The following is a 112,744-nucleotide window of genomic DNA, read 5'->3' on the forward strand; positions in this document are numbered from 1 at the left end:
GGATCGTTATGATCTGACCTAAGACCCTCAAGCAACAAAAAACCCGGCAAAAGCCGGGTTTTTTATCCCCGTCGCTTATTCAACGGTAATGGTAATCTTCTCAGACATCACCGGAGGATTGTGCGGCACATGTGCCATATCACCCAGCAATAGCTGCAGGGTATGGGTACCCGGTTCCAGCGTCAAAGTGGTTTCGGTCTGACCGCCACCAAAGTGTTTCACGTCTTTGCCCATCGGCATCATCATATCCGGCAACTCGCCATCAATAATCAGGTGGTGATGCCCTGTGTTGGCTTTGTCTGTGCCAGCCGGCGCAACACCCATGCCAGACAAACCAAACACGACGGTAAAAGTAGAGGGTACGGTTGCACCATCCGCTGGAGAAACAATATAGGCTTTTGCACCCTCAGGTGCTTCTGCTGCGATTGCAGCCTGTGCCGCCAGTAGACTGAAACCAAAAGCCAACAGGACTTTTTTCATCCTTACATCCTCATTTGTATTAGGGGGAAGCGACCTGGCTGATCCTGACAGGCCCTATTCACTGTAGCCCATTTGTGCAACGCCGCAAGCTGTTTCAGAGGTGCACACGACCATCCAACTGAACCACAGTTGCCAACATGCAGTTTGAAAAGTTAAGGTGAACACCGGAATTTTTTTACCCGGTTTATAACATCATGGAAGATCAAAATGAAAAAACGACTGTCCTGCTTCTCGTCACTGCTGACCTTGCTGTTTTTGAGTATCAGCAGTCTCAGCCTCGCTGCCACTGAAACCACCTCCATCCGTGACTGGCAAATTATCTGTGGTACGCAGGAAAACGTTCAGGAAAAACGCTGCCTGGCGCGTCACGCAGTCACCAATGACGAAGGCGGCGTGATTGGCGTATTTACAGCGGTGCGCAAACCCAATGATGGTCAGCTGATGATGGAGATTGTCGTGCCTCTGATGCTGGATCTTGAGGCACAGGCGCTGCTACAGATTGATGATCAGCCCGCCGTGAAAAAAGGCTTTAAATTTTGCAGCAAATCCGGCTGTCACCTGTTGCTGGAGGGTGACGATTTGTTTGAAAAACTCAAACAAGGAGGCGACCTGAAAGTCGGCGTCACACCGTTGCGTAACCAGATAACGCACATTACCTTCTCTTTGCGTGGACTTTCTGCCGCGTTGCAATCGCTTTAAGCCTGAACAGCCGGTGGCAGACGCCACCGATCTTCAGAGCCGCTCGGTGCAGCACTCAGTCTGATCCTGGGTGTTGCCTGAGATCACCATGGTGCAGTTACGGCCATCGGCTTTTGCTTTATAGAGAGCTTCATCGGCCAGTGAGACCAGCTGGTCTACGGTTAGAGCAGACTGTTCAGGATCAACAATACAGATACCGGTACTGAGCGTGACATTGATCTGGGTATTTTCAAGCTGAAATGGAATGGAAGCCACCTGATTGCGTAATCGTTCGAACAGGTTACAAATCTGGCTGCGGGAGGTACTGAGCACAATCATGAACTCCTCACCGCCATAGCGGCCAATGAGGTCATAGGGCCGCAGGGTATCACAGAGCCGGTTAGCCACCTCTTTCAGAACCTGATCACCCGCCGAATGACCGTAGGTGTCGTTCACCTTCTTGAAAAAGTCCACATCACACAGGGCGATGCAGAAGGCCTCACCCTGTCTCGCCGCACGAGCCTGCTCGACGGGGATACCCTCATAGATGGCACGTCGGTTATACAGGCCGGTCAGATCATCATGGTCGGCACGGTAGGCCAGATTGGCATTGGCAATTTTCAGATCTTCCTGCATCTGCAGCAGACGCCGCCCCACCCGGATGCGCGCATGCAGCTCGGCATTTTCAAAGGGTTTGGCAATATAGTCATTGGCGCCCTGATCAAGACCTGCCACCACATCTTCAACCCGGTTTCTTGAGGTCAGTAGAATGATATAGGGTGGATTATCCCGGAACTGGCTGCGAATTCTGGCACAGAGCTCCACGCCATTCAGACCGGGCATTTCCCAGTCAAGCAGCAATAGCGTGGGTGGTGCATCGGTTTGCATCGCATCCCAGGCGGCCAATCCGTCTTCAGCCAGAACAGGCTCAAAGCCCCACTCTCTGGCCAGCATCATCAGTATGGTGCGGGAGGTTGCATCATCATCCGCGATCAGAAGTTTCACTGGCTCGTTCCTCGAGTCTATGTTTCAGCTGAATAAAACTCTCTTCCAGCTCAGGCCATAACTGTCGGACTAGCTCCATGTCCTCATGCGAACCTGCCTGCTCCATGGCATAAGCAAGTTCACCCATTGCCGCAGCGCCTATATTCCATGCGGCGCCTTTGATCTTGTGTGCCTGCGCACTCAACAACTGTGTATCCGAACACCTGACCTGTTCGGACAAACGCTGCAACTGCACCGGCATATCCAGCAGGAAGGTTTCGATAACGGCATCCACCATCACCCGATCCCCCTGCATTCGACGTTCCAGTGCGGAGCTATCCCACAACAATTTGCTATCGGCATCGCTCTGCAGTTCTTCAACCGGTTCAACCGCCGGGAGGATCATCGTCGTCTGCGGCCGCTCCGGATGCAGCCATTTCTCCAGCACTGTGCGCAGATGCAGGATATCAACCGGCTTACTGATAAAGTCGTTCATGCCGGTGTCCAGGCAACGCTGGCGCTCGTTGTTCATGACGTTGGCCGTCATCGCAATAATGGGAATCGCCCGATTCAGTGCTGTGGATGTCGGACTGCGAATCAGCCGGGTTGCCTCATAACCATCCATATCCGGCATCTGGCAATCCATCAGTACCAGATCGTAGGATTTTTCTGCCAGTGCGCTGACAGCTTCGGTGCCATTGCCCGCAATATCCACCTGCAAGCCCAATCGTTCAAGCATCAGTCGGGCCACCTTCTGGTTGGTCAGATTATCTTCGGCCAGCAGCACCCGACCAGTAAACCGTGCAACCGGGTCATCAACCTCAACAGCCGTTTCCGGTTCTACATCAGACAGGGCTGTCTCACCGGCAAGCAGTGGATATAACGACTCTTCCACCAACGGCAGACTGATAAAACCATCAAAGTAACTGGCCAATACCTGTCGAGCAGCACTCTGAATCCGCATGCCGGTCATCAGATAGCGACGCAGTCCGCGGTAGGCAGGCTCATGTGTCAGCATCTCACCCAACTGCTGCAATTGGGCCAGCGGAATATCACTGTCCACCAGCAATACATTAAATGGTTGCTCGGAATAGGCCTCGTTCTGCAACAGGGTTACAGCGTCTGCGGTATCAGTCACCTGTTGGTAGCCGCAATCCCATGACCGACAGAGCTGCTCAAGGTAGTCCGAGGTAATGGTTTTATCTGACAGGAGCAGCATCCGGGTATCCGGCAGCTTGACCCGCAGTTCACTGCTGTCCGACAGATGCCGCAGTGGCACCGAGATCCAGAACTCGGACCCCTGTCCCGCCTCACTGTTAACACCAATCTCACCGTCCATCAGACAGACCAGCTCCAGACTGATCGCCAGGCCAAGGCCGGTGCCACCATAACGTCGGGTAGTCGAATTATCGGCCTGCGAAAAACGATCAAACAATTTCCGGCGTTGTTCATTGCTCATGCCAATACCGGTATCCCTGACACTGAAGCGCACTTCGGTAAGGCCGTTATTCTGTTCAAACAGATCTACAAACACCGCGACAGAACCCTTACGGGTAAATTTCAGCGCGTTACCCACCAGATTGGTCAGGATCTGCCGGATACGGGATGGGTCACCCATCAGCCTGACCGCGGATACCGGGTTGGCCGGGCAGACAAATTCGAGATTTTTCTCGCTGGCCTGCACCGAGAAGAATTGCGCCAGTTCCGCCAGCAGTTTTGACAGGTCGAATGGCACCTGATCCAGCTGCAGTTTGCCCGCTTCAATCCGCGAGAAATCGAGAATATCGTTGATAATGTTCAGCAGCGACTCGCCGCTCTGCTGTAATGTTTTCGCCAGCATGCGCTGCTCTGTATCCAGCGAAGAGTCCAGCAGTAGCTGCGCCATACCCAGCACACCGTTGATGGGGGTGCGAATCTCGTGACTCATGTTAGCGAGGAAATCGGTCTTGGCCTGACTGGCCGCTTCGGCATCCGCCCTGGCACGTTGCAGCAGCGCCTCACTCTCTTTCTGCCGCGTCATATCCATATGCACCCCGGTCATGCGGACGGGAGCACCCGAGGCATCCCGCACCACCTTGCCGAGCATCTGCACAAACCGCACATCGCCGCCCGGACGCAATATCCGGTACTCGGTTGATAGCGGCTGAACCCCCTCCTGAGCCTGCATCAGCGCCTGCTCTACCCGGCTGGCATCGGCCGGATAAATCGCCGCCTGCCAGCTACGAAAATCCTGATCAAAGCTGGCGGCATCAACGCCAAACATCTCCAGCATCCGGGTATCCCAGAACACCCGATTGGTCACAAGGTTCCAGTCCCAGATACCAAATCCGGCCGCCGAAGATGCCAACTCCATTCGCCGTTTGGCATCTTCCAGCGCTTCGCGCGCCAGTTTCTGGTCAGTGACATCACGCATGGCCGCAATGCTGACATCTCCATCCTGCAGGTTGATATGGCTCAAATTGATTGCCACATCACGTTCCTGCCCCGACGCCATCCGGATTTTGACCGCCCGGCCCTGAGCCATCACCCGGTTATGCGGCGAGGCCTCATAGGTTTCTCGAAATAAGGCGTGTTCCTGCCGGAAACGTTTGGGCAGAAGCTCTTCGACCCGCATTGCGGTCAGCTCCTGCAGGCTGAATCCGGTAAGCTGTGCAGCCATTTCGTTGGCCCGCACAATATTCCCCTCGGCATCCACCGCCAGAATGGCATCGGGCAGCTGTTCCAGCAGCGACTCGTTATCCTGCCGCGCCTCTTCGAGGTCAAAACTGGCGTTGATCAGACGTTTCAGCATCAGGGAATGAAACACCGCAAACACTACCAGTGGCACCAGACCGATCATGCCCAGAAACAGAAGATGGTTGAATGCCCTCAGATCGCGCTCTGAAGCATCGTGGGTCTGCCAGTATCGTTGCTGAAGGTTGAGCTGTAACAGGTTAAGGCTTTGAATAGCGGCCTGATCATCTACCCTGACCAGCGGTGCAACATCTTCAATCGGCTCACCGTTGGAGACAAAGTCCCGCAATAATCGGAATTTGTCTTCATATTGCCTCAGGGTCAGGTCTATCTGCTTCAACGCCGCCAGATCAGCACTCTCCGTCAGCAGACGCTCCAACGCTTGCAGGGAATCAAAACTGTTGTTCAGGGACTGCTGGAGCGAGACGGCACTGCGTTCATTGCGGTACAGCAGATAGTTATTGAAGTGGTAGATAAAACCGCCATAACCCAGATTTCTGTTGAGCTGGCTGAGGGACTCTGACGCCGCTTCAACATTACGGCTGTATTGATTCCAGTTTTCGTTAAGACGAGTTCCCCGATAATAGAGGCTGCCAGCCCAATAGCAGAAGAGCGCCGCAACAAGCGCGGTGAGGGTGAAGATCAGCAGCAGACGTTTTCGGGTAAAGCGATTGTCCATAAATCCAACCGTGCGACAGAGTACGCAGTTACGGTTTATTCCTTTCACGCCCGCCTGCTGGTGGCGGCATGATCAACCTCAATGGAGCCTGAATTTCGTTTTAAAATCAAGGAAAATCAAAGATCTGACCGATTACTGAGCCACACCGTCTGGTAGGGTTCCATGCTGATCACGGCATGCAGATCCGGATATTCAACCCCGCAGAGCAGATCAGACCAGTCCTGGGTATTCACCAGATTCAGGTCCGCCAGGCGCAGCTCGGCCTGACGATGGCTGATATTGGCAACACAGAAAATACTCTGCTGGCGGTTCGGGCTTTGCCGCCAGAAACCAAACAGCTGGCTGCTCAGATGCAGGGTGAACTGGGTCGCATTGGGGTGAAATGCTGGCTGACGGGTACGAATGCGCAGCAGGTGCTTAAGGCGGTGTAACACCCGATGGTGATGCGAGTCGGCATCATCAAGCCGCGTCCTGATGGTCTCATACTGCCACTGGCTGCGATTGATGGAGCGGTTATGCCCGGTGCGGGCCATACGGGCATAATCGTTATGCGAACCGAGCAGGCTCTGAATATAGATGGCAGGGATACCTTCCAGCGCCAGCATGATGGCATGGGCGCAGATAAACCGGTCTTCGTTGTACTGGTCCGGTCCCTCCTGCGTACCCTGCAGGGCATCATAGAGCGAAATATTGATTTCGTAAGGGCGTGACAGACCTTCATTCAGGCTGCGCCACGAAATTTCACCGCCAAACTGCTGCATGGTTTCAATCAGTTTCTGCTCTTCGGCCTCAGTCAGCAGATTTTCCAGCGGTCGCAGGCCGATGCCATCATGGGAAGCAATAAAGTTAAAGAACGCGGTGCCATCCTGTGCCGGCGGCATCGCCATCAGCCATTGCTTCAGATAATGGCTGTCGCCACTGATCAGGGTGTAGACCAGCAACGGTGGCAAAGAGAAGTTATACACACAGTGCGCTTCGTTGCCGTTACCAAAATAGGAGAGGTTTTCCCGGCTGGGGATATTGGTTTCAGTGATGATCACCGCATCAGGCCGGGCGTATTCAATCAGACTGCGTAACAGACGCACCACTTCATGGGTCTGCTCAAGATTAAGACAGCTGGTCCCCGGAATTTTCCAGAGAAAAGCCACCGCATCCAGCCGGAAGATCTTCACCCCCTGATCCAGATAGAACCGCACTATCCGCACCATCATCTTCAACAGTTCCGGATTACGAAAATCAAAGTCCACCTGATCATGGCTGAAGGTGCACCAGACATGGCGCGGGCCGTTATTGGTTTCAACTGTACGCAGTAACGGGCTGGTCCTTGGGCGAACCACCTCAGAAAGGTCCTGCTCATGGTCAGTGGTGAAGTAGAAATTACGCCCCGGCTCACGGTCAGCCAGGAAATTGCGGAACCACTCACTGTCGCTGGAGCCATGATTGATCACCAGATCGGCCATCAGCCGGTAACGTTCGGCAATCGACTGAATATCCTGCCAGTCACCCAGACTTTCACGCACAGCGAAAAAATCCTGCACGGCAAAACCGTCATCACTGCTGAACGGGAAAAAAGGCAGGATATGCAGGCTGTTGATCAGCCCGTCAGTATATTCATCCATAAACCGATGCAGGGTATGCAGCGGTCGTTCATCCGGCTGCAGCAGGGTATCGCCGTAGCTGATCAGCACCACATCCTGCTGATCCCAGTGGTTTTTGCCCGGTTCAGGCTGCTGTTCAACCTGCTCAAGCCGCATCAACTCAATCAGGCTGTCTGTCAGTGGTTCCAACTGCTCTGGCGCCAACACCCCGCTGTATATCACCTGCAGGTGGGTCTTCAGCTGAAACCTGAGCTGCTCACTGGCGGCTGTCATCGTCACCCCTTAGCGGCTGTACTGCTGGTAATCAGCCTCCACCGCCTCAATCAATCGGTCAAACACGTCTGGCATGGCACTGGCAACCCGGTTCCAACTGGGGATAAAGGGTTTCTCCATCGGATTGGTCAGGAACGCATCACCCGCTTTCATGATATTGCGGGCAAACATCTCCACCGCTTCCTCTTCCGCATGGATATCCAGCGACAGGCCATTCATCACTGCATCGTTATGGTAGGTCTCTATAAAATCGAGGGCAATCCGGTAATAGGTGGCCTTGAGCGTTCTGAAGGTTTCCGTATTAAACGTGTGGCCCTGAGTGGCCAGCTTGCGGAACAACGCCTTGGTGATGTCGATGGACATCTTGGAAAGGCCACCGCCATCATCGTCTTTCGACAGATCCTGATGCTTGTGGTCGTAACGGTCAGCGATGTCCACCTGACAGAGCCTGTTATTGGCGAAGTTACGGTGCACTTCGGACAAAACACCGATCTCAAGCCCCCAGTCACTGGGAATGCGCAGGTCACTCAGTACATCGCGACGGAACGAAAACTCGCCGGACAGCGAATAGCGGAAGCTGTCCATATACTGCAGATAATCCAGTTCACCGAAAATTCGCTTCAGCGCACGCAGCAGTGGCGTCACCAACAGGCGGCAGACACGGCCATTGATCTTGCCATCCGCTACCCGGGCATAAAAACCTTTGCAGAACTCATAGTTAAACTGCGGATTAGCTACGGGATAAATCAACCGCGCCAGCATCTCTCGGTTATAGGTCACGATGTCACAGTCATGCAGGGCGATAGATTCCGCTCGGCCGGTGGCCAGCATATAACCCATGCAGTACCAGACGTTGCGGCCTTTGCCCCGCTCGCGGGGCGCAAGATCCAATGCCTGCAGTTCCGCATCCAGCGCCTTCAGCCGTGGACCATCATTCCAGAGAATACGATGCGGCTGCGGCAAGCCGCCAAAAAACTCCAGCGCATAGCGATACTGCTTTTCATCCGCCATATCCAGACCGATCACAATTTCGGACAGGTAAGGCACGGCTTTCAGCTGCTCAACAATCGGGCCCAGTGCCGGACCTTCCAGCTCGGAATACAACGATGGCAGAATCAGCGCCATCGGGCGTTGCCGACTGAAACGCACCAGTTCGGATTCCAGTTCTTCCAACGGCCTTTGTGACAGGTTATGCAGGGTCGTGATAATGCCATTCTGGTAAAAATCGGCCATAACATCTCCTCAGCATTTCAATCATTTCAGTCTGCGGACAGGGACAATAGCTGACGGATACCCGCCGCCCAGCCCGCCGGCCCACAGTGTTCACTTAAGATAAACGGGGTACTTGAAAACAGTTGTGGTGGCGCATGGACGGGCGAACGCACCAGCAACGCCCTGTCAGCCGCCTGCAGCATGGCAATATCATTCTGACTGTCGCCGGCGGCCACCGTCAGCAAAGGGTGTTTGGGTTGATAGGCCTGATAACAGCGGGTCAGCCACTGCAGTGCCTTTCCCTTATCACACTGATCCACCAGGTGCAGAAAACGGCCACCCTGCAGCGGTTCAATACCCTCTGCAGCAAGTGCCTCGATAAACGTTACGCGGCGCTTCTCGTCTCCCAGCCAGTGAACAGGCTCACTGTATTCACGCTGTTGCGCCAACCGGGCTTGCTCCGGATTCAGGCCGGTCAACTGAACCAATTGTTCGACGGTGAGTTCACTCAGCAGCACAAACTCATCTTTAAATTCGGTTTTAAGCCGCTGCAGCAGGGGCTGCCATATCTCAACCGACCGGGAAAAGGGCTTTACCCAGAATGCCTCCGCCTCTTCACAACCCTGAGGGCACAGAGGGAAATAGCCTTTGGGAATAAACACCGCGGCGCCATTTTCGGTCACAAAAGGGTGTTCATTCTGCAGCTGGGCACGCAGCGGCAGTAGTTCAGCGCGGGTTTTGCTGGTGACGGGAATCACAGGTACCTGCTGCTCTGCAAGCAACCGCAGGGTCGTTACAGCCGGGGCGAAGCTGTAGTTGTGATGGTCGAGCAGGGTACCATCAAGGTCGGTAAAGACCAGATAATCAAAGGTTTTCTGACGCTGTGACATTGCAACATTGGGTGATCCGCCTCATTGCACCAATAATGTGCACAAATTCGGATCAATCACTCCTTATTCAGGTGATTATAGCTGTTGCAGGTTTTGTGCCGTTTTTACTGCGACGCAAAATAAAAAGCCGGCGAACGCCGGCTTTGGACAAGTCAGGCTGCCACCGCCTGACTTGAGGGAGTGAACTGGTCACAGTGAATATCCTGCATGCTGGCACCGGCCAGAAACGTCTGCTTACGTAACTTTTGCACACGTTCGGGTGAGCCGCAGAAATAGGCGCGCATCCCTTTGGTATCGGGATAGTGCGCTTTCATAATCTGATTGATATCCCCCACTTCGATGCCATCAGGCTGTATTTCAGCCTCCAGCACCACCGGGGTATAGGTAAAATTCCTGTAGGCTGAAGCCAGCGATTTAAGCTCTTTATCCAGATAAAGATCATCAGCCACCCGCGCACCGGCAAACAGGTGAATAGGGCCATCATGCCCCAGACGCAGCGCATCACGCACAATGCCATACAGGGGAGAAAGACCGGTACCTGTACCCGCCAACAGCAGGGGTTGTTGCATATTTTCAGAGGTGTAAAAACAGTCGCCAAAAGCACCCTGCACTTTAAGCGAATCACCCACCGCCAAATCATTCAAAGCCCACTGGCTGAACTGACCGTCGTCATGGATTCGGATCTGCACTTCCAGCTCAGGTTCAAGTTCTGGCACGCTGGCCAGGGAATAGGCACGGCTTAAACCATCTTCGCGCACCAGATTTACAAACTGACCCGAACGATAATCCAGCTCACTGCTTAACCGTAATCTCAGTACCCGACCCGGCAGCAGTTGTTTGTCCACCACCACTGCACAAACCGACTGACTGGCGGGGTTGCGCTGCACCTTAAGGTGCGTTTGCGGCTCGCAGCAGCAGGCCAGAAAGTAACCCTGTGCTTTTTGTGTTGCTTTCAGCCCCTGTTGGGCAGCGGCGGGCAGTTCACCATCCAGCACCTGCATCATGCAGCTCTGACATGCGCCCGCCCGACAGGCATTAGGAATATCGTGCCCGGCATGCAGCAGGGCTTCCAGCAGATTACTGCCGGATGCCACACTCACCATACTGTCTTCAAACTGTACCGTCGCCATGCAAATCTCCTAGCGATTCAGCACGTCGTCGCGCACGCTGTTGCCAATGGCAGCGATCTGTTCGATTTTATCTGTACCGACACCCAGCTCGGTGAGCGTGGCTGCCAGATTTTCCAGCACTGCATCAAAATGGGTGTCGTTCAGCCCTTTCAGATGCTTGTGACCTTCACGCATGTCTTTGCCGGTGTAGTTATGGGGACCGCCAAACACCATGGTCAGAAAGGCTTTCTGCTTAACAGCCTGTTCGTCCATGTCGACGGTATCGAAATAATGACTGATGCGGTCATCGGCCAGGACTTTGCGGTAGAAAATATCTACCGCAGCGTCCACAGCAGCTTCACCACCCAGTTGCTCGTATAAACTGCTCATGGGAATCCTCGATTATCGATTCAGTACGTCGTCGCGTACGCTTTCAGCAATACCGGCAATCTCACCGATATCATCACCACCCACACCCAGCTCGGTCAGGGTAGCTGCCAGATTCTCAACCACCGCATCAAAATGGGTGTCGTTCAGACCGGTCAGATGCTTGTGGCCTTCACGCAGATCTTTACCGCTGTAATTGTTAGGACCACCAAACACCATGGTCAGAAACGCTTTCTGTTTAACGATCTGGCCATCCATATCAACGCTGTCGAAATAGTGACTGATACGGTCATCCGCCAGCACTTTGCGGTAGAAGATATCCACGGCTGCATCCACCGCAGGCTGGCCGCCCAGACGCTCATACAAGCTTGGTTTTGCTTCCTCTTTACCGGAAAACAACCCTTTGAGTTTATTCATGAAACTGCACATATCAGGCTCCTTTATCGGGCTTCTAGCTGGGACAACATGTAGTCCACGGCATAGCCGATTTCTTCGTCAGTAAGATCAGTATTACCACCCTTGGCTGGCATCAGCTGATAGCCATTGATGGCATGTTGCACCAGTACATCCCGGCCCTGTACGACCCGTTTACCCCACATTTTATTGTTGCCAATGATCGGGGCACCGTTGATGCCCTGACCATGGCAGGCGAAACAGGTAGCGGTGACAATCTGCTCTCCTTTCTGCAACGCAGGGGAGAGCGTAGCTGCTGGGCCATCGCCTCCGTCACAGCCCGTCAACGCGAGCAACAGTGCGAGGCTTCCGATTCGGGCTGTGTTTTTCATCCTGTTTCTCCGTGGTTAATTAGCCACCCAGTGGCACACGAATCACGACACCACCCATAACTTCACCGATTTTGAAGTCAGTACGCGGGCTGTCTTTGTGCTCGTTGTGACAGGTTACGCATGGGGTCGCTACCGCAACGTCCGGATATACCGCAGTGAAGTAAGTGGTATCACCCAGCTTTTCTTCGCCGTAGAAGTTTTTGCCAGGGTTAGCTGCGATGTACTCAAGACCCTGTTTTTCCATCTCGGTACGTGGCGCATTCTGTGAGTTGATTGGCCACAGCGACTGCAGCGAGTAAGTGAAGTCATCGGTCATTTCGGCAACAGCCTCAGCACCGGCACGGAACATCTGTGCTGGCAGTGGCGCACCGTTTTCCAGATCCTGCCAATGCTCTTTAGGCGCAATGGCATTCGCACCGGCAGGGCCAAGGCGTTTGATGATCAGCTTGGTGTAGTTGGTACGATCCGCTTTCATCACGGCAAACAGCGAGTCAGTGTACAACTCGGGTTTGATACCCACCGCTTTGGGCTCATCCTGGCAGCCAGTCAGAATCAAAGGGGTTGCCACCAGGGCCGCGCAGATAATTGATTTTTTCAGCATCTTAAACACTCCGTTCTCAAGTTGAGTTGAGTTGTAGTTTTATCGATCTTTCTTTTCTCTATCCCGGGCCACGGCCATGTCGATTGACGGAATATGGCTTCCGGGTTTTCCGTTAAAGTTGTTCATAATCAATGTCTGATCTGCCAGTGCGTCCAGACTGAACGCCAGTGAGTGGCAGTCCATACATACGCTTCGCACCATCTTTTCATTCGGGCGCAGATTCATGTTCTGGTTGTGCTCAACACGCACAGTCACCTTGCCAAAGGCTTTATGTGCTTCACGCGGCATATGACAGGTTGCACAGGTCACACCGCTGCCGGCTGGCAGCTCGTCGGCCAGCTCTTTCTGCCACAACGAGGCATGGGGAGAATCGGCATAATTACGACTGTGATCGTCGTCATGACAGCTCTGGCAAGACTCCACCGCCGCAACTTTCAGATCTGGCTGGTGAGCATCGTGGCAACTGGCGCAGTCCAGACCGCTCTGGTCCGCATCGGCTTTGAAAGGCAGCCGGGCCAGGGCAGGTGACATCTTGCCCAGGCCCGCCTTGAGGCGCATACCATGTTTCCCAGCGAGAAAGCCTGATTCCTCGTTTTCATGACAGCTGCTGCAACTGGCTACACCAGGATCGTCCTGCCAGACGCCGGTGGTGGAATGACAATCAGTACAGTTCACACCGGCTTCGGCATGACCACTCAGACTCCAGCCCTCAACAATCTCATGGGCTGCGTCGGCATCCGCCTGCGCCAGAGAAAGAGGCTCTTTACGTTTAATATCCTGAGTACCACTGCGCGCCAGTACCTGAGCCATAGCTTTCACCATGGGGCCGGACTGATTTGCTAACAGGAAGTCTTCATACAGGGCGCGGTTGTCATGGAAGTTATGGCAGCCAGCACTGGCACAGGTATCAAAACCCATGCCTTCATGACTCGGACGGTCCTTGGCAACCTCCTGATGGCATTCGTAACAGAAGTCTTCCGGCAGGGTCACACCCATGGCGAAGGTCTGATGTTGTTTATGTTCACCGTGACAGCTCACGCAGTTGGTGGCGTTGATTTTTTCCAGCCGGTCGACGTTACGTGGGTCGGTAAATTTCTTGCGCGGGTGCGAGTCATGGGCATCTTTCAGCTCCTGCTCGTGACAGCCCATGCAGGCATCATGCAGCAGCTCTTTACCGCCAAACGGGTCGGTGTGGCAGGTATCGCAACTGAGTTCGATCTGATAATGACCATGGGTGGTTGGGCCAATCAGAAAACTGGGTTTCTCCGGCTTAGCGAGCATTTCATAGCCCAACAGACCGGCAAGCCCTGCACAGAGCGTTAACCAGATCAGCCAGATGGACAGCTTGCGACTCATCAATACCCCTTAGAAGTAATACACGCTGAGAATGTGGAAACTGAGCAGCACCGGCAGCGGCCAGGTCAGTAATAAATGGCCCCAGAAGCCAAACGAACGTAGCTTTTGCCCCAATCCGGGGCTGAATTTGTATTGCCAGCCAATGATCAGACTGACGACGACACCCAGCAGACTGAGCGCCAGGAAGTTGATCAGCAGCCACTGATTCAGCTGCTGTCCGGCATGAAATCCGGTATGCACCAGCAGTGTCAGCAGACAGACGAGGGCCAAAATGGTGTGCAGATTGCGCCAGAGCTTAAAGCTGCCAAAGCGCAACAGACTGCTACGCTTTTTCAGTGACATCAGCAAACCAATCACTGTCAGCCCCAGCAAAGTAAAACCGGAGATCTGTTTGAACAGACCATCATTCCAGATCAGATCAAGGCGCAGTGGCTGCTGCACCGACTGACTGACCTCCAGCCCCGGCACCAGCAAAAACGCCAGTACCGCAGCCAGCACACCCAGTCCGGTGACCACCAGGCTGTTGCGATCGGTTTCTGGCTGAGCCTTTTCAGCCGTGCCCACCATCAGTTGCACCAGGGGCTTACAGCTACCGCAGGTGGTTGCCGCGCCGGTCGCTTCGCCCAGCGCCGCCACAGAACAGCAGCCACTCTCCATCGCCACGCTCAACTGACCGCGGGTCACCTGCTTGCAGTTACAGATAATGGCGGACTCAGGCCAGGCAAGAGGGTTGTTGGCGGTAGAGGGATTCCAGAGAAAGCCGCGCATACGGAAGCTGAGTGTATGCCAAGGCATCAATATCCGCTGGTGCGTAATCAGCTCCTGAATGCGGGGGATTTCACTCCACTCTCCTACCGCCATGGCACCTACCAGACGACGGCCTTTCAAAATCAGTTTGCGATAACAGCCCTGTTCACCCTGCCAGACAATCGATTTTTTTGGATCATTGGGCTGATCATCATGTACATCACCCATGCTGAACACGGGTACGCCCACCACTTTCAGGCGAGCAATACTGTGTGAACCCAGATAGCGGCTGTCACCCTGACAGATATGATCTGCAGCGATGGCGGCCTGTTCAAAACCGGGGGCCACCAGGCCATATATTTTTTCGTTATGTTCGGCGCATTCACCAATGGCGTAGATATTCGGGTCACTGGTGCAGAGCTGATCGTTGACTCGAATGCCACGTCCAACACTCAGCCAGGCCTTACGTGCCAGCTCAATGTTGGGTCGGATGCCCGCTGACAACAGTACGGTATCGCAGGCAATCACCTCACCGTTACGTAGGGCGACGCCTTCGGTCTTGCCATTACCGATCACACCTTTGACGCCCGCGCCGGTAACAATACGGATACCCATGGCTTCAAGACGTCTCTGGAGCAGTACCGCCGCTTCATCATCGAGCTGCTGATTCATAATGCGCGAGGCTTGCTGAACCAAGGTGATATTAATCAGGTTGCACTGCAGTGCCCGGGCCGCTTCAAGACCCAGCAGGCCTCCACCCACGACCACCAGATCTTTACTGCGGGTGGTACGTGCTTTCAGCCGCTCGGCATCGCGCATGTTACGGAAGGTAAAGACATTATCCAGATCAACCCCATCCATATGCGGCACATGGGCTCTGGAACCGGTCGCCAGAACCAGTTTGGAGTAGCGATAGGCTGTACCCTGAGCATCAACCACGCATTTGAGTTCGCGGTCGATGCTGGCGATGTCAGCACAGATAAACTGGAAGGCCGGATCCTTATCCAGCTCATCCAGCGGCAGCAAAAGGTTATTGCTGCTGTCCTGACCTGCCAATAACGAGCTGAGCCTGACACGGTCATAGGGCTGGTAGGGTTCGTTGCCAAACAGAATCACCGGCACATCCGGTTTACGTTTGCGCAACTCCTGAATAAAACGGAAACCTACCGGGCCTGCTCCCACAATAATGATCGCCTCATCCCAACGGACTGAGGTCACTTCAGATGTGGTAGTGGCAACCGCCTGCATGTTCATATCCAGCTCTAAGATCGTTCAATAAATACACAATCAGAGCAGAGCAAAAGATTTGCCAAAAGATATATATTAGTATTTGTTAATTTAAAATACCCATTAAAAACATGCTCTTATATATACAAGACACATACTTACACAGGATCTAAAGATGTATTTTAAATGCACTAAAAAAGGTAAAATTTCGCGCCCGCAGCATTCTGCGCACCGAAAAGAGGCATCCGAGCAAGAGGAAAGATTGTAACTGCAGGTACTGCGGGATCGGCCCGGAATACCTGCTCAGAGAGGGGAGCGATCTGTTAACGGATAACCAGATCAGGTAACCAGCGTTGTTTACGCTCTATGGGGTCACGCAGGTTTTCATTCAGGGGCGGGACATTCAGATCTGCTGGTGGAGAGGCGAGCAGGTTAAGGTCTATTGCCTCAGCGGTACCCAGAATTTTTCCATCTTCTACACGCATGTTGTAGTAGATACCGTTCCAGAAATTAGCACCAAACTCATCCGGCTGTTTAAACATGAACAACAAGTCATGTTCCAGCCAGCTCAGGTTATCGGCAGTGACACGGTGAGGCTGTTCATAGGGATACGGCAGGTGACACCAGAGCTCAGGCCCCTCAAGGCATTTCATCTCCTTCATGGAGAGAAAATAGTCTTTGAACCTGGCGTGATCCATGTGCAGGCTGTACTGGCTGGCACCATCGGCTGGCTTGAAGGTTACCGAACCCACCGCAATTTCAGCACCGGACTTATCCAACAGATAGACCGTTTTTTCGCCCGCCAGAGGGTTGGCAGACACAACCGAAACAGACAGCCCAAAAAACAAAACCAGTAAAAGCCGTATGGATAGATCCCGTTTTTTTCTCATGCGCATCTTACTCTCCGTTCATTCTTATTATGGATTGTAGCCGTTAGAAGACAGCATGAGATAACTCTACCCACAAATATTCGAGAGTTCTAATAAAGAAACGGTAAAGATTTAGAGAGATCCCATCACCTGATTGCACCAATTCAGTGCTTCCTGGTGTGCCGGTAAAAAGGAATCCTTCAATTCGTCCCCGTTCATCACAGACCAGTCACCGTCACAATACGCCTGAACCTGAGCCAGCAATTTGCCCAGTTCACCACTGCCACCGTTCACTGCCCGCTTAACTTCAAGCGAGATGGGTAACTGCGGCAGCAATTCATCACGTTCGATATCCAGCAGAGCATCCAGACCGGAGATCACCCCCGCAAGGAATGCCATTGACGGCTCCACAGAACGACTCTCCTGTGCTAGCTGTTCACTCATTCTGGCCTTGGTCAGCAGCAACCGCATCAGTTCCTGAGGTTTATTCTGATAACGACTGACTGAAAACAGTAGCAGCCACTTCCTGAGCTCGTTCATACCCAGCAGGATAATGGCTTCCTTGATACTGTTAATCTGCCGCTGACCACGGAATACCGCCGAGTTAACCAGTTTAAGCAACCCCACCACCAGCGCCGGATCACGCTTGATCAGCTCTTCCAGTGACTGAGGTGAAGTCTCCGGATCATGTGCTTCAGCAATCAACTGCAGCATGACCGTTTCCTGCAGGCTCAGGCGACGACCATTAACCGGTTTGGGACGGGCAAAGAAATTGCCCTGCACCAAAGACACATCCAGGGCGGTACAGGCTTCATAATCCGGATAGCTGTTGATGCCACAAACCAGCAACTCAGCGTCACCTTCGCGATTGGACTGCACGTATTTGGTTAAGGCCGACAGGGAAAACCGCTGCAGATCCAGCTTGATAATATCAGCCAAGGCCCTCAGATGCTGTGAAACGTCCGCCGCCACCATCAGGCGATAGCCTTTTTCTGACAGCTTTTTAAGACGATACAGGTCATCGGCCGAGAGTTGATCTGGCTCCGCCAGTTTTAATTCAAGTATCAGTCGTTCCGGCACTACGCCCGGCACCTGAGCCGTTCTCAGCCAATCCAGTGAGATGGTAATGATGGCAGGCAAAACACGCAGCTGCCCCTGCTCCAGCAAACTGCAGCAGGAATCGATAAACAGATCGTTACAGGTATCTGGTTCGGGCGGCTGTTCCAATAATGGAAGATCCGGATGCGCCAGACGCAAACTGTAAGCAAAGGTTTCAAGCTGTCGGTCAAAGACCGGCTGCCGGGCGAATAGCATTTCGCTGGACATATTACTCAAGATATTCAGAATCCGGGATTTTTCAGGAAATAAGTCCTCAGGAACAGAGACTTAATATCACTGGCTTTAGTGCGAAGGATAGCACTTAGATCAGAACAGGTTAATGAAAATCTGGAGAAGAATTTTTCAGGATTGGTGCAGATGGGGAGACTCGAACTCCCACGCCCGTGAAGGCACTAGCACCTGAAGCTAGCGTGTCTACCAATTCCACCACATCTGCGTATCAGTCTGATTTATACAGGATCAGCGGCCTGTTCTTTCGTTGCACCATACCCGGAAAACCGAGGGATGGTGCAGATGGGGAGACTCGAACTCCCACGCCCGTGAAGGCACTAGCACCTGAAGCTAGCGTGTCTACCAATTCCACCACATCTGCGTCGAAAGTGGGGCGCATTATATAGAGCAAAAAACCCTTTGTGAAGCCTGTGAATCATTTATTTTTTCACACCACAGGCCCCAACAGCCCTACAATCAATGATCATTTCGGGTTGATATTATTTTCGCCAAGGCACTGTCGGATCGCCTCACCCAAATGCCGCAGAAAACCGGGATAACCCAAAGCTGAATCCAGATCACTGGCCAGCGGATCCAGCGTTACAGAAGTCACCGGCAGGTCAGCAATCAACCGGTTAATCAACGCGGCCTCAAATTGCGGCTCAATGAAAATACAGCGCGCTTCACCACTCGACAGCAGCCGTCTGATCTCTGCTGTTTTACGCGCGCCGGGTGGCAGCCCCGGTTCCAGTGTCAGATAGGCCACCTGATTCAGACCGTAGTGGCTGACCAGACGGTTAAAGGCGTCATGAAATACCACAAAACCGACCGCCTGCAGGGGGGTCAGGTTGTCTCTGTTTTCGGCATCCGCCTGTGCCAGTGCTTCTTTGAAACGTTGAAAGTTAGCTTCGATCACCACACTGTCATGGGGGCGAAGATCAAGCAGCATCGTTTTGAGGCGCTGTGCGTATCCCATCGCAGCGTCAGGATCGAGCCAGACATGCGGATCCTCGCCGGCGTGATCATGTCCGGCATGACTGTGGGCTTCATCCTTGTGCTCGCCCGCCTCATGCTCAATCCAGCGTAGCTGAAGCGTTTTTCGACTCGACAGCGGACGGTCTAAAAAAGGTTCCAGCGACGGCCCCACCCAAAGCACCAGATCTGCATTCTGAATCAGCTTCAACTGAGAGGGTTTCAGGGCAAAGTGATGAGGCGAACTGCCTGCCGGTATCAGCGCCGTTGTTTCACCCAGCCCCTCGACCAGGCTGTCGGCAATCAGTTGCAAAGGGCGAATGGACGCCACCACATTAAGCGGCGCTGCCATCAGAGCAGGACTCAGCAGACAGAACAAAACACACAGGCGACGGATCAAGGCAGGCACTCCGGAAAATTTACAGTTATAATATAACATCTCACTCCCTTCAGGACAGTCTCATGAGTTCAGAGCATGTGGCCTTCGACCCGGACCATAACCACAGCGCCTGTCGCCAATCGGCCCTGGCCAAAGCCCGTCAGCTATGTCAGGAACGCAAACTGCGCATGACGCCGATTCGCGAGCTGGTACTCAAAACCATCTGGCAGAGCCATAAACCTCTGGGAGCGTATGAGTTGTTGCCCACCCTGTCGGCAGCAGGTTTCAATTCGGCGCCACCCACGGTCTACCGGGCATTGGAGTTTCTGCAGGAACAGGGACTGGTACACCGCATTGCGCTGCTCAACGCCTTTATCGGCTGCCCGCATCCCGGTGCAAAGCATCAATGCTCTTTTCTGATCTGTCGGCAGTGCGGTAATACGCAGGAAATGGATATGCAGGCGGTGACCCGACAGATCCAGCACCAGGCTGAAACAATGGGATTTCTGCCTCAACAGCAGGCGCTTGAGGTTTTGGGCCTGTGTCAGCATTGTCAGGAATCGCAGTCATGAGTCATAGCCACGAACCCTTGGCCACACTGAGCAATATCAATCTGCAGTTCGGCAGCACTCAGGTACTGCAACAGGTGACCGTAGAGTTTCATCGCGGTTGCATCACTACCCTGATTGGTCCCAATGGCGCAGGCAAAACCACCCTGGTCCGTGTGCTGCTGGGCCTGCAGCAACCCACCAGCGGCGTTGTCTGGCAACAACCGGGACTGCGCATTGGCTATATGCCACAAAAATTGCAGATCGATAAAACCTTTCCGCTGACGGTAAAACGTTTTCTGGAGACCAGTCAGTGTCGGGATAAAAGTAAAATGCGTTCTGCTCTATCCGATGTGGGTGCTCAGAACCTTTGGAAACAGTCGATACATGACCTGTCCGGGGGCGAGATGCAACGAGTAATGCTGGCTCGCGCCCTGTTGCGCGACCCGGAACTGCTGGTATTGGATGAACCGGTACAGGGCGTCGACATCAACGGTCAGCTTGAGCTCTACAGCCTGATCGAGCGAATTCGGGATCAGCGTGGCTGCGGCGTGGTAATGATCAGCCATGACCTGCATCTGGTGATGGCGGCGACCGATCATGTGGTCTGCATTAACCAGCATGTCTGCTGTTCCGGTCATCCTGAGCATGTGACCAATGACCCGGCATTTATGGAGCTGTTTGGCCCGCGCGGTGCTGAGCAACTGGCCATATATAACCACCAGCACAATCACCGGCACAATGTGCACGGCGATATTGTTACCAGCCACAACTGCGAGCATCACTGATGGACAGCTTTCTGATTTACGCCCTGATCGGCGGGCTTGGGGTGGCGGCGATTGCCGGACCACTCGGCGCCTTCGTTGTCTGGCGCCGCATGGCGTATTTTGGCGACACCCTGGCTCATTCTGCCCTGCTGGGGGTAGCACTGGGGTTCCTGCTGGAGATCAATCTTAACCTGGCCATCATTGCCTGCTGTGTTGGTCTCTCCCTGCTGTTGGTGAGCCTGCAACGTCAGCATCTGATCGCAACAGACACATTGCTTGGCATCATGGCACACAGCGCGCTCTCTCTGGGTCTGGTCGCGGTTGCTCTGCTGGAGATTCGGTTGGATCTGATGGCCTACCTGTTTGGTGATCTGCTGGCGATCGGTCCTCAGCAACTGCTGTGGATTTACGGTGGCGGCGCGCTGGTCCTGTTGCTGCTGTACAAACTCTGGCAACCCCTGCTGGCCATCACCATCAATGAAGAACTGGCCAAGGTAGAGGGCGTGAAAGTAGGCCGCATTCGCCTGAGTCTGATGTTGCTGATCGCGATGGTCATCGCCATTGCGATGAAGATTGTCGGCCTGCTGCTGATTACATCCCTGCTGATTATCCCCGCCGCCACTGCGCGTCGGGTCGCAAGTTCGCCGGAACAGATGGCGATTGGCGCCGCCGTCTGTGGCTGCCTTGCTGTCACTGGCGGACTGCTGCTCTCCTGGTACGGAGATACGCCAGCAGGTCCCTCTGTAGTGGTGATCGCGTTACTGCTGTTCATCGCCAGTTATCTGCTGCCTCTGCGCCAGCCTGCTTGACGAAATTTTCAACCGGGTATCAGCCCCACGCAGGACAAATACAGTGGGGGGCTGACCCATGCAACGGTCGAAGATCAGGGGCCACTTTCAGGCCGCAGGATAGCCGCGGGAGATCAGCGACCAAACGAAGTGCGCAGCAAACGGATAGGCTCCAGACTGTAGTAAAGATGTTGAGATCGCAACCGCCTATCAGTCCTCGACCTGAATCTGCACATCGAAATTGAGCACACTGCTCGCATTGCTGCCTTCAAAAGCACCGCTGACAGGCAGGGTATCCTCTGCATTTGCCGCCGCAGCGATGACCACATGCGTATCGGCAAGCATAAAGCCGTGAGTAGGATCCCACCCGCGCCAACCCGCACCGGGTAAATACACCTCTGGCCAGGCATGCAGGTCCCGGCGGTCGCTTTGCAGGTCCCCTTTCTGGTAGCCGCTGGCAAAGCGCGCCGCTAAGCCCTCAGCCCGGCAGCAATCGACAAACAAAACAGCCAGGTCGCGACAAGCCCCATGCCGGGTTTGCAGGGTAAAAGCTGGTGCCTGCGGCGCGCCTGAATGACGATGAATCTGGATAAATTCCTCATGCAGGTAACGATTGAGACGATCCAGAAACCGCAATGTATCGCGATCGACACTCATGCTGAGCTGCGCCGCGAATGCAGTCACCGCATCGTCCGCCCAACTCCGTTCCAGATAAGCCGCCACGCAGATCGAATCCTGATCATGACGTATGGGTAAGTGCATAGCAGTGGGTGCCAACATGAAATCGGAAGCGCTTTTGCGCAGTGTTTGAACCTGCATCTTGACCTCGATTTCGAAATATTGGGTTTCACCGTCAAACCATATCTGGGTAACGTGATTACCCTCCAGATCAAGGTATTCATTCTGTCCTTGAGGTGCAGGATTGATATTAAGCTGATAAGCGACAACACGCTGTGAACCGTCACAACGCGGGTAAAAGCGCAATTGCTGTGGACTCAGCCGTACGGGGTGCGAATAGCTGTAGTGGGTACGATGTTGGATATTAAATAGCAAGCTCGCGATCCTCGCTGGCTTCATGATTAAAGGTTTCCAGCTTCCTGATCAAAATCAGTCGTGGAGCAGTTGAACCTGCACTGTCTGTGCCGTGGCGAAAGCAGCTGGGCCGAATTGATTGAAGACCGCGACATCAGCGGCATCACGCCCGTAACCAAGCGCCACATAACCGCCTCTTAACTCTGACTGCGTGGCATCAAAGGTATACCATCGTCCGCCTACGTAGGCCTCGAACCAGGCGTGCAGATCCATGGGTTCCAGATGATGTAAATAACCTACCACCATGCGCGCCGGAATACTGAGGCTACGGCACAGAGCGATGCCGAGATGCGCCAGATCACGACAGATACCAACTTGTCGCGCATTGACCTCAACAGCGGACAACGTGGCACTGGTGCTGCCTGGAACGTAACTGAAGGTGCTACGTAACCAGGCCTCGATCGCCGCAACCTGATCATATCCCATTAGCTGTCCCGAGGTGATTTCGGTGGCCATTTCGTTGAAATGATCAGACTCACAGTAACGACTTGGCAGCAGATAGCAAAGCACACCATCCGGCAGACATTCCACATTCACAAAAGGCGCGCCAGGTGCCCTGTCGATACCATCTGCGACCATCATGTCAGCAACCGTGTGGACCGAAAACCTTCCAGGGGGCGCAACCAGTCGTTGACACAGATTGCCGTAACCATCGGTGAATTCGAAAACCGGTACGACCGGTTCGATGTTGTATTCCTCACGCGCAACCCATTGATTGGCGCCGCTGCGAGGCCGTAGCATAAGAATAAACGGGGTCGGCACTGTGATATCGAACGTTAAATCACAACTTGCACGTAACCACATTTGGTTACTCCTTGGAGAATCGGCACCTCTGGTCATACACACATTCGAACAGCAACTGCACTCTGCGAAGCAAAGCCGGAGCCAACATGTAAGGAATAGATGTAGCCGAGCCGTCAGGGGACTGGACAGGACACGGGAGATCGTCTGATTGTTCGTCCCCCAGGGTAAAACAATCAACTCACAAACAGGCAGTTACCACCCACGTAGCGCGGATGAGAGCCTGAAAACGGCATGGATCGGAGCCTCTGTTTGCTTTTGAGGCAAAACAAGTGAAAGGCCCCCGTGAATACCGCTTCAATATAGCACATAACACGCGCAGATCCGTTCTCAGGCACGCGATCAGATGACTCTTTCATTGCCTATTTTGTGCTTTCCTCTGTACATGACAGAGAGCCGAGATTGGTTTTACGATGACACTGTTCATGGCCAGCTGAACCCTTGACGCAAGCCAGGTTGACAGTGCCAAGTGACATTCTGCTTGCTTCGTCGCCTTCGAGATTGCAGGTATCGCAATTGCTGTTTACGCTTCCCATCATTGAGCTGCACCCCTTACAGAGTGCAGCTAAGACATGCCACAATGGTCGACACAGTGCATCTGTCCAATACTCCAGATCTCTCCCACCGCATTACAAGCCCAGTGCGCTGGTCTAAACTGAAAGATGTACCCCAACAACAGAAGCACTAGCACTTCGCCTCTGGATTTTACGGCTTTCCCACTCATTCCCAACAAGGGGAACTTTGCCTCCGAGAGCGGCATCGCCTGAGCCGCTGGATCACTCAAGGCTGTTCGACCGGATGTCGAATTAGCTCCCTTGGAGGGAAATATGATTCAAGAATCGGCAGCGCGTCCGTCAGTGCTCCTAAAAACCCGATTGGATGAAATAATCCAAAACCTCGGGGATGCCCCAGACCTAGACCATGCCCTGCTAAGTATCGTCAGGAGCGTGCGTGATCTATTCCGCGTAGACATCTGCTTACTCTATCTGTCAGATCCCGCACAGTTGGGTGTGCAGCATCTGATGGCTCGGGAGGGCCTGGCAGATAATGCCGCACCGCCGGCATTCGCCAACTCGCTGGCTAACCTCGTGGCTGAGCGTTTAGAACCCGTGCACCTCTTTGATAGCAAAGCATTGCCGACACATAAGGATGCCGCTGGTCACGTGTATCTCGGTGTTCCCATCATGCATAAGGGGGCGCTGCTGGGCGTACTCATTGTGCAACAAAGGGCAAAAAGCCAGTTCAGCGAATCAGAGCAGGCATCGCTGGCTACATTGGCAGCGCAAATCGCAGGCGGCATCCAACTGGCCAAAGCCCGAGGCAGCATCAATGCCAGCGTTTCCGGAGACCTGCAGACGCCCCCTTTGTTTGAAGGTGTCATTGGCGCACCGGGTATCGCCACAGGTATCGGACATGTTATCTACGTCAGGTCGGAGCTGGCTCAGATTCCAAATCGTGAGGTAGCCGATATCGAATCCGAGATCGCGCTCTTTCAGGCTGCTGTCAGTCGGGTGGCCGGTGAACTGGACCGGATAGCCGATGAACAGGGAGGGAGGTTAACGGCGGAAGATCGTACACTGTTTCGCGCCTACGCCATGATTGCCCGCAGCGATGAACTGGTCACAAGCACGCTGACCGGTATCCGTAGCGGCAACTGGGCTCCCGGGGCTCTGCGCGATAGCATCCAGAAGCATGCCCGCTATTTCGAAGCAATGGAGGACCCCTACCTCAGGGAAAGGGCCGATGACATTCGTAATATCGGTCGGGCCTTGCTAAACGAGTTCCAGACGTTGGAACCAGTTGAAGAGCACTATCCCTCACGCACCATACTCGTCGGCGAAGACCTTAGCCCTCTGGATCTAGCCGCCGTTAAGGGCGCGCGTTTGGTGGCGGTGGTCTCGGGGCACGGTTCAAGGCTGTCTCACCTGGCAATTCTGGCACGCTCCATGGGTATCCCTGCGGTAATGGGCCTTGCCGGCACTCTACCTCTCAACAGTCTTCACGGTAAGTCGCTGATTGTCGACGGCTACAAGGCACAACTCTACATCGAACCCGATGCCAGCCTGAAACGGCAATACCGAAGCCTTGCTGCGCGCGAACGCAGACTGACAAAGAAGCTCTGTCATCTGCGCGATCAAACCGCGCAAACCCTCGATGGTTTCAGAGTACCGCTGTATACCAACGCAGGTTTGCTGTCCGACCTCAATCCATCGCTCGCCGCAGGCTCCGAAGGTATCGGCCTGTACCGTACAGAATACCCCTTCATGGTGCGCGACTGCTTTCCGACCGAAGAGGAGCAGTACACCCTTTACCGCAAGGTACTCAAAACCTTTCATCCTCGCCCCGTGACACTGCGAACGCTGGATATTGGCGGAGACAAACCACTGTCCTACTTCCCGGTACAGGAAACAAATCCGTTCCTAGGGTGGCGCGGCATCCGCATTTCGCTCGATCATCCCGAGATGTTTCTGACCCAGATCCGGGCCATGCTGAGGGCGAGCAGCGGGCTGAACAACCTGAGTCTGTTGTTGCCGATGATCAGCCGGGTCGAAGACCTGGACGAAGCTCTGATATTGATACAACGGGCTCATCAGCAGCTGGAGCAGGAGGGGCTGATTATTCCGCGGCCACGTCTGGGCGCCATGATCGAGGTGCCATCTGCCGTCTATCAGGTCGAAGCACTGGCTCGGCGGGTAGACTTCCTCTCTGTCGGTACCAACGATCTGATTCAGTACCTGCTCGCGGTCGACCGCAACAATGAGCGTGTCGCGCGCTGGTTCGATGCCCTGCATCCCGCGGTGATTCAGGCATTACTTCGAATAATCCGGGCTGGCAAACGAAGCGGCACACCGGTCAGTGTCTGTGGTGAAGCGGCTGGCGATCCTGCCGTCGCATTACTACTGATAGGGATGGGTGTCAGCAGTCTAAGCCTGAGCGCCGGAGACCTACCGCGAATTAAATGGACGATCCATTCCTTCAGCCGACAACAAGCCAGAGCCCTGCTACGGCAGGTATTGAAACTGGAGCAGGCCAGTGCCATACGCTCCCTTCTGACACAGGCTCTCGTTGATGCGGGTCTCAACACGTTGGTACATCCTGGCATTCTCGAATGATAAGTCCGCCGACCCAAAGGGCCACAACCGGTTCGCAAAATAAGAGAGCCAAATCTACCAAAATCAAAATTAACGCCTATCAAATACCCTCCCAAACACGTGATCTACCGTAAAAGGACCAATGCGGTGAGCCGGTTTTTTCCTGATTTAGAGGTACTGAACCGGGATTAGGGTTATATCTGACCGCTTTGGAGCGAAAGTCACAGGCAGCTTGCCCATACTTTCCTCTGCCCTGCGGCGGGGATGCTCAGTAGCTGGCCAATAGACTCCAACCTGTTTCTCAGTGTTGTTTTGGCACAGCGTGCAGACGGATGACAAAGCATCTGCCGTTCATTTAGCATTCGCCAACACAAAACGGAAACGACCAGAGAAGCTTAGCCAGTGGGTCTCACAACAGGTGTTCGCTATATGCTACTGTCAGCGCTTGGTTTTGCGCTGATGGCTGCCTGCGTTAAAAGCGCAGCAACGCGTGGCATCCCCGTGTTGGAAATCGTAGCGTTCCGGGCCATTGTCTCGCTTGCTCTGAGCTACCTGGACATAAAACGTAAACGGTTGTCTGTCTGGGGCAACAATAAGCCCCTGCTAATTGCTCGCGGTACGGTCGGGGCGCTTGCCCTGATGTGCGTGTTTTACGCCGTCTCCACGCTGCCGTTGGCTGAAGCAACAGTGCTGCAATACACCTATCCTGCGTTTACCGCATTGATTGCTTTGTGGTTCCTGAAGGAGCGCATCCAATTTGCGACTCTGCTCTGTATAGGCATGAGTATCGCAGGGGTGATCGCAATGATGCAGCCCAACCTTCGCGACGGAATAATCATCGACGCTTCTGCTCTCAGCATCGCAGCGGCGTTACTTGGCGCACTGGGAAGTGCGGTGGCCTATGTGATTGTGCGTCACTTGAGTCGAACCGAGGATTCCAGTGTTATCATTTTTTACTTCCCCCTGATTGCTTTCCCCCTTTCCGTCGTACTCTTACACGACAACTTTGTAATACCCAACCTAGAGGCGCTGGCCTTGCTCATCTTGGTTGGCATCTTTACTCAAATTGGCCAGATCGGGCTAACGAAAGCGATGGCCGTGGAAAAAGCAGGCAAAGCTGCTGCCTATGCTTATGTGCAGGTCGTTTTCTCCGCGATTCTGGGTTGGGCGCTCTTTGCTGAAGTCCCTACTTTATGGACGGCTATCGGCGGTTTGTTCATCATTTCAGGAGCACTGATAAACACCTTCTATAAACGCTGAAAGCCCTTAAACGTTTGCGATATACCCAGTGTGCATGACGGTGTCTTCCATCAATGCGATGGTGCGAAGTTTTCTGTTACTGATCACTCACTGGCAGGACGGTTTTACTCAGATTACAAAATCCAGGTTGAAAATTATCTGAGTCTGAACGGTGCCGGACGATCCGGATTTATGGTTTGCTTTCTTCAGCCGGTGATTGGCCCGAGCCCTCAGCGGCGGCTATGGTTACTGGAGAATCAGTCAAACCCGGAGCTGAATGCATGAAACTCAATAGCCTGCTGTTTGTGCTGCCTTTGCTATTTAGCGGCAGCAGCTCGCTGACAGCCGGAACGCTTCCCCTGCACCTGCTACAACTTCCAGAAGGGATGCAGGTCAGCGTCGCCGCAGAGGTCCCCAACGCACGCCAGATGGCGCTGGCTGCCGACGGCACCCTGTTTGTAGGTACCCGACGTGATGGCCGGGTGTTCGTGCTGCAAGATCTGAATCAGGACGGTGTCTTTGAGCAGCGCACAGAGCTGGCCCGCGGTCTGAACCTGCCTTCAGGCATCGCCATCCGCGGGAATGACCTCTATGTCGCAGAGGTGCAACGGATCTGGCGCTATCCCAACCTGCTGCCCTATCACGGCCAAACCGTGGCACCCGAGTTGTATTTCGATCAATTACCGGATAAATCAGCCCACGGCTGGAAATACCTGACCGTGGGACCAGACCAGGCGCTCTATTTTGGCATCGGCGCTCCCTGTAATATCTGCCTGTCAGACGATCCCCGGTTTGCCTCTCTGGTCAGACTGGGACAGGATAAAACCCTCAGCATTCTCGCCCACGGGGTGAGGAACAGCGTTGGGCTGGCCTGGCATCCAGAAACAGAGCAGCTCTGGTTTACCGACAACGGCCGCGACTGGCTTGGCGATGATCTGCCCTCCTGCGAACTCAATGTGGTCACCCAACCCGGTCAGCACTTCGGCTTCCCTTATGTCCATGCTGACAACCTGCCCGACCCCGAATTTGGCGCAAAAGCCAGCGGTTCCTACCAGACCCCTGCTTACCTGCTGGGCCCCCACAAAGCGCCGCTGGGTCTCAGTTTTTATACCCCGGCTGCTGATGCCCGCACACCTCTGCCCGGTCTGAATTCAAATAGCTTATTGATCGCAGAGCATGGCTCCTGGAATCGTAGCCAAAAAATCGGTTATCAAGTGGTGCAGGTACAAACCGAGGGCAGCAGGATTCGAAACCACCGGGTGTTGATCTCAGGCTGGTTACAGGGTGAAACCGCCTGGGGACGTCCAAACGATATAGAAGTTGAACCAAACGGCCACCTGCTGATCTCAGATGACATGGCCGGCGTAATTTACCGGATAACCCCACGTTAAGCCGGCCGCTTATAGATTGACTTTCCGCCTGTTCAGGTTAGTCTGCAGATAGAGCCATTTGCCAAAGGCAAAGCCGTTGAGCCAGTTCTTATCCACCATAACGCTTCGTCAGACCCTGTTGCAGTGTCTTTTGATTCTGCTGCTGTGTGGCGTCTATCTGACACCCTCTTTCTCTTACGAAGGCCCGCAGTGGATCAGTCTGAATACCCTGCCTGACCCCGGCTTACCCGTTTCAACCAGCGTCGATGATCTTGACGATCTGCCGCAGCTATCAACGCTGAATCTGGATTCCGTTCCAGCAAGAAAAATTCAGCAGCCTTACCTTGCCCCCAGCCTGATAGCGCTGCCACAACCTGCCAATCCACGTGCCCCGCCACGGGTCTGAACCACCACCGTTCACACTCAATTATCTAGGCAACACCTGACTGATCAGGTGAGGAGCACGTTATGAATCTGTATCACACACTGAAAACCCTGTCGCTGGACAGCCTTGAGCGAATCTCGAACCCCGAAATCAATGACAGTTTTACCCCGGACACACCGGCGTTGCGGGTGATGACTGATTTCCGGCTGACCGAACCGGTGCAGTTATCTCAGGAAATGGGTCTGGATGAAGCCATGGCCTTATTGCGCAAAATGCATGTGCGCAGTGGGCTGGTCATCAATGACAGCGGGGTCTTCAAGGGTCTGCTGACCGTTGCCGATCTGGTCAGTCGTCAGGTGCTGAGCATCGCCACCAGTCAGGGACTGAAGCGATCAGACCTGACAATCCGTGATCTGATGATCCCTAAACACAAACTCAGTGGAGTCAGCCTGCAGACGCTGTCCCACAGCAGCATAGGCGATCTGCTCAAAACCCTGAAACAGGGGGGTAGCCAGTACATGCTGGTCATTGATACTGAAGCGGATGCCATCTGCGGCATTATCTCTGCCAGTGACATCGCACGAAAACTCAAGGTTCCGGTGGATATCAGCCAGCGGGCCACCAGCTTTCGTGAGATTGTCGAAATCATTAACCACACAGCACAACATTGAACCTTGACACTGAGTCATCGCTGAACTGACAATGGCTGCATGATGCAAACACTGAACTTGTCCCAGAACATTATCGCCATGCCGATCAGCCACCGAGTGGTGCGCTGGGCGCGTCTGCGCGCATTCATTCTGCGGCGAGGGTGTGTATAAGTTTTCAACCTGACACTACACCAAGGCCGCAGCAACCCTGCGGCCTTTTTCGTTTCTGGCTGCGGGACTGCCCTTATCCATGGAGGAATTATCATGTCTGTGCCCGCCGCCTACCTTGCGGTTATTGCAATCTGGTCAACCACGCCCCTCGGCATCAGCTGGAGCAGCGAAAGTCTCGGCCCTGAACTGGCGGCCCTGACCCGTATCGCCCTGGCGCTGCCAATGGTGGTCACGGTGGCCTGGGCGGTGGGCATTCCGATGGTCTGGCGCCGACGTGCCTGGGCCGGTTACAGCATAGGAGGCGTGATGATCTATGCCCCGATGTACTGCACCTACCTTGCTGCCGGTTACCTGCCATCCGGGTTGATTTCACTGCTCTGGGGTCTGACACCGTTGCTGTCAGCGCTGCTGGCCCGTCCACTGCTGGGTGATGCGATTCGCCCGACCGCATTGCTCGGGCTACTGATCGGAGGCGGGGGTCTGGCGGTGATCTTCAGCGAAGATCTGGTGATCGATGCTTCGACCTTACCGGGGGTATTTATCCTGCTGCTGGGCGTATTGCTCTACAGCCTGTGCGGCGTTCTGCTGAAGCGCGTCAACAGCGAAACCCATCCGATCAACCAGACTGCCGGGGCGTTGTTGGTGGCGCTGCCCTGCTACGCCCTGACCTGGTGGCTGCAGGGGGCTGAACCACTGCAGTGGCAGTGGCAGGATCGCGGCGTCTGGGCGGTGATCTATCTGGCAGTAATGGGTTCAGTGGTAGGGTTCTTCTGTTATTTCTACATCCTGCAGCGCCTGCGGGCCGCCAGTGTGGCGCTGATTACCCTGATCTGTCCGGTATTTGCGCTGCTGCTGGGACATCTGCTGAATGCAGAGGTACTGACAGGAAAACTCCTTCTGGGCGCGGGTCTGATCGGTCTGGCCTTGGTCTGTTACCACTGGGGGGACCGGCTGAAACTGCGTAGTCTTGTGCCGTTGCGGGTCTGAAACAGCCGGGTGTGTTACACCCGGCTCTACTGTTTAGTGATCCTGACGGGAGCCGCCGGGGTTCGGGTGAAACAATAGAGGTTGAGCATCCGGATCTGCCGGTTTTTCCTCCACCTTGTTGACCCGGGTTTCCAGTTCCTGAGGGGACGGTTCACCATCTGCTCGCTGGGCATCACTGAAATCACAGCGCACACACTCCCGGTACAACTGTTCCTCATCCCGCCAGCTGCGCAGGCAGTCCATCTCGCCACAGCGGGGACAGACGGCACCGGCGATAAAACGTTTTACCGGATTCATGTGTTCTCCTCAGCAATGCCGCAGTGACGCAACAGGGCGCTGACATCAGGTTCACGGCCCCGGAACGCAATAAACAGATCCATCGGTTCGCGGGAACCACCCATCTCAAGTATATGCGTGCGGAAATCCTGTCCCGCCTCGGGACTGAATATCCCCTCTTCTTCAAAGCGTGAAAACGCATCCGACGAGAGCACCTCGGCCCATTTGTAGCTGTAATAACCCGCCGCATAACCCCCGGCAAAGATATGGCTGAAACTGTGCTGAAAACGGTTAAAGACCGGCGGTTTGATCACTGCGACTTGCGCCCGGACATCGTTCAGCAACTGCTGGATATCGGTCTTGCCCGCTTCAAACTGCTGATGCAGCAGGAAATCAAACAGCGAAAATTCTATCTGGCGCACCATCATCATGCCGGACTGGAAGTTACGCGCCGCAAGCAGTTTGTCCAGCAGATCCTGCGGCAGTGGTTCACCGGTTTCATAATGGCCGGAGATCAGACCCAGCGCTTCCGGGTCATAACACCAGTTTTCCAAAAACTGACTGGGCAGCTCCACCGCATCCCAGGCCACACCGTTGATACCGCTGACATCAGCATATTCGATCTGGGTCAGCATATGATGCAGACCGTGGCCAAACTCATGGAACATTGTGGTCACTTCATTGTGCGTCAGCAGCGCTGGCGTATCCCCCACTGGCGAGTTGAAGTTACACACCAGATAGGCCACCGGCAGCTGCAGGGAACCATCATCCAGACGACGGCGCACCCGGCAATCATCCATCCAGGCGCCACCGCGTTTTTTCTCCCGGGCATAGAGATCCAGGAAGAAACGCGCAATCACCGTGCCCTGTCGGCTCACTTCAAACAGGCGGGCATCTTTGTGCCAGCGGTCAAACTCAGTAATCTCTTTAATCTCTATGCCAAACAGTTTGCCTGTTACCGTAAACAACCCGTTCAACACCGTTGGCAGCGGGAAATAGGGGCGAATCTGCTCTTCAGAGATGGCATACCGGGCCTGTTTCAGTTTTTCGCTGTAATAGGCCAGATCCCAGGCTTCCAGTTGCTCCACACCGTATTCATCCCGGGCGAAATCACACAACTGCTGATAGTCCGCACGGGCCACCGGCAGGCTTTTTTCCGCCAGATCCTGCAGGAAGTCGATCACCTGCTGTGGGGTTTCTGCCATCTTGGTCGCCAGGGAATACTCGGCGTAGTTATCAAACCCGAGCAGTCTGGCCAGCTCCTGACGCAGCGTCAGGATCTCTTCCATCACCGGGCTGTTATCCCATTTACCGGCATTTGGCCCCTGGTCAGACGCCCGGGTAGCAAAGGCGGTATAGATCTCTTTACGCAGCTCACGGTTGTCCGCATAGGTGATGGTGGCAATGTAGGAGGGGAAATCCAGCGTCACCAGCCAGCCGGTTTTCTCTTTCATCTGCGCCAGCTGCTTGGCCGCTGCCAGGGCCATGGGCGGCAGGCCGGCCAGTTCAGACTCATCACTGATCTCTTTCTGCCAGGCATCCGAGGCATCCATCACATTTTCAGAAAAGCGTGTGGTCAGTTCGGAGAGGCGTTGCTGCAGCTCGGCATAACGCTGTTTATCTTCACCCTGCAGGGCAATACCGGACAGACGGAAATCACGCAGGGTATTTGTCACCACTTTCTGCTGGGCTTCATCCAGCTTTTGAAAACCTTCACTCTCAGCCAGTGTCTGGAACGCCTGGAACATCTCCTGATTCTGGCCCATATCGGTCCAGTACTGAGATAGTTTCGGCAGGCAGGCATTGTAGGCCTCACGCAACGCATCACTGTTCACAACGCTGTTCATGTGCGACACAGGCGACCAGGCTTTTGCCAACCGGTCATTCATCTCTTCCAGCGGTGCCACCAGCGTATCCCAGTCGGGGTCTGTCAAACCGGACAGAATCTTCTCTACCGTATCCCGGTTATCCTGCAACAGCTGGTCAATCGCCGGTTCGATCTGCTCCGGGCGGATCTGGCTGAACGGGGGCAGTCCCTGGGTGGCTAACAGCGGGTTGCTCATACGGGGTCACTCCTGATGGATACGGTTTTCAGTGGAAGGTTTTATTCACGCCTCCCCTCTACAATGGGTATAGTAACGCCAATTTCAATCATCAGATCATTGAGTTTCACAATCTGATGCAGAGTATTTTTCAATTCGGGAAAGCTATATGAAAATCCGCAGCTATCAGGGCATGACTCCAAAATTGGGGGAACGTGTATTTGTAGATCCCAGTGCCGTGGTACTGGGCGATGTTGAACTGGGTGATGACGTTTCCGTCTGGCCCCTGACAGTGATTCGTGGCGATATGCACCGGATTCGGGTCGGGGCACGCACCAGTCTGCAGGATGGCTCCGTGCTGCACATTACCCATGCCGGCCCCTACAACCCGGATGGATTTCCCCTGATCATTGGTGATGACGTTACTGTCGGACATCAGGCGATGCTGCATGGCTGTACCATCGGTAATCGGGTACTGGTGGGCATGGGCGCCATGATCATGGACGGTGCGGTGGTGGAAGATGAAGTGATTGTCGGTGCAGGGTCTCTGGTACCGCCGGGCAAAGTACTGGAAAGTGGTTACCTCTATGTCGGGCGGCCCGTAAAACAGGTACGCGCACTGACCGAAAAAGAGATCAGCTTTTTCACTTATACCGCCGGTAACTATGTGCGTCTGAAAGACAAACACCTGCAGGAAGACTATGCCGCGCTTTAACCCTGTCATTCCGGCATTGTGTCTGCTGCTAAGCGGCTGTATCAGTGTGCAGCAGACGCCTTCCGAGTGGCTTGGATATTACGAAATACCCGCGCCAGCGGCTGATCAACTGGTGTTATGCAGCGATATTGACTGCGCTCAGAAGCAGACGGTTCAGATCACTCAAAACCAGCTGACGCAATTACGCGCCACTTTTGAGCCAGCAGCGCAATCAGCGGAACAGGAACGGGCGCAGATTGCCACAGCCATCGGCCTGCTTGAGCGCCTGATGGCCCCGAGCCTGAATACTGCAGGCGATGGCCCCGGTAATGCACTTGCATTGTTCAGTGGCAGTAATCAGCTGGATTGCGTGGCTGAAACCAGCAATACCAGTGTGTATCTTATGCTGCTGGAGCAGGAAGGCTTACTCAGATTTCATCGGCCAGGCGGACGCGCCCATCGCGGATTTTTCACCCTGCATATGCCGCATAACACAGCAACAATTCAGGAGACCGGCAGCTCAGATCAGTTTGTAGTGGATTCATGGTTTGGAGCAAATGGCGAACCGGCCTGGATCGCGCCGGTCAGTGTCTGGCTGCAGGGTGGAAGACCAGCTCAATAATCAGGGAGTGATAGGGGTGACAAGCCAGCCTTTTAGTCCCCCCAGAGTAAAAGACCGACTGTCACGGTGTAGCATGAAAAATCACGCTGCATGCATCTTCCAACAGAGCCCGATTCGGCGCAAGACAAAAGCGGACTTTTTCTCCGAATGTCTGAGGGAAACGACGGTTAATCGGCCTCTGTTTTCACCCGTGCAGTAGCAATTTCCCGCAGCCGTTTCACCACCTGTGCATTCACACTCCGCTGGGTAAAGTTGCCATCCGGTTTACGGGTGCCAGCTTTGCGGCCCATCAGAATCTCAAGACACTGATCCACATGCGCCACGGCATAAACCGCAAATTCGCCACGCTCTACCGCTTCTATCACCTCTGCTTTGAGCATCAGGTTACGCACATTGGCCCGGGGAATCACAACCCCCTGCGTACCGGTTAAACCCCGGGTTTTACAGAGATTGAAGAAACCTTCGATCTTTTCGTTCACACCGCCGATTGCCTGCACCTCGCCATACTGGTTGATGGAGCCGGTGATGGCATAACTCTGACTGATCGGAATATGGGTCAGGGCAGAGAGCAGGGTGCAGACTTCCGCCAGTGAGGCGCTGTCACCATCCACATAACCATAGGACTGTTCCAGTGCAATGCTGGCAGACACGGCGAGCGGAAAATCCTGTGCGTACTGGTGACCCAGAAAACCCGACAGAATCAGCACCCCTTTGGAGTGGATTGGCTGCCCCAGTGTTACCTCACGCTCAATATCGACGATACCGCGGTTACCGGGATGCACCGTTGCGGTAATGCGGGCCGGGGTACCAAAAGACACGTCTCCCACCTGCAGTACCGTCAGTCCGTTGGCCTTGCCAACGGCCTCACCATCCGTGTCGATCAGCACGGTCTGGTTGAGGATGCCCTCCTGAATTTTTTCCGACATGCGGGAGGTCCGGCGCTCTTTCGCATCCAGTGCCATTTCGACATGATCGGCATTGATCAGGCTGTCTTCTTCACGAATCCGTTTGTAATCGGCCTCACAGAGCAGATCCACCAGCTCACCAATGTGCGCCGACAACAGCTCCTGATCCTCCGCCTGACGCGAGCTGTGCTCCACCAGACGGGCCACTGCGCGGCGGGTCAGGGGAGCAAGACCCTCCTCCTCCGCCAGGGTTTTCATCAGCCGGGCATAGTTACGGATTGACTGTGGAGTGCGTTTTACATCCTCATCAAAATCCACCACCACGCGGAACATCTTCTCAAAGTCGTGATCCAGCTCCTGCAACAGGTAGTAGATATTACGTCCGCCAATCAGCACCAGCTTCACCGACAGTGGCACCGCCTGCGGTGTCAGCGTGATGGTGCTGAGGCCGGTGTATTCGCTGGCAGGGCTTTCAATACGGATCTCGTGGGATTTGAGTGCCCGCTTCAGCGCGCCATAAACAAACGGCTGCTCCAGCAGTTTTTCCGCTTCCATCACCAGATAACCGCCATTGGCCTGATGCAGGGCGCCGGGACGGATCAATTTGTAACTGGTGGACAGGGCACCCATTTCAGAGGTGTATTCCACCCGGCCAAACAGGTTTTCATAACTCGGATGCGCCTCATACACGACCGGTGCACCCTTGATTTTCTGGTTATCCACCAGCAGGTTTACACCGTAGACATCCTCCAGCTGACTCAGACGCCCGCTGTCGGTTGTAACTTCACCGAGTTTGTCTTCACCGGCAATGTCATTGCAGTTTTTTACCAGCGAGGTTTCCATCGCGGTGAGATATTCATTCACACCGGGAATGTTGCTGTATTTCTCTTTGGCTGGCTGGAACAGCGGCGCGATGGCCTGACGGGCAGTATCACGGTCCAGATTTTTGATTTTTTCTGAGGCTTCTCGACGCCATTTTGGCAGGCCGGTCAATTCCTCGTTGAGTTTCTCTTCCAGCATGCCGATTGCCTTGTTGAAGGCATCCCGGGTTTCTTCCGGTAATTGAGAAAATACCGCTTCATCAATGGCCTGACCTTCTGCCACCGGCGTGAAACCGATACTGCCGGCATCCCGGTAGACGGCAATACTGTACTGACGCCCTTCACGCTCTACCGTTTCAATCGCCTGATCGTAATAGCGATTCAGCTCACGCTCGATTTTACTTTTGTTTCGCTGATAGGTCGGGCTTTCAAAGGCCGCTGGCATCTCGGCCAGCACACCCTCAAGAATGTTTTTAACATCCCGCTTAAACGGCTGTGCCTTACCCGGCGGTAACTGCAGGGCAATGGGGTGGCGGGTATCTGATATGTTGTTCAGATACACCCAGTCCCCCGGTTTTTTCTCTTTTTTCGCCGCCGTCTTCAGGTTTTCCATGGCAAAGGAGAAGCGTCCGGTATGGGGGTTGCCCATTACAAACAGGTTGTACCCGGGGCGGCGCATGCCAATGCCAAATTCCATCGCCTCGATGGCTCTGACCTGACCAAAAAACCCGGAGAAGGGTTCAAGCGTAGCCGTGGTTTTGAAGGGAAGCAGTTCAGGATCGCAGCGTTGATACAGCTGTTCAGGTGTCAGTCGGGTTTCCATGCTGGCACAATTCTCCTGCTGGACTGGAGGAGGGTCATTTTGACCGCTTTAAACCCAGTTATACGCTTAGCAGGAAGACCATGCAAGTCTGAAGAGTGGGGAAGAAAGACCTAAGCGCTGTATAAAAATCAAACAGTTAGCGCTTTTCTTAACTGCGCAATGACGGGCCCGGTTGCTGGCTGAACTCCGCGCCACAAACGAAAGGATTCAGCGGCCTGTTCAACCAGCATGCCTAGACCATCCATTATCTTTGCAGCGCCATGGCTGGCCGCCCACTGGCAAAAAGCCGTGGGTTCAGCACCGTACATCATGTCATAACACCAGCCATCTGACGCCAGCACATCCTGAGGCAGTGGCGGCACCTCACCCTGCAAACTGGCAGCCGTGCCATTGATAATCAGATCAAACTGGCGGCCAGTCAACGCGTCAAAGCCACAGCCTTCGACAGCCCCCTGATCAGCCATCAGATCGGCCAGCTGGACCGCTTTTTCCGGGGTTCGATTAGCAATCACCAGACAGGCGGGCTGCTCTGCCAGGACTGGCTGCAAAACACCCCGTACGGCACCGCCCGCTCCCAGAATCAAAACGCGTTTTCCAGCAATCTGGCCACCATGATTCTGGATAATATCGCGCACCATGCCAATACCGTCGGTATTCTCACCACAGATCTCTCCGGCCTGGTTGCGATAGAGTGTATTAACCGCACCCGCAAGCTCGGCCCGGGGAGAACGCTGCTGCGCCATAGCCCAGGCTTCCTGCTTGAACGGGATGGTGATATTCAGGCCCAGACCAGAACCTGTCAAAAACCCGGATACCGCCTCAGAAAACCCATCCTCCGGCACGCAGATCGCTTCATAGGTCAGATCCTGTGCCGTTTGTTGGGCAAAGGCTGCATGAATCTGCGGCGATTTAGAGTGTTTTATCGGGTTACCGAATACGGCATAACGGTCTGTCACTTAAACCTCCAGCCAGTTACGCGGTTGCAGGTAGCGGGTATACAACTCAGCTTCAGGTGTGCCGTCTTCCGGTTTCCAGTCATAACCCCAGCGTACTTCCGGCGGCAACGACATCAGAATCGATTCAGTCCGACCACCGGATTGCAGGCCAAACAATGTGCCACGGTCATACACCAGATTAAACTCAACATATCGGCCGCGGCGATGTAGCTGGAAATCACGCTCCCGCTCACCGTAGGGACGGTCTTTGTTACGTTCGATAATCGGCAGGTAGGCGTCCGTATAGGCGTTACCAATCGCCTGCATCAAACCGAATGCATGCTCGAAATCAGGTTCATTCAGATCATCAAAAAACAGCCCGCCGATACCGCGGGGTTCCTGACGATGTTTCAGATAGAAATAGTCATCACACCACTGTTTAAAGTGCGGATAGATCTCTTCACCAAAGGGGTCACAGGCCGCTTTGGCAGTTTCATGCCAATGGCGACAATCTTCGTCATTACCGTAATAGGGGGTCAGGTCGAAACCGCCACCAAACCACCAGACCGGATCGGCACCCGGCTTTTCCGCAATAAAAAAGCGCACATTGGCATGGGACGTGGGCACATACGGGTTGTGCGGATGGATCACCAGCGACACACCCATGGCCTGAAAACTGCGACCGGCCAATTCAGATCGGTGCGCCGTTGCAGAGCCTGGCAAGTTGTCGCCAAATACATGGGAGAAGTTCACACCGCCCTTCTCAATCACCGCGCCGTTAGCCAGTACCCGCGTACGACCACCGCCACCCGCTTCCCGCTCCCAGGCATCTTCCGTGAATTGTTGCTGACCATCTGCCGCTTCCAGCGACTGGCAGATACGGTCCTGTAGATCCAGCAGATACTGTTTTACTGCATTGGTATCGGGCAATGACATGCAATTGTTCCTCGCTTCAGGCGCGAAAGATACGGCCGGAGATCAGATCACGAATTTGGGTTGGCTGGGCCTGGTCGCCCAGTGCGCCTGGCACCACCGCGGCCAACTGATCACCAAAGTAAGTACGTACTCGCAACGCATCCTTTGCCGGTTGATGACTGGATGGATTAGCCGAAGTCGAAACCAGCAAACCACCAAAAGCTTCGCACAGACTTTTTACGACCGGGTGAGCGCTGACGCGAACAGCCACAGACTGAGAGTCGCCGCGAATCCATGCCGGGATGAGATTATGTGGATCAGGTATTACCCAGGTATAAGGTCCGGGCCAGGACGCTTCAAGTTGTGCACGCTGTTCAGCAGTTAATCCCTGCAACAGCGGCTCAACCTGCGCGATAGAGGCAGCAACAAGCACCAGACCTTTCGATTCTGGTCGGCGTTTCATTGCCAGCAGTTGCGCCACGGCATCAGCATTAAACGGGTCGCACCCTAAACCCCAAACCGCCTCGGTAGGGTAAGCGATGACACCGCCCTGATGCAGTGCCTGTACTGACTGGTGAACCTGCCACCAGTTCGAAGATAAAGACTTAGATTTCACCGTTTTTCAGCTGTTCCTGCAATGCAGCGTCTTTGGCAATTACCGCATCAGTGTTGGCCTGACGCTCGTCACGCAGACGCTGAGCCAGGGCAGCATCACCCACTGCCATGATCTGAGCCGCCAGATAAGCTGCGTTTTTGGCACCGGCTTTACCAATGGCAACCGTGGCAACCGGGATACCTCCCGGCATCTGTACCGTCGACAGCAGTGCGTCAAGACCGTCCAGTGAAGAGTTGATTGGCACACCAATCACAGGCTTGGTAGTGTTAGCCGCTACCGCACCCGCCAGGTGAGCAGCCATGCCAGCCGCGCAGATAAAGGCAACCGCGCCACGCTCATCCGCATCTTTGACGTAGTTGTGAGTCTGTACAGGCGTACGGTGAGCAGAACTCACTCTCATCTCAAAAGGGATCCCCAGAGACTTCAGGACATCAGCAGACGCTCTCATCACTGGCAGGTCAGAGTCGGAACCCATCAAAATTGCGATAAATGGCTGGCTCATTTTGATACCAATAAGACTAAATTTCACAAAGGGCTGAACGATAAACATTCAGCCCACAGCTTGCAACCATGAGTTGTCGCTTCACTTTGTGCGGCTATACCCATTAGGCGACTGCTCAATGACGCCCTTCAATTCTAGCCGCATCAGCAAAGGGATCAATTCTGCAGCACTGAGCCCTGACAAGCAGACCAGCGAATCCAGATCAGTTTCACTGAAATCTATGTGCCGAAGAAGCTTTATTTCTGCTTCAGACAGATTCTCCGTGCTCACAGAAGACGTAACCTCTGTCTGTTCTGAGCGCTCCGCGATAAAGCCTAACAGCGCACCCAGCTCCGCAACAATGTCCTGTTCAGTTTCTGTCAGCGTAGCGCCTTCACGGATCAGCTGGTGACAGCCCCTGCTCATGGGATTATGGATATGTCCGGGCAGGGCAAACACCGCCCGACCCTGTTGCATCGCCTGTCGCGCTGTTATCAGGGAGCCACTGCGCACCGCCGCCTCAACGACCAGCACGCCCAGACTCAGGCCACTGATGATGCGGTTTCGTTTAGGAAAATGTGACGCATGTGCATCGGCACCCGGCAGCAGTTCACTGACCCAGGCCCCGCCATGGGCAAGTATCGCCTCAGCCAAATGCTGGTTACGGCGTGGATAAATGCGATCAATGCCGGTACCAAATACCGCCACCGTAGGTTTTTGCTGTCGAACCGCTGCTTCATGTGCAGCACTGTCAATGCCCAGCGCAAGTCCGGAGGTGATAACAAAGCCATGTTGCGCCAGCGCATGAGCAAATGCATGCGCATGGGTTACCCCCGCCCGGCTGGCCTGCCGGCTACCCACCAGCGCAAGCTGCGGCATATGCAGCGCATCCGGATTGCCACGGACAAACAGCACTGGCGGCGCATCTGAGCATTGTTTCAGCAACACTGGGTAATCGGGACTGTCTAGCGTGAGCAGCTTGGCATCGGTATATCGGGTGAGCCAATCCTGAGTCTCGTGCCAGGCTTGTGCACAGGGGCCTTGTTCTATCTGCGCCTGCTGGACAGCCTGCCGGGCTGCCAGGTGCAGACCGAGTTGCTGTAATTCGGTATCTGAGGAGGAAAGTATACGATCAGCCGGCCAACCCTGTTCCGTTAATCGCCTGATACTGACAGGCCCCAGGCCGGGGAGGGCTGCAACGGCGATCCAGTCCCTTGGATTCGCCATGCATTGATTCCTGAATTAAGGTTGCTGCAGTTTGTCGCCGACAGACACCACGTTAGTGCTGCGCATAATCAAACCGTAACTTACCTTTTCAAACACTTTGAACACCATCAGCTCACCGGAGCGTTCCTGCGGCAGCTGAATCAGTTCATTGGTGATCGGATCTTTAGTCAGTTCGCCTTTGCGGAAGATGGCAAACACGTGACCCGCTTCAATACCTTCTCGCTCACCGCGGTTAAACGCCACTACGTTATACTGGCCGCCATCACGCACACCGCCCAGCACAGACAGGATCTGAGCCTTCACACCATCAGGCGAGGGTTTAGGGTAAAACATTGACTGAATGCGGCTTTCTTCAGTGGGCACCACGCGATCCTTAACCCGCACTTCCTGATGCGACTTGGCCAGATCAAGAGTCAGAATGTCATCATGACGCTCAGACACATTGCCATCCGCAATCTTCAGCAGTTCATAGCCCAGAAACTCTCCGGTTTCCGGATCAACATACTGATTTTCAGAGCGGTAGATACCCTGACCCGGCTGCTCTTCAAGCAGCTGACCCCGTGCATAGACCCGATCACCGGCACCAGCGATGATGCGTTCATCACGACCACCCAGCACGTATGGTGCTTTCTGCATCAGGTCTTCAGACAACACCCGGTTGTTGTTCAGGAAGCTGTTGATATCCCGCAGAGGAATGGCCGGAATAGCTGTATCCAGTGGAGTCACACGTGCACGTGGGTAGATACCACTGTCACGTTTAACGCCCAGTCGCGGCTGACCATCCACCCACGTCAGGTAGATTATGTCGCCAGGGTAGATCAGGTGTGGGTTGTCGACCTGGGGGTTAACACCCCAAACCTCTGGCCATTTCCAGGGGCTTTTCAGGAATCGGGCTGAGATATCCCAAAGCGTATCACCTTTGACCACCACATAAGATTCCGGGTAGTCCTCGTTTAGCAGAAGGCTATCCTTGCGCACTTCCGCCTGAACGGGCGAAATGACAACGATAAGTGAGGCTAACAGTCCGTAAAGCAGATTTTTCATGTCCGGTTCCCTTGCTTCTCCATGGCGGCACTGGGGTAAATTAGCAGCGCGATGGAATCACGACAATGCATTGAACGTGCTAATCAGTATAATATGGGCATAATTTATTGCATGCCACTGAGATAAGCATATCGGCCACTGCCCTTCGTAGATAAATTTATCTTCAAATTCAGTGCTCAGCTATGCTGCAGCGCTCTGCAACTGATTGCAACGGAAATACGATTTCTAACATGACTACACTGACCATTCTTGAATTTCCTGACCCGCGTCTGCGCACTGTCGCTGAGCCCGTCGAGGTGGTGGATGACGAAGTTCGCCAGCAAATCAGCGATATGTTCGAAACCATGTATGCAGCGCCCGGCATCGGCCTGGCTGCCACACAGGTGAATATCCATCGCCGGATTATCGTGATCGACCTCTCTGAAGAACAGAATGAGCCGCTGGTTCTGATCAATCCCGAGTTTGAAGTGTTAGATAATGAGTTACATCGTTATCAGGAAGGCTGCCTGTCGGTACCCGGCTTTTATGAGGATGTTAAACGGCCGCAGCAGATTCGCGTCAAATCGCTGGATCGCGACGGAAATCCGTTTGAGTTTATCGCCGATGGGCTGCTGGCGGTCTGTGTCCAGCATGAAATTGACCACCTGAACGGACGCCTGTTTGTCGATCATATCTCCAGTCTGAAGCGTGACCGCATCAAGCAAAAACTGGACAAAATTCACAAGGCACAGGCACAACACGCCTGATCGCTGTCACCACCGGAACGCCCCGGTGGTTTAGCTTCCGGAGCACCACCATGTCAGAGCCGCTGAAAATTGTCTTTGCCGGCACCCCCGACTTTGCTGCCAGCAGTCTGCAGGCCTTACTGGATAGCCGCCATGAAGTGATTGGCGTCTATACCCAACCGGAACGTCCCGCCGGACGTGGCCGGACCCTGACCGCCAGTCCGGTAAAACAACTCGCACTCCAGCACAGTATCCCGGTTTATCAGCCGCAAACCCTGAAACAGCCTGAAGATCAGCAAACCCTGGCAGCGCTCAAACCGGATCTGATGGTGGTGGTCGCCTATGGCCTGCTGTTGCCACAGGCAGTGCTGGATATCCCGCGTCTGGGCTGTATCAACGTGCACGCATCCTTGCTGCCCCGCTGGCGCGGAGCCGCACCCATTCACCGAGCTATGCTGGCGGGCGACAGTGAAACCGGCGTCACCATCATGCAGATGGATGCCGGACTGGATACCGGCGCCATGCTCTACAAAACGCATTGCCCCATTAACCCCGATGAAACCAGCGGCCAGCTGCATGACAAACTGGCGCAGCAGGGTGCCGAAGCACTGGTCAGCTGTCTTGATTTGATTCAACAGGGCACCGTGGTAGCTGAAGTCCAGAACGATGCTGAAGCCTGTTATGCGGAAAAACTCAGCAAACAGGAAGGTCAACTGAACTGGTCCAGCAGCGCCGCCGAACTTGATCGGAAAATACGCGGACTCTGCCCATGGCCGGTGGCGTTTTTTCAGTATCAGGAGCAGACCATCCGTGTCTGGCAGGCCCAACCCCTGACTGACCAGACTGGCATCCCCGGCAAGATTCTGGCGGCGGATAAATCCGGTATTGTGGTCGCCTGCGGCGAGGGCGCACTGCGTTTGCAACAGCTGCAGCTACCGGGCAAAAAACCGATGGCTGTAGCAGATATCCTGAATGCCCGGCAAGACAGTTTTGCCCCCGGCCTGCAGCTAATCTGACCCAATACAGGTAGACACCATGGCTGATAATGCCCGCCTGCTGGCCATTCAGGTACTGACTCCACTCCTGACCCAACGCGGCTCTCTCAGAACCCAACTGGCGGCGGTTGAAAGCCGCTGCCCGGATCAGGAGCGAGGCCTGTTACGTGAGCTCTGTTACGGTACCCTGCGTTATCTGCCTCAGCTTGATCAGCTACTCGCGCAACTGCTGCGCAAACCCTTTCAGGAAAAAGATCAGGACCTGCAGGCCCTGCTTCTACTCAGTATCTACCAGATCAGACACACCCGGGTACCTGACCATGCCTGCCTGAATGAAGCGGTAAACGCGACACGAGTGTTGGGCAAAGAGTGGGCCGGGAAACTGGTCAATGCTGTACTGCGCCGTTATCAGCGCGAGCACGATGATCTAGAGACCCAGTTGCAGGATAAGGCCAGTTTTAAATTCAACCACCCTGATTGGTTTGTCGCCAAACTGCAGCACAACTGGCCTGAACACTGGCAGGCGATTCTTGCCAACAATAATCTGGCAGCCCCTCTGACGCTGCGGGTAAACCTGTCAAAAATCAGCCGTGAAGACTACCTTGCTGCGCTCAAAACAGCCGGGATTGATGCACAGACCACCCCATTCAGCCCCTATGGTCTGCGGCTGAGTGAATCCTGCAATGTCACTACATTACCCGGATTCGCCGATGGCTGGTTCAGTGTGCAGGATGAAGCAGCCCAGCTCGCCTGTGACCTGATGGACCTGTCGCCTGGCCAGCATGTGCTGGATGCCTGCGCCGCGCCCGGTGGCAAGCTATGCCATCTACTGGAACACACCTCTGAACTGGATGTTGATGCGGTAGAACTTGAACCGGCCCGGGCACGACGCATTGAAGAAAACCTCAGCCGACTGCAACTGCAGGCAACGCTGATCATCGGTGATGCCAGTAAACCAGACTGGTGGGACGGCCAGTTCTACGATCGCATTCTGCTGGATGCACCCTGCTCAGCCACCGGCGTGATCCGTCGCAACCCGGATATCAAACTGCTACGTCGGGGTGAAGATATTCATGCTTTAGCCCAATTACAGGCCGAAATACTGGATAACTGCTGGAAAATGCTGAAACCCGGCGGCAAACTCCTGTATGCTACCTGCTCAATTTTCCCTCAGGAAAATGAGCGTCAGATCGAACGTTTTCTGGCGCGGCAGGCTGATAGCCAGCTCCATCCAATAACAGCGGAATGGGGATTGGAACGGCCCGCCGGGCGGCAGTTGCTGCCACAGGCCGACGGGCATGACGGGTTCTTTTACGCCGTACTGGAAAAAACAGGTTAAGCTTCTTTTAGATCACCGGGCAGTCGAAGCGACGTATTCATGAAAATCATTATCCTTGGTGCAGGACAGGTGGGTGCTTCGTTGGCAGAGAACCTGGCCAATGAGGACAACGACATCACTGTGGTGGATATGGACAGTGCACGCCTGAGAGAACTTCAGGATCGCCTGGATATCCGCACCGTCGAAGGTAAAGCCTCACACCCCTCGATTCTCGACCGAGCCGGCGCGCCCGATGCGGACATGATCATCGCCGTGACCAACTCAGATGAAGTCAACATGATCGCCTGCCACCTGGGCCAGACCCTGTTCAAAACCCCGACTAAAATTGCCCGTGTCCGGGAACATGATTACCTGCACCGCAACGATCAGATCTTTGGTGAAAAAGGTATCGCCATTGACGTGCGGATCAGCCCTGAGCTGCTGGTAACCAAACATATCAAGCGCCTGATACAACACCCAGGCGCGCTGCAGGTGCTGGATTTTGCCGAAGGCAAAGCGCAGCTGGTGGCGGTCAAAGCGTATTATGGCGGCCCGCTGGTTGGACGCGAGATCTCCTATCTGCGCACCCATATGCCTAACGTGGACACCCGTGTTGCGGCCATCTTCCGGCGTGGCAGCCCGATCATCCCCAAAGGGGATACCGTGATCGAAGCGGACGATGAGGTATTTTTCATCGCCGCACGTAAAGATATTCGCGCGGTAATGAGTGAAATGCGCCGTCTTGATCGTCCCTACAAGCGCATCATCATCGCGGGCGGCGGTAACATCGGCGCCCGTCTGGCCCAGACCATCGAAGATTCCTATCAGGTCAAAATCATCGAGCGTGGTATTCAGCGCTGTAACTGGCTGGCCCGCAACCTCAGCAACACCATTGTTTTGCAGGGCAGTGCCTCTGACCGTGAATTGCTGATTGAAGAAAATATCGAAGACACCGATGTATTCTGCGCCCTGACCAATGACGACGAAGCCAACATCATGGCCTCCATGCTGGCCAAACGGCAGGGCGTGCGTACTGTGATGACCCTGATCAACAATCCCGCCTATGTGGATCTGGTGCAGGGCGGTGAAATTGATATCGCCATCTCACCTCAGCAGACCACCATCGGCGCATTGCTGACCCACGTGCGACGCGGGGATGTGGTCGAAGTGCACTCACTGCGACGCGGTGCAGCCGAAGCACTGGAAGCGGTGGCTCATGGCGACAAGTCCTCCTCCAAGGTAGTGGGACGTACCATCGAAGAGATCAATCTGCCACCCGGCACCACCATCGGCGCCGTGGTGCGCAACGATGAAGTGCTGATCGCCCACGACGATGTGGTGGTGGAGAGTGGCGACCACGTGATTCTCTTCCTGGTGGACAAAAAACGTATTACCGAAGTGGAACGTCTGTTCCAGGTTGGCCTCACTTTCTTCTGATAACGGGCGGGGCTGATGCACTTCAGAGTCATACTACGCATTCTGGGCATACTGCTGATGATCTTCAGCCTCAGCCTGTTGCCTCCGTTGGCAATTTCGTTCATCTACAAAGACGGCGCTGACTTAGCGTTTATCACCGGCTTCCTGATCACGCTTATCACCGGCTTTCTGATCTGGCTGCCGGTACAACGGGTCAGAAAAGACCTGCGGACCCGCGATGGCTTTCTGATCACGGTGTTGTTCTGGGTGGTACTGGGGCTGTTTGGTGCATTCCCGCTGATGCTGGCGGACAGTCCTAACCTGAGTTTTGTTGATGCGGTCTTTGAGTCCCTGTCGGGGCTGACTACCACCGGTGCCACCGTAATTACCGGCATCGATTATCTGCCGGAGTCGGTGCTGTTTTACCGCCAGCAACTGCAGTGGCTGGGAGGCATGGGTATCATCGTTCTGGCGGTGGCCATTCTGCCGATGCTGGGCATCGGGGGCATGCAGCTCTACCGTGCAGAAACGCCGGGGCCGGTAAAAGACTCCAAACTGACACCGCGTATTACGGAAACCGCCAAGGCGCTCTGGTATATCTACCTGTCGCTGACCATCGCCTGTGCGCTGGGATACTGGCTGGCGGGCATGACCCTGTTTGATGCGGTGGGGCACAGCTTCTCCACCGTAGCGATTGGCGGTTTTTCGACCCATGACGCCAGCATTGGTTATTTTGATTCGGTAGTCATCGAATCGATCTGTGTATTTTTCATGGTGATCTCAGCGGTCAACTTTGGTTTGCATTTCTTTGCCTGGCGCCAGCGCACCCTGCTGCACTACTTCACTGATCCGGAATTTAAATTTTACCTGCTGACACTCGGCGTGATTACCTTTATCACTTTATTTGTTCTGGTGGTGACTAACACCTACGGCCCGGAAGAATCATTGCGCAAGGCCGTGTTTGAGGTGGTTTCCGTCGCCACTACCACCGGTTTTGCCACCGCCGACTTTGCCCACTGGCCGGTCATGCTGCCGTTTTTGCTCTTTGTCTGCGCCTTTGCGGGTGGTTGTGCCGGCTCCACCGGGGGCGGCATGAAAGTTATTCGCGTCCTGTTGATCCTGAAACAGGGTTACCGTGAAATTCAGCGTTTGGTACATCCCAATGCAATCATTCCGGTAAAACTGGGCAAAAAACCGATCTCGGAAAAGGTACTGGAAGCGGTCTGGGGCTTTTTCTCGGTGTACCTGATTGTGTTTGTGGTGATGCTGATTGCGCTGATGGCCACCGGCCTGGATCAGGTCACCGCCTGGTCTGCAGTAGGCGCAACCCTCAACAACCTGGGCCCGGGCCTGGGTGAAGTAGCAACACATTATGGCGACCTGAACGATACCGCCAAATGGGTGCTCTGCGTGGCCATGCTGTTAGGCCGATTGGAAGTATTCACCCTGCTGGTATTGTTCACACCGGCGTTCTGGCGGCGATAAGTCCGTTCATTTCATCAATCCGGATGAATCTTGTCCGATCTGCGCAGGAATGCAGCAGTCCCGCATTTTTTTGTTGTATAATTTCGCCCTTATTTTCAGGCCAATGAATTGCAAATGGTGAATTCTGTGACAAACAAGGCAATGCCAGACGTCAGCACATTTCAGGGACTGATCCTTGCGCTGCAGGAATACTGGGCAGAGCAGGGCTGTGTGATCGTGCAACCCCTCGACATGGAAGTCGGAGCAGGTACTTTCCATCCCGCAACCTTTCTGCGTGCGATCGGACCCGAGACCTGGCGTTCCGCCTATGTCCAGCCAAGCCGCCGTCCAACCGACGGACGCTACGGCGAAAACCCAAACCGTTTGCAGCACTACTACCAGTTTCAGGTGGTACTGAAGCCCTCTCCGGACAATATTCAGGAGCTCTATCTGGGCTCATTGCAGCGCATGGGCGTTGATCTGAGCATCCACGACGTTCGCTTTGTCGAAGACAACTGGGAATCTCCGACGCTGGGTGCCTGGGGTCTCGGCTGGGAGGTCTGGCTAAACGGCATGGAAGTGACTCAGTTCACCTACTTCCAGCAGGCGGGCGGTCTGGAGTGTTATCCGGTCACTGGCGAGATTACCTACGGCCTGGAACGTATCGCCATGTATCTGCAGAACGTGGACAGCGTGTACGACCTGATCTGGGCCAAGAACCCGGACGGCTCCGTGGTGACCTACGGCGACGTGTTCCACCAGAACGAAGTGGAGATGTCCGCCTATAACTTCGAACAGGCCGATGTCCCTGCACTGTTTGGCAATTTTGATCATTACGAAAAAGAGTGTGAAAAGCTGCTGGCTGCCGGCCTGCCGCTGCCCGCCTATGAAATGGTTCTGAAAGCCTCTCACACCTTTAACCTGCTGGACGCCCGCCATGCGATCTCGGTCACAGAGCGTCAGCGTTTTATCCTGCGGGTTCGCACGCTGGCACGCAGCGTTGCTCATGCTTATTTTGATGCCCGCAAGGCACTCGGTTTCCCGTTGGCACCGGAAGCACTGCGTCAGGAAGTACTGGCCAACTGCGAGGAGAGCAACTGATGGCACAGCACGATTTTCTGGTAGAACTGGGCACTGAAGAGCTGCCACCTAAAGCGCTGAAAACCCTGTCTGATGCCTTCACTCAAGGCATTGTTGCCGGACTGGCTGAAGCCGGTGTGTTGCACGGCGAAGTGATCAGCTATGCATCACCACGCCGACTGGCCACACTGATTCGCGCGGTGGATGAAAAACAAGCCGATCGTGATATTGAAAAACGCGGACCTTCCGTCAAAGCACCTGAACAGGCGGTCGAAGGTTTTGCCCGCTCCTGCGGTGCCACGCTGGATCAGTTGCAGACCGAATCTACCGCCAAAGGCGATTACTACGTCTTCCGTGCCACCGAAGCAGGCAAAGCCACCACCGCGTTGCTGCCGGCACTGGTCGATCAGTCTCTGGCTAAACTGCCGATCCCCAAGCGCATGCGCTGGGGTGCCTCACGGGTTGAGTTTGTCCGCCCGGTACACTGGCTGGTGATGCTGTTTGGTGATGAAGTGGTGGATTGCGAAATCCTGGGCCTGACCTCTGGCCGCAAAACCCGTGGCCACCGTTTCCACTACAACCACGAGATCGAACTGATCAGCCCATCTGAATATGTAGAAAATCTGCGTACTCCGGGCCACGTGGTGGCTGATTTTGCTGAGCGTCGTGAGCAGATCCGCCAGCAGATCATTGCCGAGGGTGAAAAACTCGGTGGTGTCACCCAGATTGATCCTGACCTGCTGGATGAAGTGACCGCCCTGAACGAATGGCCTGTCGCACTCACCGGTCGTTTTGAAGAACGTTTCCTGGACGTGCCCGCGGAAGCCCTGATCTCTTCCATGAAAGAGCATCAGAAATACTTCCACGTACTGGATGCCCAGCACAACCTGATGCCGAACTTCATCACCATTGCCAACATCGTTTCTAACGATCCGCGGCAGGTGGTTGAGGGTAACGAAAAGGTGATTCGCCCACGTCTGTCAGATGCGGCGTTTTTCTTTGAAACCGATAAGAAAACCACGCTGGAATCCCGGGTCGAAAAACTCAAGGACATCGTTTTCCAGAACGAACTGGGCACCCTGCACAACAAAGCCACCCGCATCAGTTCTCTGGCCGGCGTCATTGCTGAGCAGCTGAGTGCAGACAAGGCTAAAGCCGAACGTGCTGGCCTGCTGTGTAAAGCCGACCTGATGACCGATATGGTCTACGAATTCACCGATCTGCAGGGCCTGATGGGTTACCACTACGCACTGCATGATGGCGAAGATGAAGAGGTGGCACTGGCGCAGAATGAACATTACATGCCGCGTTTTGCCGGTGATGAACTGCCGACAACCGCCTCCGGTATCGCCGTGGCCATCGCCGACCGCCTGGATACCCTGACCGGTCTGTTTGGCATCAATCAGCCACCGACAGGCTCCAAGGATCCATTTGCCCTGCGCCGCGCGGCGCTGGGCGTACTGCGTATCATTGTGGAGCGCGAACTGGATCTGGATCTGCGTCAGTTGCTGACCATTGCTGCCGACAATCACACCTCGCTGCCGGGCCGTGAAGGTCTGGAAGACAAGGTGCTGGATTTCATGCTGGACCGTTTCCGTGCCTGGTATGAAGATGCTGGCATCCCGGTTGGTGTGTTCCTGTCAGTGATGGCACTGAAACCCAGCCGCCCGCTGGATTTTGATCGCCGCGTTAAGGCCGTCAGCCACTTCCGTAACCTGGTGGAAGCGGAAGCACTGGCTGCTGCGAACAAGCGCGTATCCAATATCCTGAGTAAACAGGGTTCGTTGCCACAGTCCGAAGTCAACACGACACTGCTGACTGAAAAAGCCGAGCAGGCGCTGGCGGATGCCATCGCAACTCAGCAGGCAGCACTGGAGCCGCTGTTCGCCGCAGGCAACTATCAGGCAGCCCTGGAATCCCTGTCCGCCCTGCGTGAGACTGTGGATGCCTTCTTTGAAGACGTGATGGTGATGGCTGAAGATGAAGCAGTGCGCAACAACCGTCTGGCGCTGCTGAACCAGCTACGCGGCCTGTTCCTGGGCGTTGCCGATATATCACTGCTGGGCAGCTAAACTCTGCCCGAAATAAAAAAGGCCGCGGGGTAACCCAGCGGCCTTTTTTTGTATCCATAACCTGCTCAGAGGCTCTTGATAAAAACCTTGGAGTTACGCTGCAGGTTGTACATTGCCTTTTTCGAACCCGGTAACTGGTCGATATCAGCCGGTACAAACCCCCGCTCCAGAAACCAGTGTGCGGTTTTGGTGGTCAGTACAAACAACGAATGAATGCCCTGCGCTTCTGCCTGAGCCTCAATCAGCTTCAATAGCTGATCACCCCGACTGCCGCCTTTGTACTCGCCGGAAACCACCACACAGGCCAACTCAGCCATCTGCTGCTCCGGAAAAGGATACAACGCCGCACAGCCAATCACCGCACCGTCCCGTTCAATCAGGGTAAAGCGCTCGATTTCATTCTCCAGAATCTCGCGGGAACGACGCACCAGCGTACCATCCTGCTCCAGTGGATGAATCAATTCCAGAATCGCACCGACATCCTCAATCGAGGCCTGACGCAAAACCTCATAGGACTCCGGCAGAATCATGGTGCCGGAGCCTTCACGGGTAAACAGTTCAGCCAGCAGCGCGCCATCGGTCTGATAGCTGATCAGATGACAGCGTTTAACGCCCGAACGACAGGCCTTAACCGCGGCATCCAGATGCCGCGACAGCTCGGTATGCGGTTGCTGCGGATCAGTCAGCGACGTCAGGTAATTGGCCACCAGCCGCTCCGCCGTGCGGGTCAACAACTCACTGCGCAGGGTGCCGGTGCTGTCCAGCACACCAGACTCACTGCCAAACAGAATCAGCTTGTCCGCTTCCAGTGCCGCCGCCGCGCAGGTAGCCACATCTTCCACCGCCAGATTGAAAATCTCACCGGTGGGGGAATAACCCAAATGTGACAGCAAAACAATATTGCCGCCATCCAGTTGCTGCCGGATGCCCTTGGCATCCATCCGGCGCACTTCGCCGGTATGGGCCATATCCACCCCGTCCAGCACACCCACCGGTTTGGCCGTCACAAAGTTGCCGGACACCACCTTGATGCGTGCGCCCGCCATCGGCGTATTGGGCAGCCCCAGCGACAACCGCGCTTCAATTTCAGCCCGCACTACGGCGGCTGCCTCAATCACGCAGTTGAGGGTTTCCACATCCGTAATGCGCAGATGGTGATGCAAACGGGAAGGGATCTGTTTCTGCTGCAACCGTTCACCAATCTGAGGGCGAGAGCCATGCACCAGAATCAGACGTACGCCGAGACTGTTCAGCAGCGCAATGTCATGCACGATGTTGGCGAAATTGGCATCCGCCACAGTTTCACCATCCAGCATCAGCACAAAGGTGTTTCCCCGATGCGCATTGATGTAGGGCGATGAGTGACGGAACCAGTTTACGTAGTCTTCTGTAGCCTTATTCACGCGGCTAAAACCTTTTTACAGACAGTAAGTTGCAATCATTTTTTCCAATAGTGCCACTGTAGGCTCGATCTGACTAAAAGCCAAATATTCATCCGGCTGATGCGCCTGATCAATGCTGCCGGGCCCCAGCACAATGGTATCCATGCCCAGATCCTGCAGGAACGGCGCCTCGGTACCGAACGCCACCGACTGGGCCTGATAACCGGTCAGCTTCTCAGCCATTTTCACCAGATCAGAATCCTTCTGGTTAGCAAACGGCGGTATGCCCGGGAACAGCGCCTCAGTGGTAAGGATTACGCCATGGGCTTCTGCAATCGGTGTCAGCCGTCGGGTCACATCTTCGCGCAGGTTTTCCAGATTCATGCCGGGCAACGGACGCAGGTCATATTCCAGTTCACAGCGGGCACAGATCCGGTTGGGGTTGTCACCGCCGTGAATACAGCCCAGATTCATAGTGGGTTCGGCAATTTTAAAATCACTGTTACGAAAATCCCGCTGCAGCTCCTGGCGGAAACTCACCAGTTCATTCAGCACATCCCGCATCGCCTCCAGCGCGCTGGCGCCCAGTGACGGATCAGACGAATGCCCGGCACGCCCCTGGATTCTCACTGCTTCCATCATCATGCCTTTGTGCATGTAGATCGGCTGCATAGAGGTCGGCTCACCGATAATGGCGTAGCGTGCCTTGGGTTTACCGGCCTCGGCCAGCGCCCGGGCACCGCACATAGAGCTCTCCTCGTCTGCCGTCGCCAGAATAATCAAAGGCTGCTGCAGCGGCTGATCAACAAACTTACGCGCCGCCTCAATCGCAATCGGGAAAAAGCCCTTCATGTCACAGGTACCCAAGCCATAAAAACGGTTGTCTTTTTCTGTCAGCTTGAAGGGGTCACTGTTCCAAAGCTCCGGATTACAGGGCACGGTGTCGGTATGACCGGACAACACTAAGCCCCCGGGACCGGTACCCAGCGTCGCAATCAGATTCGCTTTACCGGGTTGACCCGGAATGGGCATAACCTCAGTCCGAAACCCCAGACTGCTCAGCCAGCCTTCCAGTTTTTCAATGACGCCCAGATTGCTCTGATCGAGATCCGCTCGGGTGCAACTGATCGATGGCGATGCGATCAATTCATTGAGCATGGCGACCAGGGACGGGCAGGGGGTGGACATACGGTAATCCTCTATGTTGATACCTCGTCTCATTGTGCCAGTTTGCGACAAAATATCTATTGGTCTGCGCATATTCGGCGCCCGGCTTGAGGTAGACTTATACAAAAACAGGGATCTTGATGTTTAGCCCATGGCACTGGAAATCGAACTCAAATTAAGCCTGCAACCCAACGCGGTTACAGCACTGCTGAATCACCCACTGCTGCATAGCGCCCGCGCCAACGATCTGGGCACCCGCAGACTGGAAAACATCTATTACGATACCGCCGATCAGCGGCTGCGCCAGCAGCGCATTGCCCTGCGGGTGCGCAACAAGCAGGGACAGTATATTCAGACGCTGAAAGGCGGCGGCCAGGCCCGCGGAGGGATGCACACCCGGCAGGAGTGGGAGTGGACAATCCCCACCGCAACACTGGTACCTGAACTGCTGCAGGACACACCCCTGACTGAGCTGCTGCCTTTGGCGGAGCTTGAAACCTTGCTGCAACCGGCATTCAGCACCGATTTTGAGCGGCATATCTGGATCGTGTCGGACCCGGCAGCAACACCCCCGCTGAAAGTCGAGCTGGCACTGGATCAGGGCAGGGTGACGACACTTCAACGCTCAGATGGAACCAGTGATGCTATTTGTGAGCTTGAACTGGAACTGCTGGAAGGTTCCCCCGCTCAGCTCATAACACTGGCCCTGCAACTGGCTGAACAGCTGCCATTGCTGGTCAATGACGTCAGCAAAGCCCAGCGTGGCTACCGGTTACTGTCGCCTGCTGCTCAGCCCTCGCTGCTGACGTCTGACCCCTTGGCACCTATTTCAGCTCAGATCCAGACGCAGCTCTCAAACTGGCTGCGCAGCGTTGAGTTCTGGCAATACAGTCAACAGACTGAAGCGTTTGCGGCGCTAATAGCCGCTTTTTCGGCACTGAATGACCTACTGAGTGACCCTCAACTTGAGCTACCGGCGCCACTGAAAGCGATGCAACAGCAATTGGCAGCCCGGCTCAGCACAGGTGACGGCCGGGAGTTTTCCGCCCTACTGGAGACGCCACTGCCGGGACTGTTCTGTCTGCACCTGTTGCAGTGGCTACTGGTCGAGGATGACCTTCAGGCAAACGCCTAACAATAAGAACTTGCAGTCCTGCCGGGCTGCCTTCAGGAGAGCATCATGCACCTGCCCGATCCGGAAAACCTGTCCACCTCGTTGCACACACTGCTGGAGCAGCAGTCACAATCGTTGCAGGATGTGCTGGGAACACTGCCGAGCCTGAGTACGGCGTATCAGGAGCAGTTAAGCCGTGTGGTGCTGGGCAGTGATTTTGTGACCGATCAACTGAAGCGCCAGCCGCATCTATTAAGCGATCTGGTTGAAAGCGGTGACCTGCAACAGCATTACAGCCCGGACACCTACGCCTCCCGCTTGCAGACCCTGTTATCTGAGGCCACTGACGAAGCCTCACTGCACCGTGTTTTACGCAAGTTTCGTCAGCGCGAGCAGGTACGGCTGATCTGGCGCGACCTGTGCCGACTCAACAACATGCAGGAAACCACCCGGGAGCTCTCCTGGCTGGCGGATGCCTGTATCGATCAGACGCTGCAGTGGCTCTATCAGGATGCCTGCCAGCGCTGGGGCACACCCCACAGCCGCGATAACCAGCCCCAGCAGATGGTGATACTGGGCATGGGCAAGCTGGGTGCCAATGAACTTAACCTCTCATCGGATATCGATCTGATTTTTGTTTATCCGGAAAACGGCGAAACTCAGGGTGCGCACCGCACGCTGGAAAATCAGGACTTTTTCATTCGCCTTGGCAAAAAACTGATTCAGGCGCTGGATAACCAGACCGTGGACGGTTTTGTGTTCCGAGTCGATATGAGACTCCGGCCTTTCGGCTCTGCCGGACCGTTGGCGATCAGCTTTGACGCCATGGAAGGGTACTATCAGGATCATGGCCGGGAGTGGGAACGCTACGCCATGATCAAAGCCCGGGTTGTCGCCGGCGATAAACCCGCCGGTGAAACGCTGATGCAAATTCTGCGTCCCTTCGTCTACCGCAAATATATCGACTTCAGCGTGTTTGATTCGCTACGCGAAATGAAGGAGATGATCAGCCGGGAAGTCCGCCGCAAGGGACTGGACCACAACGTCAAACTCGGCGCTGGTGGTATTCGCGAGGTGGAGTTTATCGTGCAGGTGTTTCAGCTGTTGCGAGGCGGTCGTGATCATCGTCTGCAACGGCGTGAACTGTGCTGGGTGCTGCCCCATCTGCCAGAGTGGGTCGGCATGCCTGATTACGCCGCCCAGGAACTGATGGATGCCTATATTTTTCTACGTAACACCGAACACGCCATTCAGGCGCAGGCCGACAAACAAACCCAGGAGCTGCCAACGGACCCGCTACCGAAAGAACGCCTTGCCTTCAGCATGGGTTTTAGCGACTGGGATAGCTTCTCATCAGAACTTAAAGGGCACAGAGAAAAAGTAAGTACCCACTTCAAAGCCCTGATCAGCGATGTTAAAGAACACGACTCCGACGACGACCGCCAATGCGATCAGCAAAGCTGGCTCAGTCTGTGGAAGGATGACTGGGAAGATCCGGCTGCCATTGCACTGCTGACCGAGAAGGGTTTTGACAACCCGGAAGCCGCCTGGAAAACATTAAAAGACCTGCGGGACAGCCGATCTGTTCAGCTATTACAGCAGGTGGCGGTTGAACGTTTACTGGCGCTGCTGCCGGTTCTGTTGCATCAGGTCTGCCAGACCAAAAACAGCAGCGAAACCCTGAGCCGGGTGTTTCAACTGGTGCAGGCGGTGCTGCGCCGTTCCGCCTATCTGGTCATGCTGTCTGAAAATCCATCTGCCCTGCAGCAACTGGTCCGTTTGTGTTCTGCTTCCAGCTGGTTTGCTGACAAGCTGGCGCAACAGCCCATCCTGCTGGATGAACTGATCGACAGCCGGTCTCTGTATGAACTGCCCGACACCCACCAGCTAAGTAATGAGCTGCGCCAGCAACTGCTGCGCATACCGGAAGATGATATCGAGCAGTTAATGGATGCCCTGCGCTATTTCAAAAATGCCCATTTGCTTAAAGTGGCAGCGTCTGAAATCACCGGCGCACTGCCGTTGATGAAGGTGAGCGATTACCTCACCTGGACCGCTGAGGTGATTCTGCAAGCGGTACTGCAGATGGCCTGGCGTTTAATGACCGAGAAACATGGTCTGCCGATGAAAGCACCGGGGCAGCCCTGTGATCCGGATTTTATCATCGTAGGTTATGGCAAACTGGGCGGGATCGAACTCTCCTACGGATCGGATCTGGATCTGGTATTTATCCATGCAGCAGATCCCAATTTGAATACTGACGGTGACAAATCCATCGTGAACTCGGTGTTTTTCACCCGTCTGGGCCAGAAGATCATCCATATCCTGAACACCCTGACCACCTCGGGCCAGCTGTATGAAGTGGATATGCGGCTGCGTCCCTCTGGTAACTCCGGCCTGCTGGTATCCTCCCTGTCCGCTTTTGAGCGTTATCAAACGGTGGATGCCTGGACCTGGGAACATCAGGCACTGGTCCGAGCCCGTGTTGTGGCCGGAGACCCAGAACTTAAAGGTGCCTTTGAAGCGGTGCGTGCAGAGATTCTTAGCCGAACACGTGAGCAGGAAACACTGCGCGCTGAAGTGGTGGAGATGCGAACCAAAATGCTCAGGCATCTCGGCAGTAAAACAGAGCAGCAGTTTGATCTGAAGCACGACCGGGGCGGCATTGTCGATATCGAATTCATGGTTCAGTACACCGTGCTGGCCAATGCAGCTCAACACCCCGCATTGCTAACCTATACCGACAACATCCGCATACTGGATGCGGCTGAAGCCTGCGGTCTGGTCAGCACAACGGATGCTGAGACCCTTAGAGAGGCCTACAAATCCTTCCGTGCAGCAGGCCATCTTCAGGCGTTGCAGGATCAGTCAGGCGTGCTTGAAGAACATGAGATGACGGATCTGCGCGATGCTGTTGCCACTATCTGGTATCAGATGATGGAGCCCGACAGCCCTGCATGACAATACAGTGACGGAGTTTCCTGCTGCAGCGCAGCGATGGTGTACTTTAAACAATAGAGTTATGCCGAAATTAGCATGACAATATCGCACGCGCGAACTAAGCTTGGAGGTAATTGTTGGCGATCTCCAGGCTTTTCCCTTCAAGACCCCAGGTTCCAGTAGCGAACCCTTACTCCAATGGATTACTGCTCCAAAGCACGGCTGCTTAGCTATGAAATATATTGCTTATAAACGCTATCATGGCGTTCAGACATTTACGTCTAAAACCGAATTATTTGATGTGATCGGGCAGGCTGAAGAGGATGCGTTTTTTCTCAAGGTCTTTCAGGTCGACATTACTGAACCACGTCTGTTTGACCAGTTAATGGCCAGCTTCCCCCACCTGTTCAGTGCCATGATGTCTTGGGAGATGAACCACCGCGACTGGTATACCAGTTTTGAATTTCATGCCTCGCGTGCACTAAGTCGTACCGTGCAGCTGCTGTTTGACAGTTTCAGGACTAACGTTCTGACCCTGATCGTGCACAACCATAAAATTCGTATTGTGAACGAACGCCCGCTGGGGAAAATCAGCGATTTCCCAACACAACCTGCTTTGCCGCTGAGCGTAACAACCCAGCAGGCCCGTCCGGTAGACAGCGAGAATCCATCCCGTCAGTTACAGATGCGGCTATATACTCTGCGCAAAGAGATTCATGCCGATGAGGGCTCAGCCCGGGTACCGAGTGAAATTCTGGCCCGGCTCAACACCCGCACCAAGTCAGAACTGATCAATCTGTTGCGACTGGGCATGTTCGACCTGCCGCAGCTGCAACAGGTCCTGTCGCAATATCAGAGCGAAACCCTGTCCACAGCAGACACCGATGCGCTGTTCCAATGGTTAAAACAATCTGAATATGCTCTGACAACAGGCACGCAAACGCCGCATACAGGCTAACAGGAGCACCAACAAAAAAGCCCTGATAAATCAGGGCTTTTTTATGCAGGATTGCAGGCTCAGACGTCCGTTAACCATCCATGACGATCTTCTGCACGGCCCCACTGAATATCATTCAGTGCTTTACGCAGCTTCAGTGTAGTTGCACCCACGCCACCGTCGCCCACTGCGTATTCCTGATCGTGATAGATCAGGGTACCCACCGGTGCCAACACCGCCGCCGTACCCGACAGGGCTGCTTCACAACCGGGCTTGGCGGCCCGCTCCAGCAGCTCTTCTACTGTCAGGTCACGCTCAGACACCTTCATGCCCAGATCCCGGGCCAGTGTCAGAATGGAGTCACGGGTAATGCCGTGCAGGAAGCTCTCATCCAGACCTTTAGTGATCACCTCATTGCCATCAATCAGCAGGAAGTTTGCTGCGCCGGTTTCCTGAATGTCCCCATTCGGGCAGAACAACACCTGGTCAACGTTATATTGTGCCTTCGCACGCAGGGTCGGACGCAGGGCACTGGCGTAGTTACCGCCACTTTTGATCATGCCGTTGTGTGGCGCACAGCGCAGACCATTATCCTCCACCAGCAAACGTAGCGGACGGTCACCGCCAGCAAAGTAGTCGCCTACCGGAGACAGCAGGATATACAGGCAGGAGGTCAGTGAAGGCGCCGCGGCCTTACCAATGGCGGGCTCAGTCCCGAAGTGCGTAGGACGGATATACATAGAACCCGGAGGTGCCGGTACGTCCGCCGCAAAACGTTTGACCCCTTCGCGGATCATGGCGGTAACCTGAGCCTCATCCAGTGCTGGCAGAGACAACAACCGACTGCTCTGCGCCAGACGCGCAACGTTGCGGTCGATGCGGAAAATTTTGACGCTGCCATCTTCATGACGAAACGCCTTCAGGCCCTCAAAACAGGTGCTGGCATAGTGCAGCACATGAGCACCCGGGTGCAGCTGCAAGCTATCACTTGGCACCATCTCAGGCGTGCTCCAGGCTGAACCATCAAACCAAGAGATCGCCATTTCTGGCATGAATACGGTACCAAATGCAGTTGCCATGTCACCTTCCTTACAGATTGTGCACCCCAAGCCGTTTTTGACTATATCTGGCTCAGGCATAAATAAGGGCCACATTGTAATCAGCCCGCCTAAAAAAGGGAATGACCCAACCCCGTCAACACCACGTATTTAAGGCTTTGGGGCTGCATCAAATGACTGGATCATGCACTTTGGCAAAAAATGAACTTCAGCCGGAAATCTGCAGACAAAGCCTGTAAACCGCCGGGTTAGCGTCCGGTTCTGTTGCTGTATTTAAGTGGAATCGTTAAGCTGCCTAAATCTCTAATTCATGGCTTTCAGACTGGCTGCTGAACGCAACAAAGAGGGATACAAATTCGAGGTGTTACAATGACTTATAAAAAACTTACACCAGAAGAAGCCCGCATTATTCTTCACAAAGGCACCGAACGCCCATTTACCGGACAATATAATGAGCACTTTGAAACCGGTATCTATGCCTGCAGACAATGCGGCGCTCCACTTTACCGTTCCGAAGACAAATTTCCCTCCCATTGCGGCTGGCCCAGTTTTGACGATGAATTGCCAGGCGCGGTCCGACGTGAGCAGGATGCCGATGGCCGACGCACTGAAATCCTCTGTGCTAACTGCGATGGGCATCTTGGGCATGTGTTTGAGGGCGAAATGCTCACCGCCAAAAACATTCGCCACTGTGTCAATTCGGTATCAATGACCTTTATCAGCGCTGAAGAGCTGGCCGCAGAACAGGGCGCTGAACTACAAAAAGCCTATTTTGCCGGCGGCTGTTTCTGGGGCGTAGAGCACCTGCTGCAGCAAGTACCGGGCGTAATCGCCGTGGTATCCGGTTATATGGGTGGCCATCTGCCAAATCCTCGTTACGAGGAGGTGTGCAGCAAAACCACCGGCCATCTGGAAACCGTTGAAGTCCTGTACGACCCATCAAAAGTAGATTTTGAGACGCTGGCCAAACTGTTTTTTGAAATCCATGACCCAACCCAGACGAACGGGCAGGGACCGGATATTGGTCCTCAGTATGCCTCTGCCATTTTCTGTCAGGATGAAACCGAAAAAGCCATTGCAGCAGGATTGATCGATCAGCTTAAAGCCAAGGGTTATCCCGTTGTTACTGAACTGCTGCCAATGTCACCCTTCTGGCCGGCTGAACCCTACCATCAGGATTACTACGCCAAAACCGGCAAAATTCCCTACTGCCATCGCTACCAGAAGCGGTTTTAAGCGCTTCTGATAGCGCCTTTTATTTGCACTGCATTAAAAATTTATACCACAGCAAAAAGTCGACTTTTTATTGAAATTGTCGACTTTTTACTGCATATGACTCCATTTTTATCATATAAAACGTAATTTCATATTTTGATTGGCAAATATTTTTATTGCCATTTAGCAGTTGCAGCATTATGGTCAAAAAATAACCTCTTTATCGATTGCTGTTGATGGAGGCCGACCATGACACAACAGGAATATGCTGGATTCTGGGTTCGCAGCCTGGCGACCGGGGTGGATTTTTCTCTCACCCTGCTACTTTTTTCTGGCCCCTTGTTTTTACTCGATGACTCTCCTGATTGGGAGCTTCAGCCTGCCCAGCTTAAGTTTGACCCTGTTGACCTGTTATCGCATTACCTGCTGCCGTTTCTGATTACCGTCGGCTTCTGGCTCCGCTTTCTCGCCACCCCCGGCAAGCTCCTGACGGGTCTTAAAATTGTCGATGCCAATACCGGTTCCCGCATGCACCTGCGCCAGGCGGTGATTCGCTATATCAGCTATCCACTGGCAATGCTGCCGCTGGGCCTGGGCATTTTCTGGATCCTGCGTGACCGCAAAAAACAGGGCTGGCATGACAAGCTTGCTGGCACTGTGGTCATCCGTGAACGTCGTGTCAGCTTTCCCATCGACGTCCAGCCCGGTCCGGGTTAGTTGCGACTCTTTGCATCCTGAACAACACTTAGAACTCTGACACAGGAGTTCTCGGATGACACTCAGTTCAAGGATCGACCAGATTTACATTGGCCAGTTACAGCAGATTGGCCCGTCGCAGACACCGACAGGGATCTTCAAGTCCGCTTACAATGAACCGGTACTCCTGACTCCAGAGGGGCTTGAAGGCGATATTCAAGTAGACCGCCGTGTGCATGGCGGGCCGGAAAAAGCGCTTTACCACTTTCCTGCCGAGAACTACGCCCTGCTGAAACAGGCACTGCCTCATCTGGAAGCATCATTTATTCCCGGCAGCATCGGCGAAAACATCTCATCCCATGGCCTGACCGATGAAACCGTGCATATTGGGGATATATTTCGCATTGGGTCCGCACTGGTTCAGGTTTCTCAACCACGCCGCCCGTGCTGGAAGGTAAATCACAAATACGGCAACGGCCATATCGCCGCGTTACTGATGTCTCAGGGCATTTCTGGCTGGTATTACCGGGTACTTGAACCAGACACACTGACCAATAACGATCCCATCACCCTGATCGAGCGCCTGCCAGACAGTATTTCCGTGGCTGAGATATGGCAGCGTTTTGTGGAGCGTCTGCAGAAAAGATTGCCCGTAGAAGCCATCAATCGGGATATTCCGGGCCTGTCTGATGAGTGGAAGTTTGAATAGTGCCACGCAGAATTCATCAACTCATTGTGGCACAGGGTTAAAGATGATCAGCTTTCTTCTGTCGGCGGCAGCAGGACGCTGTCAATGACATGCACATAACCATTGCAGGCTTCAATATCGGGTATCAGCACCTGTGCGTCGTTGACATTAAATGACACACCATCGCTGTCGAGCTCAACAAACGCCTTATTCAGCATCTGCATCTTATCCTTGGCAAAAATCTCTTCAGAGTCACGCGAACCATAGGCGACATGATAAAGCAGAATATTTGGCACCGCAGATAACTGCTCATCAGTAAGCTCTGGATTCAGGACATCGCCCAGCTCGGTTTCAATAGCAAAGCCGATCGCTTTAAATGCATCATCCGTAGGCGCAAACACCGTAAAATTTCGATTGGTATTCAGGTCATTCGCTAACCCAAATGCGGTGACCGCCTGAACCAGAATTTCAAACCGATCATCATTGACAGCAATATCGACAATCGAAGCAGCACCTTCCGATTTACAGTTTCCCGCCAGGGCGGAACCACTTATTACCAGACCAGCGGCAAGAGCCATTATTTTTTTCATGATCGTTCTCCTGCGTTTTTGAGTGACGTAACAGAATAGGGACTACACACCTGCGCTGTTACGGACAGACAAAAACAACAGATCAAAAAAAGTACAGCTTTTACCGTTCATGCGCGCTCCGCATAACTGCATACAGAAAAACCTAATTGCGATTCGACTATTCAAGAATTTGCCGATATAACCTAGATGGACAAAAAGTTTTGCGGTGCAGCAAAGGAGTTGTGATTCATGTGGAGCAAATTCAAAACCGGAAACAAGCAAAGCAAAGCCCCCGAAAACACCCCCGATATAACGCGACAACTGGAAAACTCGCTGAACGCAATTACCCAGTGTGTCGCCACGATTGAATTCACACCCCAGGGCGACATCCTGAATGCAAACCACCTATTTCTTGAAACAGTGGGTTACTCCCTGGCAGACGTTGTCGGCCGGCATCATCGCATGTTCTGCGAAAGCGACTATGCAAACTCACCTGAGTACACCGCTTTCTGGACCCGGCTAAGTCAGGGCCAGAGCGCACAAGGAAGTTTCTTACGCTACGGTAAAAACGGCCGTCAGCTCTGGCTTGAAGCGACCTACATACCCGTTGAGCAAGACGGTCAGGTAATTAAAGTCATTAAACTGGCCAACGACATCACCGCCACCAAACAACAGCTGAATTATCAGCATTACCTGCAGGCAGCGCTGGATAAAAGCTTTGCTGTGATTGAGTTTGATACATCAGGCAACATTCTCACGGCTAACCAGAACTTCCTGGACACCATGGGCTATTCACTGCCAGAGATTGAGGGCAAACATCACCGGATGTTCTGCGACGAGGTTTTTTATCGCCAACACCCCGATTTCTGGAAGCACCTGGCCTGCGGTCATTACCAGAGAGGTATGTATTTGCGGCTAGCCAAAGGTGGACGCCGTATCTGGCTTGAAGCCAGTTACAACCCGATCTTTGATTTTGCGGGCAAGGTCAGCAAAATCGTTAAATTTGCCACCAACATTACTGACCGGATTGAATCACAAAAACAGATTCAGTCTGTGGTTCAGCAGTCTTCAGAAGAGACTGTGACCATTTCAGAACAGGCGATGTCCGTGCTGCAGGAGAGCAGTCAAATCGCCCAGCAGATAGAACAGACCGTGGCTCAGGCACACGAGATGATGCGTCAGCTCAGTCAGACCTCCTCGGAAGTGACCTCTATTGTGACCACAATTGAAGATATCTCAAGCCAGACCAATCTGCTGGCCCTGAACGCCGCCATTGAAGCGGCCCGCGCGGGTGAATTTGGTCGAGGGTTCAGCGTGGTTGCAGACGAAGTTCGCGCGCTGGCCCACAAAACCAGTCAGTCCACAGTCAGAATTGGTGGCCTTGTCAGTGAAAATGACAAGCTCTCCAGTTCGGTTGCAGGGATTGTCGATACAATTCGCCAGCAAACACAACGCAGTACAGCATTGATGGATCAGGCCACGGCAATTTTGGATGATGTACGTGAAGGTGCCGTCCGGGTTGCAGAAAACGTCAGCCACAGCATCCATACCGAAACAGAATAGAGCTTAATACCAGCTCACCCGTGGGCGGGTGAGCTGTATCTCATGTTCTATACCACCGGACTAACATCCGGTGGTAATCCAGAGGTACTCTCTCGACAGGCGCGTTTGACTGTCGCAACAGACACGTCGAAATGACTCGCCGTCTCCAAAATACTGGCCCGATTTTCCTCACGCCAGCGATAGAGCAAATCGTAATCAATCTTGCGGCGTCGCCCCGTGGGTCGCTCGGCCCGATGATTATTTTCTTCGCAGCTTGAATCACTGCCACATGGCGCTGGATTCGCCGGCATCGACTCGATAACACCCACCACCGCCAGAACGGCTTTTAATGCGTTGGCTGGCAGTTTGATTCCCTGAAGATGACAGTAAACAGAAACCTTTTTCTTACTCAATTTGCGCAAGCGACTGACAATCTCGTCTGCACTGCTGCCCAGATCATGCAGATCAAACAGAGCAACTGTATCCTCTGGCCACAGATAATTCAGCAACTTGTCAAAGACTCGCGTCTCGCCATCCTCCAGCTTCTCCTGAAACCATCTGCCAACTGGCACACCTGTTTCAACGGTTTCACGCTGCTTCTTGAGTTTAACCTCACCTTTGCGCAGATAACCCACGACCGCCATTCTGTTTCACTATCCCTTTTAAAAACAAACGTATATTCAACCACTCAGGCGGTCTGGGGATTATTTCAGTTTTGTGAAATTTCGTTTCAACGGGCATTTAAAGCTCAGAGCTTCTTTGCGCAAACCGAGATGTTCGACTCATTGATATCAAACCAACCGCAAGCGGAGAGGGGAGGTAATGTTTAAGCCGATGAGACCATTTTTTCGCTTTTAATGATTTTTACAGCTTAATGCTGAATTTAAGCGGAATTTAGCCACGATAACACACTGTTCAAAAAATGCATTAATGTTGCAATTTGTGCATTTTGTAATACTATTTATAAAAAACATGCGCAATTAAACAGATGAACTCATTGAACCAGCTACTTCAAGCCGCCGAAGCCTTTAAACCATCCAAAGCACATCTGGCTCCCTATAAAGACGTCATCATCAGACTGAGAAGCAAAGGTGCCTCCTGGAGGGAGATCGCAAAGTTTCTGCATAACGAAGCCAATCTTGAGGTGGAGCACACCAAAATTGCCAGAACGGCGGCAAGCTGGAACATTGAGTCTGACCTGACGGCATCACTGCCATTAACCACTGACTTTCTTCACTGCCTGAATACCACACTGTTCTCACATGAAGAGAAACAGATGTTGTTGTCGCATTACTATGCCCCCCATCGCACCGTCTCCTATTCACAGCTTGCTCAACTGTGCGGACACGATTCCAGCCGACAGGCCAGACAAGGCTACAGCGAGCTGGGCAAAAAACTCTGTGATGCTTTACAGTTTGCACCGCTGAACGACGCCTCCGGGCGACCGTCATATACCAGCATCATCGGCATCAAACACAGCTATACCCGCCTGAAAGATGAATACCAGCTAATCATGCATCATGCCCTGAGTGATGCGATACGCCAGCTGATAGAGGAAGGGCGCCTGTAAGCTGATTACCCACACCCACTCTGCACATAAACAGCCGCAGGTTTTATTTAAAACCATCACGCAGATTTCACGGTTCCAGACACCGGCGGGCAGGGTATACTGCGCGGGTTAATTTATAACGGGTTAAATTCGTGGCTCAGAACGCAACTATCTTCAAAGCGCAGCTAACAATAGCGGACATGGACCGGCATTATTACGCTGATCACACGCTGACACTGGCGCTGCACCCTTCCGAAACCGAAGAGCGCATGATGATGCGAATTCTGGCGTTTATCATGCATGCCAGCGAACAACTGGAATTCACCCGGGGGCTGGCGGCTGATGACGAACCCGACCTGTGGCAAAAAAGCTATTCCGATGAGATTGAGCTCTGGATTGACGTTGGACTGCCCAGTGACAAGCGCATCCGTAAAGCCTGCAACCGTTCTAAGCAGGTTATCATCCTAACCTATGGTTCCGACCAGGCCGTCAAGCCGTGGTTAACTTCCATCCAGTCTGAACTGAACCGGCAGGACAATCTGACTCTGCTGCGTATCCCCGTTGAGCAGAGCAATACACTGACCCAACTGGCATCTCGCAATATGAACCTGCAATGCAATCTTCAGGATAACGAGGTGTGGATTAGCAGCGATAAAGGGACTGCGACTGTAGAGGTAGAAAGGATTGGTAATTGATATACCCAATCAAACTTCCGGGGCTATACAACCCGAACCTCAGACTAAAAATCTACCTAACACGTAGCACTGTTGATTGATCCTGAGCCTCCGGTCCCATACTCACCCGCTGACAACCCATTGAGTCCCAAAACATATCTGAGTATTCTGGTGCTTAAACATTCATTTCCGCGAGAATGGCTGCTCTCACATCAAACGACAGACTCAGGAATGCAATGTGACTTGTTAAGGTCTGATCAGGTTCGCTGATTAATACTTCCAGGAGCTACCCCATTACTACTTTTCGTTCTACCTACACGGCTCTGAGCCTTATTTTGCTAGCTTTACTCGTGGGCACGGCTCAGGCTGGTAATTCAGTACCAATACGTTACCCCGACAGCGCCTGGGACCCTCGTGTACTTACCACTCTCCAAAAAGGCCCCTTATATCTTGGTACAGAGGTAGAGTTTAATCTGCCAGCCCCACCTGCCAATGACAGTGCGACCACCCGCCAGGAATTGGAAACATTGCGTGAGTACCAAAAACATGGCCGCAGCCAGGAGCAGATTGAGAAGATCTATGCAGAGGCTGCGGCTGGCGAATTTTCCGAGATCTACCTTGAGGGTGGACCCTTTACCCCGGCCATGAAACGAGCAGCGGCTCATGTACTGAAAATGGCTGATCACGAAAGTCAGTATTTTATTATCAGAGACAAGCACCGTTTTGCTCGCCCACGCCCTTCTCAACTGGCAACCGATCTGACACTGGTGGTCGATAATCCTGGCCATGCAGCCTATCCCTCCGGGCATGCCACCCAGTCAATGCTGATGTCACTGATTGCAGCAGAGATTGATCCAGCGCATGCAGAAGAATACGAACGCTATGCGAAGTCCATTGCTCAACGCCGCGAGATTGCCGGGGTACATTACCCCAGTGATAGTGAGGCGGGTCAGTTGCTGGCCAAACGTCTCTTGCCAGCCCTAATGAATGTGCCTGATTTCAAAGAAGCATTAACAGAAGCGCAGAATCAGTTCCGATCGCTAAGCCAGTAGCAGCGCAGTGAATTCAACTACCTTCCTCGCGGCTTAGTGACCGCTCCGGTATTTCACCAGACACAACTATTCCCCTGCACCCGTAGCTCAGGTGGATGGGGTAGCACTAACCGAATAGAAACAAGGAGATAGGGGAGATAAAAAAGTGGCGCGCCCGGAGGGATTTGAACCCCCGACCAACAGGATCGGAACCTGCTACTCTATCCAGCTGAGCTACGGGCGCACGGGAATGTTTGCAGGCGGTATTCTACCGATGCCGTCTTGCTTCGCCAAGGAAAAATCACATTAAGTTCCAGAGCAACGCCTTTGGCACTCAGTAGAGCGTTTTTGCCCCTTTGCGTTGAATGCCGGGCACGATTACATCCCAGGTTTGACTGGGCTTGTGAAACGCCAAAAAAGCCTGGCATTGCTGACATCGATACACGGACTGACTGGGAATTTCACTGAGGAGGCGAAGACTGGTGCCTTCAGAAGAGTTTTGAGCGTTGGAAAAGCAGGCGCAGGGGGCCGGTTGATGGGCTGGTTGCAGCATTGTGCTCTCACTGTCCGCGAAGAATTAGACCATAGTATAAGACCCCTGTTTCGCTTTCCGCCAGTGAAAAACCACACTTTTTAGCATTTTTTTTGACCCAAAGTAGGTTGCTTGCGGCCAAAGCCCCATTTGAGTTGTGCTTATTTGTCGTTATAATTCGCAGCCGATGAAACTTTAAGCATCCAAGCCTGTATAAACGCCTCTGCATTTGCGCGGCTTTTGCCCTGGCATCCCTCAGGCGATGTTGAACATTTTACAATTTGAGCGATTAAGAGGTCGTGACTGTGAAAAAAATCACTTCTGTACTGTTTGCGCTAGGACTGAGCATCTTCCTGGGCACTTCAGCTCAGGCTGCTAACGACGACGCTGCTGTCGTTGAGCGTATCAAAGCTGTTGGTTCCGTATGTATCGAAGGCGACACCAGCTGTGGTGGCGCGGCTCCTGTAGCGGCAGCTTCAGGCGGTACCCGTACCGGTGAAGAGATCTACAACGGCAAATGTGCAGGCTGTCATGCGACCGGCGCTGCTGGCGCGCCGAAATACGGCACCAGTGACTGGGCTGAGCGTGGTTCTAAAGGTTTGGGCGCGCTGCTGGAAAGCGCCATTAACGGCCTGAACGCTATGCCACCACGTGGTCTGTGTGCTGACTGTTCTGATAAAGAACTGCGTAACGCCATCAAATACATGGTTGAAAGCGCCAAGTAATTTCGAGATTGCTAAAAAAGGCCGCGAATGCGGCCTTTTTTTGTGTCTGAATCAATCAAACATATTTTTCAGACTGTTTAGCGTGGCGTTACCCCGGCGTTGATTGGCAACCTGGCAACGCTCACCCAAACCTTCCACTTCGAGATCTTCCGGCGGCAGTTCGTCCAGAAAACGACTTGGAACACAGTCTACTTTTTCACCATACTGTTTGCGCTGTTTTGCCAGCGTGATGGTCAACGCACGCTTGGCCCGGGTGATACCCACATACGCCAGCCGTCGTTCTTCTTCGATGTTATCGCTTTCAATGCTATTTCGGTGCGGTAGCAACTCTTCTTCCATACCCATCAGGAACACATAGGGAAATTCCAGCCCTTTAGAGGCATGCAGGGTCATCAATTGAACCCGGTTTGAATCGTCTTCCTCTTCCTGACGGTCCAGCATATCCAGCAGTACCAGTCGGGTAATGGCTTCCTCAATGCCCGCATCCGGGTCATCTTCCTGCAGGCGTTCCAGCGTTGAGCGCAGTGAATCCAGCAGAAAGCCGACATTCTGAATTCGCTTTTCAGCCATGGCATCACTGGTGCTGTTTTCAGCAATCCAGCCTTCATAATCCATATCACGCATCATCTCTGTGATCGCTTCTATCGGATCATGCTCATAACACTGCTTGAGAATATGCTGCATCCACTGGCAAAAACGTCTTAAACGCTGAACCGCATTGGCCGGCATCACCTGTTCAAGGCCCAGCTCACCACAGGCATCAAACATGCTGATCTGGCGCTCCAGCGCATAAGAACCCAGTTTCTGCAGCGTACTAGGGCCTATTTCACGCCGGGGCAGATTGATAATACGCAGAAAGGCATTGTCATCATCCGGGTTAATAAGCACCTTCAGATAACTCATCAGGTCTTTGATTTCGGTGCGGGCAAAAAACGAGGTGCCGCCACTGAGTTTGTAGGGCACCTGATACTGCTGCAGTTTGATCTCCAGCAAGCGGGCCTGAAAGTTACCCCGGTACAGTATCGCCATATCGCGAAAGGCGACCGTGTTCCGCAGATGCAGATCAAGGATCTCCATGGCGATGCGCTCGCACTCAGCCTCTTCATTGGCATTGTGCAGCACGCGGATCGGATCCCCCATGCCCATCTCACTCCATAACTGCTTCTCAAAGACATGGGGATTATTGGCGATCAGTGTATTGGCGGCTTTCAGGATCCGGCTGGTCGAACGGTAATTCTGCTCCAGCTTGATCACTTTCAGGCTGGGAAAGTCCTGCTGCAATTGAGCCAGGTTTTCAGGTCGCGCGCCGCGCCAGGCATAGATCGACTGATCATCATCACCCACCACCGTCAATGCACCGCGGGTCCCCACCAGCTGTTTGACCAAGCGGTATTGGGAGAGGTTGGTGTCCTGATACTCATCTACCAGCAGATATCGCAGGCGGTTTTGCCAACGCTCAAGCGCATCCGGCTGCGAGGCAAACAAACGCACCGGGATCAGAATCAGATCATCAAAGTCCACAGCATTGTAGGCCCGCAGATGGGTTTCGTAGGCTTCATAAGCCCGGGCTGCGAGAATCTCCAGCGGCAGTTGGGCACGACTCAGCGCCGTGTCCGGATCTACCATGTCGTTTTTCCAGTTTGAGATCTGGTGCTGGACGGCATCGACCTGGTCCGTCTCTTCGTTGTTATGCAGCATCAGATCGCGCAGCAGCGCCTTGCTATCCTGCGCGTCAAAAATTGAAAAGCCCGGTTTAAAACCCAGCAGCTTGTGCTCGCGCCGGATAATGGTCATGCCCAGATTATGAAAGGTGGCTACAGTCAGACCGCGTGAAGGCTGGCCTTCCAACAGGCTGCTGACGCGCTCTTTCATCTCGCGGGAGGCTTTATTGGTAAAGGTGACGGCTGCAATATTGGCCGGTCTGATACCGCACTCATTCACCAGATAGGCAATTTTTTGCGTGATCACACTGGTCTTGCCCGAGCCTGCCCCAGCCAGCACCAGTAGAGGGCCGTTGATATATTTCACAGCGTCACGCTGTCGGGCATTAAGGTGTTTCACTATACCAACTCAGGAAATGATTAAAGTTTTAATTACCAAGGCCGAATGCATAAAGACAGGTGATGGTGTTTATACCACGTTCAGCTGTTCGCGGGCCCAGGCATCAGGCCCGACGCTATTATGACATGTATAAAGAAAGTGGGGCAGCCATCTGACTGAAGTTGGCACTTCAGTCGTTGTACGGGAAGGGGTTATGTACCAGGCTCGAGGCCATACAGCTCAGGATCTGCAAAAGATCTTGCTGATCGACGTTGATCGGGTCAGCAAGTCTATTATGCGTTCTTTGGTCAAGACCACCCACAAAAACCGGCTGACCATCACAACCTCATTGCGTGACGGTGTTGCCTGCCTCCGACAGGGTCAGTATTCAGTGCTGATGTTTGCGGGTAAGCAACTCGGTAAGAAATACCCTCAGGCGATCAGCCGACTCTCTCAACTGGTGCCTAACACCCCGATCATTGCACTGGGCGAACATATCTCTGAAACAGAAGGGGAGAGGCTACTCAAAGCCCGCGCGTTTGATTACGTCTCAGTCACACAGTTTTCGCCTGAGCTGCTCGACCGCGCTCTGCGCCACGCCATAAACAGCCATCACCAAAGTCGTTTGATCCAGCAATTACGCGATACGGATCCACTGACCGGCGTAGGCAATCGGCTGCTGTTTCGACGCACGCTGGAAAGCAAACTTGCCGCGCATGAAGAGAATGGCAATCGTCTGGCCGTCATCTCAATCGATATTAATAACTTCCGCTCGCTTAACAGTAGTTTTGGCCAGCACAATGGTGACCTCATTGTGATTGAACTGGCCGAGCGGATTCGTAATGCATTCAGCCCCTGCGAAGTGGTTGCACGCCTGAGCAGCGATGAGTTCGGTCTGATTATCGAGACCTCACCGTTTGAGAATGTTGAAGAGTTTGTGACACAGAAGCTGCGTCAGTTCATCAACGATATGCAGCAACCCTTTCATTTCAACCACCAGCAACTGCAGGTGTGCAGCTCCATCGGCATCGCCATCAGTCCGGGCCATGGCCGTGATGGTGAAACCCTGCTGCAAAATTCAGTGCTGGCGCGCCAGGCCAGTAAAGAGAATTTCAATACCAGCTACAGTTTCTACCATCAGAAAATGGCACCGGGCCGCGATCTTTACTCTGAGCTGGCACCCGAGATTGCTCATGCACTGCGTGGTAACCAATTTATTCTGCATTATCAGCCACAGATCAATCTGCTGACCGGACGAATTGAGGGGGCAGAAGCCCTGATCCGCTGGCAACACCCGAAACGCGGCCTGCTAATGCCAAATGAGTTTATCCCGATCTGTGAGCAGGCCGGTCTGATTGTACCGATTGGTTATTGGGTTATTCATCAGGCCTGTATCCATCTTCAGCAACTGAAGGCCGAAGGCATTGATATGCGCCACTTTGGCGTCAACCTGTCGTTCCGCCAGTTTGGTGACGATAAACTGGTGCCAACCATCAAGCGGATTCTCAACAAAACGCAGGTTGATACCCGGGCGCTGGTCTTTGAGTTAACTGAATCGGCCCTGCACAAAGACGAAGAGCATGTACTTGCCTGCCTGGAAAGCCTGTCGGAAACCGGCGTTTCCTTCTCGCTGGATGATTTTGGTACCGGTTATTCTTCCTTCTCCCTGCTACAAAAACTGCCAATTGATACCATCAAAATCGACCGTTCCTTTATCACCGATGTGACCACCTGTGCTGACGATGCCGAAATCGTCAGAACCATCATCAATCTGGCCCACAATATGGGCAAAGGTGTTATCGCAGAAGGCGTGGAACGTCAGGAACAACTGGATTTTCTGGTCGAGCATCAGTGCGATATGGTGCAGGGTTACTTCTTCAGTCGCCCAGTTGACTTCGATACCTTCCGTCATACCGTGCGCCAGTGCGCCAATGACAATCAGATGGAAATGGTTATCGAAGATTATGAAATTGAAGCACAGGCACTATAAGCTGGATTTCAGACCTGAGCGATAACTCAACGCCTCCAGCAGATCCGCCTCCATAATCTTTTCCCGCTGTGCCAGATCAGCAATGGTCCTCGCCACCCGTAAAATACGATGGTAAGCCCGCGCAGATAAGCCCAGTGTTTCCAAAGCCCCCGCTAGCATTAACTGATCCTCCCGACTTAACTGACAATGCTGTTCCAGCATCCTGCCGCTTAACTGCCGGTTGGCACAGCCCTGACGCGCCAATTGCAGTTGCCGTGCCTGAATCACGCGCTCACGCACCACAGCGGTAGGTTCATGCGCTGGAGCATCGGACAACAGATCTTCTTTGGGCAGAGCACGCACCGACAGTTGCAGATCAATCCGATCAAGCAGGGGGCCTGACAACCGTGACTGATAACGCCGCACCTGATCCGATCCGCACTGACAACGCCCGGAGCCATCAGCAAAGTAACCACAGGGGCAGGGGTTCATGGCGGCAACCAGTTGAAACTGAGCAGGAAAGGCTGCCTGGCGTGCCGCTCGAGATATCACAATTTCACCGGCTTCCAGAGGTTCGCGCAGCACTTCCAACACACTGCGGCTAAACTCCGGCAGTTCATCCAGAAACAGGACACCATGATGGGCCAGCGAGATCTCACCCGGTCGCGGCAAACTGCCGCCACCCACCAGCGCCACAGCAGAGGCGGTATGGTGCGGCGCCCGAAAAGGTCTCTGATAGTGCAGTTGTACCTGTTCGGCTCGGCCAGCTACAGAATGAACCGCAGCCACCTCTATTTGTTCTTTTTCGGTTAAGGGCGGCATCAAACCGGTCAAACGCTGCGCCAGCATGCTTTTACCACTACCCGGTGCGCCTGAAAACAATAGGTTATGCCCACCGGCCGCCGCCAGCTCCAACGCCCGTTTCGCCTGAATCTGACCTTTTACGTCGGCCAGATCAGGCAAAACCTGTTCGAACGATGCTCTTTCCAGTGGACTTACCAGAGGTAGTAACTGCTCACTTACAAGATGCGCACAGACTTTCAGCAGATGATCAGCAGCATGGGCGGTGAGTTCGCGCACCAGACCGGCCTGCTCAGCCCCGGTAACCGGTAAAATCAGCTTGCGAGCGGCCGTCTGACAGGACAACGCCGCAGGTATCACCCCTTCAATTGGTCGCAGCTCACCTGACAGTGCCAACTCGCCAAGAAACTCATACTGATCAATCTCAGGCGCATTCAGCTGGCCGCTGGCCACCAGAATACCAATCGCGATGGCGAGATCATAACGTCCGCCCTCTTTGGGCAGATCAGCCGGTGCCAGATTAACGGTGAGTCGACGCTGGGGAAACTCAAAACCGGCATTCAGCAGAGCACTGCGGACCCGCTCACGGCTCTCTTTTACGGCGGTTTCTGGTAAGCCAACGATGGCAAAGGAGGGCAGTCCGCCCGACAGGTGAACTTCAACAGTGACTGGAGGTGCAGAGATACCCACCAGCGCCCGAGTATGGATAGTGGCAAGCGACATAACTTCCTTCCCTGGAAGTGAATGGACACATAACGATCAGCAACAGCTTAGTGTTCTACCGCCAGATGTGCCAGCAACTGCTCTAAACTCAGCGGCAAACCAAAATAACGTCCCTGCATCAGCATACAGCCCTGACCCATCAGCTCACCACGCTGACCAGCGGTAGCAACACCATCGGCCAGCACCTCGATACCCAGCCGGTCAGCCATATGCAACACACTGCGTATCTGCTTCTGCCGCATAGTGTCGCCACTCATATTCGTCACCAGATCCGCATCCAGCCGAATAATATCCGGATGGATATCTTTTAATTGTTCCAGATCCGGCATTTTGCGGGAAAAACCACTCAGGGAGAGCAACGCATCAGAGGTGAGCACATCAAACAACAGGCCCTCTTTTTCCTGAGCAGTCTCAAGATCGATATCCAGCAGGATTGCACCTGCCATCTGATACTTCTGTAACAGTGCCAGCCAGCGCTGAGCATCATCTTCGGCTTTCAACTGCTGCTTTTCCAGCCTGAGGGATATAAAGCGAAGTCCGGGATAACGTTCCCAGATCAGATTAAAGGATTGCAGTTCCTGCGCCAGCCAACTCTCGTACTTACGCACAGAACCTGCACCCTGCAATAGTGAAGAAAAACCACTGAAAGGTACCTGACCTAACTCTTCATGCTGCCAGATAGGTGCCGCATGCACCGCCACCACCTGATGATTATGCAGGCTGTACACCGGCAGGAAACACATCTGTAAATGGCCTGCATCCAGCGCCATCACCAGATCTTCTTCATGCAGAATCTGCGGCCCCTTACTCAACTCGAGCAGCGGGTTATAGACTCTGAAGGTATTGCGGCCACCCTGTTTGGCGGCGTACATGGCGACATCGGCCTTTTTCACCAGATCCCGTGCACGGTTGCCGTGCTCAGGGGTCATGGCAATGCCCACACTGCCACTGATAAAGATTTCCCGGTGGTCCACCATAATGCCGTGGCCCAACTGCTCTACCACCTGCTGCGCAATGCGCGTGGCGGTCTCAACACCGTCCATGCAGGGCACCAGCATGACAAATTCGTCACTGTTCAGACGCGCCAGGGAATTGGGCATCGGCGCTACAGAACCCAACCTCCGGGCCACTTCCTGCAACAGTCCATCACCCACTTCACGCCCCAGGGTATCGTTGATCCACTTGAAACGATCAAGGTCGATCAGCAGCACTGCCATCTGCTCTTTAATCTCGGCGGCACGCTGCAACCGGGCATCCATCACATCACGAAATCGATCCCAACTCGGCAACTGTGTCAGCTCATCATAATGGACCGGCTCGGCCTGCAGCGTGATCGCGGTTTTCAGCGGGCTGATATCAAAAAACTGTGCCGCATAACCCATCAGCCGGCCTTCATCCCAGAGGCAGCAGATCGACAACCAGACCGGGTAAACAGTGCCGTCCTTATGCTGTTGCCAGAGTTCCCCCTGCCAGCTACCGTTACTGCGCAAGGCTGGCCAGAGCACCTCATAGACCTGCATATTGAGTGCTTCTGCCGCCAGAATATGGGCTTTTTCGCCCACCACTTCGGCAAAGCTGTAACCTGTGATTCGTTCAAACGCGGGGTTTACCCGAATAATATTGCTGTCACTGTCAGTAATGACCATCGCCTGCGGCGATTGCAGGAAGAACTGCTGTTCAGGTAGTTCCATGGAGTGCCCGTTCAGGAATTGGATGAGTCTGAAGCTTGCATAGCCGCCAATTGTGCTTCCAGCGCATCGACCTTTTCACGGGTGCGCTGTAAAACGGCCTTCTGAGCATCAAACTCCTCCCGTGTGACCAAGTCAAGCCTGCTAAAGGCAGATTGCAGCATCTGCTTGACCTGCGCCTGGGTACTCCCGGTCTGACCGGACACCATCTGCCCCAGCTGCTCAGCCAGTCCTTCTATAAATGCCTGATTAATCATGGTCATCTCCGTGTTCGGTTATCTCTATTGCTTGCACTATATCAATTCACACTGAGCGATAAAATGCGGCAAAAATGCGCACCAAAACCGAACATTGGCTATTTTTTGTGCATTATTATGATGCGTTTAGTCTTAGGGTTAATCATTAAAAATGGCTAACCTATTGATTTTAAATACCACAAAGAAAGATGGCACAGGTTTCGCTGTACTGTGAGCAAGTCGATCAACTTTTCTGCTCGACGCTTCGTACTGAAGCATAAAGCTTTCGCATTATGCATAAATGGGGGACAACTCAATGAAAATGATCTCCGCTGTCATCAAACCATTCAAACTGGATGATGTCCGTGAAGCTCTTTCTGATATCGGTGTGCAGGGTATCACCGTAACAGAAGTTAAAGGTTTTGGCCGTCAGAAAGGCCACACAGAACTGTACCGCGGTGCAGAGTATGTTGTGGACTTCCTGCCTAAAGTGCGCGTTGACGCTGCGGTTGCAGACGACATCGTTGACCAGGTGGTTGATGCCATCAGTCAGGCTGCGCAGACCGGCAAAATCGGCGATGGCAAAATCTTTGTCATGCCGCTGGAGCAGGTTGTGCGTATCCGTACCGGTGAAACCGGCAACGAAGCACTTTAATCAACACATTTTATAGCTTCTGGAGGTTACCTCAATGGAAGAAATTCTGAACACGACAGTAGCTGACGTTACTCAGCTGAAGTACGCGCTGGACACCTTCTACTTCCTGGTGTGTGGTGCGTTGGTAATGTGGATGGCTGCTGGCTTTGCGATGCTGGAATCCGGTCTGGTTCGCGCCAAAAACACCACTGAAATCCTGACTAAAAACATCGCGCTGTACGCGATTGCCTGCATCATGTACATGGTGTGCGGTTATGCCATCATGTACGGTGGTGACTACCTGTTGTCCGGCATTACTGGTGACGGTTTCTCTGGTGATGAGCCAGCAACCTACGCGCCTTCAGCTGACTTCTTCTTCCAGGTTGTATTCGTTGCAACTGCAATGTCCATCGTTTCCGGTGCTGTAGCAGAGCGTATGAAACTGTGGGCATTCCTGGTGTTTGCTGTTGTTATGACTGGCTTCATCTACCCAATGGAAGGTTCCTGGACTTGGGGTGGCAATGCTGTATTCGGCATGTACACTCTGGGCGACCTGGGCTTCTCTGACTTCGCAGGCTCCGGTATCGTACACATGGCTGGTGCTGCTGCTGCTCTGGCTGGCGTTCTGGTACTGGGCGCTCGTAAAGGCAAATACGGCAAAAACGGCGAAATCAACGCAATTCCTGGTGCCAACCTGCCAATGGCTACTCTGGGTACTTTCATCCTGTGGCTGGGTTGGTTCGGCTTCAACGGTGGTTCCGTACTGGCTACTTCCGATGTTGAAAACTCAAATGCGGTTGCGGTTGTATTCATGAACACCAACGCTGCTGCGGCTGCAGGTGCAATTGCTGCCCTGATCGTTGCACGCCTGATGTTCGGTAAAGCGGATCTGACCATGACCCTGAACGGTGCACTGGCCGGTCTGGTTGCCATCACTGCTGAACCATCTACTCCGACTGCCCTGCAGGCTACCCTGTTCGGTGCGATCGGTGGTGCGCTGGTTGTATTCAGCATCCTGGCTATCGACAAAATGAAGATCGACGATCCAGTTGGTGCGATCTCTGTACACGGTGTTGTAGGTCTGCTGGGTCTGCTGCTGGTACCCGTTACTAACGACGGTTCTACCTTCACTGGTCAGATCATCGGTGCTGCTACTATCTTCGGTTGGGTATTCGTAACCAGTCTGGTTACCTGGTTGATCATCAAAGTGATCATGGGTGTGCGTGTATCTGAAGAAGAAGAGTACGAAGGCGTTGACCTGTCTGAGTGCGGTATGGAAGCTTACCCAGAGTTTACCTCTTCCAAGTAAGTTCCTGAGTTAAAGCGAAAAGGGTGCTCTGAGCACCCTTTTTTGTTTTTTGGCTGCAAATACGCCGATGATTCCATCCCGGCTAAATCTGGTTATACTAGGGGCCTCTCTGAAGACCCACGGGTTCTTTCAACAACGTTCATAACCGGTTGTTCTCTGAGGCATATTCAGATTCAGCCGCTGCAGACGAGGATGAAGCTATATGAAACTGGTTACTGCGGTAATTAAGCCGTTCAAGCTGGATGATGTCCGCGAGGCGCTGTCTGAAATTGGCATCCAGGGTGTCACTGTTACCGAAGTGAAAGGTTTTGGCCGTCAGAAAGGTCACACTGAACTGTACCGCGGTGCAGAGTACGTGGTGGATTTTTTGCCAAAAGTTAAAATCGAAATCGCACTGGAAGGCGATATGGTGAATCAGGCCATTGAAGCCATCAGCAAAACCGCCAACACCGGCAAAATTGGTGACGGTAAGATCTTCGTGACCCCGCTGGAGCAGGTTATTCGTATCCGTACCGGCGAAAGTGGTCCTGACGCGTTGTAAGCGCTACCTGCCTTCAAGAATTTTCAAAAGCACCCTCAGTGGGTGCTTTTTTTATGCCTTCCAATCAGCACTTTACCTCCTGCCCTCCGCTAAACGACTAAACTGATAGCGAATACCATGGCATCAGGAGGGCTTATGCACTCAAAAGTGACCCGCGCGCTGTTTGATGAGTATATGGTTCCGAACTATGCACCGCCGGAGATGATCCCTGTGCGGGGCAAAGGTAGCCGGGTATGGGATCAGGCTGGCCAAGAATATATCGATTTTGCCGGCGGTATCGCCGTTACCGCCCTGGGACATTGCCACCCCGCACTGGTGGATGTACTCACGCAGCAAGCCAATACCCTATGGCACCTGAGCAATGTCTGGACCAACGAACCCGCCATTCATCTGGCGCAACAACTCTGTCAGCATACTTTTGCCGAGAAGGTCTATTTTGCCAACTCCGGAGCGGAGGCCAATGAAGCGGCCTTCAAACTGGCGCGCAAATACGCACATGATCGTGTAGGTCCGCAGAAGCACGAGCTGATCAGTTTCCAGAACAGCTTCCACGGGCGCACGCTGTTTACCGTCAGTGTAGGCGGCCAGCTTAAATACCGTCAGGGTTTTGAACCGGTTCCTGCGGGGATCACCCATCTTCCCTTTAATGATATTGAGGCGCTGGAAAAAACCATCTCTGAACGCACCTGTGCCGTTGTACTTGAACCGATTCAGGGGGAGGGGGGCATCATTCCCGCCGACCGTGATTTCCTGTTAGCGGCCCGCAACCTGTGCGACCGGCATGATGCCTTACTGATCTTTGATGAAATCCAGACCGGCATGGGGCGCACCGGCAAACTGTTTGCCTATGAACACTTCCCGGAAGCCACGCCAGACATTCTCACAACCGCCAAGGCGCTGGGTAACGGCTTCCCCGTGGGCGCTATGTTGTGTCGTGAAGAGATTGCGACAGCGTTCAATTTTGGCAGTCATGGCAGCACCTATGGCGGCAATCCACTGGCCTGTGCTGTCGCCGCCAAAGTGCTTGAACTGATCGCTGACCCCGACTTGCTTGCAGGGGTTCTGACGCGTCACCAGTACCTTGTGGATGCACTGAAACATGCCAATGACAACGCTCCGGTTTTCAGTGCGATACGGGGACAGGGATTACTGATTGGTTGTGAGCTAATGCCACACTTTGCCGGACGTGGACGTGAACTGCTGATGCAGGCGCTGGATGCTGGTCTGATGGTGCTGGTTGCCGGACCCAATGTGCTGCGACTGGCACCGGCGCTGAATATCCCGGAAGCGGACATTGACGAGGGCATGACACGGCTGTCCAGCGCCATGCAATGTTTTCTGAATGACGGTGGCACTTGATCATGTCTGATCTTATGCACGGCATCTCGGTCCAGGAACTCGAAATACTGGACTGGTGCGCAGCACAACAGGATGAAATGGTCCAGCGCCTGGAAAGGCTGGTTGGCATCAACAGCGGCAGCGATAACCCGGCGGGGATCAATCAGTGCGGCGAGCTTATGCAAATCTGGTTTCAGAGCGCGTTTCCTGACCTTCAGTGTGTACGCCATACCCTGCCTGATGCTGACGTTATCTCCATGACGGGCGAGAGCCTTGCACGCCCGCTGGGCGATCTCTGGCAGTTTTCCCGCAGACCGGAAGCCCCCTTGCAGATTCTCTTGTGCGGACACCTGGACACTGTATTCGGTTCTGAACATCCCTTTCAAACAGCGCGTTATCTGACCGCAGATATTTTGAATGGGCCTGGCGCCGCCGATATGAAAGGCGGTTTACTGGTGATGCTCACGGCTCTGCATGCGCTGGAGCAGCACCCCGCATGTACCAATCTGGGCTGGACCGTACTGCTGAATCCTGATGAGGAGATCGGCTCCCCCGGCTCAGCAGACTGGCTAACAAAACTCGCATCACAACATCATCTGGGACTGGTATTCGAACCTGCCTTACCAAACGGAAATCTGGCAGGGGCACGCAAGGGGAGCGGTAATTTTACCTGCATCATAAACGGCCGCAGCGCCCATGCCGGACGCAACCCGGAAGAGGGTCGTAATGCCATTGTGCTGGCCGCAGAACTGATTCAGCAGCTCAACCATTTAAACCATCAGCGCCCTGATCTGACCCTGAATGTCGGGGTTGTCCAGGGCGGCCACAGTACCAATCAGGTCCCGGACTTGTGTGTATTTCGTTTTAATATTCGCATCAGTGAGCCGGCCGATGCCAATTGGTGTGAGCAGCAGCTCAAACAGTTGTCAGATCGCTTCGCGCAGCGGGATGGCTATAACCTGCAATTGCACGGTGGGTTTGGGCGCATGCCAAAAACACTGCATGCAACGCAACTGACCCTGCTCCGCTATGTCCAAACCATAGCAGCTCAACTCAGTCAGCCCCTTGCCTGGCAAGATACCGGAGGCTGCTGTGATGGCAATAACCTGGCCGCGGCCGGGTTAATCAATGTGGATACGCTGGGTGTGCGTGGCCAGAATATCCACACCGACCAGGAAACCATTGAGCTCAAAAGCTTAACTGACCGCAGCCAGCTGACTGCGCTTTTATTGTTGCGTCTGGCGCAGTCTGGCTGGCCATCTAAGGGGGTATTATGAACCCTGAAACCCTGCAACAACATCTTCAGGCCATGTGGCTGGACTACCTACAGCTTAACCCTCAGGCGCGGCTGATTCATGGTTTATTCCGCTCCCGCAATCCCGAACTGGTAAACGACCATATTGCGCTGCGTACCTTTGATCTGCCTGAAGTCGACCTCAATCATCTGGCAAGGCCTTTTCAGCTGGCCGGTTATGACTTTGCCGGGGAGTACCATTTCCCGGACAAACACCTTTATGCGCGGCATCTGCAACACCCTGATAGGCAGCTACCTAAAATCTTTATCAGTCAGCTGATCACTGCCGAGCTAGGCGCTGTTAACAACGCGCTGGTCCACAAACTTATCAGTCAGATTCCGGCTTCTGTCAGGGCTGGGGAGGGGTTTTGTTACTCCGGTCGGCATTGGGAGCTGAGCTGGCGGGAGTATCAGCAACTACTGGCTGAAAGCGAATATGCTGCCTGGGTGGCTGCCTTTGGCTTCAGACCCAACCATTTCACTCTCTTCGTCAATGCGCTGCAGTCACATACCAGCATCGCCGCTGTAAACACGTTCCTGACTTCAAGGGGGGTTCAGCTGAATACTGCCGGGGGCGCTATCAAGGGTTCTCCTGAAGTCGGACTTGAACAGTCTTCAACCCTGGCCAGCCGGGTGCCGGTCACCTTCAGCGACGGCATTCATCATATTCCCGGTTGTTATTACGAATTCGCCTCGCGCTTTCCATTGGCGGACGGGGAGCTCTATCAGGGGTTTGTTACTGATTCCGCTAACCAGATATTCCACAGTACGGACAGTCGACAGGGGAGGTAAGCCATGTATTACATTCGCCCAATCGCCATGACCGATCTGGATACTCTGTGTCAGATCGCCCGTGAATCAGGTCCGGGATTTACCTCGTTACCGGACAACAGTGAACTGCTTGAGCAAAAAATCGGCCGCAGTCTGGCGGCCCTTGCACCTGCCCATTCAGCCCTGACGAATCAAAGTTATCTCTTTGTGCTCGTTAAGCATGAAACTGAACAGGTTGTCGGCACCTGTGGGATTGAGTCTGCTGTGGGCATGGATTATCCCTGGTACCACTATCGATTGGGTACTGTTGTGCACGCCTCACCCGAGCTGAACGTTTATAACCGCTTCAAAACACTTTACCTGTGTAACGATTACACCGGCTGTTCTGAAGTTTGCACCCTCTATCTGAAACCTGATCATCGACGCCATCACAATGGTGCTCTGCTTTCAAAAAGCCGGTTCCTGTTTATGGCAGCTCAGCCAGAGCGTTTTTCAGAACGTGTGATTGCCGAGATGCGGGGTTTTTCCGATGAGCATGGACATTCCCCTTTCTGGGATGGACTGGGACAGCGTTTTTTTTCGATCGACTTCAGCAAAGCGGACTACCTGACCGGCAGCGGCAATAAAGCCTTTATTGCTGAGCTGATGCCTAAATACACCATCTATCTTCACCTGCTGCCGGAATCTGCACAGGCGGTCATCGGTAGGGTACACCCCGCCACAGAGCCTGCAAAAGCGATGCTGGAAAGTGAAGGGTTCCGGTTTGAAAACTACGTGGATATTTTTGATGCCGGGCCGACAGTCACAGCACCCCTAAAGAAAATACGCACCATCCGCCAAAGCCGCTGTGCCCGGGTTCAGATCAATCCATCACCCACCAGTAAGCTGTTCCCCGAGTACCTGCTCAGTAATGAAAAACTGTCTGAGTTTCGTTGTGTCTTTGCACCGGCGCGCGAACATGGCGGCAATGTTGATCTCTCTCCAGACGTAGCAGCCATTCTGCAGGTCGGCGAGGGTGACGCTATACGCATCGTTGAGCTTAAAGGAGGCCAGGCATGAAACCCGCTTCCTCGCTGTTCATAAACGGCACCTGGGTGACAGGGCATGGCCCGGACATGATCTCAGTGAATCCTGCTACGGATCAGGCAATCTGGCATGGCCATGAAGCAGACAGCCACCAGATTGAACAGGCATTTCAGGCAGCCGCCAATGCATTCCCAACCTGGTCCGCACTACCCATACCCTCACGCAGCCGTTATCTCGAGCTGTTTGCGAAACACCTCGCAGAGGAGAAAGAGCATATTGCCGATACCATCGGGCAGGAGACTGGCAAACCCCTCTGGGAAGCCCGTACAGAAGTGGATGCCATGCTGGGCAAACTGCCCCTGACGCTCAAAGCCTATGCACAACGTTGTCCGGATGAAATCACTGAGACGGACAGTATAAAGTCCGTCCTTTCTCACAAACCCCACGGTATTGTGGCGGTTTTTGGGCCGTACAACTTCCCGGGGCATTTGCCCAATGGGCACATTATGCCAGCGCTGCTGGCGGGCAATACCCTTATCTTCAAACCCAGTGAGCTAACACCCCGCACAGCTGAATTACTGGTATGCCTGTGGCAGAAAGCCAACCTGCCGGCCGGTGTGCTGAATCTACTGCAAGGCGGCTCTACCGTTGGTGCTGAAGTAGCGCGACATCCCGATCTGAATGGTATCTACTTTACCGGCAGCGCACGTACAGGCACCTATCTGCATCAGCAGTTTGGCGGTCACCCCGAAAAAATTCTCGCCCTGGAAATGGGGGGCAACAACCCATTACTGGTGACTGAGGTCGCCAACCTTGATGCCGCTGTCGTCACAACCTTGCAGTCAGCCTATCTGAGCGCCGGTCAGCGCTGCAGCTGTGCCCGACGCCTGTTGGTACCTGAAGGACCCACGGGCGATGCATTTATCGATCGACTTATAGCAGGCATCAACCATCTCACCTATGGCGCCTATGATGACGCACCGCAACCCTTCATGGGTTGCCTGATCAATCAGGAAGCTGCAAATCAGATGCTCGAAGCGCAAAAGAAACTTGCTGAGGCGGGGGCTTCCATGCTGGTTGAGATGCAGTCCCGGAATGCTACAGGCACACTGCTCTCGCCGGGCCTGATTGACTGTACCGCTCTCAATCAAGTGGAAGATGAGGAGTACTTTGGCCCGCTGTTACAGCTTTACCGCATCCGTGATTTCGACCACGGCATCACACTAGCCAACCAGACACGCTATGGATTGTCTGCTGGCATCCTGACTGACAATCCAGCGTTATTTAAACAGTTCCATCATCATGTCAGGGCAGGGGTCATCAACTGGAACCGACCACTGACCGGTGCGGCCAGCGCCCGGCCATTCGGCGGCATTGGCATCAGCGGCAACCATCGACCCAGTGCCTGGTATGCAGCAGATTATTGCGCCTACCCGGTGGCATCGCTGCAGTCCGAAACACTGACTATCCCGAATCAGCTACCGCCGGGGCTGTCTCTGCCTAAGGAGTAACCTATGCTGCTTAATCTGGATGGCCTGGTGGGCCCAAGCCACCACTTCGGCGGTTTGGCATTTGGCAACCTGGCCTCCATGGGACATGGCGGCCAGCGCTCGAATCCGCGTCAGGCGGCTTTGCAGGGACTGGATAAAATGTGGCAGCTTCTGTGTCTTGGATTTCCACAGGGCATTCTGCCCCCGGCATTGCGTCCTGATATCTCGCTACTTCGAGAAGCCGGCTTTAGTGGTGACGATAATGCGGTGACCTATCAGGCCTCCCGAACGGCACCTCATCTGCTCAGTGCCGCCTTTTCAGCCTCCAGCATGTGGGCCGCCAATGCTGCCACAGTCACGGCCGCATCTGACAGCCTGGATGGCCGGCTACAGTTCACACCAGCTAACCTGATCAGCACACTGCACCGCTCTATCGAGGCCCGGCACAATTCAAAAGCACTGCGGTCTATTTTTTCGGATTCTGCGTATTTTCAACACCACTGCCCACTGCCAGCCCAAAATTCATTCGCTGATGAAGGGGCGGCAAACCATATCCGGTTATACGATCCGCAGGGAGTGGGCGCGATCAATCTTTTTGTGTATGGCCGCGATGAAGCACAGCAGTTACAGGGCAATCGTTTCCCCGCACGCCAGAGCCGGTTGGCCAGCGAATCCATTATCCGCCGACATAAAATTCCTGCCGATCAACAGATGCTGATTCAGCAAAGCCCGGTCGCTATCAGCGCCGGTGCTTTCCATAACGATGTGGTCGCTGTGGGTCATGCCAACCTGTTGTTTATCCATGAACACGCTTTTGCCAATCAGATAGAGGTTCTGCAAAAACTTCGCGCCATGACAGACGCCTGGAACAGCCCATTGCAGATTATTGAAATCAGCAACAACGAACTGCCTCTGGAGCTGGCTATAAAGAGTTATCTGTTTAACAGCCAGCTTCTGCTTTCCGCTGAACAGGAATGGATATTGGTCGCCCCCCAGGAGTGCCGGTTGCAGAAGGAATCAGAAAAGATCATCGAAACACGTCTGTGCGAGATTATAAATCGGGTGCTGTACTTCGATTTAAAAGAAAGCATGCATAACGGCGGTGGACCTGCCTGCCTGCGTTTGGCAATCCCACTGGATGCAACGGAGTATCAGGCTGTCCACCCAGGCATACTGCTCACTGCTGAACGCTATCACCAATTACAGTCATGGATCGTACGTCATTACCGCGATCAGCTAACGCTTGAGTGTCTCAGCGACCCTCAACTTCGCCGCGAAATCCTCACCGCTATGGATGCATTAACCCGCATTCTTTCGCTGCCTAATCTCTATAGTCTCGATCAGGCCAGGCCCATCACTTAAAGACAGGGCAACTTAATGCGTGCCTGCAGACCTCCGCCAGCGTGATTTTCTAACACCAGAGTCGCCCCCAAGCGCGCCAGAGCACGGTAGGCAATACTGAGCCCCAATCCATAACCTTTGTTACTCGCGCCACCACGATAGAAAGGCTCACACAGATGCGCTAACTCATCAGCTGACACACCCTCACCATGGTCACGGATGATGATCTCACAGTCGGTATTCTTCATTTGCAGTGCAATCTCGATCACCGTACCGCTCTGGGTATGTTTGCAGGCATTGACCAGAATATTACTCAGCGCACGCTCCAATAAGCGCGGATTCAGTTCACACCGGCAGGCAACGACCTCTGTCTGGATGGGGTGAGACGGGTAGGAAAACTGTATATCCTCAACCAGTTCTATCAACCACTGATTCAGTGCGTAAGATTCACATCTCACCTCCATCTGCTCAAGCCGGGACAACGACAGTATCTCGCCGATCAATCCATCCAGACGACCTGTTTCCCGGTTAAGGCGCGAGACAATTTTGTCCTCCTCTCCCCAGCGCTGTTCCGCCAGACCTGCGGCTGCCTGCAAACGTGCCAGCGGCGCTCTCAATTCGTGGGAAACATCCTGCAACAGTTTCTGCTGTGCATTCAGGGTCAGCTGCACATAGTCAGCCATGCGGTTGAAATCCCGCGCCAACTCACCAATCTCATCACCACGGTCACTCACGGCTTTATCCGTCCGGCTGTCCAACTGTCCCTGATATATCGCCTGACTATGCTGGCGTAGCTGATTCAACGGCCGGACAATAATTGAGGAGATAACCCAGGCACATAATCCAGACACAAGAATGATCAACACCACCTGAAGCGACAACAGCCGTCTTAATACGTTTTCAACAGGCGAACCCTGCCAATTCAGATCGATCCGCACCAGATATTCACGACCGCTGTCAGAGGTGTACTGCGCCTCTTCCACGCCCCTTGTTTTTCCCTCGAACAGAGGGTTGATAACCACCGCCTGGCCAAGCAGCTGATCCACAATCTCGACACGTTTTGAGATACGGGGAGGGCGGGGCGCGAAACGACGGCTATGGTCCTCCTCACGAAAGGACTGCATCAATCCGGGCAACTGACGATAGCCATTGAGCTCATAGCGCTCGACCATCAGCTCGACATACCCCATCGCTTTGGCCGTGATCACGGCATCAAACTTTTCTTTTTCCGCCAGCGTACTCACCAACTGAACCGTGGCAACCAGCGCAAGAAAACTGACAATCCAGATCGCTGCAAATACTTTCCAAAAAAGCTTTTTATACCAGCGCACAATTACCCCTGCACAAACATATAACCAGCACCACGAATCGTTTTAATCACCTCACGCTCCGGCAGATGCTTAGCGAGCTTTTGCCTTACCCGGCTGACATGAACGTCCATCGCACGATCGTAAGCGGTCAATTCCCGATGGAGCACCAGCTCTGTCAGCTGCTCCTTGCTCATGACTTGGCCGGGATTGGCCAGCAAATAACCCAACACATTAAACTCGGTACCCGTCAATTCTATGGCCTGGCCCTTTACAGTCACTTCGCGATTGCCAGGATCCAGCGTGATCTCCATATGCTCAACAACCTTGTTCGGAAAGAGGGTCAGCTTTGGCTGATTTTCACTCCGCCGCAGGATCGCCCTGATGCGCGCCAGCAACTCTCTCGGATTGCAGGGTTTGCTGAGATAATCATCCGCACCCATCTCCAGACCCAGTATGCGATCTATCTCTTCGCCACGTCCCGTCAGCATGATCACCGGCAATGTGACTGCAGGTCGTAACTCCTGCAGCAATTCAAGCCCACTTTTCCCGGGCATCATCACATCCAGAATCATCAAGGCATAACGCTCAGCATGTTTTAGCTTTAAGAGCGCTTCATCTGCGTTTAATGCAAGCTCAACTTTGAAGCCTTCATTCTCCAGATAATCGCCAATTAACTCACCGAGGTCTTCATCATCGTCCACCATCAACAGGCGTACATCGGTTGTCATATTTGCTCCGGTTTCTCATTCTTTCTTATTAACATTCTAAGCTTCCGGTTTTCGTTGGCCACCTGCTTTTACCTAACTTTACACCCGCCCAACCCAACTTTGCATTGCGCTGATCCAGAATAAACACAGATCGATAACACTGTTGGAGATAAGATCATGCGTACTAAATTAATTGCAGGCATTGCCGCTGCAACCCTGATTGCCGGTTCAGCTACTTTTGCTTATGCACAGGAACAGTCAAATGAACAAGGCCATCCACGTGGCGGCCATATGTTTGAACGACTCACTCAGGAACTAAACCTGACCGAAGAGCAGCAGGCCTCCCTGCGCGCAACCATGAAAGAAAATTTCTCTGAGATGCGTGAGGGCATGGGGAAATATCGCAGCGACCGTCAAGCTATGGCTAAACTTGACCCTAACGCGCCAGACTATCAGGCTCAGCTTGATCAGCTTATTGCTAACGCCCAGGAGGCTGCCAAAGAACGCGTATTGATGCGCGCCGAGCACCAGAAAGACATATACGCCCTGTTAACACCCGAGCAGCAAGCACAGTTCGCTAAAATGAAACAAGATCGCCCTATGTTCGACCGTCACCATGAGAAAAAACAGAAAGGATGCGATAAGTAATTCAGGAGCATTGTTTCACGTGAAACACAGCAGGTGACGGATCACATGTTTCACGTGAAACGCCCGACTAAAGCAGTCAGGCTCAAGACCAGGGAAGATTAGTCGTCTTTGTTATCCGAGACAGCCTTAGCGCCGCCTTTATTGTTGGTCAGGAAAAGCGCAAGCCCAAGCAGTGCAACCGACGCTGCATACATCAAAAGATCTGTAGGTGTTTCAATACCCATCTCTATACTCAGTGATAGAAACTTCACAATCAGAATCATTATCACCAGGGTACCAAGCTTGCTTTTAAGCTGAGCGATACTCGTCACAACGAGCAATTTTGAACTGAAAGCACCGGTCAGCTCAGGCGCAATCTTGCCAATGAATATCTCGTAGATACCCAAACCAAACATAATCATCACGCCAGCCATTAAAGACTGATCAACGATCTCAACGGTGATAAAAAGCAGCTCTACACGGCTCTCGGCTGTAAAACCTGTACTCAGCAATACATCGGCAAGGTGAACAATATCGGACACAACAAAGCCGATAAGAGGCAGGGCACAGGCAATGACTGCAACCACTGCAGGAATCATCAACCAGCGCATAGACCAGAGGAGTGCTTCAAAGGGTTTCATGGATCATTCCTTATCAATAAAACAGAGATAGTCGTAACTCGGATTTAGTGCCGCGGCTGGCCACTTGTATATAACAGAGGATTAAGCATCAGCCACAAAAAAGCAGCCCTTAGGCTGCTTTTAAATTTCAGCGAATTATCAGATATCCAGGTTAGATACCTGAAGCGCGTTGGACTCGATAAAGTTACGTCGAGGCTCCACTTCATCACCCATCAGGGTTGTGAATAGCTGATCTGCGGCGATGCCATCTTCAATAGTAACCTGAAGCATACGGCGAGACTCAGGATCCATAGTGGTTTCCCAAAGCTGTTCCGGATTCATCTCACCCAGTCCCTTATAGCGCTGGATGTAGTAGCCGCGGCGTGAAAGATCCAGCAACCAGCTAAGGCCTTCATCGAAGGAATTGATCTCTTTACGACGCTCACCTTTCTGCATGTAGGCGCCATCTTCCAACAGACCCGCCAGAATCTGAGCCATCGCGTTAATCTGAGCATACTCACGTGAACCGAAGAACTCATGATTCAGGGTGTAATAGTGGGAAACACCATGCTGGATCTGCTTCACCTTAATCACAAACTGACTGTGCTCTTTATCTTCTTCGAGCAGCGCCTGGTAGGAGACCGCGTTATCGTTCAGCTGCGCAAGCGCATCGTCGTATCGGTCACACCAGTCAGCCACAGCCGACTGATCAGCCATCTGGTCAGTCGGGAAAGCCGAAACCTGCAGCAGTGATTTGAGTACGCCCACAGGATACACACGTGACATACGATCAATCGTGCGGATAACGTTGCGGTATTGATGAATCAGATTTTCGAGTTCTGTGCCGCCAATACCGGGCGCAGCTTCATTCACATGCAGCGTAGTATTCTCAAGCGCACCCTGCAGCAGATAAGCATCCAGCGCTTCGTCATCTTTCAGGTAACTTTCCTGTTTGCCTTTTTTGATCTTATACAGGGGTGGCTGGGCAATATAGATATAGCCACGCTCGATCAACTCAGGCATCTGACGGAAGAAGAAGGTAAGGAGCAGGGTACGAATGTGGGAACCGTCCACATCCGCATCCGTCATGATAATGATGCGGTGATAGCGCAATTTGTCCGGGTTATATTCCTCGCGGCCGATGCCGCAACCCAGCGCAGTGATCAGCGTGCCGACTTCAGCAGAGCTGAGCATTTTGTCGAAACGTGCTTTCTCTACGTTTAGGATCTTACCCTTCAGTGGCAATATCGCCTGGGTTTTACGTGCACGAGCCTGCTTGGCAGAACCGCCTGCAGAATCACCCTCCACCAGGTACAGTTCGGACTGCGCAGGATCCTTCTCCTGGCAATCAGCCAGTTTGCCAGGCAGACCTGCGATATCCAGAGCGCCTTTACGACGCGTCATCTCACGGGCCTTACGGGCTGCTTCGCGAGCACGCGCCGCATCAATCATCTTAGAGACAACAGATTTGGATTCCTGAGGATTCTCCTGCAGGTACTCGGACAGTTTCTCGCCCATGGTCTGCTCAACTGCAGACTTCACTTCGGAAGAAACCAGTTTATCTTTGGTCTGTGAGGAGAATTTAGGATCCGGTACCTTCACAGAGATGATGGCCGTCAGACCTTCACGACTGTCATCACCTGTTGTGCTGATCTTGCCGCCTTTATTCAGACCTTCAGATTCAATGTAATTATTCAGGGAGCGGGTCAACGCAGCACGAAAACCGGACAAATGGGTGCCACCGTCGCGCTGAGGAATATTGTTGGTGAAGCAGTGGATGCTTTCCTGATAACTATCATTCCACTGCATCGCCACTTCCACGACCACACCGGTTTCATGCTCGGCGGTGAAGTGGAACATCTTGTTAATGGTGCTTTTGTTGGTATTCAGGTAATCCACAAACGCACTCAGACCACCTTCGTACTCATACACATCTTCACGTCCGGTACGTTCGTCTTTTAACACGATACGCACACCGGAGTTGAGGAAGGAGAGTTCGCGCAGACGTTTTGCCAGCGTATCGTAATGGAAGGTGATATCAGTAAAGGTATCGGTTGATGGCCAGAAACGCACCATGGTACCGCTGCTCTGGGTTTCACCCACAACACTCAGTGGCGCCTGAGGCTCACCATGACGGTACACCTGTTCGTGTACTTTGCCAGAACGACGAATGGTCAGTTTCAACTGACTGGACAGGGCGTTTACAACAGAAACACCTACACCGTGCAAACCGCCGGAAACCTTATAGGAGTTATCATCAAACTTACCGCCGGCGTGCAGTACAGTCATGATGACCTGAGCCGCAGAAACACCTTCTTCCTCATGGATATCAGTTGGTATACCACGGCCGTTATCTGAAACGGTGACACTGTCATCGGTATGAATGGTGACATTGATCTCGGAGCAATGACCTGCGAGCGCTTCGTCGATGGAGTTATCAACAACCTCAAACACCATATGATGCAGACCGGTGCCATCATCAGTATCACCGATATACATGCCAGGCCGTTTACGTACGGCATCCAGGCCTTTCAATACCTTGATACTGGAAGAATCGTAGTTTTGATTATCGTCGCCGCTCATCCAAGTCTCCTAACATTCACCCCGCAGGCCCGGTCGCTTTGACCAACGCACCATCTGCAATGTGAAAGGTGGCTATCGCCGTTTCAGGTCGCCAGTGCTCCAATAGAGCACGATGGTCGACACAAGTAATAAAACACTGGTTGCCGGACTGTTCCAGCAGGGAACAGAACAGCTGGTTATGCTGCTGATCAAGCTCTGACGGCAGATCATCTATCAGGTATACACAGGGACGTTTATGCATCGCCTGAAACAGATTGCCCTGCGCCAGCTTAAGCGCACTGACAACCAGTTTTTTCTGTCCACGCGACAAACGCTCTGCTGCACTGTGGCCATCTGCCTTAACTCTGAGGTCTGCTCTTTGCGGGCCGCTGGCGGTATAACCTAATGCCAGATCCCGTTCAAAACTGGTTGCCAATACCTCATCCAAACCGCGCTTACTGTCCCAGCCAGACTGAAAACCAAGCTCTATCCTTATCCCCGGAAGCAGATGCTCCAGAGACTGATCAAAAACCGGAATCAAACGGGCAAGATAATCGCGACGGTGCTCTGTTAAAGCGTTGGCAAAGCTGACAAATTCCCTGTCCCAGACCTCTCTTAGCCGAGGGTCAATCTTACCACATTTCAGCAGGCTGTTACGCTGTTTTAATACCCGCCTGAAGCCGCGCCAGAGCTGAATAAACATTGGATCCGCATGAAATACACCCCAGTCGAGAAATTGTCTGCGATGGGCCGGTGATCCCTCGAGTAACTGAAAGGTATCAGCGTTGATAACCTGCAGCGGTATCAGCTCCGCCAGTGTTGAGAGGTCAATATCCTTACCGGCAAAACGGATTCTGGGATCACCCTCCAGTAAACGTTCAACCCCCAGCGGTTTCTGTTCGCCTTGATTAAGTGGATCAACTTCGGCATAGACTACACAATCGCTTTGTTCGGCCTGAATCAGGTGCCGGGCCTGGCTGGTACGAAATGAGCGAGCCAACCCAAGCAGGTGTATTGCTTCAAGCACGCTGGTTTTGCCACTGCCGTTCTCCCCATAGATCAGATTGATAGCAGGGCTGGGTACCAGCGACAGTGCAGAGAGGTTGCGTACGCGATGTATACGGAGTTTGGAGATAGCCATGTTGGCAAAGAAAACAGGCCGCTGTTACCAGCGGCCTGTTAAAGAGAATCACATACGCATTGGCATAACAACGTAGAGGCTGTCAGATTCATCAAAGCCTTCAACAAGGGCACTTGAGTTTGAATCTGCCAAGGTAATCCGAACCACATCCGAGTTCAGGATTGACAGTACATCCAGCAGGTAATTTACGTTAAAACCAATTTCCAGACTGTCACCGGCATAATCGACTGCCAGTGTTTCTTCAGCTTCTTCCTGCTCGGGGTTATTTGCCATCACCTGCAGATAACCATCAGACAGAGACAAACGTACACCACGGTATTTTTCATTGGATAGAATCGCAATACGACTCAGAACCTGACGCAGCTCGGTACGGTCAGCCAGTACAGTTTTGTTGCCACCACGTGGGATAACCCGCTGGTAGTCCGGGAACTTGCCATCCACCAGTTTAGAGGTGAAAGTAAAGTCACCCACATGCGCCCGGATATGATTAGCTCCAACGACCAGACGCAGCTCGGCATCACCATTCTGCAGCAGACGGGCTAATTCAAGAATACCTTTACGCGGGACGATGATCTGGTGCTGCAACCCGGCAGGGCCCTCTACCTGAGTCACACTGGTCGCCAGACGGTGACCATCAGTGGAAACAGAACGGAGCTGACCATCACTTACTTCCAGCAACATGCCGTTCAGGTAATACCGAACATCCTGCTGCGCCATAGAGAACCCTGTACGTTCAATCAGGCTGCGCAGCTGGTGCTGAACCATGGCCAGTTCCATGGTTTCAGGGCTGTCTTCAACGTTTGGAAATTCTGCGGCGGGGAGGGTGGATAACGAGAAGTGACTGCGGCCGGATTTAATCTTCATCTTCTGGCCGGAGAGAGACATCTCAATCCGCGCGCCTTCAGGCAAAGACTTACAAATATCCATCAGCTTACGGGCAGGCACCGTAACCGAACCACTTTCTGCCGGTTCATCCAGGGTGACACGCCCTACCAATTCGACTTCCAGATCGGTACCGGTCATGGAGAGCTGATCATCCTCTGCTACCAACAGAATGTTGGACAGCACAGGAAGCGTCTGACGGCGTTCAACAACACCTGCCACCAACTGCAAGGGTTTAATCAAAGCTTCGCGTGAGATGACAAATTTCATCGGTTATACACCTACCTTTTACCGGACCCGTTCCCGAATAATTACGCCGTCAGATGGCGCAGTAAATTCTGATAATCTTCTCTGATATCAACGTCGCTTTCGCGCAGTTCTCTGATTTTGCGACATGCATGCAGTACGGTGGTGTGATCACGGCCACCAAATGCATCACCGATTTCAGGCAGACTGTGGTTTGTGAGCTCTTTGGAGAGACTCATGGCCACCTGCCTTGGTCGGGCCACCGAGCGGCTGCGCCGTTTTGATAACAGATCAGCCACCTTAATTTTATAGTAATCAGCTACAACCCGTTGAATGTTATCAATACTAACCTGTTTATCCTGCAAAGCCAGCAGGTCTTTAAGGGATTCTTTAATAAAGTGGGTTGTGATTGGATTTCCGGTGAAATGCGCGTTGGCAATAACACGTTTTAGCGCACCTTCAAGCTCACGGACGTTGCTGCGAATTTTCTGGGCAAGGAAGAACGCGGCATCATCCGGCAATCGTACCCGGGCTTCGGCCGCTTTTTTCATCAGAATCGCAACCCGTGTTTCCAGTTCAGGCGGTTCGATTGCAACCGTCAGACCCCAGCCAAAACGGGATTTAAGACGTTCTTCAACACCATTGATCTCTTTAGGGTAACGGTCACTGGTCAGAATCATCTGCTGACCGCCCTCAAGCAGCGCATTGAAGGTGTGGAAGAACTCCTCCTGAGAGCGCTCTTTGCCGGCGAAGAATTGGATATCATCGATCAGAAGGGCATCAACGGAACGATAGAAACGCTTGAAGTCATTGATAGCGTTCAACTGCAATGCCTTTACCATATCCGCCACAAAACGTTCAGAGTGCAGATAGACAATCTTTGCGTTGGGGTTACGCTTGAGCATCTCGTTACCCACCGCATGCATCAGGTGGGTTTTACCCAGACCAACACCACCATATATAAAGAGGGGGTTATATGAGACGCCGGGGTTATCACCCACCTGGCGTGCAGCAGCCAGCGCCAGCTGGTTGGATTTACCCTGGACAAAACTATCAAAGGTGAAGGAATCATTTAGATTTGACTGGACGTGTTTAAGACCACCCTCAACATCCACGGTCCGTTCGGGTACGGCATCATGAACCGGCATAGCTACTGGCGGTTCAATCTCATGCAGTCCTGAGTCTTCAGGTTCAGAAAACGCTTCACGACCATTAACCGGACGAACAGGACGCGGCTTGGCCATAACCTGGGGGCGACGGGGCAGTGACTGACCGAGTTTGGATTCAACCTCTAAGCTGACTTCAGTCGCAATATCACCACTGACATCACAAACAATCTGCCGGATATGCGAGAGAAATTTGTCGTTAACCCAGTCACGGACAAAACGGTTAGGCGCAATAAGAACAAGGCCGCGCTCTGAAGCAGCGGCAACTTTAAGTGGACGTATCCAGGTGTTGTACTGTTGAGCAGAAAATTCCGATTTTAGATTCTGCAGACATCGCGCCCATAGCTCGGATGACATAATAGAAAGAAGTCCCGCCAGATACCTTGGTCAATAATTATTATTCCGTTCCGATCTTCTCAGAACAGCTAAGAATTCTATCGTTATGTGACCTAGTTATCCACAGTTTTTGGTGGTTTTTTCACTTTACTTTCTTAAATGCATTTATATAGAAACCCTTATGCTGCGGTGCATACAGGCGCTTGAGTTCAATCCATCCACAATTAACTCACAATATACGCACCTATTTCACATAGAGTTATCCTCTTCTACGAAGGTCTAACTGTGCACATCTTGCCTACTTATCCACAAATTACTTACCTCAACGGCGCATTCATCCTCTGCTGGCAATATTTTTACTTAAAACCGACCTTATGGATTGAGTCCATTCACAAAAGAAGAAGATGTTTTAGAAAAATAGATAAAAAACAGTTGAGAGGTGGGCGCAAATTCTCTAGAATTCCGCCTCTATTTTTTCGTGTAGCGCTGAGCTACATATTTCAATCACAACCGCGTTGGCAGGATTGACCGATGAAAAGAACATTTCAACCAAGCGTACTGAAGCGTAAGCGCACTCACGGTTTCCGTGCACGCATGGCGACTAAAGGCGGCCGTCAGGTCATCAACCGTCGTCGCGCTAAAGGCCGTAAGCGTCTGTCTGCTTAAGGACTGATGCCCAGGTCTGGTAATTTGAATGACCGAATTCAAATTTCCCCGCCAGGTGAGACTACTCAATGGCGGGGACTTTCAGAACGTCTTTAATGATGTTCAACTGAAAGTTCCAGACCAACCACTTCTGCTGCTCGCCCGTCCCAATCCTCTGGGATACGCCCGTATCGGGTTCATTATTTCCAAAAAAAATGTCCGCCTGGCCGTGAAACGTAACCGTGTTCGGCGTATCATGCGCGAATCTTTTCGTCAGACTCAGCACCAGTTGCCCGCCGTGGACATGATCATTCTCGCTCGCAAAGGTATTGGTGAGCTTGAAAATGAGCAACTTCACAAGTTGATGCAGAAGTGCTGGTCCAGACTGAAACAAAAATCTAAAAAGTTGCAGCAAATCTGAATGGTGCCCAGCCCATGGATGTACAGCGAATAATCCTTATTATCGCACTTTCAATTGTCAGCTATATGCTGGTGTTACAGTGGAATGCGGATTACGGTGAAAAGCCCGTGCCTCAGGCCGCAGTAGTGTCTCAATCGGCCTACAGTAGCAACAGCGAAACTGAACTTCCGCAAACTACTCAGCAATCTCAGCCAGATATGCCGGCAACCGGTTCTGAAACGGTTAAAGCTCAGCTGATCTCTGTTAAGACCGATGTCCTGAACCTGCTGATCGATACCAAAGGCGGCGACATCATTCAGGTTTCTCTGCCTGCTTATAAAGCGGCTCTTGAATCTGATCTGCCCTTTGTATTGCTGGAACAGACTGCTGACCGTACCTATGTTGCGCAAAGTGGTTTGGTGGGAACCAACGGTCCGGATGCTGCTAGTGATGGTCGCCCTGTCTATACCAGCGAAAGCAGTGAGTATTCACTGACCGGTGATGCCCTGAGTGTTGACCTGACCTTTACCGATAAAAACGGTGTCATCATCACCAAACGCTTCACCTTCAGCGCAGGCTCCTACGCGGTAAAACAGGAATTCCTGGTCAACAACCAGTCTGAGCAGACCTTTAGCGCCAATCTGTTTGGACAGATCAAACGTGACCGCAGTGCTGATCCATCTGCTACAACCAGTATGGGCATGCAGTCATATTTGGGTCCGGTGTTTTCCACGCAGGAAACCCGTTACGAGAAGTACAGCTTCGACAAAATGGACGAAGCGCCCTATAAGCAACGTAGTCTTGATGGCTGGGTTGCCATGTCACAGCACTACTTCCTGAGTGCCTGGATTCCGGCACCCGGTGCAGAATACAACTACCAGACCCGTAAACTGAACGGTAATTACATCGCCGGTTTTCTGTCTCCTGTTTTCAATGTTGAACCGGGTAAACAGCAGAGTGTCAGCGCTACCCTGTATGTTGGGCCAAAACTTCAGGAAGAGATGGCTCTGACTCAGGAAGACCTGAAACTGACTGTAGACTACGGCTGGCTGTGGTGGGTCGCTTCTCCACTGCATACTCTGCTGAAGTGGATCTATGATCTGGTCGGTAACTGGGGTCTGGCCATCATTGGTATCACGATTCTGGTGAAAGCAGCACTGTTCCAGCTGAACGCCAAAGCCTTTAAATCCATGGCCAAGATGCGTAAGTTCGGCCCTGAGATGCAGCGACTGAAAGAGCTGTACGGCGATGACCGTCAGAAAATGTCTCAGGAGATGATGAAGCTCTACCAGAAAGAGAAGATCAATCCGTTGGGTGGCTGTCTGCCGATCGTGGCACAGATGCCTATCTTCATCGCACTGTACTGGGTACTGATGGAATCAGTGGAACTGCGCCATGCCGAGTTCCTCTATCTGACCGACCTGTCGGTGCAGGACCCGTTCTTTATCCTGCCAATTCTGATGGGTGTGAGCATGTTTATTCAGCAGTCGCTGAACCCGACTCCGCCAGACCCGATGCAGGCTAAAATCATGAAGATGCTGCCAATTGTATTCACCTTCTTCTTCCTGTGGTTCCCGGCCGGTCTGACTCTGTACTGGGTTGTGAACAACATCCTGTCGATTGCACAGCAGTATGTGATCAATAAACAGATCGAAAACGGTACTGACAGTTAACTGTCGCCAGCATCAAAAAAGGCCACTCCTGTAGTGGCCTTTTTTATGGTGTAAAATTGCCGCTCAAACGTATTTTGGAGTCCAGAGATGCTACTTGCCGCCAATGACACCATCACCGCTCAGGCAACCCCACCCGGTCGAGGCGGTGTTGGCATCATTCGGGTATCTGGCCCACTGGTCAAAACCATTGCCGATGCGCTGGTCAAAGTGCACCTGAAACCACGTTATGCTCACTATGGTCCTTTCTGGTCAACCGCAGGGGAACAGCTTGATCAGGGGTTGGCGCTGTTTTTTCCGGGACCACACTCTTTTACCGGTGAAGATGTGCTGGAGCTACAGGCCCACGGCGGACCCGTCATCATCGACCTGCTGCTGCGGGAAGTGATTCAGCTGGGCGCACGCCTGGCCAAACCGGGTGAGTTTTCTGAACGTGCTTTCCTGAATGACAAACTCGATCTGGCGCAGGCAGAAGCGATTGCCGATCTGATCGACTCCTCCTCAGAGCAGGCCGCGCGTTGCGCGTTGCGTTCATTACAGGGCGCTTTTTCAACCAAAATTCATGATCTAGTGGAGCAGTTAATCCAGCTTCGCATCTACGTCGAAGCTGCCATCGACTTTCCGGAGGAAGAGATCGACTTCCTCAGCGACGGCAAGGTAGAACAGGATCTGAACAACATCCTTACTCAAACCCTCAGCGTCCAGGCTGAAGCCAGACAGGGCAGCCTGCTCAGGGAAGGGATGTATGTTGTGATTGCCGGCCGCCCCAACGCGGGGAAATCCAGCCTGCTGAATGCGCTGGCCGGACGGGAAGCAGCCATTGTCACGGCCATAGAGGGCACCACCCGTGATGTGCTTAAAGAGCATATTCATATTGATGGAATGCCGTTACACATCATTGATACAGCAGGATTACGTGATGCGCCGGACGAGGTGGAACAAATTGGTATCGCCCGCGCCTGGGAAGAGATTAAACGGGCAGACCGTGTCTTATTGATGGTCGACAGTCAGACTACAACCAGCAATGACCCCCACGAGATCTGGCCTGATTTTATCGATCAGCTGCCACAAACCAGCAAAATCACCGTCATCCGTAATAAAGCAGACCTGAGCAATGAATCCATTCAGCTCACTGAGCAAAACTCACATACGGTAATTTCACTTTCAGCAAAATCTCAGTCAGGTATTGATCTGCTCAGACAGCACCTGAAGGATTGCATGGGTTTCTCCAGCACCACTGAAGGTGGTTTTATGGCGCGCCGACGCCACTTGGATGCTCTGGACAGGGCCCAGGCACTGCTAGAAACAGGTCTGGCACAACTGCAAAGTCATGCCGCCGGAGAGTTACTGGCTGAAGATCTGCGTCAGGCACAGCAGTCTCTGAATGAGATTACCGGTGAGTTCAGCCCCGACGATCTGCTGGGCCGGATATTCAGCTCATTCTGTATCGGCAAATAAGCCAGCCAAAGCCTTTCAAGCAATAAAAGCCGGTAAATGTGTATTTTTTGACTAACCCGGCTTTTCCACACCCTCTGCAAAAGTTACAACCAGATTATCCACAAACTTATTGCTTTTCTTCACCTGGTTGTTTTTTAAACTAAACCTATTTTTTTATTTTAAATCAGATATTTATTTTGGTTTAGTAATCTATATTTTTAAATATGTCCCATAACTTAAATTTAATCCCCAACCCCTGTGAATAATCTGTGAGGGGGGTCATCAACAACAGGTCCATAACCCTGTGCACAAAACCGGGTGTGGATAACATGCCATTCTGTCCACATCCTATCCTCATCTCATACACCAGCACGAGACAGGAGATATACGTAGTTTTCATTCCAATAAATATATGTTTTGGAAAGATAATTTATGTTTTTCAACAGAAAAGACCGTGCTTAATAAATATCATAAAAATAAAAAAACCTTTAAAACGTTACTTCTTATTTAACTTCTATTTATCTAAACCTAACCTGATTAAAAAATGACCATTCCTAAGCAGAGCCTGTATAGGTATAATCGCCTCCCTATTTTTTCTGCTTTATCCGTATCTTCAATTCAGTGAGGTGACTGACGTGGATTATCCTGATCAGTTTGATGTAATCGTTATCGGTGGTGGTCATGCCGGTACAGAAGCTGCCCTTGCAGCTGCACGTGCTGGCAGTCAAACACTGTTACTCAGTCACAACATTGAAACGCTGGGACAGATGTCCTGTAACCCAGCCATCGGCGGTATTGGTAAGAGTCACCTGGTAAAAGAGATCGACGCACTGGATGGCGCTATGGCACGTGCCACTGATCGCGGTGGCATTCAATTCAGAACCCTGAATTCGCGCAAAGGCCCTGCGGTCAGAGCAACCCGCGCCCAGGCTGACCGTGTTTTATACAAGGCAGCCATTCGTTCGATTCTGGAAAATCAGCAGAATCTGCAGATTTTCCAGCAAGCGGTAGATGATCTGATCGTTGAAAATGAAACCGTTAAAGGGGTTGTTACCCAAACGGGTATCCGCTTTTTTGCTAAATCGGTTGTCCTGACTGCTGGAACTTTTCTGGGTGGCCTCATCCATATTGGTTTGCAGAACCATAGCGGCGGACGTGCGGGTGACCCGCCATCCATCACACTGGCGCAGCGTCTGCGTGAAATGCCATTTCGGGTCGAACGATTAAAAACCGGTACTCCACCGCGTATTGATGCGCGCAGTGTTAATTTCAGTCTGATGCAGGAACAGCCAGGTGATACTCCGACACCGGTGATGTCCTATCTTGGATCGCTGCAGGAACATCCTCAGCAGATCAGCTGTTACATCACTCATACCAATGAAAAAACCCACGATATCCTGCGCAGCGGTCTGGATCGTTCCCCCATGTATACCGGTGTTATCGAAGGTGTAGGCCCACGTTATTGTCCGTCGGTTGAAGATAAGATCATGCGTTTTGCCGACAAGGATCAGCACCAGGTGTTTGTTGAGCCGGAAGGTCTGACCACCCACGAGCTGTATCCCAACGGTATATCCACCAGTCTGCCATTTGATATTCAGCTGGCGGCTGTGCGTTCGATTCGTGGTTTTGAAAATGCGCATATCACCCGACCCGGTTACGCCATTGAATATGACTTTTTCAATCCGCAGGATCTGAAACACACGCTGGAAACCAAGTTCATTCAAGGCCTCTATTTTGCAGGGCAGATCAATGGCACCACCGGTTATGAAGAGGCCGGTGCACAGGGCATGTTGGCGGGTATTAACGCGGCACTGCGGGCGCAGGAAAAAGAGCAGTGGTATCCACGTCGCGATGAGGCTTATATCGGAGTGCTGGTTGATGATCTGATTACCCTTGGCACGTCTGAGCCGTACCGCATGTTTACCAGCCGCGCAGAGTACCGACTCATCCTGCGCGAAGATAATGCAGATCTGCGTTTAACTGAAAAAGGTCGCGATCTGGGCATAGTCGGTGAAGAGCGCTGGCGTGCGTTCTGTGAAAAACGCGAGGCAATTGAGCGTGAACAGCAGCGTCTGCAATCCACCTGGATTCAGCCAAACTCAGCCGAAGCAGAGCAGCTGACAGAAAAACTGAAAACACCGCTGACCCGTGAGTATTCCCTGTCCGACCTGCTGAAGCGGCCGGAGCTGGAGTACCAGGATCTTGCCAGTCTGAAAGGTGACGCTGTCGCCGATCCGCAAGTGGCCGAGCAGGTTGAAATTCAGAATAAATATGCCGGGTATATTGAGCGTCAGCGCGGTGAAATTGAACAGATGCGCCGCCAGGAAAATACAGCGTTGCCGGCTGATTTCAATTATGACCAGGTGGGCGGTCTTTCGAATGAGCTGAAAGCCAAACTGAAGCAGATTCGTCCTGAAACCATTGCGCAGGCGAGTCGGATTCAGGGTATTACACCGGCTGCAATCTCTTTGCTGCTGGTGTATCTGAAAAAACAGCAACTGGCTTCACGACAGAAAAAGGCGGTCAGTTGATGGCAGTGGTTTCGCAGGCAGATTGGACATCGGCTCTACAGCAGGGCACGGCTGAACTGGGCCTTGAGCTCAATACTGCGCAACAGCAGCAGTTGCTGGATTACCTAAATCTGCTTTTGAAATGGAACAAAGCCTACAACCTGACCGCGGTGCGTGATCCGCTCGAGATGGTTCACCGTCACTTGCTGGACAGCCTCAGTGTTGCTCCCTTCATAGAGCAGACTGCATTGCTGGATGTAGGCAGTGGTCCGGGGCTGCCAGGCATCCCATTGGCGATCTGCTATCCGGACCTGCCGGTTACAACCCTGGACAGTAACAGTAAGAAAACCCGGTTTCAGCTTCAGGTTAAGGGTGAGTTAGGACTAACTAACCTGAAAGTCTTTAACGCGCGGGCGGAGAATGCCGGGTTGGCGCCATTTCCTCAGGTGATATCCAGAGCATTTGCTTCACTGCAGGATATGATTCAGTGGACGGAATCACTTTGTTCAGAAAAGGGTGTTTTTCTTGCCATGAAAGGCCTGTATCCTGACGATGAGATCAACGCCTTACCACAGAAATTTGAAGTCAAACAATGTCATCCGTTGCGGGTGCCTGGTGTGGAAGGGGAACGACATCTGCTTGTTTTAGGGAGACGCTAAGCGTGGCCAAGATCCTGACGATCACTAACCAGAAAGGCGGGGTGGGTAAAACCACAACCTGCGTCAATCTGGCCGCATCTCTTGCAGCGACCAAAAAACGTGTGCTTCTGGTGGATCTGGATCCTCAGGGCAATGCCAGCATGGGCAGCGGGATTGATAAACACACCCTCGAAACCACCATCTATGAAGTATTGGTTGATCAGGCTAAGGCATCTGAGGCGATCATTAAAAAAACCCCTGCCGGTTACGATCTGATTGGATCAAATGGAGATCTGACCGCCGCTGAAGTCGAGTTGTTACACATCCCGCGGCGGGAATTCCGGCTTAAGATGGCACTGATGGAAGTGAATGACGATTATGATTTTATTCTGATCGACAATCCGCCATCGTTGAACCTGCTGACCGTTAATGCGCTGGCATCCTCCGCCGGTGTGATCATTCCGATGCAATGTGAGTACTATGCACTGGAAGGTATTTCAGCCCTGATTAACACCATTGAAAAGATTAACCAGCGACTCAACCCTGGTCTGAGGATTGAGGGTATTTTACGGACTATGTTTGATCCGCGAATGAGTCTGACCAAAGATGTATCGAGCCATCTGGTCGAGTATTTTGGCGACAAAGTCTACCGTACAGTGATTCCCCGCAATGTGCGTCTGGCGGAAGCACCCAGTCATGGTCTGCCCGCCATTTTGTATGATAAAAATTCCCGTGGGGCGGTGGCCTATCTGGCACTCGCCGGTGAGTTAATTCGACGCACCAATCAAGAAGAAAAACAGAAAGCACCAGCAGAGGAAGCATAACCGATGGCAAAAAAACGCGGCCTGGGCAGAGGTCTGGATGCACTGCTTTCCAGTGTGACCGACGTAGAGCATGCTGTTTCTGCAGGTGCCACGGAAAATCTTGAAGGCTATAACCGACTCTCGGTGAACCTGATTCAGCGCGGGCGTTATCAGCCACGACGTGATATGGATCCGGTGGCACTGGAAGAGCTGGCAAATTCGATCCGGGCCCAGGGGGTGATGCAGCCTATCATTGTGCGGCCGATCGATACTGACCGGTATGAAATCATCGCCGGTGAACGACGCTGGCGTGCCAGTCAGATGGCCGATTTAACCGAGATTCCTGCCATCATCCGCGATGTACCGGATGAAGCGGCCATCGCCATGGCGCTGATCGAAAACATTCAGCGTGAAAACCTGAACCCGATTGAAGAAGCGGTTTCGTTGCAGCGTTTACAGGATGAGTTTGAACTGACTCAGCAGGAAGTGGCCGATGCGGTAGGTAAATCCCGTTCTACGGTGACCAACCTGTTGCGTCTGATGAACCTTTCCGATGGGGTTAAAAAACTGCTGGAATGCGGTGATCTTGAAATGGGTCATGCCCGGGCACTGCTGGCACTGGCGGACCCGCTGCAGTATGAAGCTGCTCAGGATGTGGTCGGCAAAGGCCTTTCCGTAAGACAGACCGAAGCGCTGGTCAAAGCACTGCAACAGGGCGATCACGCGGCGGCGAAAAAGATCAAACCGGAACCTTCACCTCAGTTGTCACAGCTGGCGTCTGAACTTTCTCAGCGTTTCTCAGCCAAGGTGGCAATATCGGAGAATGCGAAGGGGAAAGGCAAGATCACCATCAACTATGATTCTGCCGAAGTGCTGGAAAGCATCCTGCAACAGCTACGTTAAGCCTTACTTCAGCCGGTTTACTACTTTCGCACGCTCTTGGGTCATTGGTTACGACATTAGTGCAAATGAAACAACTGGCTGTTGTTTCGGGCCTCTTTAACCCCTATAATCGGCACGCATTTTGGGGTGTCTACGCGCTCCGAAATAAAGATCGGGCAGACAAAACGCAAGAAAAGGCGGAATTTTGATCAACACGGATCGCGCAAACCGACCACAAGGGGTGCACAGCCGTAATGTTCGTCGCCAGACCTTTCAGGTTTTTCTGTTCCAGGCAGGACTGGGTATAATCCTCGCCGGCTTAGCGCTGGTGGTATTAGGAATCCAGGCAGCCTTATCAGCATTCGGTGCTGTTGGGGTATACCTCCTTCCCAATCTTTATTTCGCCAGCCGCGCCCTGCGTTTCAGTAAAGGCCAGACCGCACGCCGTGCCCTTGCTGAAATGTACGTGAGCCAAATATGGAAAATGGGTTTAAGTATCCTCGGCTTTGCAACGGTCTTTATTATGCTCAAGCCCGTTGACCCCTTTTCCCTATTTGGCACATTCATACTGCTGCAGATCAGTGGCTGGCTGATGCAGCTGAAGCTAAACAAAAGATTCCTGAAACTTTGACTGAGAGAAACTGAGAATGGCTAGCGGAACTGTCACATCCTCAGAGTATATATCCCACCACCTGACAAACCTGACGTTTGGCAATCATCCTGTTAATGGCTGGAGCTTGGCTCACAGTGCGCAGGAAGCTGCTGAAATGGGTTTCTGGGCAATCAACGTAGACACTATGGGCTGGTCCATTGCCCTGGGTGTTCTGTTCACTTGGTTGTTCCGTAAGGTTGCTAAGAATGTAACCGCCGGTGTACCGGGCAGTACTCAGAACTTTATCGAAACCATCATCGAGTTTGTTGATGATAACGTTAAAGGGATCTTCCACCACAAAAACGAGCTGATCGCGCCACTGTCGCTGACCATCTTCGTGTGGATCTTCCTGATGAATACCATGGACCTGGTCCCTGTTGACTGGATTCCATTTATCGCCGGTGAAATGGGCGTTCATTTCATGAAGGTGGTACCTACTACTGATGTTAACGCGACTGCAGGCATGGCTCTGAGTGTGTTCGCGCTGATCATCTTCTACAGCATCAAGCAGAAAGGTCTGGGCGGCTTCCTGGCTGAGCTTTCCTTCCAGCCTCTGGGCAAACTGATGCTGCCGTTCAACTTATTCCTGGAACTTGTCGGATTGTTGGCTAAGCCGGTATCTCTGGCGTTGCGACTGTTCGGTAACATGTATGCTGGTGAAATGATCTTTATCCTGATCGCTTTGCTGCCGTTCTGGGTGCAGTGGGTACTATCCGTGCCTTGGGCAATCTTCCACATTCTGGTTATCACGCTGCAGGCGTTCATCTTCATGGTCCTGACGATTGTTTATCTGGCCATGGCGTATGATCACCACTAAGTGATTGCTGAATAGAAGAAATAAACGATTTTTTAAATTCAATTTAATCTTTCAAAACTTAATTGGAGAAAATCTGATGGAAATGGCATTGCTGTACATCGCTGGTGCGCTGATGATGGGTCTGGGCGCTGTAGGTGCTGCGGTAGGTATCGGTATCCTGGGTGGTAAATTCCTGGAAGGTGCTGCTCGTCAGCCTGAACTGATCCCTCTGCTGCGTACCCAGTTCTTCATCGTAATGGGTCTGGTGGACGCGGTACCAATGATTGGTGTGGGTCTGGGTCTTTACGTACTGTTCGCTGTTGCGTAAGTAACTGCAAGTCTAAAGACTGACTTGTCGATTCACTTAATCAACCGCGAGAGGTAATGGCGTGAATATCAACCTAACCATCATTGGTCAGGCCATCGCATTCGCTATCTTTGTAGTTTTCTGCATGAAATTTGTGTGGCCACCAATTACGGCTGCACTGGCAGAACGCAAAAAGAAAATTGCCGAAGGTCTGGACGCTGCTGAGCGTGCCGAGCGTGATCTTCAGCTGGCTCAAGAAAAAGCCACTGAAAATATGCGCAAAGGCAAAGAAGAAGCAGCCGCCATCATTGAACAGGCCAACAAGCGGGCTAATCAGATCATCGAAGAAGCCAAAGAGAAAGCTCTGGAAGAAGCTGGTCGCGTAAAAGCGGCTAAACAAGCTGAACTGGAGATGGAAGTTAACCAGGCGCGTGAAGCTTTGCGTGCTCAGGTTGCAGCTCTGGCAGTGGCAGGCGCCGAGAAAATTCTTGAAGCCTCCATCGATGCAAATGCCCACGCACAGCTTGTTGAAAAACTGGCCGCTGAGCTCTAAAGCGAGGTTTAACGATGGCTGAAGTCAACACTGTCGCTCGGCCTTACACTAAAGCGGCGTTTGAATACGCGCTGGGTAAGGGTAACCTCGATCAGTGGTCCGCTACACTCAATCTGGCTGCGGCTGCAGCAGGAGATGAGAAAGTAGCGCGTGTACTGAGCAATCCCGCTATGACGGATGCACAGAAAGGTGATCTGATGATCAGCATCTGTGAAGAAGCCGATCAGGCGGGCAAAAACTTTATTCAACTGCTGGCGGCAAACAAACGTCTGGCGCTGTTGCCTGAAATCGCAGCTCAGTTCAACAAACTGAAAGCGAATCAGGAAAAATCACTGGATGTGGAATTGACCACAGCCTTTGATTTGCTGGACGAGCAGCAGGAAAAACTGGCTCAGGCACTGAAAACCAAGCTGGGTCGCGATATCACTCTGACAGCACAGGTCGATAAATCGATTCTGGGTGGTGTAGTGATTCGTACTGAAGATCTGGTGATCGACGGCTCCGTTCGCGCGCGACTCGCGAAGTTGGCCGAAGCGATGAATTCCTGAGGGGAATAAAAGCATGCAGCAACTGAATCCTTCTGAGATCAGTGAGATTCTCAAGAAGCGCATCGAAAATCTAGATGTGTCTTCAGAAGCCCGTAACGAGGGCACAGTAGTGAGCGTGTCTGATGGTATTATCACCATCCACGGTCTCGCTGACGTAATGTACGGGGAAATGATTGAATTCCCTGGCGGTATCTACGGTATGGCGCTGAACCTTGAGCGTGACGCTGTAGGTGCTGTTGTACTGGGTGACTACCAGGGTCTGGTCGAGGGCACCACTGCCCGTTGTACTGGCCGTATTCTGGAAGTACCTGTTGGTCGTGAACTTCTGGGCCGTGTAGTAGATGCCCTGGGTAACCCGATCGACGGTAAAGGCCCACTGGAAACCACTTTGACCGACGCGGTTGAAAAGGTTGCACCAGGCGTAATCGCACGTAAATCCGTAGATCAGCCTGTACAGACTGGTCTTAAAGCGATTGACTCCATGGTACCAATCGGCCGTGGTCAGCGTGAGCTGATCATCGGTGACCGTCAGATTGGTAAATCTGCGGTAGCAATCGACGCGATCATCAACCAGAAAGGTACCGGCGTTAAGTGTATCTACGTAGCTGTGGGTCAGAAACAGTCCACTATCGCTAACGTAGTACGCAAGCTGGAAGAGCACGGCGCAATGGATCACACCATTGTTGTTGCTGCTGGTGCAGCGGATCCTGCAGCAATGCAGTTCCTGGCACCTTACGCTGGTTGTACTATGGGTGAATTCTTCCGCGACCGCGGTGAAGATGCGCTGATCGTTTATGACGATCTGACCAAGCAGGCATGGGCATATCGTCAGATCTCCCTGCTGCTGCGTCGTCCACCAGGCCGTGAAGCTTACCCAGGTGACGTATTCTATTTGCACTCCCGTCTGCTGGAACGTGCTGCGCGCGTTAACGCTGACTACGTTGAAAAATTCACCAACGGTGAAGTTAAAGGCCAGACTGGCTCCCTGACTTCCCTGCCTGTAATCGAAACACAGGGTGGTGACGTTTCCGCGTTCGTACCAACCAACGTAATCTCCATCACCGACGGTCAGATCTTCCTTGAATCCGACCTGTTTAACTCCGGTATCCGTCCTGCAATTAACGCAGGTCTGTCGGTATCCCGTGTAGGTGGTGCAGCTCAGACTAAAATCATCAAGAAACTGGGTGGCGGTGTGCGTCTGGCACTGGCTCAGTACCGTGAGCTGGCAGCATTTGCCCAGTTTGCGTCCGACCTTGATGACGCCACTCGTGCCCAGCTGGAGCACGGTCAGGCTGTAACCGAGCTGATGAAGCAGAAACAGTACTCTCCAATGTCCATCGCTGAGATGGGTCTGAGTCTGTTCGCTGCGAACGAAGGTTACCTGAAGGATGTAGAGCTGAACAAAATCCTGGACTTTGAAGCAGCACTGATCTCTTACTTCAACAGCGAAATGGCTGACCTGATGAAAGATATCAATGCGACTGGCAACTACTCTGACGAGATCGCTGCCCAGTTCAAAGCCGGCATTGAGAAGTTCAAGTCTACCCAAACTTGGTAATAACTCGGTTTGAGTGAGTGATCTGCATGCAGCGCGTGCAGATCTAACACTAAGTCAAATAGGCGGAACTATGGCAGTCGGAAAAGAGATTAAGACAAAGATTGCGAGTGTGCAGAGCACCCGGAAGATCACCAGCGCCATGGAAATGGTTGCGGCTTCCAAAATGCGTAAAGCACAGGATCGCATGGAGTCATCTCGCCCGTACGCCCGGAGTATCCGTGGTGTAATTCAGCACCTGGCCAAGTCCAATCCTGAGTACAAACACCTGTACATGCAGGAGCGTGAGACTAAACGTGTTGGTTTTGTGATTGTTGCAACCGACCGTGGTCTGTGTGGTGGCTTGAACGTTAACGCGTTCAAGGCGGCTGTGAAAAGCATGAAAGCGTTCCATGATCAGGGTGTCGAAATCGACATCTGCGCCCTGGGCAGCAAGGCAGCGTCTTTCTTCCGGAATTTTGGCGGCAACGTTGTTGCAGTCAAAACCCATCTGGGAGACAAGCCTGAAGTTGCTGACCTGATCGGTGCTGTGAAGGTCATGCTGGATGCTTACGACGAAGGCAAACTGGATAAGCTGTACATCGTATCTAACGATTTCGTGAATACGATGACCCAGAAACCTGCTGTCGATCAGGTGCTTCCACTGAAAGCAGAAGATGACGAAAAACAACTTAATCACCACTGGGATTATATCTACGAGCCAGATGCCAAAGAGCTGTTGAACGGCCTTTTGGTTCGCTATGTAGAGTCTCTGGTTTACCAGGCGGTGGTTGAGAATAATGCCTGTGAGCAGGCAGCACGTATGCTGGCGATGAAAAACGCAACAGACAACGCCGGTTCAATGATTGATGAGCTTCAGATGATTTATAACAAAGCTCGTCAGGCTGCGATTACTCAGGAAATTTCTGAGATCGTCAGCGGTGCTGCAGCGGTTTAACGCAGGTCACAGGTTAAATTTTAAGAGGATCCGAACATGAGTAGCGGAACTATTGTTCAGATTATCGGTGCGGTAGTTGACGTGGAATTCCCACGTGATTCTGTGCCGAAGGTGTATGACGCGCTGACCGTGAACAAAAACGGTCTGACACTGGAAGTTCAGCAGCAGCTGGGCGACGGTGTTGTTCGCGCAATCGCCATGGGTCAGACCGAAGGTGTGAGCCGTGGTCTGGAAGTGTCCAATACTGGCGCGCCAGTGTCCGTACCTGTAGGTACAGCCACTCTGGGCCGTATTATGGACGTTCTGGGTAACCCAATTGATGAGTGTGGCCCGATCGGTGAAGAAGAGCGTATGCCTATCCACCGTAAAGCCCCTTCCTACGCTGATCAGGCAGCTTCTAACGAACTGCTGGAAACCGGTATCAAGGTAATCGACCTGGTTTGTCCATTCGCTAAGGGTGGTAAAGTTGGTCTGTTCGGTGGTGCGGGTGTAGGTAAAACTGTAAACATGATGGAGCTGATCCGTAACATCGCGATCGAGCACTCCGGTTTCTCCGTGTTTGCAGGTGTAGGTGAGCGTACTCGTGAAGGTAACGACTTCTACTACGAGATGAAAGAGTCCAACGTACTGGACAAAGTATCTCTGGTATACGGTCAGATGAACGAGCCACCAGGTAACCGTCTGCGTGTAGCACTGACCGGTCTGACCATGGCGGAAAAATTCCGTGATGAAGGTCGTGACGTACTGCTGTTCGTTGACAACATCTACCGTTACACCCTTGCGGGTACTGAAGTATCTGCACTGCTGGGTCGTATGCCTTCTGCGGTAGGTTACCAGCCAACACTGGCGGAAGAGATGGGCGTTCTGCAGGAACGTATCACCTCTACCAAAACTGGTTCCATCACGTCTATCCAGGCCGTATACGTACCTGCGGATGACTTGACTGACCCGTCACCAGCAACCACCTTCTCTCACCTTGACGCGACTGTAGTACTGTCCCGTCAGATTGCAGAGCTGGGTATCTACCCTGCTGTTGACCCACTGGATTCCACCTCTCGTCAGCTGGACCCACTGGTTATCGGTCAGGAACATTACGACGTTGCCCGTAACGTACAGGGTGTACTGCAGCGCTATAAAGAGCTGAAGGACATCATTGCGATCCTGGGTATGGACGAGCTGTCTGAAGAAGACAAGTCTCTGGTAGCCCGTGCGCGTAAAATTCAGCGCTTCCTGTCTCAGCCGTTCTTCGTAGCAGAAGTATTTACTGGTTCTCCAGGTAAATACGTCTCTTTGAAAGATACTATCAGCGGCTTTAAAGGCATCCTGGAAGGCCAGTACGACGATCTGCCAGAGCAGGCGTTCTACATGGTCGGTGGTATCGAAGAAGCGATCGAGAAAGCGAAAGGCATGTAATTGCCTTTCGCTAACCTTTACGAGGTAAAAATATGGCTATGACTGTTCATTGCGACATCGTAAGTGCTGAAGAAGAGATCTTCTCTGGCCTGATCGAGTTCGTATCCGTAACAGGTAGCCTGGGTGACCTGGGTGTATATCCGGGTCACGCTCCGCTTCTGACGGAACTGAAACCAGGCCCTGTCGAGCTACGCAAACAGGGTGGCGAGCAGGATATCTTCTATGTGTCCGGTGGCTTCTTTGAAGTTCAGCCTCACAAGGTCACAATTCTGGCGGACACTGCACTGCATGCCGCTGACCTTGATGAAGCAGCCGCTCAGGAAGCACAGAAACATGCTGAACAGCAGATGGCAGATCGTTCTTCCGAGTTTGAATACTCGAAAGCTGCCACTCAGCTGGCTGAAGCAGCTGCGCAGCTGCGTACCCTACAGCAGATTCGTAAGAAACTGGGTCGTTAAGACTTCGTCCTTACAATCCACATCGCAAAAGGCAACCATCTGGTTGCCTTTTTTTTGGCCATTAAAAAATGAAGCAGTAAGGTTCGCTACCAATGATCTGGAGCAGATGATTGTTCCTGCGAAGGCGAGGCAGAGACCAAACAATTAAAATTGGTCCTACCCACAAAAAGTAGACACTAGGTTATGCGCATTTGCGCTCATACTCTGCCGGACTGACATAGCCCAAAGCCGAGTGCCTACGTATGCGGTTATAAAATACTTCGATGTATTCGAA

At 53.1% G+C, this 112,744-nt stretch carries 103 protein-coding genes and 3 tRNA genes (1 of these 106 cut by a window edge); 59 read left to right on the forward strand and 47 right to left on the reverse strand.

The window, feature by feature from the left end:
- Positions 1–22, forward strand: the 3' end of a protein-coding gene (gene katG / locus P2G53_RS10435) for a catalase/peroxidase HPI (RefSeq protein ID WP_275816938.1). 2,177 nt of this gene lie to the left of the window's left edge; only the last 22 of its 2,199 coding nucleotides appear in the window; its start codon lies off the left edge, out of view; it ends in the stop codon at positions 20–22.
- Positions 23–75: 53 nt separating this feature from the next.
- On the opposite strand, the gene P2G53_RS10440 is transcribed toward katG, so the two are convergent.
- The gene (locus tag P2G53_RS10440) at positions 76–480 is read right to left on the reverse strand and encodes a DUF4399 domain-containing protein (RefSeq protein ID WP_275816940.1); all 405 of its coding nucleotides are present in this window, start codon (positions 478–480) and stop codon (positions 76–78) included.
- 207 nt (positions 481–687) lie between these two features.
- Between P2G53_RS10440 and P2G53_RS10445 the strand changes: the two genes are divergently transcribed.
- Entirely contained in the window at positions 688–1,179 is a 492-nt protein-coding gene (locus P2G53_RS10445; RefSeq protein ID WP_275816942.1) for an invasion associated locus B family protein, read from the forward strand.
- A 33-nt stretch (positions 1,180–1,212) separates the two neighbouring features.
- On the opposite strand, the gene P2G53_RS10450 is transcribed toward P2G53_RS10445, so the two are convergent.
- The 17 genes from P2G53_RS10450 to P2G53_RS10530 all read right to left on the reverse strand — a co-directional run bounded on the left by P2G53_RS10450 (position 1,213) and on the right by P2G53_RS10530 (position 19,309).
- Positions 1,213–2,163 (reverse strand): diguanylate cyclase, encoded by a 951-nt coding sequence (locus P2G53_RS10450; protein WP_275816944.1) that lies wholly within the window; start codon positions 2,161–2,163, stop codon positions 1,213–1,215.
- Positions 2,141–5,602 (reverse strand): response regulator, encoded by a 3,462-nt coding sequence (locus P2G53_RS10455; RefSeq protein WP_275816946.1) that lies wholly within the window; start codon positions 5,600–5,602, stop codon positions 2,141–2,143. The genes P2G53_RS10450 and P2G53_RS10455 overlap by 23 nt, the downstream gene beginning before the upstream one ends.
- Before the next feature lie 68 nt (positions 5,603–5,670).
- Positions 5,671–7,425, reverse strand: coding sequence for a sugar phosphorylase (locus P2G53_RS10460; RefSeq protein ID WP_275816948.1), 1,755 nt, complete (start codon positions 7,423–7,425; stop codon positions 5,671–5,673).
- 9 nt (positions 7,426–7,434) lie between these two features.
- Positions 7,435–8,658: a glycosyl transferase gene (locus P2G53_RS10465; protein WP_275816950.1), complete on the reverse strand. Its 1,224-nt coding sequence runs from the start codon at positions 8,656–8,658 to the stop codon at positions 7,435–7,437.
- A 26-nt stretch (positions 8,659–8,684) separates the two neighbouring features.
- On the reverse strand, positions 8,685–9,527 hold the full coding sequence (locus tag P2G53_RS10470; protein WP_275816952.1) for an HAD-IIB family hydrolase: 843 nt from the start codon (positions 9,525–9,527) through the stop codon (positions 8,685–8,687).
- A gap of 152 nt (positions 9,528–9,679) precedes the next feature.
- Positions 9,680–10,657 carry a 2Fe-2S iron-sulfur cluster-binding protein gene (locus P2G53_RS10475; protein ID WP_275816954.1) on the reverse strand — a complete coding sequence of 326 codons (978 nt, stop codon included), beginning with the start codon at positions 10,655–10,657 and terminating at the stop codon, positions 9,680–9,682.
- 9 nt (positions 10,658–10,666) lie between these two features.
- The gene (locus tag P2G53_RS10480; RefSeq protein ID WP_275816955.1) at positions 10,667–11,026 is read right to left on the reverse strand and encodes a group 1 truncated hemoglobin; all 360 of its coding nucleotides are present in this window, start codon (positions 11,024–11,026) and stop codon (positions 10,667–10,669) included.
- 12 nt (positions 11,027–11,038) lie between these two features.
- Entirely contained in the window at positions 11,039–11,452 is a 414-nt protein-coding gene (locus P2G53_RS10485; RefSeq protein ID WP_275816957.1) for a group 1 truncated hemoglobin, read from the reverse strand.
- Positions 11,453–11,463: 11 nt separating this feature from the next.
- Positions 11,464–11,808, reverse strand: a complete 345-nt coding sequence (locus tag P2G53_RS10490) for a c-type cytochrome (RefSeq protein WP_275816959.1) — start codon at positions 11,806–11,808, stop codon at positions 11,464–11,466.
- 19 nt (positions 11,809–11,827) lie between these two features.
- On the reverse strand, positions 11,828–12,409 hold the full coding sequence (locus P2G53_RS10495) for a DUF3365 domain-containing protein (RefSeq protein ID WP_275816961.1): 582 nt from the start codon (positions 12,407–12,409) through the stop codon (positions 11,828–11,830).
- A 39-nt stretch (positions 12,410–12,448) separates the two neighbouring features.
- Positions 12,449–13,765, reverse strand: coding sequence for a cytochrome c3 family protein (locus P2G53_RS10500; RefSeq protein ID WP_275816963.1), 1,317 nt, complete (start codon positions 13,763–13,765; stop codon positions 12,449–12,451).
- A gap of 9 nt (positions 13,766–13,774) precedes the next feature.
- On the reverse strand, positions 13,775–15,760 hold the full coding sequence (locus P2G53_RS10505; RefSeq protein ID WP_275816966.1) for an FAD-dependent oxidoreductase: 1,986 nt from the start codon (positions 15,758–15,760) through the stop codon (positions 13,775–13,777).
- 302 nt (positions 15,761–16,062) lie between these two features.
- Complete coding sequence (locus P2G53_RS10510) at positions 16,063–16,635, reverse strand: hypothetical protein (protein ID WP_275816968.1); 573 nt, start codon at positions 16,633–16,635, stop codon at positions 16,063–16,065.
- Positions 16,636–16,740: 105 nt separating this feature from the next.
- On the reverse strand, positions 16,741–17,934 hold the full coding sequence (locus P2G53_RS10515) for an HDOD domain-containing protein (protein ID WP_275817148.1): 1,194 nt from the start codon (positions 17,932–17,934) through the stop codon (positions 16,741–16,743).
- Between the two features lie 142 nt (positions 17,935–18,076).
- Positions 18,077–18,163 (reverse strand) — tRNA-Leu (locus P2G53_RS10520).
- A 69-nt stretch (positions 18,164–18,232) separates the two neighbouring features.
- Positions 18,233–18,319: transfer RNA gene (locus P2G53_RS10525), tRNA-Leu, on the reverse strand.
- Between the two features lie 102 nt (positions 18,320–18,421).
- Complete coding sequence (locus P2G53_RS10530) at positions 18,422–19,309, reverse strand: zinc ABC transporter substrate-binding protein (protein ID WP_275816970.1); 888 nt, start codon at positions 19,307–19,309, stop codon at positions 18,422–18,424.
- Positions 19,310–19,371: 62 nt separating this feature from the next.
- On the opposite strand from P2G53_RS10530, the gene P2G53_RS10535 reads away from it, so the two are divergent.
- Genes P2G53_RS10535 through znuB form a run of 3 tightly spaced genes read left to right on the forward strand, consistent with a single transcriptional unit; the run spans position 19,372 to position 21,412 of the window.
- On the forward strand, positions 19,372–19,860 hold the full coding sequence (locus P2G53_RS10535) for a Fur family transcriptional regulator (RefSeq protein WP_275816972.1): 489 nt from the start codon (positions 19,372–19,374) through the stop codon (positions 19,858–19,860).
- Positions 19,857–20,624: a zinc ABC transporter ATP-binding protein ZnuC gene (gene znuC / locus P2G53_RS10540; protein ID WP_275816974.1), complete on the forward strand. Its 768-nt coding sequence runs from the start codon at positions 19,857–19,859 to the stop codon at positions 20,622–20,624. The genes P2G53_RS10535 and znuC overlap by 4 nt, the downstream gene beginning before the upstream one ends.
- Positions 20,624–21,412, forward strand: coding sequence for a zinc ABC transporter permease subunit ZnuB (gene znuB / locus P2G53_RS10545; RefSeq protein ID WP_275816976.1), 789 nt, complete (start codon positions 20,624–20,626; stop codon positions 21,410–21,412). The genes znuC and znuB overlap by 1 nt, the downstream gene beginning before the upstream one ends.
- A 189-nt stretch (positions 21,413–21,601) precedes the next feature.
- On the opposite strand, the gene P2G53_RS10550 is transcribed toward znuB, so the two are convergent.
- Together P2G53_RS10550 and P2G53_RS10555 are read right to left on the reverse strand one after the other, a co-directional pair.
- Positions 21,602–22,444 (reverse strand): transglutaminase family protein, encoded by an 843-nt coding sequence (locus P2G53_RS10550; RefSeq protein ID WP_275816978.1) that lies wholly within the window; start codon positions 22,442–22,444, stop codon positions 21,602–21,604.
- A 54-nt stretch (positions 22,445–22,498) separates the two neighbouring features.
- Positions 22,499–23,287, reverse strand: coding sequence for a transglutaminase family protein (locus P2G53_RS10555; RefSeq protein ID WP_275816980.1), 789 nt, complete (start codon positions 23,285–23,287; stop codon positions 22,499–22,501).
- Between the two features lie 824 nt (positions 23,288–24,111).
- Between P2G53_RS10555 and ptsP the strand changes: the two genes are divergently transcribed.
- From ptsP to P2G53_RS10585, 6 genes are all read left to right on the forward strand, one after another.
- Complete coding sequence (gene ptsP, locus P2G53_RS10560; protein ID WP_275816982.1) at positions 24,112–26,397, forward strand: phosphoenolpyruvate--protein phosphotransferase; 2,286 nt, start codon at positions 24,112–24,114, stop codon at positions 26,395–26,397.
- A 381-nt stretch (positions 26,398–26,778) separates the two neighbouring features.
- Positions 26,779–27,636 (forward strand): DMT family transporter, encoded by an 858-nt coding sequence (locus P2G53_RS10565; protein WP_275816984.1) that lies wholly within the window; start codon positions 26,779–26,781, stop codon positions 27,634–27,636.
- 260 nt (positions 27,637–27,896) lie between these two features.
- A complete protein-coding gene (locus P2G53_RS10570; RefSeq protein ID WP_275816986.1) occupies positions 27,897–29,006 on the forward strand; it encodes a PQQ-dependent sugar dehydrogenase in 1,110 nt (369 codons plus the stop codon).
- Between the two features lie 76 nt (positions 29,007–29,082).
- On the forward strand, positions 29,083–29,391 hold the full coding sequence (locus tag P2G53_RS10575) for a hypothetical protein (protein ID WP_275816988.1): 309 nt from the start codon (positions 29,083–29,085) through the stop codon (positions 29,389–29,391).
- A 62-nt stretch (positions 29,392–29,453) separates the two neighbouring features.
- Positions 29,454–30,041, forward strand: coding sequence for a CBS domain-containing protein (locus tag P2G53_RS10580; RefSeq protein WP_275816990.1), 588 nt, complete (start codon positions 29,454–29,456; stop codon positions 30,039–30,041).
- A gap of 243 nt (positions 30,042–30,284) precedes the next feature.
- Positions 30,285–31,178: a DMT family transporter gene (locus tag P2G53_RS10585; protein WP_275816992.1), complete on the forward strand. Its 894-nt coding sequence runs from the start codon at positions 30,285–30,287 to the stop codon at positions 31,176–31,178.
- A 33-nt stretch (positions 31,179–31,211) separates the two neighbouring features.
- On the opposite strand, the gene P2G53_RS10590 is transcribed toward P2G53_RS10585, so the two are convergent.
- Together P2G53_RS10590 and prlC are read right to left on the reverse strand one after the other, a co-directional pair.
- The gene (locus P2G53_RS10590; RefSeq protein WP_275816994.1) at positions 31,212–31,475 is read right to left on the reverse strand and encodes a YheV family putative zinc ribbon protein; all 264 of its coding nucleotides are present in this window, start codon (positions 31,473–31,475) and stop codon (positions 31,212–31,214) included.
- Positions 31,472–33,517: an oligopeptidase A gene (prlC, locus tag P2G53_RS10595; protein ID WP_275816996.1), complete on the reverse strand. Its 2,046-nt coding sequence runs from the start codon at positions 33,515–33,517 to the stop codon at positions 31,472–31,474. Before prlC ends, P2G53_RS10590 begins: the two co-directional genes overlap by 4 nt.
- 148 nt (positions 33,518–33,665) lie before the next feature.
- On the opposite strand from prlC, the gene P2G53_RS10600 reads away from it, so the two are divergent.
- Together P2G53_RS10600 and P2G53_RS10605 are read left to right on the forward strand one after the other, a co-directional pair.
- Entirely contained in the window at positions 33,666–34,211 is a 546-nt protein-coding gene (locus P2G53_RS10600; RefSeq protein WP_275816998.1) for a gamma carbonic anhydrase family protein, read from the forward strand.
- On the forward strand, positions 34,198–34,812 hold the full coding sequence (locus tag P2G53_RS10605) for a hypothetical protein (RefSeq protein WP_275817000.1): 615 nt from the start codon (positions 34,198–34,200) through the stop codon (positions 34,810–34,812). The genes P2G53_RS10600 and P2G53_RS10605 overlap by 14 nt, the downstream gene beginning before the upstream one ends.
- A gap of 167 nt (positions 34,813–34,979) precedes the next feature.
- Here P2G53_RS10605 and P2G53_RS10610 read toward each other — a convergent pair whose 3' ends face one another.
- The 7 genes from P2G53_RS10610 to P2G53_RS10640 form a co-directional block, all read right to left on the reverse strand.
- Complete coding sequence (locus P2G53_RS10610; RefSeq protein ID WP_275817002.1) at positions 34,980–37,361, reverse strand: AAA family ATPase; 2,382 nt, start codon at positions 37,359–37,361, stop codon at positions 34,980–34,982.
- Between the two features lie 128 nt (positions 37,362–37,489).
- The gene (aroE, locus tag P2G53_RS10615; protein ID WP_275817004.1) at positions 37,490–38,317 is read right to left on the reverse strand and encodes a shikimate dehydrogenase; all 828 of its coding nucleotides are present in this window, start codon (positions 38,315–38,317) and stop codon (positions 37,490–37,492) included.
- Entirely contained in the window at positions 38,318–39,232 is a 915-nt protein-coding gene (gene hemF, locus P2G53_RS10620; protein ID WP_275817006.1) for an oxygen-dependent coproporphyrinogen oxidase, read from the reverse strand.
- A gap of 16 nt (positions 39,233–39,248) precedes the next feature.
- The gene (locus tag P2G53_RS10625) at positions 39,249–39,827 is read right to left on the reverse strand and encodes a Sua5/YciO/YrdC/YwlC family protein (protein ID WP_275817008.1); all 579 of its coding nucleotides are present in this window, start codon (positions 39,825–39,827) and stop codon (positions 39,249–39,251) included.
- Positions 39,817–40,329, reverse strand: a complete 513-nt coding sequence (gene purE / locus P2G53_RS10630) for a 5-(carboxyamino)imidazole ribonucleotide mutase (RefSeq protein ID WP_275817010.1) — start codon at positions 40,327–40,329, stop codon at positions 39,817–39,819. The genes P2G53_RS10625 and purE overlap by 11 nt, the downstream gene beginning before the upstream one ends.
- Before the next feature lie 81 nt (positions 40,330–40,410).
- Positions 40,411–41,535, reverse strand: a complete 1,125-nt coding sequence (gene dprA, locus P2G53_RS10635) for a DNA-processing protein DprA (RefSeq protein WP_275817012.1) — start codon at positions 41,533–41,535, stop codon at positions 40,411–40,413.
- A 15-nt stretch (positions 41,536–41,550) separates the two neighbouring features.
- A complete protein-coding gene (locus P2G53_RS10640; RefSeq protein ID WP_275817014.1) occupies positions 41,551–42,579 on the reverse strand; it encodes a LysM peptidoglycan-binding domain-containing protein in 1,029 nt (342 codons plus the stop codon).
- Between the two features lie 230 nt (positions 42,580–42,809).
- On the opposite strand from P2G53_RS10640, the gene def reads away from it, so the two are divergent.
- The 7 genes from def (at position 42,810) to glyS (ending at position 51,649) form a co-directional block, all read left to right on the forward strand.
- On the forward strand, positions 42,810–43,325 hold the full coding sequence (gene def / locus P2G53_RS10645) for a peptide deformylase (RefSeq protein ID WP_275817016.1): 516 nt from the start codon (positions 42,810–42,812) through the stop codon (positions 43,323–43,325).
- Between the two features lie 50 nt (positions 43,326–43,375).
- Positions 43,376–44,320: a methionyl-tRNA formyltransferase gene (fmt, locus tag P2G53_RS10650; RefSeq protein ID WP_275817018.1), complete on the forward strand. Its 945-nt coding sequence runs from the start codon at positions 43,376–43,378 to the stop codon at positions 44,318–44,320.
- A 19-nt stretch (positions 44,321–44,339) separates the two neighbouring features.
- Complete coding sequence (gene rsmB, locus P2G53_RS10655; protein ID WP_275817020.1) at positions 44,340–45,638, forward strand: 16S rRNA (cytosine(967)-C(5))-methyltransferase RsmB; 1,299 nt, start codon at positions 44,340–44,342, stop codon at positions 45,636–45,638.
- A 39-nt stretch (positions 45,639–45,677) separates the two neighbouring features.
- The gene (trkA, locus tag P2G53_RS10660) at positions 45,678–47,054 is read left to right on the forward strand and encodes a Trk system potassium transporter TrkA (RefSeq protein WP_275817022.1); all 1,377 of its coding nucleotides are present in this window, start codon (positions 45,678–45,680) and stop codon (positions 47,052–47,054) included.
- A gap of 15 nt (positions 47,055–47,069) precedes the next feature.
- Positions 47,070–48,518: a TrkH family potassium uptake protein gene (locus tag P2G53_RS10665; RefSeq protein ID WP_275817024.1), complete on the forward strand. Its 1,449-nt coding sequence runs from the start codon at positions 47,070–47,072 to the stop codon at positions 48,516–48,518.
- Between the two features lie 114 nt (positions 48,519–48,632).
- Complete coding sequence (gene glyQ, locus P2G53_RS10670; RefSeq protein WP_275817026.1) at positions 48,633–49,598, forward strand: glycine--tRNA ligase subunit alpha; 966 nt, start codon at positions 48,633–48,635, stop codon at positions 49,596–49,598.
- Positions 49,598–51,649, forward strand: a complete 2,052-nt coding sequence (gene glyS / locus P2G53_RS10675) for a glycine--tRNA ligase subunit beta (protein ID WP_275817028.1) — start codon at positions 49,598–49,600, stop codon at positions 51,647–51,649. The genes glyQ and glyS overlap by 1 nt, the downstream gene beginning before the upstream one ends.
- 65 nt (positions 51,650–51,714) lie before the next feature.
- Here glyS and argA read toward each other — a convergent pair whose 3' ends face one another.
- Together argA and argE are read right to left on the reverse strand one after the other, a co-directional pair.
- Positions 51,715–53,052 carry an amino-acid N-acetyltransferase gene (argA, locus tag P2G53_RS10680; RefSeq protein ID WP_275817030.1) on the reverse strand — a complete coding sequence of 446 codons (1,338 nt, stop codon included), beginning with the start codon at positions 53,050–53,052 and terminating at the stop codon, positions 51,715–51,717.
- 15 nt (positions 53,053–53,067) lie between these two features.
- On the reverse strand, positions 53,068–54,219 hold the full coding sequence (argE, locus tag P2G53_RS10685; protein WP_275817032.1) for an acetylornithine deacetylase: 1,152 nt from the start codon (positions 54,217–54,219) through the stop codon (positions 53,068–53,070).
- 130 nt (positions 54,220–54,349) lie between these two features.
- Here argE and P2G53_RS10690 point away from each other — a divergent pair, with 130 nt between their 5' ends.
- The 3 genes from P2G53_RS10690 (at position 54,350) to P2G53_RS10700 (ending at position 59,210) form a co-directional block, all read left to right on the forward strand.
- Complete coding sequence (locus P2G53_RS10690) at positions 54,350–55,333, forward strand: CYTH domain-containing protein (protein ID WP_275817034.1); 984 nt, start codon at positions 54,350–54,352, stop codon at positions 55,331–55,333.
- A gap of 45 nt (positions 55,334–55,378) precedes the next feature.
- Positions 55,379–58,273, forward strand: coding sequence for a bifunctional [glutamate--ammonia ligase]-adenylyl-L-tyrosine phosphorylase/[glutamate--ammonia-ligase] adenylyltransferase (glnE, locus tag P2G53_RS10695; RefSeq protein WP_275817036.1), 2,895 nt, complete (start codon positions 55,379–55,381; stop codon positions 58,271–58,273).
- Between the two features lie 211 nt (positions 58,274–58,484).
- Positions 58,485–59,210, forward strand: coding sequence for a hypothetical protein (locus P2G53_RS10700; protein WP_275817038.1), 726 nt, complete (start codon positions 58,485–58,487; stop codon positions 59,208–59,210).
- 59 nt (positions 59,211–59,269) lie between these two features.
- On the opposite strand, the gene P2G53_RS10705 is transcribed toward P2G53_RS10700, so the two are convergent.
- Positions 59,270–60,268, reverse strand: a complete 999-nt coding sequence (locus tag P2G53_RS10705) for a branched-chain amino acid aminotransferase (RefSeq protein WP_275817040.1) — start codon at positions 60,266–60,268, stop codon at positions 59,270–59,272.
- A 348-nt stretch (positions 60,269–60,616) separates the two neighbouring features.
- Between P2G53_RS10705 and P2G53_RS10710 the strand changes: the two genes are divergently transcribed.
- The 3 genes from P2G53_RS10710 to P2G53_RS10720 all read left to right on the forward strand — a co-directional run bounded on the left by P2G53_RS10710 (position 60,617) and on the right by P2G53_RS10720 (position 62,867).
- Positions 60,617–61,483 carry a bifunctional methionine sulfoxide reductase B/A protein gene (locus P2G53_RS10710; protein ID WP_275817042.1) on the forward strand — a complete coding sequence of 289 codons (867 nt, stop codon included), beginning with the start codon at positions 60,617–60,619 and terminating at the stop codon, positions 61,481–61,483.
- Positions 61,484–61,711: 228 nt separating this feature from the next.
- Entirely contained in the window at positions 61,712–62,179 is a 468-nt protein-coding gene (locus P2G53_RS10715; RefSeq protein ID WP_275817044.1) for an RDD family protein, read from the forward strand.
- 55 nt (positions 62,180–62,234) lie between these two features.
- A complete protein-coding gene (locus P2G53_RS10720; protein WP_275817047.1) occupies positions 62,235–62,867 on the forward strand; it encodes an MOSC domain-containing protein in 633 nt (210 codons plus the stop codon).
- 47 nt (positions 62,868–62,914) lie between these two features.
- Here P2G53_RS10720 and P2G53_RS10725 read toward each other — a convergent pair whose 3' ends face one another.
- Complete coding sequence (locus P2G53_RS10725; protein WP_275817049.1) at positions 62,915–63,436, reverse strand: fasciclin domain-containing protein; 522 nt, start codon at positions 63,434–63,436, stop codon at positions 62,915–62,917.
- A 228-nt stretch (positions 63,437–63,664) separates the two neighbouring features.
- Here P2G53_RS10725 and P2G53_RS10730 point away from each other — a divergent pair, with 228 nt between their 5' ends.
- A complete protein-coding gene (locus P2G53_RS10730) occupies positions 63,665–64,978 on the forward strand; it encodes a PAS domain-containing methyl-accepting chemotaxis protein (protein ID WP_275817051.1) in 1,314 nt (437 codons plus the stop codon).
- Between the two features lie 47 nt (positions 64,979–65,025).
- Here P2G53_RS10730 and P2G53_RS10735 read toward each other — a convergent pair whose 3' ends face one another.
- Positions 65,026–65,601 carry a recombinase family protein gene (locus P2G53_RS10735; RefSeq protein ID WP_275817053.1) on the reverse strand — a complete coding sequence of 192 codons (576 nt, stop codon included), beginning with the start codon at positions 65,599–65,601 and terminating at the stop codon, positions 65,026–65,028.
- Between the two features lie 344 nt (positions 65,602–65,945).
- On the opposite strand from P2G53_RS10735, the gene P2G53_RS10740 reads away from it, so the two are divergent.
- From P2G53_RS10740 to P2G53_RS10750, 3 genes are all read left to right on the forward strand, one after another.
- Complete coding sequence (locus P2G53_RS10740) at positions 65,946–66,527, forward strand: hypothetical protein (protein WP_275817055.1); 582 nt, start codon at positions 65,946–65,948, stop codon at positions 66,525–66,527.
- Positions 66,528–66,658: 131 nt separating this feature from the next.
- Positions 66,659–67,201 (forward strand): YaeQ family protein, encoded by a 543-nt coding sequence (locus tag P2G53_RS10745; RefSeq protein WP_275817057.1) that lies wholly within the window; start codon positions 66,659–66,661, stop codon positions 67,199–67,201.
- Positions 67,202–67,515: 314 nt separating this feature from the next.
- Entirely contained in the window at positions 67,516–68,232 is a 717-nt protein-coding gene (locus P2G53_RS10750; protein WP_275817059.1) for a phosphatase PAP2 family protein, read from the forward strand.
- A 146-nt stretch (positions 68,233–68,378) separates the two neighbouring features.
- Here the strand turns inward: P2G53_RS10750 and P2G53_RS10755 are convergent.
- Positions 68,379–68,455 (reverse strand) — tRNA-Arg (locus tag P2G53_RS10755).
- 593 nt (positions 68,456–69,048) lie between these two features.
- Between P2G53_RS10755 and P2G53_RS10760 the strand changes: the two genes are divergently transcribed.
- Positions 69,049–69,468 (forward strand): c-type cytochrome, encoded by a 420-nt coding sequence (locus P2G53_RS10760; RefSeq protein WP_275817061.1) that lies wholly within the window; start codon positions 69,049–69,051, stop codon positions 69,466–69,468.
- Between the two features lie 51 nt (positions 69,469–69,519).
- Here P2G53_RS10760 and rep read toward each other — a convergent pair whose 3' ends face one another.
- Positions 69,520–71,529 carry a DNA helicase Rep gene (rep, locus tag P2G53_RS10765; RefSeq protein WP_275817063.1) on the reverse strand — a complete coding sequence of 670 codons (2,010 nt, stop codon included), beginning with the start codon at positions 71,527–71,529 and terminating at the stop codon, positions 69,520–69,522.
- Positions 71,530–71,722: 193 nt separating this feature from the next.
- Between rep and P2G53_RS10770 the strand changes: the two genes are divergently transcribed.
- Positions 71,723–73,498: a GGDEF domain-containing response regulator gene (locus tag P2G53_RS10770; RefSeq protein ID WP_275817065.1), complete on the forward strand. Its 1,776-nt coding sequence runs from the start codon at positions 71,723–71,725 to the stop codon at positions 73,496–73,498.
- On the opposite strand, the gene P2G53_RS10775 is transcribed toward P2G53_RS10770, so the two are convergent.
- Genes P2G53_RS10775 through P2G53_RS10785 form a run of 3 tightly spaced genes read right to left on the reverse strand, consistent with a single transcriptional unit; the run spans position 73,493 to position 76,946 of the window.
- Positions 73,493–75,001 (reverse strand): YifB family Mg chelatase-like AAA ATPase, encoded by a 1,509-nt coding sequence (locus P2G53_RS10775; RefSeq protein ID WP_275817067.1) that lies wholly within the window; start codon positions 74,999–75,001, stop codon positions 73,493–73,495. The genes P2G53_RS10770 and P2G53_RS10775 overlap by 6 nt on opposite strands.
- A 47-nt stretch (positions 75,002–75,048) precedes the next feature.
- The gene (locus tag P2G53_RS10780) at positions 75,049–76,692 is read right to left on the reverse strand and encodes a diguanylate cyclase (protein WP_275817069.1); all 1,644 of its coding nucleotides are present in this window, start codon (positions 76,690–76,692) and stop codon (positions 75,049–75,051) included.
- 11 nt (positions 76,693–76,703) lie between these two features.
- Positions 76,704–76,946, reverse strand: a complete 243-nt coding sequence (locus P2G53_RS10785) for an accessory factor UbiK family protein (protein WP_275817071.1) — start codon at positions 76,944–76,946, stop codon at positions 76,704–76,706.
- 295 nt (positions 76,947–77,241) lie between these two features.
- Here P2G53_RS10785 and glnK (P2G53_RS10790) point away from each other — a divergent pair, with 295 nt between their 5' ends.
- The 9 genes from glnK (P2G53_RS10790) to P2G53_RS10830 all read left to right on the forward strand — a co-directional run bounded on the left by glnK (P2G53_RS10790) (position 77,242) and on the right by P2G53_RS10830 (position 86,690).
- The gene (gene glnK, locus P2G53_RS10790; RefSeq protein ID WP_275817073.1) at positions 77,242–77,580 is read left to right on the forward strand and encodes a P-II family nitrogen regulator; all 339 of its coding nucleotides are present in this window, start codon (positions 77,242–77,244) and stop codon (positions 77,578–77,580) included.
- Between the two features lie 34 nt (positions 77,581–77,614).
- Positions 77,615–78,868 (forward strand): ammonium transporter, encoded by a 1,254-nt coding sequence (locus P2G53_RS10795; protein WP_275817075.1) that lies wholly within the window; start codon positions 77,615–77,617, stop codon positions 78,866–78,868.
- A 202-nt stretch (positions 78,869–79,070) separates the two neighbouring features.
- Positions 79,071–79,409, forward strand: coding sequence for a P-II family nitrogen regulator (gene glnK / locus P2G53_RS10800; protein ID WP_275817076.1), 339 nt, complete (start codon positions 79,071–79,073; stop codon positions 79,407–79,409).
- 135 nt (positions 79,410–79,544) lie between these two features.
- A complete protein-coding gene (locus P2G53_RS10805) occupies positions 79,545–80,768 on the forward strand; it encodes an aspartate aminotransferase family protein (RefSeq protein ID WP_275817078.1) in 1,224 nt (407 codons plus the stop codon).
- A 2-nt stretch (positions 80,769–80,770) separates the two neighbouring features.
- Entirely contained in the window at positions 80,771–82,024 is a 1,254-nt protein-coding gene (locus P2G53_RS10810) for a hydrolase (protein WP_275817080.1), read from the forward strand.
- Entirely contained in the window at positions 82,021–82,833 is an 813-nt protein-coding gene (locus tag P2G53_RS10815) for a DUF1338 domain-containing protein (protein ID WP_275817082.1), read from the forward strand. The genes P2G53_RS10810 and P2G53_RS10815 overlap by 4 nt, the downstream gene beginning before the upstream one ends.
- A 3-nt stretch (positions 82,834–82,836) precedes the next feature.
- A complete protein-coding gene (astA, locus tag P2G53_RS10820; protein ID WP_275817084.1) occupies positions 82,837–83,871 on the forward strand; it encodes an arginine N-succinyltransferase in 1,035 nt (344 codons plus the stop codon).
- Positions 83,868–85,349: a succinylglutamate-semialdehyde dehydrogenase gene (gene astD / locus P2G53_RS10825; protein ID WP_275817086.1), complete on the forward strand. Its 1,482-nt coding sequence runs from the start codon at positions 83,868–83,870 to the stop codon at positions 85,347–85,349. Before astA ends, astD begins: the two co-directional genes overlap by 4 nt.
- 3 nt (positions 85,350–85,352) lie before the next feature.
- Positions 85,353–86,690 (forward strand): N-succinylarginine dihydrolase, encoded by a 1,338-nt coding sequence (locus P2G53_RS10830; RefSeq protein WP_275817088.1) that lies wholly within the window; start codon positions 85,353–85,355, stop codon positions 86,688–86,690.
- Here P2G53_RS10830 and P2G53_RS10835 read toward each other — a convergent pair.
- Both P2G53_RS10835 and P2G53_RS10840 read right to left on the reverse strand, forming a co-directional pair.
- On the reverse strand, positions 86,687–88,000 hold the full coding sequence (locus P2G53_RS10835; RefSeq protein WP_275817090.1) for a HAMP domain-containing sensor histidine kinase: 1,314 nt from the start codon (positions 87,998–88,000) through the stop codon (positions 86,687–86,689). The two genes, P2G53_RS10830 and P2G53_RS10835, sit on opposite strands and share 4 nt — an antisense overlap.
- A 2-nt stretch (positions 88,001–88,002) precedes the next feature.
- The gene (locus tag P2G53_RS10840; RefSeq protein ID WP_275817092.1) at positions 88,003–88,707 is read right to left on the reverse strand and encodes a response regulator transcription factor; all 705 of its coding nucleotides are present in this window, start codon (positions 88,705–88,707) and stop codon (positions 88,003–88,005) included.
- A 156-nt stretch (positions 88,708–88,863) separates the two neighbouring features.
- Here P2G53_RS10840 and P2G53_RS10845 point away from each other — a divergent pair, with 156 nt between their 5' ends.
- A complete protein-coding gene (locus tag P2G53_RS10845) occupies positions 88,864–89,334 on the forward strand; it encodes a Spy/CpxP family protein refolding chaperone (RefSeq protein WP_275817093.1) in 471 nt (156 codons plus the stop codon).
- Between the two features lie 98 nt (positions 89,335–89,432).
- Here P2G53_RS10845 and P2G53_RS10850 read toward each other — a convergent pair whose 3' ends face one another.
- From P2G53_RS10850 to dnaA, 5 genes are all read right to left on the reverse strand, one after another.
- A complete protein-coding gene (locus P2G53_RS10850; RefSeq protein WP_275817095.1) occupies positions 89,433–89,954 on the reverse strand; it encodes a YqhA family protein in 522 nt (173 codons plus the stop codon).
- Between the two features lie 138 nt (positions 89,955–90,092).
- Entirely contained in the window at positions 90,093–92,516 is a 2,424-nt protein-coding gene (gene gyrB, locus P2G53_RS10855; RefSeq protein WP_275817097.1) for a DNA topoisomerase (ATP-hydrolyzing) subunit B, read from the reverse strand.
- Positions 92,517–92,532: 16 nt separating this feature from the next.
- The gene (recF, locus tag P2G53_RS10860) at positions 92,533–93,636 is read right to left on the reverse strand and encodes a DNA replication/repair protein RecF (protein ID WP_275817099.1); all 1,104 of its coding nucleotides are present in this window, start codon (positions 93,634–93,636) and stop codon (positions 92,533–92,535) included.
- A gap of 48 nt (positions 93,637–93,684) precedes the next feature.
- Positions 93,685–94,788 carry a DNA polymerase III subunit beta gene (gene dnaN / locus P2G53_RS10865; RefSeq protein WP_275817101.1) on the reverse strand — a complete coding sequence of 368 codons (1,104 nt, stop codon included), beginning with the start codon at positions 94,786–94,788 and terminating at the stop codon, positions 93,685–93,687.
- A gap of 41 nt (positions 94,789–94,829) precedes the next feature.
- Positions 94,830–96,287 (reverse strand): chromosomal replication initiator protein DnaA, encoded by a 1,458-nt coding sequence (dnaA, locus tag P2G53_RS10870; protein ID WP_275817103.1) that lies wholly within the window; start codon positions 96,285–96,287, stop codon positions 94,830–94,832.
- 510 nt (positions 96,288–96,797) lie between these two features.
- Here dnaA and rpmH point away from each other — a divergent pair.
- The 17 genes from rpmH to P2G53_RS10955 all read left to right on the forward strand — a co-directional run bounded on the left by rpmH (position 96,798) and on the right by P2G53_RS10955 (position 112,470).
- Complete coding sequence (gene rpmH / locus P2G53_RS10875) at positions 96,798–96,932, forward strand: 50S ribosomal protein L34 (RefSeq protein WP_275817106.1); 135 nt, start codon at positions 96,798–96,800, stop codon at positions 96,930–96,932.
- A 28-nt stretch (positions 96,933–96,960) separates the two neighbouring features.
- Complete coding sequence (gene rnpA / locus P2G53_RS10880) at positions 96,961–97,332, forward strand: ribonuclease P protein component (RefSeq protein WP_275817108.1); 372 nt, start codon at positions 96,961–96,963, stop codon at positions 97,330–97,332.
- A 14-nt stretch (positions 97,333–97,346) separates the two neighbouring features.
- A complete protein-coding gene (gene yidC, locus P2G53_RS10885; protein WP_275817110.1) occupies positions 97,347–98,984 on the forward strand; it encodes a membrane protein insertase YidC in 1,638 nt (545 codons plus the stop codon).
- 87 nt (positions 98,985–99,071) lie between these two features.
- Positions 99,072–100,439: a tRNA uridine-5-carboxymethylaminomethyl(34) synthesis GTPase MnmE gene (gene mnmE, locus P2G53_RS10890; RefSeq protein WP_275817112.1), complete on the forward strand. Its 1,368-nt coding sequence runs from the start codon at positions 99,072–99,074 to the stop codon at positions 100,437–100,439.
- Between the two features lie 614 nt (positions 100,440–101,053).
- Positions 101,054–102,949, forward strand: coding sequence for a tRNA uridine-5-carboxymethylaminomethyl(34) synthesis enzyme MnmG (gene mnmG, locus P2G53_RS10895; protein WP_275817114.1), 1,896 nt, complete (start codon positions 101,054–101,056; stop codon positions 102,947–102,949).
- The gene (gene rsmG, locus P2G53_RS10900) at positions 102,949–103,587 is read left to right on the forward strand and encodes a 16S rRNA (guanine(527)-N(7))-methyltransferase RsmG (RefSeq protein WP_275817116.1); all 639 of its coding nucleotides are present in this window, start codon (positions 102,949–102,951) and stop codon (positions 103,585–103,587) included. Before mnmG ends, rsmG begins: the two co-directional genes overlap by 1 nt.
- A gap of 2 nt (positions 103,588–103,589) precedes the next feature.
- Positions 103,590–104,390 (forward strand): ParA family protein, encoded by an 801-nt coding sequence (locus tag P2G53_RS10905; protein ID WP_275817118.1) that lies wholly within the window; start codon positions 103,590–103,592, stop codon positions 104,388–104,390.
- 3 nt (positions 104,391–104,393) lie between these two features.
- Positions 104,394–105,272, forward strand: a complete 879-nt coding sequence (locus P2G53_RS10910) for a ParB/RepB/Spo0J family partition protein (protein ID WP_275817120.1) — start codon at positions 104,394–104,396, stop codon at positions 105,270–105,272.
- 184 nt (positions 105,273–105,456) lie between these two features.
- Positions 105,457–105,882 (forward strand): ATP synthase subunit I, encoded by a 426-nt coding sequence (locus tag P2G53_RS10915; RefSeq protein WP_275817122.1) that lies wholly within the window; start codon positions 105,457–105,459, stop codon positions 105,880–105,882.
- 16 nt (positions 105,883–105,898) lie between these two features.
- On the forward strand, positions 105,899–106,720 hold the full coding sequence (gene atpB, locus P2G53_RS10920) for a F0F1 ATP synthase subunit A (RefSeq protein ID WP_275817124.1): 822 nt from the start codon (positions 105,899–105,901) through the stop codon (positions 106,718–106,720).
- A gap of 76 nt (positions 106,721–106,796) precedes the next feature.
- Complete coding sequence (atpE, locus tag P2G53_RS10925; RefSeq protein ID WP_091354170.1) at positions 106,797–107,027, forward strand: F0F1 ATP synthase subunit C; 231 nt, start codon at positions 106,797–106,799, stop codon at positions 107,025–107,027.
- Between the two features lie 61 nt (positions 107,028–107,088).
- A complete protein-coding gene (locus P2G53_RS10930; RefSeq protein WP_275817130.1) occupies positions 107,089–107,559 on the forward strand; it encodes a F0F1 ATP synthase subunit B in 471 nt (156 codons plus the stop codon).
- 14 nt (positions 107,560–107,573) lie between these two features.
- Positions 107,574–108,107, forward strand: coding sequence for a F0F1 ATP synthase subunit delta (locus P2G53_RS10935; protein WP_275817132.1), 534 nt, complete (start codon positions 107,574–107,576; stop codon positions 108,105–108,107).
- Between the two features lie 13 nt (positions 108,108–108,120).
- Complete coding sequence (atpA, locus tag P2G53_RS10940; RefSeq protein WP_275817134.1) at positions 108,121–109,665, forward strand: F0F1 ATP synthase subunit alpha; 1,545 nt, start codon at positions 108,121–108,123, stop codon at positions 109,663–109,665.
- Between the two features lie 70 nt (positions 109,666–109,735).
- Positions 109,736–110,599, forward strand: coding sequence for a F0F1 ATP synthase subunit gamma (gene atpG / locus P2G53_RS10945; protein WP_275817136.1), 864 nt, complete (start codon positions 109,736–109,738; stop codon positions 110,597–110,599).
- Between the two features lie 36 nt (positions 110,600–110,635).
- Entirely contained in the window at positions 110,636–112,012 is a 1,377-nt protein-coding gene (atpD, locus tag P2G53_RS10950) for a F0F1 ATP synthase subunit beta (protein ID WP_275817138.1), read from the forward strand.
- A gap of 32 nt (positions 112,013–112,044) precedes the next feature.
- A complete protein-coding gene (locus tag P2G53_RS10955) occupies positions 112,045–112,470 on the forward strand; it encodes a F0F1 ATP synthase subunit epsilon (RefSeq protein WP_275817140.1) in 426 nt (141 codons plus the stop codon).
- A 181-nt stretch (positions 112,471–112,651) separates the two neighbouring features.
- Here P2G53_RS10955 and P2G53_RS10960 read toward each other — a convergent pair.
- A partial coding sequence (locus tag P2G53_RS10960; RefSeq protein ID WP_275815263.1) for an IS3 family transposase occupies positions 112,652–112,744 on the reverse strand: 93 nt, incomplete at its 5' end.

The sequence above is a fragment of the Neptuniibacter sp. CAU 1671 genome (assembly GCF_029222905.1).
Classification (GTDB): domain Bacteria; phylum Pseudomonadota; class Gammaproteobacteria; order Pseudomonadales; family Balneatricaceae; genus Neptuniibacter.

Bases quoted from the DNA above. Each gene is read 5' to 3' on its own strand.
- P2G53_RS10440 (WP_275816940.1), bottom strand. From the start codon at position 480: ATGAAAAAAGTCCTGTTGGCTTTTGGTTTCAGTCTACTGGCGGCACAG.
- P2G53_RS10445 (WP_275816942.1), top strand. From the start codon at position 688: ATGAAAAAACGACTGTCCTGCTTCTCGTCACTGCTGACCTTGCTGTTT.
- P2G53_RS10460 (WP_275816948.1), bottom strand. From the start codon at position 7,425: ATGACAGCCGCCAGTGAGCAGCTCAGGTTTCAGCTGAAGACCCACCTG.
- P2G53_RS10465 (WP_275816950.1), bottom strand. From the start codon at position 8,658: ATGGCCGATTTTTACCAGAATGGCATTATCACGACCCTGCATAACCTG.
- P2G53_RS10470 (WP_275816952.1), bottom strand. From the start codon at position 9,527: ATGTCACAGCGTCAGAAAACCTTTGATTATCTGGTCTTTACCGACCTT.
- P2G53_RS10475 (WP_275816954.1), bottom strand. From the start codon at position 10,657: ATGGCGACGGTACAGTTTGAAGACAGTATGGTGAGTGTGGCATCCGGC.
- P2G53_RS10480 (WP_275816955.1), bottom strand. From the start codon at position 11,026: ATGAGCAGTTTATACGAGCAACTGGGTGGTGAAGCTGCTGTGGACGCT.
- P2G53_RS10485 (WP_275816957.1), bottom strand. From the start codon at position 11,452: ATGTGCAGTTTCATGAATAAACTCAAAGGGTTGTTTTCCGGTAAAGAG.
- P2G53_RS10490 (WP_275816959.1), bottom strand. From the start codon at position 11,808: ATGAAAAACACAGCCCGAATCGGAAGCCTCGCACTGTTGCTCGCGTTG.
- P2G53_RS10495 (WP_275816961.1), bottom strand. From the start codon at position 12,409: ATGCTGAAAAAATCAATTATCTGCGCGGCCCTGGTGGCAACCCCTTTG.
- P2G53_RS10500 (WP_275816963.1), bottom strand. From the start codon at position 13,765: ATGAGTCGCAAGCTGTCCATCTGGCTGATCTGGTTAACGCTCTGTGCA.
- P2G53_RS10505 (WP_275816966.1), bottom strand. From the start codon at position 15,760: ATGCAGGCGGTTGCCACTACCACATCTGAAGTGACCTCAGTCCGTTGG.
- P2G53_RS10510 (WP_275816968.1), bottom strand. From the start codon at position 16,635: ATGCGCATGAGAAAAAAACGGGATCTATCCATACGGCTTTTACTGGTT.
- P2G53_RS10515 (WP_275817148.1), bottom strand. From the start codon at position 17,934: ATGTCCAGCGAAATGCTATTCGCCCGGCAGCCGGTCTTTGACCGACAG.
- P2G53_RS10535 (WP_275816972.1), top strand. From the start codon at position 19,372: ATGAGTTCAGAGCATGTGGCCTTCGACCCGGACCATAACCACAGCGCC.
- znuC (WP_275816974.1), top strand. From the start codon at position 19,857: ATGAGTCATAGCCACGAACCCTTGGCCACACTGAGCAATATCAATCTG.
- znuB (WP_275816976.1), top strand. From the start codon at position 20,624: ATGGACAGCTTTCTGATTTACGCCCTGATCGGCGGGCTTGGGGTGGCG.
- P2G53_RS10555 (WP_275816980.1), bottom strand. From the start codon at position 23,287: ATGTGGTTACGTGCAAGTTGTGATTTAACGTTCGATATCACAGTGCCG.
- ptsP (WP_275816982.1), top strand. From the start codon at position 24,112: ATGATTCAAGAATCGGCAGCGCGTCCGTCAGTGCTCCTAAAAACCCGA.
- P2G53_RS10570 (WP_275816986.1), top strand. From the start codon at position 27,897: ATGAAACTCAATAGCCTGCTGTTTGTGCTGCCTTTGCTATTTAGCGGC.
- P2G53_RS10580 (WP_275816990.1), top strand. From the start codon at position 29,454: ATGAATCTGTATCACACACTGAAAACCCTGTCGCTGGACAGCCTTGAG.
- P2G53_RS10585 (WP_275816992.1), top strand. From the start codon at position 30,285: ATGTCTGTGCCCGCCGCCTACCTTGCGGTTATTGCAATCTGGTCAACC.
- P2G53_RS10590 (WP_275816994.1), bottom strand. From the start codon at position 31,475: ATGAATCCGGTAAAACGTTTTATCGCCGGTGCCGTCTGTCCCCGCTGT.
- prlC (WP_275816996.1), bottom strand. From the start codon at position 33,517: ATGAGCAACCCGCTGTTAGCCACCCAGGGACTGCCCCCGTTCAGCCAG.
- P2G53_RS10600 (WP_275816998.1), top strand. From the start codon at position 33,666: ATGAAAATCCGCAGCTATCAGGGCATGACTCCAAAATTGGGGGAACGT.
- P2G53_RS10605 (WP_275817000.1), top strand. From the start codon at position 34,198: ATGCCGCGCTTTAACCCTGTCATTCCGGCATTGTGTCTGCTGCTAAGC.
- P2G53_RS10610 (WP_275817002.1), bottom strand. From the start codon at position 37,361: ATGGAAACCCGACTGACACCTGAACAGCTGTATCAACGCTGCGATCCT.
- hemF (WP_275817006.1), bottom strand. From the start codon at position 39,232: ATGTCATTGCCCGATACCAATGCAGTAAAACAGTATCTGCTGGATCTA.
- purE (WP_275817010.1), bottom strand. From the start codon at position 40,329: ATGAGCCAGCCATTTATCGCAATTTTGATGGGTTCCGACTCTGACCTG.
- dprA (WP_275817012.1), bottom strand. From the start codon at position 41,535: ATGGCGAATCCAAGGGACTGGATCGCCGTTGCAGCCCTCCCCGGCCTG.
- P2G53_RS10640 (WP_275817014.1), bottom strand. From the start codon at position 42,579: ATGAAAAATCTGCTTTACGGACTGTTAGCCTCACTTATCGTTGTCATT.
- def (WP_275817016.1), top strand. From the start codon at position 42,810: ATGACTACACTGACCATTCTTGAATTTCCTGACCCGCGTCTGCGCACT.
- fmt (WP_275817018.1), top strand. From the start codon at position 43,376: ATGTCAGAGCCGCTGAAAATTGTCTTTGCCGGCACCCCCGACTTTGCT.
- rsmB (WP_275817020.1), top strand. From the start codon at position 44,340: ATGGCTGATAATGCCCGCCTGCTGGCCATTCAGGTACTGACTCCACTC.
- trkA (WP_275817022.1), top strand. From the start codon at position 45,678: ATGAAAATCATTATCCTTGGTGCAGGACAGGTGGGTGCTTCGTTGGCA.
- P2G53_RS10665 (WP_275817024.1), top strand. From the start codon at position 47,070: ATGCACTTCAGAGTCATACTACGCATTCTGGGCATACTGCTGATGATC.
- glyQ (WP_275817026.1), top strand. From the start codon at position 48,633: ATGGTGAATTCTGTGACAAACAAGGCAATGCCAGACGTCAGCACATTT.
- glyS (WP_275817028.1), top strand. From the start codon at position 49,598: ATGGCACAGCACGATTTTCTGGTAGAACTGGGCACTGAAGAGCTGCCA.
- argE (WP_275817032.1), bottom strand. From the start codon at position 54,219: ATGTCCACCCCCTGCCCGTCCCTGGTCGCCATGCTCAATGAATTGATC.
- P2G53_RS10690 (WP_275817034.1), top strand. From the start codon at position 54,350: ATGGCACTGGAAATCGAACTCAAATTAAGCCTGCAACCCAACGCGGTT.
- glnE (WP_275817036.1), top strand. From the start codon at position 55,379: ATGCACCTGCCCGATCCGGAAAACCTGTCCACCTCGTTGCACACACTG.
- P2G53_RS10700 (WP_275817038.1), top strand. From the start codon at position 58,485: ATGAAATATATTGCTTATAAACGCTATCATGGCGTTCAGACATTTACG.
- P2G53_RS10705 (WP_275817040.1), bottom strand. From the start codon at position 60,268: ATGGCAACTGCATTTGGTACCGTATTCATGCCAGAAATGGCGATCTCT.
- P2G53_RS10710 (WP_275817042.1), top strand. From the start codon at position 60,617: ATGACTTATAAAAAACTTACACCAGAAGAAGCCCGCATTATTCTTCAC.
- P2G53_RS10715 (WP_275817044.1), top strand. From the start codon at position 61,712: ATGACACAACAGGAATATGCTGGATTCTGGGTTCGCAGCCTGGCGACC.
- P2G53_RS10720 (WP_275817047.1), top strand. From the start codon at position 62,235: ATGACACTCAGTTCAAGGATCGACCAGATTTACATTGGCCAGTTACAG.
- P2G53_RS10725 (WP_275817049.1), bottom strand. From the start codon at position 63,436: ATGAAAAAAATAATGGCTCTTGCCGCTGGTCTGGTAATAAGTGGTTCC.
- P2G53_RS10730 (WP_275817051.1), top strand. From the start codon at position 63,665: ATGTGGAGCAAATTCAAAACCGGAAACAAGCAAAGCAAAGCCCCCGAA.
- P2G53_RS10735 (WP_275817053.1), bottom strand. From the start codon at position 65,601: ATGGCGGTCGTGGGTTATCTGCGCAAAGGTGAGGTTAAACTCAAGAAG.
- P2G53_RS10740 (WP_275817055.1), top strand. From the start codon at position 65,946: ATGAACTCATTGAACCAGCTACTTCAAGCCGCCGAAGCCTTTAAACCA.
- P2G53_RS10770 (WP_275817065.1), top strand. From the start codon at position 71,723: ATGTACCAGGCTCGAGGCCATACAGCTCAGGATCTGCAAAAGATCTTG.
- P2G53_RS10775 (WP_275817067.1), bottom strand. From the start codon at position 75,001: ATGTCGCTTGCCACTATCCATACTCGGGCGCTGGTGGGTATCTCTGCA.
- P2G53_RS10780 (WP_275817069.1), bottom strand. From the start codon at position 76,692: ATGGAACTACCTGAACAGCAGTTCTTCCTGCAATCGCCGCAGGCGATG.
- P2G53_RS10785 (WP_275817071.1), bottom strand. From the start codon at position 76,946: ATGATTAATCAGGCATTTATAGAAGGACTGGCTGAGCAGCTGGGGCAG.
- glnK (WP_275817073.1), top strand. From the start codon at position 77,242: ATGAAAATGATCTCCGCTGTCATCAAACCATTCAAACTGGATGATGTC.
- P2G53_RS10795 (WP_275817075.1), top strand. From the start codon at position 77,615: ATGGAAGAAATTCTGAACACGACAGTAGCTGACGTTACTCAGCTGAAG.
- glnK (WP_275817076.1), top strand. From the start codon at position 79,071: ATGAAACTGGTTACTGCGGTAATTAAGCCGTTCAAGCTGGATGATGTC.
- P2G53_RS10805 (WP_275817078.1), top strand. From the start codon at position 79,545: ATGCACTCAAAAGTGACCCGCGCGCTGTTTGATGAGTATATGGTTCCG.
- P2G53_RS10810 (WP_275817080.1), top strand. From the start codon at position 80,771: ATGTCTGATCTTATGCACGGCATCTCGGTCCAGGAACTCGAAATACTG.
- P2G53_RS10815 (WP_275817082.1), top strand. From the start codon at position 82,021: ATGAACCCTGAAACCCTGCAACAACATCTTCAGGCCATGTGGCTGGAC.
- astA (WP_275817084.1), top strand. From the start codon at position 82,837: ATGTATTACATTCGCCCAATCGCCATGACCGATCTGGATACTCTGTGT.
- astD (WP_275817086.1), top strand. From the start codon at position 83,868: ATGAAACCCGCTTCCTCGCTGTTCATAAACGGCACCTGGGTGACAGGG.
- P2G53_RS10830 (WP_275817088.1), top strand. From the start codon at position 85,353: ATGCTGCTTAATCTGGATGGCCTGGTGGGCCCAAGCCACCACTTCGGC.
- P2G53_RS10840 (WP_275817092.1), bottom strand. From the start codon at position 88,707: ATGACAACCGATGTACGCCTGTTGATGGTGGACGATGATGAAGACCTC.
- P2G53_RS10845 (WP_275817093.1), top strand. From the start codon at position 88,864: ATGCGTACTAAATTAATTGCAGGCATTGCCGCTGCAACCCTGATTGCC.
- P2G53_RS10850 (WP_275817095.1), bottom strand. From the start codon at position 89,954: ATGAAACCCTTTGAAGCACTCCTCTGGTCTATGCGCTGGTTGATGATT.
- gyrB (WP_275817097.1), bottom strand. From the start codon at position 92,516: ATGAGCGGCGACGATAATCAAAACTACGATTCTTCCAGTATCAAGGTA.
- recF (WP_275817099.1), bottom strand. From the start codon at position 93,636: ATGGCTATCTCCAAACTCCGTATACATCGCGTACGCAACCTCTCTGCA.
- dnaN (WP_275817101.1), bottom strand. From the start codon at position 94,788: ATGAAATTTGTCATCTCACGCGAAGCTTTGATTAAACCCTTGCAGTTG.
- dnaA (WP_275817103.1), bottom strand. From the start codon at position 96,287: ATGTCATCCGAGCTATGGGCGCGATGTCTGCAGAATCTAAAATCGGAA.
- rpmH (WP_275817106.1), top strand. From the start codon at position 96,798: ATGAAAAGAACATTTCAACCAAGCGTACTGAAGCGTAAGCGCACTCAC.
- rnpA (WP_275817108.1), top strand. From the start codon at position 96,961: ATGACCGAATTCAAATTTCCCCGCCAGGTGAGACTACTCAATGGCGGG.
- yidC (WP_275817110.1), top strand. From the start codon at position 97,347: ATGGATGTACAGCGAATAATCCTTATTATCGCACTTTCAATTGTCAGC.
- mnmE (WP_275817112.1), top strand. From the start codon at position 99,072: ATGCTACTTGCCGCCAATGACACCATCACCGCTCAGGCAACCCCACCC.
- rsmG (WP_275817116.1), top strand. From the start codon at position 102,949: ATGGCAGTGGTTTCGCAGGCAGATTGGACATCGGCTCTACAGCAGGGC.
- P2G53_RS10910 (WP_275817120.1), top strand. From the start codon at position 104,394: ATGGCAAAAAAACGCGGCCTGGGCAGAGGTCTGGATGCACTGCTTTCC.
- atpB (WP_275817124.1), top strand. From the start codon at position 105,899: ATGGCTAGCGGAACTGTCACATCCTCAGAGTATATATCCCACCACCTG.
- atpE (WP_091354170.1), top strand. From the start codon at position 106,797: ATGGAAATGGCATTGCTGTACATCGCTGGTGCGCTGATGATGGGTCTG.
- P2G53_RS10935 (WP_275817132.1), top strand. From the start codon at position 107,574: ATGGCTGAAGTCAACACTGTCGCTCGGCCTTACACTAAAGCGGCGTTT.
- atpA (WP_275817134.1), top strand. From the start codon at position 108,121: ATGCAGCAACTGAATCCTTCTGAGATCAGTGAGATTCTCAAGAAGCGC.
- atpG (WP_275817136.1), top strand. From the start codon at position 109,736: ATGGCAGTCGGAAAAGAGATTAAGACAAAGATTGCGAGTGTGCAGAGC.
- atpD (WP_275817138.1), top strand. From the start codon at position 110,636: ATGAGTAGCGGAACTATTGTTCAGATTATCGGTGCGGTAGTTGACGTG.
- P2G53_RS10955 (WP_275817140.1), top strand. From the start codon at position 112,045: ATGGCTATGACTGTTCATTGCGACATCGTAAGTGCTGAAGAAGAGATC.